Raw genomic sequence first — 111,046 nt, 5'->3', positions numbered from 1 at the left:
CGAGGAAGGTCTTCAGATCGGCACGGGAGTCGCGCAGCGTCCCCGTGACCGTGCGGAGGTCCGTGATGCCGGAGGCCAGCTCGCCCCGCTTCCCGGCGAGCGTGTGGGTCAGGTGGGTGAGCTGCACCGACAGGGAGTCGAGCACGTCGGCGTTGTCCGCCAGCGTGCCGGTCAGCGAGTGGGCGTCGTCGATGATGTTCCTGATCGCCGGGGCCCGCCCGTCCAGGGCCACGGCCAGCTCGTGCGTGATCGTCTTGGCGTCCTCCGGCGGCACCGCGTTCAGCAGCTTGCCCACGCCCTCGAACAACTTCTTGTAGTCGAGCGGCACCGACGTCCTGGCCAGCGGGATCGTGTCACCGGCCGCGAGCGACGGCCCGGTCACGCCGGAGGCGGGCGGCGAGAGCTCCACGTACGGCTCCCCGATGGCCGACTTGCGCCGCACCTCCGCGGTGGCGCCCTTCGGCAGCCGGATGCCTCTGTCGATGTCGAGCCCCACGACGATCTTGCCCGGCGCCAGCCGCACATCGCCGATCTTGCCGACCCGCACCCCCAGGTACGCCACGTCGAACCCCCGGATGAGGCCGGGCGACGAGACGAACTCGGCCGACACCCGGTACGGCCGCTCGATGGCGTCGAGCCGGATGATCGTGCTGAACGCCCAGACGGTCATCACAACACCCAGGGCGACAAAGAACCCTAAATTCAGATAAATCCGGTTTCTCATCGCGGCGGCTCCAGCAGCAGGCGGAAGTCCTCGACCCGGTTCGCCAGCAGGCCGTCGTTCCCGGACGATCTCTTGGGCAGCAGAACGCCCTTCAGCCAGAGATAGATCAGCACCTGCCCGTTGACCGTGATCGGCGGCGCGTCGATGAACTTCTGGAGCCTCACCACCAGCGTCTTCAGGTCCTCCTTGCCCCGCTGCATGGCCGACGAGATGGCCTCCAGCTCCAGGAGCAGCTTCCTGAGCCGGGCGGCGTGCCGCGGGTAGACGGTGAGGTTCGCCTCCTTGGCCAGCTTCGTCAGCGCGATGATCGTCTTCTTCACGTGCTTGCGCCCGTGCGCGATGCGCGCGGTGGCCGAGGCCAGGGTTCCGGGCAGCCGGTCCAGTTCGCCGCTGCCCTTGGCGAGGTCGTCGCCCAGCCTGGCCAGGGCGTCGATGCTGGTGGCGATGTCCTGGCGGGCCGCGGCGTAGGCGTCGGTCACCTCGGCCGTCTGCTTGATCAGCTTGTTGACGTCGTCGCCCTGCCCGCCGAACCCCTTGTAGGCGGCGTCCAGGATGGCGTTCACGTCCTGGGCGCCGAGCGCCTCGACGAGCGGCCCGGCCTTCGCGGTGACCTGCTCGATGTCCGGCTCGACCGAGGTCTCGGCGATGGTGGCGCCGTCCTTCAGGTACGGCCCCGTGGCCAGGTCCTTGCCCGCGGGCGGCGTGAGCAGGACGTAGTTCTCGCCCAGCACCGACGTCTTGGCCACGGTGGCCGTGCTGCCTTCGGGCACCCGGTGCGCGGACTGGACCGACATCGTCACCCTGGCCCGGTAGCCCTCCAGCCGGATGTCGGTGACCGTGCCCACCCGTACGTCGGAGATCTGCACGCTGTGCCCGGCCACCAGGCTCTGCACGTCGTCGAAGACCGCGTGCAGGGTCATGTCCCCGGTGGTCGCGCCGAGCGTCTGCAGGGAGCACGACGCCGTCCCGGACAGCGACGTCGCGAGCGCCAGCACGGCGGCCAGGAGGCGGGCCCTCATCGCTGCCTCCCCTGCCGTTGGAAGGGGCAGTTGCTCAGCTTGCCCGGCAGGCACGGCACGTCGCCCAGGTTCAGCGCGTCGAACAGCGGCGTCAGCCACGCCCGGGTCATCGCGTTGAGCACGACGCGGATCTTCAGCACGTGCTGCTTCCTGTCCCAGGAGTCGATGAGCACGTCGGCGAAGTCGGCCGCGCCCTTGACCGCCCGCGCCATGGAGGCGCTGTTGGCCCGTACCGTCAGCACCAGCTCGCCCAGCGTGCTCGCGGCCTGCGGGAGCCGTTCGGAGTACTGCTCGATCAGCACGTCGCCGCGCCGCACGAAGCCCGCCATGTCAGAGACGAACGTGCGCAGCCGCCGCCGCTCCTCCGCCAGGATCGAGCTGGCCTCGGCGAAGGCGTCGATCGCGCCGGTCACCTGGCTCTCCCGCCTGTTGAGGCTGGTGGCCAGCCGGTTCAGCCCCTTGGCCAGATCGACGAGCTGCTGGTCCTGCTTGGCCAGCGTGCCGGTCAGCTCGGCGGTGTCGGCGATGGCGTTGTTGATGGTCTTGCCCCGCCCTTTGACCCCGTCGGCCAGGGTGCTCGCCACGGAGCCCAGCTTCCTGTCGTCGAGCGCGTCGGTGAGCTTGGTGAACGCGTCGAGCGCGTCGTCGATCTCCACCGGCAGGTCCGTCCGCTCCAGCGGGATCGTGGTCCCCGGCGTGACCTTCTGGTCGCCGGGCTTCCACGGGGGATACAGGACGACGTTCCGCTCGCCGAGCGTGTTCTGGGGCGCGACCACGGCCTTCACGCCGGCCGGGAGCGGCACCTGCCGATCAACCAGCAGGTCAACGCGCACTTTATCCCCATCAATGCGGATTTTTTCGACATATCCGGCATCGAGGCCCATCACTTTTACCCGCGCCTGCTCGTACAGGGAGGGCGCCTTGTGGAAGATCGCCACCAGCCGGTACGGCTCCTCGCCCAGCACCGTGCACCCCGACGTCAATAACACCCCGAGCAGCAGAACCGCCACCAGTCGTCTCACGGGTCGTCTCATCTGGCGCTCTTCCTGTCCTTCTTGATGGCGCCGAGCACCTCCGGGTTGATGGGGCCGAGGCCCGAGGCTATGGCCTCGACCCACGGACCCTGGCCGCCCATCGTGGACAGGCCGGAGAAGGTCGGGCCCGCCCACGCGAGGAGCGAGTTGAACTGCTTGTTGCTGCCGCTCAGCCGCGTCGTGATGGCCGCGTTGTCGTCGAGCACCTGGATGAGGGTCTTCTCGTGCTCGTTGATCAGCCGGGTGGTGCTGCGTACCAGGTCGCTGCCGTCGCCCAGCAGCGTGCGCAGCTCGTTGCGGCGCGCCCGCAGCTCGGCCAGCATGACCTCGATGGCGTCGATGAGCCGCCCGAGCTGTTTGTCCTTCTTCTCCAGGACGTTCATGATCCTGGTGCCGTTGTCGACGAGCCGCTGCAGCTGCGGCTCGCTCTTGCTGATCGTGTCCGACAGGTCGCCGATGTTGCGCAGCAGGCGGGTGATGCGGCCGCGCTTGCCGAGGTCGACCTTGTCGAGCTCGGTGAGCAGGTCGTCCACGGCGTCGGTGTCGAGGCGCTCGACCAGCCGGGTCGCGTCCTTGATGGCGTCGTTGATGAGGGTGGGCACGCCGGTCCGCGTCACGGGGATGCGCCGCTGGCTCTCGGGCAGCTGATCCAGGTACGGGGCAGAGACCGCGCCGGTGAGCTTGACGTACCGGCCGCCGAGCAGGTTGGACAGGGCGATGTCGGCCCGGGTGCCGCGGCCGAGCCGCACGCCGTCGTCCACCTTCCAGGTGACGATCACGTACCCCTGGCCGTAGTCGGCGCGCACCTCGGTGACCTTGCCGACGCGCACCCCGGCGACCCTGACGTCGTTGCCGGTACGCAGCCCGCCGGAGTCCACGAACACGCCGGACATGTAGTAGCCGCCCTCCAGCAGCCCCAGGTTGCCCACCAGGAACGTGGCGACCAGGACCGTGGCCAGCGTGGCCAGCGACACCAGGCCGACGGCGATCCGGTTGCGGTCACGGAAGGATTTGACCGCCATCACTCGCCCACCATGAGCTTCTGCAGGTCCTTCGTGCTCTGGACCCTGGTGTTGCGCAGCGGCGGCGGCGACTGCATCCCGTACGGGCAGGGCGCGGCGCTCAGCGCCACGCACGGGACCGCGGTGATGAAGTAGTGGCCGCGCTCCACGCTCTTGTACGCCCGCGCGAACAACGGCTGGAACGTGCTGACCGTCCTGTCGATCTCGCCCACGTGCCGCCTGATGCCGCCGGTCAGCCCGGACAGGTTGTCGACCAGGCGGCCGAGCTCGTCGGCGTTCTTGCCGAGCACCTCGTTGGAGGTGTGGACGGTCGTGGACAGCTCCACCAGCGCCTGGTCGATCAGCTCCCGGTTGTCGGCGAACGCCTCGGAGAGGGTGACGAGGTTGTCGACGAGCTGCTCGATCTGCTTGTCGCGCCGGGCGACCACGTCGGTGACGGTGGCGTAGTCCTTCAGGAGCTGCTCGATCGTCTTCTTGCGCTGGTTGACCGTGGTCGTGATGGCGTTGACGTTGTCGAGCAGCCTCGGGATGTTCTGCTCGTTGCCCTTGAGCGACTTGGCGGCGGCGGTGAGGAGCTGGTTGATCTGGTCGGGGTCGAGGCTGCGGGTGAGCGGGCCGAGGTCGCTGACCAGCTGGCCGATGTCCACGACGGAGGACGTACGGGTGATCCGCGCCCCCGGCGGGAGCCTGCCGGGCGCCGTGCCGGGCAGCAGGTAGACCACGCGCTGGCCGACGGCGTTGCGCCAGCGGATGGCGGCCTCGGTGTCCACCGGCACGGTGACGCCCTGCTGCACGTCCATGGTCACCTCGGCCCGGCCGTCCACCACCTTGATGGTGTCCACTTGGCCGACGGGCGCTCCGGCGATCTTCACCTGGTCGCCCTTGACCAGCCCCGACACGTCGTCGAACACGGCGACCAGGCGGTAGCCGCCGCCGGTGTTCACCCTGGCGATCTGCACGGCGACCACCACGATCAGCGCCACGCACAGGCCGACGAAGAGCAGGAACCGGGCGAACGTCCAGGCGCGCCGCATGTCAGCGCCTCCCGTCGGTCGGGCCGCACGCGCCGACGACCAGCTCGCAGAGGTCGGTCGCGACGAACGCCTCCACCTGGAGCTGGCGGCTGTTGCCCGGTCCTGGCGCCTCGATCAGCTCGTTGAGCAGGTCCACCAGCCGGTTCAGGCCGCGCACGCCGTCGCCGGCCAGGCCGAGCTGGGCGTAGATGAGCGCGGCCACCCGCTCGCCGGAGTGCACGCCGGCCCGCAGGTCCTGCCGGTGCTTGGCCAGCCCGTGCGCGCCCAGGTTCGAGACGGAAGTCACCTTCTGGAGCAGGACGCGTACCTTGTCGGCCCGCGTGAGCAGGTCGGGGGTGATGACGTTGACGTCGGAGGAGATCGCGACGACATCGTCGCCCTTGTCCTGCAGGGTCGTGCCGAGCAAGGCGGCGTCGTGCAGGAACTGCCTGGCCCGCCCGCGCTGCCGGTGCGCGACGCCGACGAGCGTGCCGGCGTCGCCGATCAGCTCGCGCAGGTTCCCGCCCTCGCCGTCCAGGCCCTTGGCCAGGGTGTGCACGATGACCGTGACCTCGCCGGGATCGACGGCGTCCAGGCCGCGGTAGGCGACGCCGAGCGTGTCGGACAGGTCCAGCGGGCCCTCGGTGGCGGTGATGACGGCGCCACTGGCCAGGTACGGGCCGGTGGTCTCGCCGGAGCCGGGCTTGAGATTGAGGAACTTGGGACCGAACACCGACGCCGGCTCGACCGCGGCGACCGTCGACTGCGGCACCTTGACGCCGGGGTCGACGTGCATGGTGACGACGGCCCTGCCCTTGGCGTCGAGTGACACACCGGTCACCTCGCCGACCGTGATGCCCCGGATCTTGACGGGGGAGCCGGGGTCCATGCCCTGCCCGGCGCGGGCGAACACGGCGTCGATCCTGGTGCCGCTGATCTCGGTGGCGGTGCGGACCACGTACAGGGTGGCCGCCGCCAGGACCACGAGCACGGCGAGCGCGATGCCCATCCGGGCGGCCAGGGGGAGTTGGAATCGGGTCACCGGCTCACCCCGTCAGCGGTATGTTGCCGCCGCCGCCCCAGAACAGGTACGACAGCAGCAGGTTGAGCAGCACGATCGTGACGATCGACTGGCGGATGGCGCGGCCCGCCGCCACACCCACGCCCACCGGGCCGCCGGTGGCGTGGAAGCCGTAGTAGCAGTGGATGACGATGACCGCGAAGGCGAACACACCGACCTTGGCGACGCTGAACGCGATGTCGCTGACCGGCAGGTACAGGTAGAAGTAGTAGTCATAGACCCCGGGCGCCAGGCCGAACAGGACGGTGCACATCAGCCGGGTGGCGAAGAAACTGGCGAAGAGCGCGATCAGATAGATGGGGATCAGCGCCAGCAGCGCGGCCACGACCCTGGTGCAGATCAGGTAGGTGAAGGCGTTGATGCCCATCACCTCCAGCGCGTCGATCTCCTCCGAGATGCGCATCGCGCCCAGCTCCGCCGTGAACGACGAGCCCACCTGGGCGGCCAGCGCCGTGGCCGCGATGATCGGGGTGATCTCCCGGACGTTGGCGAAGCTGCCCACCAGGCCCATGAACGACTCCGCGCCGATCGCCTGCAGCCCCTGGTAACCCTGCAGGCCGACGGTCGCGCCCACGACGAACGCCATCGTGAACACCACGAAGACCATGCCGCCGCCGATGACGGTCGCCCCGACGCCCACCACGACGTCGCTGACCTGCCTGAGGACGACCTTGACGTACTTCAGGCGCAGGATGACGTCGCGTACGGAGTAGAACAGCACCTTCCACACGAACAGCGGCCAGTCGGCCAGCGTCGCGAACCGCTCCGCGACGTCCCGCCCCCGCAGGGCGAGCCTGAGACCAGCCGTCCGCGTCACCATCACAGCGTCACCATCACAGGGACCTCGGCGGGTAGGCCAGGAAGTAGACGGCCGAGATCACGTAGTTGAACGTGAACACCAGCATGAACGTGACCACGGTGGCCTGGTTGACCGCCCGCCCCACGCCGACCGGGCTGGTCGCGCAGGTCATGCCCTTGTAGCAGGCGACCGCCGCCGCGATGAACCCGAAGACCCACGCCTTGAACAGCGTCACGTACAGGTCGGAGGCGACGACCAGGGAGAACGCGCCGTCGAAGTACGCGCCGGGGGTGACGCCCTGCACGACCACGTTGAAGAAGTAGCCGCCGGCCGCGCCGGCCAGGATGACCAACGGGCACAGGCACACCGCGATCGTGCTGGCCGCCCACATGCGCGGGGTGACCAGACGGTGGATCGGGTTGATCGACATGACCTCCATCGCGCTCAGCTCGTCGCGGATGTGCCGCGCGCCGATGTCGGAGGTCATCGCGCTGCCGCCGGCCCCGGCGATCAGCAGCGCGCTGGCCAGCGGCGCCACCTCGCGGATGAGCCCGACGAAGACCGCGCTGCCCGTGGCGGAGCTCGCGCCCAGCTGCCTGGCCAGCTCGCCCACCTGCAGCGCCACGGTGGCGCCCAGCGGCAGGGCGACGAGCAGGACGGGCACGCTCGTGACGCGCGCGAGAAACCAGCACTGCTCGACGAACTCCCACCACCAGCGCCTGACGTCCCAGCTCCTGCGTAACCCCTCCAGGACGATGACGAACAGCTCGCCGACCTGGCCGAGTGCCGACCAGGCCCGGCGTCCGACGTATCCGGGCAGGGTCATCGGCCGCCCGTCCGGGCGTGAACAACCGCCATGACCACCTCCGCCGCCTACGGATGAGTGGCAACCCTACTGAGGGGTTATCTGGTAGTCGATGAGTTCGTGGGAATTTGCGCGAAAGGTATGAGACCAAGGTCACATCTTGTCAGTCAGGTACGAAACGTGATCGCGCCGTTACACCGCTGACCCCCTTGACGCCGTCCCCCAGGGATTGTTTGCCTGGAGCCAGTCTTGGAAGACTGAGGGGCAGAGGTGGTGCAGATGCTCATCGGGACGATCCTCCGCGCCAAGGGCAGCGACGTGGCGACCGTGACGCCAGGGGCCACGGTGCGCGCGTTGCTGGCCACGCTCGCGGAACGCAACATCGGAGCCGTGGTGGTCTCCACGGACGGCTCCACCATCGAGGGCATCGTGTCCGAGCGCGATGTCGTACGCCGGCTCCACGATCGCGGCCCCGCGATCCTGGACGGCCCGGTGTCGGAGATCATGACGACCGAGGTGCGCACGGTGGGGCCGGGCGAGAACGTCGACTCGCTGCGGCGGACCATGACCACGCAGCGGTTCAGGCACATGCCCGTGGTCGAGAACGGCCGGCTCGTGGGCATCGTGAGCATCGGCGACGTGGTCAAGAGCGCGATCGAGGAGCTGGAGACGGAGAAGGCGTCGCTCGTCGACTATCTCCACCGTTGACAGGGATGGCACGCTTGGTCCCGTGATGTACGGGCCGCCTCCCCCTGAATACCCGCGCGCGACGAGCAGTCCGCCGATCATCGTGCTCGTCGCCGGGCTCGCCGCGCTGCTCGGATTCCTGCTGGGGATCTTCGTGGGGTTCGGCGCGTCCTCGACGTCGGCGGACGAGCCGGCGCCCCGCGTCACGGTCACGGTCGAGGACAGCCCGCCCGCGGACCCGGAGGCCACGACCCCCACCGAGCCGTCACCGTCGCAGACGGGCCAGCCCGTGCCCGGCCAGACACAGCCCGGCCAGACACAGCCCGGCCAGACACAGCCCGGCCAGACGCAACCGGGACAGACACAGCCGGGACAGACACAGCCGGGACAGACACAGCCGGGACAGACACAGCCGGGACAGACACAGCCGGGACAGACACAGCCGGGACAGACACAGCCCGGTCAGACGCAGCCGCCTGGTCAGGCGCGGCCGGGACAGACCGGTGTGCCCGACGCCGGGACCAGCAGCGGCCCCGCCATCAACCCGGCCTCGATGCGCACGCTCGTCGTGGGCACGGACATCCAGCCGGGCACCTACCGCACGACCGGCCCGGTCGCGGGGTCCGGCATGTGCTACTGGGCCAGGCTGAGGGGCGCGACCGACATCGTCGCGACCGGCATGCCGAAGGGGCCGGCCAGCGTCACCATCGAGCCCGCGGACAAGGCGTTCGTGACCGGTGGATGCGCGGAGTGGACCAAGGCCTGACGTTTCTGTGCGTCAAACTCTGGACAAGAGAGCAGGAACGCGCAATCCTGTGCGGCAAACGAGAAGGGAGACACGCTCCAGCGTGCTGGTGTGAGCCCTACGGTTTTGGGTCATGCCACTCCGGCGTCCCTGGCGCGGACGCGGTGCGGAGAGTGCGGAACAGCGCGCATCGCCACTAATCCCGAACCCGACCGTTCGCGAGGAGTGACATGCGACCCTCTATGCTCGTCTCCCTGGCGGCGCTGGCCGCCACCACCGCGCTCGTCCCCACGCAGGCCGCCACCGCCCAGAGCACCGCCCTACCCGCTCCCGTGTCCTGCGCCGGCTGCTGGAAGCCCGCGCTGAACACGTCCTGGCAGTGGCAGCTCTCCTCCCTGCCGAAGAAGCCGTACCCGAACGTGCAGATGTACGACATCGACGGCTTCGCGGCCAAGGACGGCGCGATCGTCAAATCGCTCAAGGCCGACAAGCCGGGCCGCGGCGTCGTCTGCTACATCAGCGCCGGCACGTTGGAGGACTGGCGCCCGGACGCCGGCCAGTTCCCCGCCGAGGTGCTCGGCAAGCCGCTGGAGGAGTGGGAGGGCGAGCGCTGGCTGGACATCCGCAAGTACACCGGCAAGCTCGGCCAGATCATGAAGGCCCGGCTCGACATGTGCAAGGCGGCCGGCTTCGACGCCGTGGAGCCCGACAACGTCGACGGCTACAGCAACGACAGCGGCTTCCCGCTCAAGGCAGCCGACCAGCTCGCCTACAACACCTGGCTCGCCAACGAGGCACACAAGCGGGGCCTGTCGGTCGCGCTCAAGAACGACGTGGAGCAGATTCCGCAACTGCTGCCGTACTTCGACTTCGCGCTGAACGAAGAGTGCTGGGAGCACTCCGAGTGCACCACCGCGCAGAACGGCGGTTACGGCTACGACCAGTTCGTCAAGGCGGGCAAGGCCGTGTTCAACGTCGAGTACAACCTCGCCACCTCGGCCTTCTGCGCCAAGTCCAACGCTCAGAACTTCAACTCGCTGAAGAAGAAGTACGAGCTCGACGCCTCCCGTGTGCCCTGCCGTGGCGCGTGACTTCGACCTGCTGGTCGTCGGTGACGCCAACCCCGACGTGGTGCTCTCACTACACGCTGCAGCTCGGGCTCGCCACGTTCGCCGGGGCCCGGCACACCGAGTGGTCGGCGCTGATGGCTGGGAACGTGGTCGCGGTGCTGCCGCTGGTGGCCGCGTTCGTGCTGGCGCAGCGTCACTTCGTGGCCACGATGAGCTTCAGCGGCTTGAAGGGTTGACCGCCGGATAGGAGGATGCGCACAGCCCACCAAGGAGGACGCCATGTCGGTGTTGCAGAGTTTCGTGGACAGCGTGCGCAGCGGGGCGATCGAGGTGATCGACCTCACCGCGCCCCTCTCGTCCGAGACGCCGATCCTCCAGCTGCCCGGGCCGTTCGGCAACACGATCCCGTTCCGTCTGGAGGAGATCAGCCGTTACGACGACCGCGGCCCCGCCTGGTACTGGAACGACATCCACACCGGGGAAGCCCTGCGCTATGACACACTTTCCTAGCTGGGCTAATGCTCGTCAACCCCTGCCATGGCGGGGGTTTCGTCGTGTCAGGACGTGTACACGGGACGGCTACGACCAACTTGCAGCACGACCAACTTGCAAGCTAGGTTGACCCGCGTACCAACAGAGAGAGCCCCGGTTCCTTGGCCGGTCCCCGGGGCTCTCGCATCCGAGAGGGTCTAGCTCCGAATGCGCGTCTACCGTACCAAGCACGAGAGCAACTACACCGTGCTTCCGAACGCCATGCTTCAGCGCGACGACCTGTCGTTCGCCGCCCTCGGCATCCTCGCGTTCCTCCTGTCGCAGCCGGACGGCAAGGCTATGACCGTCGCGAAGCTGGAGCGCATCCGCAAGGAAGGCAAGGCCGTCGTGCGGGCCGCCGTCGCAGAGCTTCGCGCGGCGGGCTACTACATCAAGGAAGACCGACAGGGCGTAGACGGCCAGCTTCGCGGGGCTAACGCGGTGTACGACATCCCCCAGAACGGCGCTTTTTCGCAGGTCGAACCGACCGCCGAGATTCCGCCGGTCGAGATTCCGGCCGTGAACCCCGTAAAGGAACCTTCTAGGAAAGAAACCTCCCCCCTCCCCCCCATCGAGGCTGCGAGCGTCGCCGAGAGCGCCCCTGAGGCGCCGAAGGGCGGGGGGGAGGGTGATCTTCCGACTCAAGACGAGATCGCGGCGTGTGCGCCCCTCGTGGCTCGTATCGGGCGCCTAGAGCCTCGACTGACGATCGGTCTCTCCGAGATGGGCAAAGTTCTTCCGCTCGTCGCCGAATGGCGCCAGCGTGGCGCCAGCGATGACCAGATCATTCATGCCGTGACTGCTGGTCTGCCGGGCAACGTCGATACGGCTGTGGGGCTCATGCGAAGCCGTCTGACGCGCAAGATGCCTGCCCGGTTTACTGTGACTTCGGTCACTCCTGCTCACGCTATGTATGAGTGTCCCGAATGCGGTCGGCCTGGCCGCCAGGCCGGACGGTGCGCCGACTGTCGTACCGTCTCGACGCCCGAAACTGCCGATACCGTCGAGGTTTCCGGCAACCCCGTCGCCGCCGACCTTCGCCGCCGCATGGGATGGAGGATCGCCAGCTAGACCCACACGGCATCACAGACAGTGACCGTCGAAGCACGTAAGACTGACTACTGCGCGATACACTTTGCAAGTTGGTAGACACGGAACGCTGACCCACGGATCATGGGTGAGGGAAACTTCCCCCCGCCCACAAGGCGGTTTCCTCAACTTGGAAGGGCTGTAGATAGCGATGGCGACCTACGCGAGGGTAGATCGTTCGCAAGTAGTGGCGATGCTACGAGATGGCGAGAAGTACGGCGTGATAGCCGCCGCCCTCGGTTGCTCGTATCGGACCGTCGCCGGGATCGCGAAGGAAGCCGGGCTCAGTCGCACCCAAGCTGACCACAAGGAAGCCCTTCCTTGGACGCTCGAAGAGCGCCACAAGCTTTCGATGCCAGCGCAGCGATTGAGGGACCTTTCCCGGCTTGCTCAGGGTTTGCCCGTTGACGTTCACCGCAAGATCGGTGCCCTTCGCTGGGCACAGTACCTTGTCGATGAGGGTTGGGATGTTGCCTACGATCCGGACCACGGACCATCGCCAATCTGTCCAGATGGCGGTTTCTACACGATCGAGGCAACAACGACGGCCGGAAAGACGCACATCGGGGCGCTTCTAGCCAAGGCAACCGGCAAACCGGTTCGGAGATCAGCGCGCCGGTAGGCGCATCGCGTACAAGGCCACGGTTCGCCGACCGTGGCCTTTCGCGTTTCGTGAGCTGTGCTCGGATCGTGAAGGTAACTTTCACGGTTTCATCTCAAGGTTGAAAATCTAACCATCCCGCCGATCAAACAGGGCCTAAGTCCCGTTAGAGTGCTTACCGACAGTGATGGGACACGAGAGCTGGGGCTTGCCGATGGGTCCTGAGAACCCCCTTGAGATCATGGATGTTCGTGTGACGCAGATCCCACACGGGATACGACGAACAGACGTGATCTACCCCGATGGCATCGAGACAGAGTTCCGCATGATCATGCCCGCCGATGGGCGGGTTTCGGCCATAGTCGGCCAGCATGTAGCGCCGGAATCCTTCCTGCTGTCGGTCCACATGGACGAAGAATCGGACGGTCTGACGTACCTCTATGCGTCGTTCTGGGTCGTAGCTGCGACGAGGTGTTCCAACTGTCCCGTGAACGCGTCCGGGGTAACATGCCATATTTGCAAGTTGGTTGTGGTCTAGGGTGGACTTGTCCGGCCGGGGAAACTGCCCCTCACCTGGTAGCGGTACCCGGCTGGACAGTCGCTTGACAACTCAACAGTGGACAACGCGGGGAAGCCTCAAAGGACAACCTAGGAGGCACAACGACAGATCATCGATCCGTCTCCCAGCTCACGAGCTTCGCCGGATGCGGCGAGGCTTACCGCCTCGAAAGGGTCGCGAAAGCGCCCTCAACGCCCGCAGCCTGGTTTGCACAGGGGACGGCGGTACATGAGGCGGTAGAGCGCTGGGAACGCACCTACAGGGAGCACAGCCCCGAACAGGCCCAAGTCTGGTATTACGAGGTTTGGGAACGTGAGATCGAGGCGGCGCTAGCCGTCGAGCCGGACGTGTCCAAGTGGCAAGCCCCCGGCAGAACGAAGCCGGACACGGACCTACGGAACCGCATGGCTCGCGGCGCCGATCAGGTGGCCGGATACATCGCCTACGCGCTACAGGATCGGCTACTGCCGTTCGAGTACGAGCCGGGCGAGCCCAGCACAGAGGTTCCGTTCGCCCTCGATCTCAACGGCGTCCGCGTGATCGGGTCCATCGACCTGATCCTTGCCGACAGGCACGGGCGCCTACTCGTTCGGGACATCAAGACAGGTAGTCGCTTACCGACGAGCCCGATTCAGCTAGCCGTCTACGCGGTAGCCGTCGAGGACTCGCTAGGCGAACGCCCCCTATGGGGTGACTACTACATGGCAAAGAACAACGCGCCGACGAAACCGATCCCGCTACGCAACTTCACCCGTGAAGACGTGGCGAGATGGTTTGTACAGATGGACCGATCGGAGAAAGCGGGCAACTATCTGCCCAATCCGGGGGACCACTGCAAGACGTGCGGCGTACGCCGGTACTGCTCTGTGATGGGCAGTGACCGGACTTTTTTTGGCCCTTAATTTGCAAGTTGGTTGCAACGAAAGGATCTCATGGCTGAGGACTACCCCTATGCCCTCGATCTTGAGTTGGGCGACACAGACGGTCGAAAGGTCGGCCTGTTTCACGTACGCGCGGCCAGCGCCCCGGACTTCCTTGCCGAACTGAGGGAGATCGACGAGGATTTCGGCTTGGCTCTCGGCGGCGCCGTCAAGAACGTCAGGACGTTCGCTCTACTGCGGAGCGAGCTAGGCGCCGAAAGGATCGCCCAGGGCGCCCCCCAGCGTCCGGCTGCCCGCCCGGCAGCTCGACCCGCACCGCGCCAGACGGCCCCCACGTACGAGGCTCAAGATGCCCCGTGGCCGGACGACGCACCCCCCGGGGACGACGGCCCGCCCATGTGTGACCACGGCGCCATGCGCTACGTACCGGCCGGAACGAGCAAGGCAACCGGCAAGGCGTACGGCGCCTTCTACGGCTGCACCGCCCAGCGCAACGACCCGACTCGTTGCAAGAGCGTGCCCGCCTAACCCGTGTACACGATCCAACGCGCCCGAGCGAAAGCCGGAGACGCGGGGGTCGCACTCCCGAACCCGTTCCGCCGACTGTCCAGGGAACAGGTTGAGTTCCGTCGCGGTCAGCTTCACCTGATCGCGGCGGGGCCGGGGGTCGGCAAAAGCGCCCTGTCGCTGACGCTCGCGGTAGCCAGCAAAGTACCGACCCTGTATTTCTCGGCGGACAGCGATGCAGCCACGCAATACGAGCGTGCCGCAGCGATGCTGTCTGGTCGAGAGATTCACGAGATCGCCGCCATGGTCGAGGCGGGCGATACCCGCTATCTCGATAGCAAGCTAGCGGGGCTTAGGAAGCTCCGTTGGTGTTTCGATAGCTCCCCGAGTCTCGACACGATCGAGGCTCAGGTGAAGGCATGGGCCTACGTTTACGGCACCTATCCGGAGATGATCGTTGTCGATAACGTCGGCGACGTCTCGCCGGATGTCGAGGAACGGAATCACATCGGGCTTGAAAGCGTCATGGATTACCTTGCCGACCTAGCTAGGCAAACCGGCGCATGCGTCAACGCCCTTCACCACCTAACCGGCGACTACGACGACGGCTCACAGCCGCCGCCTTTGTCGGCCCTGAAAGGCAAGATCTCAAAGAAGCCCTCACTTGTGCTGAACCTGTTTCGGCCGGAAGAGGGAAAGCTTGGAGTCGTCATCGCGAAGAACCGCCACGGTCGGCCCGATGTGGCCGGGCGGTATCGAGTGGTTCTCAACTCCGATCTAGCGCGAATGCAAGTCACGGACTAAGGCGGCATCTTGCTTTGCACCTTCGGTAACTGCATGAACCTCCGGAAGTGGCACGGGCTATGCACCGCCCACGATGACCAGATGAAGAAGTACGGGCGATGCTTCCCGACCCGATCGGATGGCAAACCGAAGGACTGGCGGGGCTGCGATACCCCCGAATGCAACGGGGTTCACAAGGCACATGGGCTGTGCGCCCGGTGCTACATGGCGAAGCGACGGAAGGAAGCGGCTCTATGCGCGTAAACGAGAAGTTCGACTTCACGGACATCACGGCCGTGATCGTCGAGGAGATGGGCCGGGTTGCCATCAAGCCGGGAACCCTCACTCTGATCGATGAGACGACAGTCGCTTTCATCGACGAGTGGGGCGACCAGATCAACGTGAATGGCGATCGCCTGATCGCCTCGGAGTGCAAGCCCCTCGATGACGAATCCGAGTAAGCAGAAGGGGACGGCTTTCGAGCGGCTAGCCGCTGACTACCTCGCGGAAACCATCCCTGGTTTCGACCGCATCGGAAGCGTGGATTTCGGGGCGGGCGATCTCGCATCGCCCTACCCGATCCCCCACGAATGCAAGGCAGAGAAGCGCATCACGCTTAGCGAGTACGCCAAGCAGATCAAGGCGATTAAGGCCCGCCTCGGGCGGTTCCTCGGCGCCGTCATCATCAAGGCGCCACGCAAGAACGTCAGCGAAGCGTACGTACTGCTGACCCTCGCGGAGTGGCGGGCGATCCTCCCGACGATCGCGGAACACCTCGACGACATCGAGGCCCGTCTACACGCTGAGTAGCCGCCGGCCGTTCGGTCGCGGTTTGAAGATCCCCAGGTCAAAGCGTTGCGGCACTCTGCCGGCCAGCGCGGAGAGTAACCATTTCTGAGATCGGAGATCCCATCATGACGACCCTTCCCACCGTGACCGATGCCCAGGTGATCGACGCCATCAAGGCGGTTGCAGCCGAGAACCTCGACCGCGTGTACACGGCCCCGGAACATATGAGCACGTCGGGCACCTGTTACTACGGGCACACGGACGCCGACGACGAGGGCAAGCTTTCCCCCGGCTGCTTGGTCGGCGCGGCTATGAACCGCCTCGGCGTCCCCCTGGAGACTCTTCGGCGCCACGAGGAGACCAACGCATTCAACCTGCTGACCAACCTCTTTCCCCTGCTCTCCACGCAGACATGTTCATTCGCGAACTCGGCGCAGATGGAGCAAGACGGCGGCAAGACGTGGGGTGAGGCTGTCGCTTACGCGAAGGAGACCCGGCTTCGGTAACCGGCTCTCGTTGGGCCAAGCAAGCCCCGAACTGAAAGGTACGTCATGGATCTTGTGTTTGAGCCGTGGCCAAAGACGCCGCGACTGTTCGACCTTAAGGGCGTCGTCGTTACCGAGAAGATCGACGGCACTAACGCCTGTGTCATCATCGGCGAGGATGGTGATATCGGGGCGCAGTCGCGAAACCGGCTGATCTTCCCGACAGTGGACAATTACGGTTTCGCCGCCTGGGTGTGGGACAACCGCGACGGCCTTGCGGAAACGCTCGGCCCTGGTCGCCACTACGGCGAATGGTGGGGGCGCGGAATCCAGCGAGGTTACGACCTGCCCGAGCGCCGTTTCAGCCTCTTCAACACGGAGAAGTGGGGGCACTTCGCTGAAGAGGCGCCGCCCGTTCCGGGGCTAGGTGTCGTGCCCGTTCTCTACGACGGGCCGTTCTCTACGGACGCCATCAATGGCGTCTCTCTCGACCTTGTGCTGAACGGCTCCAAGGTGGCGCCCGGATACAAGCGCCCGGAAGGCGTCTGCGTTTACCATCGTGCCGCCGCCCGGGTATTCAAAGTCATCATCGACAAGTAGGCGCGATGGCTGAGCAAGCCATAGCGGAAGTGCTACGCCACTACGGCGCGGAATACGTACCCGAAGGGTACAAGTGGGCGCCCATGAAATGCCCATTCCACGACGACCGTAGCGCTTCCGCTTCCGTCTCCACCGAACGCGGCTCATTCAAGTGCCATGCCTGCGAAGCGCGCGGCGACACGTACTCACTAGTGCAATGGAAGGAGGGTTGCGATTTTGCTGGTGCCGTCGAAATCCTCACTGGAGTTCTTGGCGCAGAGCACCCGGCACTATCAAAGGGCAATGCGCGGAAGCCCCGCCGAAGAGTATTTGATGCAGAGGGGGCTAACGCCGGACAGCATTCGATCTTTTCGGCTGGGCTACGTCGAAAGTTCGATGCCGGGACATGAGAAGTACGTCGGACGCATCGCGATTCCGTACCTGTCGCCCGACGCGATGACGCTACAGCTCCGATTCCGGAGACTAGGCGATGGCGACGGGGCGAAGTTCCTGAGCGTTCCAGGCGACATTCCCAGGCCGTATAACACGCGGGTCCTTGAAGAGGACCACAGTGTCATGTTCACGGTCGAGGGCGAGCCGGATACGTGGATCGTCACACAGTGCGGATTGCCTGTGATCGGCCTGCCGGGCGTCAGCTCATGGCGTTCGGAATGGGCGTTGCCGCTACGCCAGTACGACACCGTGTTTCATCTCGCGGACAACGACGACAAGGGGCAGGGTGCGGAATTGGGGGAGCGCATGGCGCGCGACCTTCCGAACCTTCGGACAATCCTTTGGCCGGACGGCCACGACGCGAACAGTCTGTTTCTGGCCGAAGGGCCGGAAGCGCTACTTCGGAAGGTCGGAATGCAATGAGCAATCGTGACGAGCTAGACGAGCATTTCAGCGAATGGATTGAGAACCACGGACACCGCATTAGCCACATGCCGGAAGACATGTGGAGAGAAGGTTTCAAGGCAGGTTGGAATGCCGCCCTCAACCACGTGAGGGCCACGAATGGGGAGGGCAGTAGGGATTACCTCTGACCAGCTAGCCGAAGCCGTTGAGGACGCCATTCGATCTGCCAAGCGGCGCGTTATTGGCGTCGGCAAAGAGCAGTACGACCAGGGCGACACCCAGCATTTTGAGGGAATGACGCTCGCCCAACTCCTCGACTGGGCGGGCGAAGAGGCGCAAGACCTGATCGTGTACGCCGTCATGTTGGACATCCGAATCAAGCGCGTGAAGCGCCAGCTAAAGAAGGGATTCAACCTGTGAGCTTTGAGGCCCTAGGCAAGAGCACTGGCGCACTGGCCACGCTGATTAAGACCGCCATCATCGCCGACACCATCGGCGTGGTGGAGCTGGAGAACCTTCCGGCTGATGTTGATTCCCTGGTGAGCCTCGCGGCTGACAAGTGGGACGAGGCCGACGACACCGGCCTAGACGGAATCGTCGTGATGATCCTCATGCTTCTTTCCCTCGGCGCCGCCGCAGAGAACGCCCAGAAGACGCCGCAGATTCCGCGCGACCCCTTCAATCCCTTCAGTCGCTAGATGTCGCGAGGGGCGCCTACGGGTGCCCCCGGCGAGCCCTATCGAAAGACGGAATGAACGAGACCACGGCCACAATCATTGCCCTCTGTGTGGTCCTAGCCATCATCGCCATGAGGAACAACCGGAGCTAACCATTCAGCGCATCCTGATCTACCCCGACGCCCAGATTCCGCTACACAATCCCCGACAGGTCAACAGCCTCCACCGGTACATCCACGCAACCAAGCCTGACCGTCTCGTCATCATCGGCGACTTCATGAACTACGCAGGCCCGTCACGGTGGAGCAAGGACACGCGGGCCGAATACGAGAACGACGTATTCCGCGAGAGCGAGCTAGGCAAGCGATTCCTCGGAGACCTACGGCGCGGCTATGACGGCCCTGTCGATTTCGTCGAGGGGAATCACGATGCGAACCCGCGTCGATACCTCCTCCGGCACGCGCCCGCGCTAGCGGAATCGAACGCCTTCAACGTCGAGACGCTACTTGATTTCGATTCCCACGGAATCGCGATCGTACGGGGAAGCCTCAACATCGCCCCGGGCTGGGTGGCGATGCATGGCCACCTTGACAAGATTCGTACGGTGACGGTCCCCGGAGGGACCGCGAAGAAGTTCGTTGACCGGCTGCACAAGAGCGTGGTCATGGGTCACACGCACCGGCTAGGGCTCATGCCCCACACGGTCGGTACCACGTCGAGTAATTCCGTTCGCTGGGGGATGGAAGTGGGCAACGTGATGGACATGCGCAAGGCGGAATACCTCGGCCTGGTAACCGCCAATTGGCAAAGCGGCTTCGGAATGCTCTACGTCGAGGGCAAGCGCGTCCGGCCGGAAGTGATTCCGATGGACGGCAACGGAATGTTCATCGCAGATGGGAAGGTCTGGGGTTGATCACTGATCTAGTCATGGACACGGCGGAATCGGTCGGGCGGAATGTAGCTCGTGACTGGCCGTTCATGGATGCGGAAGACGTGACGCAGCAGGTCCTACTGGAAGCGTGTACACGGCCCGACGACTACAACGTGATGGAGACTGACGAGCTACGGTCATTCCTCACGCGCAAGGCCGTTGCCTACTGTGCCCGTGAACGGAATGACTACGTGTACCGGACGGCCCGATACCTCTACACACCGGAAGAGGTTCGGGTGCTGCTGACGCTCGCGGTGGAATCGGTGGGCGTCGAGTTCGACGCACCGACGAAGGACGGCTACGTGTCGGCCCCCGACCGGGGGAATGTGTGCGTGTCCCTGTGGGACCTAAGCAAAGCCCTTGACGGCATTCCGGATCGGTGGCGACGCATCCTCATGCGGCGCGCGGAATGCGACGGGTTCGACGCCGAGCAGCGCCGCCAGCTCGTCGAGGCTGGATGGAAGTCGCTAAGCGAGAGCGAGCAGCGCACGGCCCGCCGTGCTACCGAACGTTTGGCGGAAGTCCTGAACCGGGTTGTGAACCGGACGCCCGGCGACCACGAAGGGCCGGGGGCTCGTCGAGCGATTCCGAACGCCCGCGCTATCGCCATCACGCATGACGACAGGGACGGCAAGTGAGCGAGCCGCTAGAGGCAGAAACCACACTCTGTAGCGAGTTGCCGAATTCCGCGGTTCAAGGAACCGCAGGTAGAGACGCTAGGCCCAACCGCCGGCCAGCGCGCAGCGTGACGGGGGGATTGGCCTGATGGATCACAAGCTGCCCGCCGAGACCTACCGTGTGTACCCGAACGCGGTCAATCACCGCAACGTGTATGACGACGCTGCGAGCGTGCGTAAGGCAGTCGGCTACCGGCAGTCGAACCCATGGCGGCATGTCGAGGTCAAGGTGTATCGGGCCGTGACCGTATGGGAAGACGTGACAGCGGAGTTTGTGAAGGGTGCGAAATGACCGACTACCACATGCCCGATCAGCTCGACCGCGAGCCGGAGGCGAACCCGCTCGTCGGATGCTTAGCCCTCATTGGCGTGATGACCGTCGCCGCCCTGGCGCTCGTCGGCCTTTGGCATGTGATGTTCGGCTGACATGCCCCTAAAGCCCTATTTGGTCGCCCGTATCTGATACTCTGGATTTGCAAGTTGGTTGTTGGGTCGGCTGCAAATGTCGGCCCAACTTCCCGTGTCTCAAAGGGGCGTGTACACGGTTTGGATTATTACGACACTTACGGCCAGCCTGCCGAACGAGTCGAGGCGGTAACCGGCGTCAAGCGCTGCGGAACGCACGTAGCCGTCATCCGATTCACATACGAGTACGGCCCGTCGAACACTTCGCACCAGCGGGAAATGGTTCGCGTCGGCGAAGACCTTAACGGCCTGATCGATGACCTGACCGCGATAGCCGTAGAGGCGGGCATCCGGTGAGCGCATTCAAGGCGTACGAGCAGTTCACCGAATACGGGCTTCGGAGCCCCGCTAACGGCCTTATCGGGATGACCGGTAGAGATCCCGAGAGGATGCGGGAAATGGCCGCGCACTACGGCCTGAAGCTCGTGCATCGCGACGTGACCGCGAGCGAATGGGCGGACGTCGAGTGAAAGCGGGCTACTCTGGCGCCATCGCTAGCCGGGTCACCGTAGACGCTGACGATCACTGCGACGGTGGGCGAGTAATCGCCTTCCATTTCGGCAAGATGGAGGGTCCGCGCTTTCGTGAGATCAGTTCCAATCTGATTCCCCTGAGTGAACTGCCCAAGCTGATCGAACGGCTTCAAGAGATCGCCGATGCGGAGGGTGTGGCATGAGAGTCATCGTTACCGGCTCGCGTGACTGGCCAGACATGAAGACCGTGGCGCGTGCCCTCGACATCGCAGCCGTCGCCGCCGCGCGGGCCGGGGAACCGCTCACGGTCGTTCACGGCGGATGCCCCACGGGCGCCGATGCCATCGCGTCGGCCTGGTGTGGCATAGCGGGAGATCTAAACCTAAATGTGATAGAACGAGTGTTCGAACCCGACTGGACGCGGGGACGAAAGGCGGGGCCGGAACGCAACCGGCGCATGGTCGAGGCTGGCGCGGATCTGGTGATCGCGTTCAACCGGAACAAGAGCAGGGGCACTAGCGGAACGATCGCTCTCGCCGTCGAGGCGGGGATTCCGGTCGTGCCGTTCACCATCGAGGACAGGGAAGCTGCGTAAGTGGATCACGTGGAAGTCGTTAGCGAGGAAACCCTTTACAGCCACGCAAGCGGGCGTGCCCGCGTCGATCTGGTGATGTACTCAGACGGCACCATCGAATACGGGGCATGGGTTCAGACGGGCGCCCACACCGTCGAGACGAGCGCCGCTCTGATGTGGGTTCCCCACTACGTGAACGGCGCCCCTCTGACGCTCGTCGAGCTGATCCACGATGACGGCCTGGTCGGCATGATCTACCGGAGGGCCGCATGAAGGCCGGAACGTGCCCTACATGCGGGCATGACACGCTCACGCCCTCAGAGCCCCCGGAGGGGGCCGTGATCCTCGACGACGACGGGGACGCATGGCAGCACCGCTACGGCGGGTGGGCGTGCGCCGAGATAGGGGAGCGGTATCGCAATGTCTCCTGGGATGTCCTCGTGAGGGAATACGGGCTAGCGAGGATCATCCATGACCCCTCGACGGCGGCCGATGCCGCCTAGCTGACCTGGCGCCACGGCCAGCCGTGAGCCGCCGAACCCTGGTAGCCTGAACCCCGTTGCGGAAGGCCCTTCCCTTCGGTCGGTCCTGCTGACAACCGCAACGCGAGAGCCCCCGGTTAAGCCATTCGCCCCGGGGGCTCTCTGCTTTCCCGCGTCAATAAGCGTTCCCCCTGGTCGAGGATGGGGTGAAAGTCCAGCCGGCGGCTACCGCGGGTGATATATTCCCAGGTCACGAGCACGCTCCGCTATTGACAAGTTGGTTGCGCCGATGCGGCGAACTTTGCGAACAACCAACTTGCAACCCGTGTACACGGGTTGCTATGTTCCTCTCGTCGGCAGGAACGAGGAAAGGGAACGGGCAATGGAAGGCAGTTACCGAAAGAACGTCGCCGGGCGTCGGCAGGCCGTGAAGGACCTCACCGACTTGTACATGGCAGGAAAGCTGCGAGAGGTTCGCGATTGGGTCGAGGCGAACGCAATCGACATGGGCCGCAATCAGCGCTGGAAGGACTCTTGCCACTTCCTCGTCGATAACTACGACGCGGGGGCGACTACGGAAGAACCCGAGCGCTACCGGGATTGGGCGATCCTTCAGGGCATCACATACATGAACTTGCACGCACAGTAGGCCACCTACGAGCCCCCGCTACGGCGGGGGCTTTTCCGTGCCCTCGATCACAACCAACTTGCAAACCGTGTACACGGGTTGCTATGGTTTTCCCGTCAGCAGGAACCGGGGCCAAACGGCCCCGGCAAGACCGAAGGGAAACCATGATGGCTGCCGAGATTCGCGTCTACGTCACTACGAAGCACAGCAAGGGAAACAACCACATCGCGAAGCCGGAAGACACGGCTAAGACCCTGTGCGGCAAGTCCGTTACCGGTGAAGGCGTCGAGGACGCGGGCGTCTGCGGCAACTGCAACCGTCTGGCCGACCGTCGCGGAATGGTCAAGGCTCCGAAGCCGGAAGCCTCCCAGGAAGGCATGGATCTCACGAGGACCCGCGAAGCGTGGCTCATTCGAGCGATCGAGATGTTCCGCCCCCGTTTCGTCGAAGTCGGCCTTCCGATCCCGGAAAAGGTCCACGTGTCTGTCGGCTACGGCGCCGATGGGCGTGCCACTGAGGGCGCCGAAATCCTCGGCATCTGCTACGCCTCGTGGGTCAGCGTGGACAAGGTTAACCACATCTACATTTCGCCCGAGATTGGCGACTCTGCGGAAGCTCTGGTTGTTCTGATTCACGAGCTGATTCACGCGGCGGACGACTGCAAGAGCGGCCATAAGGGCGCCTTTGCCGAAGCCGCTACCCGGCTTGGTCTGGTCACGCCTCTTACCAGTTCGGTTCCGAACGTCGAGCTGGCCGCCGAACTGATGACCATGGCGGCGGCTCTGGGCGAGTACCCGCACGGCGCCCTTGACCGGAAGGTCCTCCGTAACAAGATCGACCCCAAGGCGCCGATGCCGGAAGGGATCGACCTGGAGCAGCTTCCGGAGCTTACCCCGGTGTCGTCGGCCCCCAAGGCTCAGACGAACCGCCACGTGCTCCTGAAGTGCATCGCCCCCGGGTGCGACTGCGAGGGTTACCAGGTTCGGACAACCCGCAAGTGGTTGGAGATCGGGCTCCCCTCGTGCCCGCTCGGTAACGAGATGCAAGCCCTCTAAACTGGAACAAGTAAAGCCCCCGTTATGACGGGGGCTTTACTGCTTTTAGGCTACGATGCCGCAAACGCCGCGAGAGCAAAGAGGGCACGGGCCATGCCTATACGAGTCGTTGAACTACGTTTCTGTGACTACTGCGCTACGGAAAAGGAAGATCTAGAGGTAGAGGCAACCGACGAAATCACGATCAACGGGCGAAAGGCGCTCGTGTGCGACAAGCACGGCAAGCCGGTACGGAAGATGCTCCAGACGTTCGAGGAAGTCTCGGAGCCCGTACTAGCCGCCCAGCACGGCGGGCCTACGGCGTCGCGCCGTCGTCGAGGCAAGGCGGTCCAGGGGGACGGCCCAGCGGAACCGACCGCCGCCGAGATCCGCGCATGGGCGCTGGCAGAGAACGAGCGAGAGGGGCGACAGGTCCACGTAGTAGCCGGTAACTCAAAGCTCCGTAGGACCGTCATCGAGGCGTACAAGGCTGCACACGGCCTTTCCTGAGTCGAAGCCCCGCCTACTTCCCGGGCGGGGCTTTGCTTTGCCCAGACCGAACCAACTTGCAATCCCTCGCGCAACCGCGATACCTTCCCCGCGTCAGCAGGGTCAAGAAAACGCCAAGGGGAAGCAATGAAGAGGATTCGTATCAAGGTCGATACGGTCATCAGGGGCGCTGCGTACGCGGGCGTGTCGATGGTGGCCGGGATCGCCTTTGTGATCTCCTACAGCCACGCCTACGGGGTGGCTATCAAGTACGGGGAAAGCGGCATGGTCGCCCGGCTTGTGCCGCTCGTCATTGACGGGCTTCTGATCGTCGCGTCCGTCGTCCAGCTCGACGCCGCAAGGCGTGGCCGGAAAGCCGGTTTCCTGAGTTGGGTTGCTCTCGTCGTCGGCATTGCGCTGACCCTGGGCGCGAACGTCCTTCACGGGATCGCGCATGGTCCGGTCGGCGCCGTCATCGCCTCACTTCCGGCTATCACGCTCACGATCAGCTTTGAGCTTCTGATGCACATGATTCGCCGGGGGGCCGCCGTCGTCCACGCCGTCGAGGGCGCCCAGCCCGACGACGCCGACGAGCCCCAGGCCGTCGAGGAGGAGACGCCGGAACCGGCGCCGGTCGAGGTCGAGGAACCCAAGCAGGAGGCGCCCAAGCGCCAGCGCAAGCCGCGCGCGGGAACCGTGGGCGTGGCCGCCCATCACGTCGAGGGGGTCAAGGCGTACCTCGCGAACCTGAGCGCCGACGAACTTTCGAACGTCACGGGGGAAAGCCTCGCTTCGGTTCTCCCGAACCTCGTGGTTCGGACTCGCCGGGAAGCGCTGAAGCGCGCTAAGGCCGAAATGGGCCTGGACGGCTCTACAAAGCCCGCTGAGACAACGGCAGAGATGCTGCCTGGTATCGCCCCGGCAACGGCCTAGAATGCCGTAGAGGCCCCTATAGGGCCAGGAAGGACTAACCCATGGAATGTATTGAGGTATGCCGAACCTGCGGATGCACGGAGAACGAGTTCGCGGAGGTCTGTACCTGCGGAAACCCCCTCTGCCCGGCTAGGTGCTTCGGCAACGAGTAGCAGGCAAACCCCCGTCTATCGCGACGGGGGTTTCTTCTTTTCTGTGGCAACCAACTTGCAAACTCGTGTACACGGGTTGTACCTTGATCTGTGTCAGCAAGACCAAGGAAAGGGCAACACGATGGCTATCGAATGGGGCAACTACCCGAACGCCAACTACGCGAAGGTTCTGGAGACCGCGTCGCTTCTGAACGACGCTTGGCAGCGATGGCTCGACCGGTACGGCTTCGGTGTGCGCGTCGCAATCGGACGCCTCACAAATGAGATGTATCGGGCTCTCAACGCAGACCTTCCGAACGACTTCCGAGAGGCGGAAAGGGTCGCATGCGAGATCGCGGGAACCGTCGTCAACGACCCGGTATTCGCGAGGATCGCGAGCGAGCCGGAAGCGATGCTTTGGCTTGAGGTTCACGTGTGCGACCTTCGCCGGTCCTACCTCGTCGGGTTCGCCACTGAAGATCAGGCAATCGCGTTCATGGATCGGAAGGGCTCGTACTGCGCATTCCACGAGATCGAGCAGGCCCCGATTCGCCGGGAGTTCGGCCGAATCCTGGAAAGCCTCTACCCGACGTGTGTACACGGGTTGAGCGAATGGCTTTGTGAGGGGCCTAGCCACTACGGTCCCGGCTTGTGACCCCCTAGAACGCAAACAAGCCCCCCGCTACGGCGGGGGGCTTTGTCGTGTTCAGCGGTAGCGCGTGACCGTCGTCTTACTACGCCGGTACAGCCACACGAGAGGCCAGGCTAACCCGCACGTGAAGACGACGGCGCATATCTGCATGAGCGTCCATGCGGGCTTTGTGACGGCCTGGCGGGGATGCTGGGGTATCGGCGGGCCGTAGGGCACCGGGTAGTGCTGTGAGGGCTGCTGGGGGCCGTACGGCCCATGTGGGGGTTGCTGCGGGTAGCTCATGGGCCGGACTGTAGCGGTCCAAAAGGACATCTCCCGCCACACGTCGAGGCGCGTACACGGGTTTGATCACGGCCGGTAGCGGCCGGCCAGATTCCGCGGTGGACGTTTCCGCAGGTCGCTAGGTTGTCGACAACCGCCGGCGGGCGCGGAAAGTAATCGACATGGCGTCGCGGCGGCCAGTTCGACGCCGCCCTAGCGCGCCATAGCGTGTACACGCCTCTATTGACTCGATCCCGTCGAGGCGTTCAAGCTCTCGGGGGCAACCACACCAACGAGCGAGGGGAACCACCATGGAGCGGAAACCGCGCCTGGAGTTCGTGGGCGTAGATCCGAACAACGCCACCGACGACTGTCCGTCAGTGTTCGTCGATCCGGAGACAGGCGACTTCTACTTTCAGGGCGACCTCGTGACGGACCCTGACATTCTCGCCTGGATCAACTCGGACAGCAGGATCAAGGACACAGAGGCGGTCGTGAAGCTTCCGGCCGCCATGGCGCAGATCATCATGGAGGCGGCACGTGGCAGCTACGAACGCGGCAAGCGGCGATTCGCCGAAGGTCAGCACCCCCGCCCCGATGAAGATATTCGGACCCGACTCGAAAAAGCCGACATTCGCTGAACTACTCGGCGACTGCACGAGATCAGCCGTACATCTGGAGATTCACGACGAACACATGACCTCGGACCCGGGTTACATCGCGTTCAAGGCCGGGCGAAACTTCATCAACCATGACCAGGCTCAGGCGTGGGTCGATGTCGTTGCGCCTGCCGTCGCGAGAGGCGTAGCCGTCAGACGCGCTCGCATCGTCTCGGAACCCGTGAGCGACTACACGAGGTACATGCACGCAGTAGCGCCAGCATTCCAACTGGCCGCTGGGGAGCAACTTCGCTGGCTACCTCGGCATCTGGCGTCGTCGCTGGCCATTCCAGGCAATCCATTCTGGGTGTTCGATGATCGCCTGGTCAGGTTCTCTGTGTATGACGGTCGTGGCGAAGTGATCGGCCACCAGTTCAGCGAAGATCCCGCCGTCGTCGAGCTGTGCACGACGGCATTCGAGGCGATATGGAACCTCGCCACCCCGCATGACGAGTACCAGGCGTGAGGGGCAAAGTGTCGAGCAACCGCGCTGACTCTGCACACTGGTGCTGTGCCGTCGTCATCCTCGTCTAGCGCCCTAGCAGCCAGACAGGCGCTTGCCGGTCAGCTTCGCGAGATCCGCGAGGAAGCGAAGCTGACCGGTGACGAGCTGGCCAAAGCTGCCGGATGGCACGGGCGATCCAAAGTCTCAAAGATCGAGAGTGGAGCGCGCCCAATCTCGGCAGAGGACCTGATCGCATGGTGTCGCGCGTGCGGAGTGTCGCCCGAGCGTACGAACGAGCTGCTTGCCAGCCGCCGCGAGGCTGCCGGGATGTGGACCGATTCCCGCAGGATCAACCGCGCTGGTCTGCGCGCCGCTCAGAAGGACGTGCGCCCGATCTACGACCGGAGCGCGGCCACACGGACGTACCAGCCGAGAATGATTCCCGGGCTGCTCCAGACAAAGGCATACGCGACAGCGGTTCTCACCGCAGTGCGGCAGCGTCACAGCGTTCAGGCTGACGACGTGTCGGCGGCCGTGGCCGAACGCATGGCGAGGCAAACGATCCTCCGTCAACCTGGGCGTACGTTCGCGTTCCTCATCGAGGAGGCGGCGCTTCGCTATCAGCTGTACGACTGGGAAATACTCGAGTCTCAGCTTGCGCACCTTGACCGGGTTACTCGGCTGCCGTCTATCTCGCTGGGGATCATCCCGATAGGGGTAGTGCGAGCCCATTCGCCGCATGCCGCACCTGTCGAGGGCTTCACGATGTTCGATGACGAGCTGGTCAGCGTTGAGCTGGTTAGCGGACATCTGAAGCTCACCCAGAAGTGGGAAATTGCCCTCTATGCCGAACGCTTCGCGGCGCTGGCCAACATCGCGGTCTACGGCCATTCCGCGCGGCGGCTGATCGCAGCCGCCAGGGCAGCGCGGTAGAAGGGGGCAACAAGTGGCAACATCGTTGCCCCTGGAAAACTGCCACTTCTACCTTCGAAATCATGGAGGTCCCACACACGGCACCCACCGCTGACCTATTGGGCGAGCCGATACCGGAGGTACAGGCGGCAGCACAGAACGCCGCCCTAGATCGGGTCCTTGAGCATCTGGCCGCTACTGGTGTGCATGCGCAGCTGATCAAGCGGCTATCGGTCCAATGTGAGACTAAACCCGTCCCATTCGCCGAAAAGCTCTGGCATCCGCCACAGCTCGTCATCTACGCGGACGCGGGCTGGAGGGTGGCCACCGTGAGCATTGGCCGTCTTTCCGGTAGCTACATGGTCGAGCTGGCGCGCGTCGGCGCCGAGAACGAGTCACGGGCCGACAGGGTGGAAGTCGTACCAGTGAACATGCCGAGCCGCGTCGGCCTGCTGGTGGCGGAGAACGCCGGAGTATCTGTATGACGACGGCAAGCGGCGTGAAACCCGCCATCCAGTTCGTGCGAGCATCAGAACTGGAAGAAGACAATATCATCGGGTTTGTCTGCGAAAGCGGCAGGCTTAAGTGCTACCTGGCATCCGATGCATGTCAGCGGCCAATCTGGGGAAAAATCCTGTACATTGTTCCGCACGACCCTGTTTCGTGGCGTCCAACCTCGATCAAGGCGGGGGAAGTGTGGTTTCTGTGTGGCTTTCCTCATGGCGACACTGTGACGACTTGCGTTAAATCCGATGAACGTGTCGCAACTGACAAATCAGAACGAAGCAGCTTCTTTCACGCTGCCTGCGCAAATCTCATTCAAGCTGCCCGCGACGCCTTTGCTGGTCCTCCGGGCGAATTCAAGCCGCCATGGGAACTCTAAGCGCCCCCGGTTGAGTAAGCGTTGCCGCACTTAGCCGGGGTGCCAGCGGCCCCCGACCAGACCAGCCAGACGAACCCCCCGCAGGCGCGGTTTCCTGGCTGGGGATCGCGCCACGTGCCCGCGATCGGCGCCCCGATCTGGTCGGGGGCTCTCAAATGCCCCAGAAACACAAAAGGCCCCCTAAGGTCCAATGACCCTAGGGGGCTTCTGTTATGCGCTCACAGGCTCACTCGGCCGCGTCAGTGCGAAGCCAAGACGGCAGAAGCTTCTGAACCGCGTCGAGCGCCATCACGCGGGAAACACCACCGGCAACCGCCAGGGCGCCAGCAACCCACGGAAGCGTCTCGGGCACGCCGGAAGCGTCCACAACCATCGGGAGAACCGCAGCCACACCGATAAGGGTCTGTAGCGCGGTGCGAAGGGCTCGCTTGTTAGCATCGGTCATGATCAATCATTCCTTTCGTTAGAAGACTGGGATTCCCCAGCCAGAGAAATTGCCCGGAAGGGCAGCCAAGCTGGGCCCCGACTCTGACGTGGTGCCTACACCACCAGAGAGAGTCCAGCCATTCCCTGAATTGTCTGTAGTACTAGCGAAGTCGAAAGCGTAGAACGCTCGCAGGTTCGCAGTCCGAAGCGGGTCCTTATATGGATACTCGGCTTGCAGCTCAGTAGCAGTGAGCGTTGCGCCCGTCCAAATCTTGACGCTCGCCAGGCAGCCATTAAGCCACTCGTTGCCCCATGAACTCTCGCCGAGACGGAGATTCGCCAGGGTGGTGGACGCCTTCCCAGTCGTCCATGTTGCGGTCGTGAATGAGCCATCATTAACTGACCGAGTGACCATGGTGCCATTAGCGCCATTGACGCTGACCCCTACAAACGTCCATGTGCCAACCGTGAGAACGCGACTAGCCATAACGCCACCGCTACGAAGATCCAGCTGCAGGCCATCGCTGCCGGTTTGCAGCGTGCAGTTGTCGCTTGATGAGGCATCCAGGCTTAATGGGGTGGAAAAGGCGTCACGGTCTACCGATATTTTCAGCCACAGCGAGAATGAGAACTGAGTTTGCGCGCCCAGAGATATGGTTCTCGTGTAGTCCTGTCCATCGGCCGAGAAACGTACAGCCATCACGCCACCATGATCTGAACCGTCAGGTTCGAACCGGCCACGGTCGAGCCGACCGAATCAACGTCAACGGTCAGGTATTCGCCAACGGCGACGGTCGTAACCGACATACCGGTGACCTTCCCCGACGTATTCGAGCCTGCGGCGATAGTCGGCCTGTTGGCCTGCGTGCCGAACACAGTTGTGCCGTTCTTGTTCACGTCCACGATGAGCGCGGCGCCCGTGGGCGCGGTTCCGACCGTGGCGCGAACGCCGGTAATCGTCCACGCCGCCGCCGTGTCGTTGTACAGCCTGAACGAGCCAACGCCGGTCGCGACAGTGCCAGCGATCGAGTAGGGGAGTACACCAGGCCCCATCGGGCCAGTAGCACCGGCCGGACCCTGAATGCCCTGGATTCCCTGAGGCCCAACGTCGCCCTGGGGACCTTGCAGACCTTGAGGTCCTTGTGCGCCCGTGTCACCCTTCGGGCCTTGAATACCCTGCGGGCCAGGCTCGCCCTGTGGGCCGGTATCGCCGGGGGCACCATCGGCGCCGTCAGCGCCGGGCAAGCCTTGCGGCCCCTGAGGGCCGGGATCGCCCTGCAAGCCCTGTAGACCTTGAGGTCCTTGTGGACCCGTGTCACCCTTCGGGCCTTGCGGCCCTGTGGCGCCCGTGGCGCCCTGCGGCCCTGAGAGGCCGACGAGCGACGCGAGCCATGCCGCCTCGGTGCCCGTGAAGCCATTGCTTACGGCAACCTCGTACGCGCTCGCACCAGCAGGGCCGGGCGTGCCCCCGCCAGAGCCGGTAACCCAGGCCGTATCAAAGTTGGCGCTCGACACCTTGGCGAGGTATTGCCCTGCGGCGCCCCCGGCAGGAACGCCTACGCCGGGCGCTCCATCGGCGCCATTAATGCCGGACGGCCCTTGCGGGCCAGGATCGCCCTTCGGCCCTGGGGGGCCGGGAATCGGGGCGCCGGATGGCAGATAGCCAGCCTCGATCACGTCAGTCAGGTTCTCTGTCGCGATGACCGCGCCCATGTAGACCTCGATCAGATCAGACACCGGTGGTCACCTCGGGATTGATCTGCACGCCGCCCTGAATGAGTCGGGTCACGTCGCCGTTCGGCTCGATCAGCTCCAAGTCATAGACGCCCGTGCGCCAGGACCACGCCGCCGACGTTGCGGCAGGAAGGTGCAGAATCACGGTCCCCTCGGCGCCGCCGAGCGAGATACCGCCGTTCGTGGTGTCGAGGCGATAAAGGAGACTCCCGCCCGCCTTGTCTCGGATCTCCATACGAGCGCTGAACCCCGTGAGATCAACGGGCGACTCTCCCTTAAGCCACCGAAGGACCCTGCGAAAGGTCGCCCCCTGGTCGAGGGTGAGCCGGTAGACGACTGCCAAAGACAACTCCTCATCTGGTTACGCTCCGCGCTGGCCGGCGGGAGGTCACATCGCGCCGACCAGGGGTTTTGTGAACCGCGGCCAAACGGCCGGCTGCTGCATAGAGTGATCAAAAGCGTGTACACGTGTCGGGCTAGAGCCCTGTCAGCCACATCAGGCCGAGCGCCAGGGCGCCCAGGGCGCCGCCGACAACGACGCCCAGGACGACCGCGACGGCAACGAGCTGGCGTACGCGCCCCTCGGGCGCTCGATGCGTCACAGGGTTACCCTCGCGAGCCATGCGGCCCGCCACGTCTCGGCGTCGACCACGCCGTCACGACGGCCTAGCGCCTTTTCGTCCTGGAACCGCTTCACGACGTTCTCTGTCTCGGTGCCATAGATGCCGTCTACCGACAGGCGCCAACCGCGTACCTTCATACGGGCCTGAAAGGTCCGTACAGCAGAGCCGACAGACCCGCGCTTAAGCAGGGCGCCGGGATACTGCGGAACGGTCACAGGCGGCTTTGAGGGCTCGACCGTCGAGGGCTCCGAATCGTACGCCGGACGCCCGTAGCCGTAGATGCGGTCAGACGATCGCTCAACGGTCTTCTGATACACCCCATTGCCGTTGAAGTAGTCGCCGTCTAGCTCGTTGCCAGACGTGTTACCGCCAATGGTCGTGATATGCGTCGAGGACACGCCCACAACAAGCTCAACGTGCGTTCCGCCCCCGGGACCGTAATAAACGATGTCGCCAACCTTCGGCGAAAGGTGCCAGCGGTTGCGCGATTTGAACCACGCAACGCCCGCGAGACACGACGCCGTACACGGCGCAATGCCGGGATCCTTAGCCTTCAGGAATAGCCACGAGATGAAGACGTGACACCAATACATGTTCTGTGCCCAGCGAAGGGACGGAACCTGATCGGCATACTTGGTGTGATTCACGCCCGACTCTCGATAGCCAATCTCGCCACGGGCAATCTTGCGTACATCGGTAGCCGTAGCCACAACAACCTTCCTTACTTCAAAAGGGCCGTGATGACGGCCCCTATCGCAGTGAGAATTGAGACAGGCAAACCCCACATCCAACGCTCTAGAACGCGCAAGCGTCGTTCGTGGTCGTCGTCGGTCTTGCGGGATTCCTTCAGCTCTGACGTGAGGGTGCGAACCTCGGTAGTCAGGTCTCGCATCTCCTCATAGATCTCTCGCAGGGTTACCGTGAACCCCGGTTCCTCATTCGGTGCCATGCCTGCCTACGCTGAAATGAACGTCACGTCGAAGTAGTACCAAGTTTGCTTCCGCACCTGGAAAAAGTTCGTGATCGCACGAGCAGTAGAACCCGAACGCTCAACGTAGACGCCACTGCTTACCGGTGAGAACGAATAGCCCTGCCCGATGATGGGCATCCGGAACAAGCGTGTAGGCCCAGCCGAGTAAGGGAAGGTGAACATCACGCTATTGTCGGGTGCTAGCTCGTCGATCGTTCCTTGCGAATATGAGATCGCCCCCCAGATGTGGGTAAGGCTACCGATTCGCTCGTATCCGCTGCTCTCGAAGTACCACGGCGACGCCGCCGTAAGCGTGCCGCTCGTTATCGAGTTAGACATGTAGCTGTGAGTATGCCCCAGCGGTGAATACGTAGACTGAGCGTCCGAGCGTGTGAGATACGGCGATAGGTCCGGCTGCTTACCAATCTCGACCTTGGTGGCCGCTTCCTGTGCGTAGAACTTCTGCGCCACGGGGTCATAGCCAATCTGCCCTTCGGCCAACTGGCGGGCGCCTGTCGAGGCGGACGCCGGGGAAAGCATCTGCACGCCCGATGCAACGAACTCCCGAGCGTCCACCAAATCGGCGGGCGCTACCGTGTCACTATTCGCGCGAAGCGTGAAGTACGCGAGAGGGATTTCCGGAGACGCCCACGATCGATCGATGCCCGGGGGAGTCGAGCTGCCAACGGCACCCTTCTTTACCGCAAGAGCGACCGTGTTGGTTTCCCTGTTGAGCCGAAGAACAAGCCTATCCACGCGGATATCAGCAGCCGTGTTCGCCTCGAAAAGGACCGACTGATCTAGGTCCAGCTCATAGTGGAACCCCGCAAGGTTTGCGTGACCCGCCTTCACGAGTAGCGTGAACGGCTGCCCGGTAGTGGAAACCTTCAGTGAATCGCCGGAAGGGCCGGGGGAGTCAACGCCGTCTGTCTGCCAGCTCGACGCCATGTACGACCATTGATCCTCGGTGATGCCCGCGCCTGCTCCCGCGTCGAACGGGTAAGAACGTTCAGTCATTCGCGACCCTCCTTAAGCCTTGGTAACGGACAGATAGCTGCCCGGAAGAACGGTCAACGTGCCGTTCGGGTTCACGTACGAAATGGAGACGTTGCCCGCGCTGCCCAGACTGTTCACGAACGAGCCGAAGACGCGCACAACATAGTTCGTCCCCGACGTCTGGGCTCCAATCGATTGGGAGGGCACGGTAGCGGTTGAAACGGAAAGCGTTCGCGCCCCCGCCGTCGTCAGATAATCGAAACCCGTCCCAATCGTTCCCCCCGTACCAAGAGACGGATGATCGAGCCGAACAGAAGCCGTGCCAGACGCCGCAGCATGCCGGTAGAAAATGACGGCTTCAAACTGGTACGGCCCTCGATCCACCGGAACGGTTAGCGCGGTGTCAGTCGTAGTCGCGCCAGAAGCTACCGTCAGGTTCCCTTGCCGCCGTACGACCGTGGAACCGCCCACACTTACCGGCGTCCAGGTCGGAGTGCCAGAAGTGGAAGACGTTTGGATTAGCAGCTGCTTCTCAGCCTCATCCCACGCAAGTCCGCCAGCCGTAATGGTCGGATAGTCGTTGCTATCCGCAGACATGTAGACAAGCGTTTCGCGGAACTTCGGTATCGGCGCTTGCTCGGAAGTCGATGCGCCAGAGGGCTTAATTTTCTGGTAGAAGCGGCCCGCGTTCGCGTCGAAAAAGATAGTGCCGTCAGGGAAGTTGCTAGAAGCGCTGTCCTTCACGACGCGGATTCGCATCGACGTAAACGGGCGATAGTCCAACACCTGGGCGGCTGGCACCGCGCCGGACGCCGGGGGAACGTTGTAGGTGGCGATGCGCATTTCCGGGTTAACGCCGTTGGTGTCAACGGTCGGAGCGCTACCCCCGGGAATGCCTTCCTTCACCGCTAGGGAAATCTTGTTGGTGCCCCGGTCCAGCCGGAGAACAACCACATCGGCCCGCCACTGGGAAGCGTCCGCATTGAGCGTGTACGCGAGGGTGAGTTCCGCGTCTAGCTGGTAATGGAAGCCCCGAAAGGCCGCCCTACCGGGCGCCACCTTCAGTTCCCCAGGAACCTCTAGCGAAGTGACCTTAAGGTCCGTGCCGGACGGGATTCCGGCCACGCCGTCATCCTGCCAAAGCGAAGCCATTCCTTCCCAATCCGTCTCGGAAAGGATGGCGCCCTGCCCGCCGTCGAATGGGTAAGAACGTTCCGCCATGCCTACCTTCTAGCCTCTAGCTTTCGAATGCTGTTCCAAATCCGGCGAACCTCCTGATACAGCGTCGGCGTAGAAGACGCGCCGTCCGTCCCGATAAGAGGCGTGACGCGCGGCCCCTCGGAGCCATCCGAAAGGCGTACCTCCCGCAACACGTCAGTGATGGTTCTTCCGCCGTGAATCTCAACCGTCACGATGTCGCCCACCTCGTAATGGACGCCATAGCGGAAGTTGTCCGAATCGATCGGCGTAACGCTCAACTCACCGAGAGCCGCCGATTCCGCAAATACCTCGTCGGCAGCCTGGTCGAGCTGAGATAGCGCATCCGGGGCGGCGCCCAAGCCATCCTCAGGGTTGACCGGCTCACCATTGATGCCACGGGCGACAGGGATATCCCTGCGGTCCGCGAAGCGCTCCAGGGGCGTGTTCGACCACTCTTCGGCCACCGAAGGAACGCCGGTAATCCTGAACGCATCGACTACCAGCATCTTGCCAGCGGTGCGGTTCACGACCTTGATTTCGTGGACGCCCAACGGCAAGCCCTGAGCAGACCACCCGACATACTGGCGTTGCACGGTAACGGAAAAGAGATTCGGCGTACCGGCCTTCACGCCGTCGATGTACACGTCTACGTCGCCGCCATCCTGCGAGCGCTCCGTAAGCCACTCGACGCCCGTTCCCGTGAACGAGTACGTAGCGGATTCGCCGAGAACGCTAGTCGCGTGAATGTCTGACCAGAAGTCGCCGCCGAACTGGCGGTTCTGGTGCGCCCAGCCGCCGCCCGTGTACTGGATTGCCGGATGCGTGTTATTCACCGTGCGGGCTTCGGCGTCGTCATACTCGCGTAGCCAACGGTCCTTACCTTCGCCCTGCGCGGCCAGAATGAACCGCGTAGCGGATGGCGCCGTCAACTTGTACGTGTACGCGGCTAGGTTGCCCGCAGACGGGCTGAACGTGGCTTGCCCGGACGAATGGGCCACCGGCCGGTAAGCGTCGAATGAGAGCCTGTCTGAGGCGCCCTGACGTAGCCGCCAGCCAATACCGGCAGCCGCCGCGATTTCCTGAAGCTTGACGCCCAGCGTGTCGAACCGCGTCGTGATGCTCACACGGTCGCCCAGAGCGGAATACGGCACATCGAGCTGAGGGATAACCCTGTCGGCCCGCGCCAGCGGACCGGCGTTGACGTTCACGAGCTGGCCCAGGACCGTGGCGGCGGCACCGGCAGCCGTGTACCGGTCCGCCGTCTGGCCGTCGATCTCGGCGGTAGGGACTGGGAGCGTGACGCGCGACCACAGAAGCGTCTCGTCACTCAAACCCGTGTACACGACCTGACCGGCGCCCGGCTGGTCTGCCGACCATGTGTGATTGATGCTCCGGATAGGGCCGGACATGACCGGCGTCGGAACGCCGTCAATCCACACGATGATGCCGCCACCCTCTTGCAGGATGGCAGCCTCATTCGAATCAGCCGGAACGCTCAACGCCCATGAGCCGACCGCGTTGAAGCGAGAGATGACGTCGAGGCTCGTGTATTGCTCGACGACGCCGACCCGCTTGTATGACCTGTCGCGAGCCTCCACAAAGAATCTAGGCACTGATGAACCTCGGCAGGTAGGACAGGGTTACGGACGTTTCGCCGCCCACGCCGTCAATGTTGATAACAACCTTGTTCGTGCCGGGGGCGACTGGCCATAGGTGCGGGGAAGGGCCTAGGTACTGCCAGAGGTTTTCCCCGGTTTCCGCGTCCCGGACGGACTTGGACCGTGGGCGCGTATCGACGATGACGGCCCGCGTTTCCGAAAGGCTCGTGTTGAGACTGAACGATTGATCCGGCTGCCCGGCAATCTGCCGAGTGAACGTCATGCCGGTTGTAGGGCCGTGAATCGTCCACGTCGGGTAGGTGTCCACGTCGCCGGTAATCGTGATCGTCGATTCACCGTTGAGGCTGTGAGCCTTGTTCAGCAGTGGACGGTTCAGGAACGGGTCACCAAAGAACGGGTTCAGTTGCAGGTTCCCGGTAGTGAACCGGATGCTTTGAGACACGCCCGCGTAGAAATACGGGTCGAGCGCTCGGAACACAAGGCCGTACTTGACCCACAGGAATCCGGCGTCATCCGTACCTTCCGAACCCGTCGCGCCGTCGTAGTAGTAGGCATCAATAAACCGCCTACTTCCGTCGCCCTCGGTGAAAGTGATCCGGCAAGGCCCGTTCATCGGGTTGAGGGAAGCGAGGAAGCCCCGCTTCAACGCGAGCAGCCCCGGACGGTCCGGGGCTGTCAGCACAACGGGAATGAATAGCTGCCTCGCGGGTGCCCTCACGTGTCGCAGATAGCCGCCGTCGAGGGCGGGCATCTCGTCGTGAAAGAGCGTGAACGCGGGGGCGTCAAAGCCCTTCATCCCCGGAAGGACCATGACCCCCTCGGCCGTGTTGCTCAGGTTGTACGAACTCGTGTACACGCCCCCGACACCGGCAGCCACATCCTGAGGGGTGGCCAGCTCGACGACGGTTCGCGGCCAATCGGCCAAGAGGTCACCCCTTTCTAGGTGGTTGCGTAGAGGGCATCGGCGTAGTCGAGGACATCGACGATCTGGCGTTCCGTGGGCACGGACGGCACGGCGTTGAGCGTGATGTCGTACACGCGGCTGCCGACACCCCCTGTGACCAGGGCATTACCGGCCGGCTGATTCGTCGCAGGTAGACGGCCCGCATTCGGGTTCTGCCACGCCGGGATCGCTAGCTCGGGCGAACCCCACGCATCCGTGACGCCCTCGGCCAGGCCGGTAACGGCCTTATCGACGAGCCCCGCAGAGGCGTTGATACCGCGTGCCAGACCCATGGATAGGAACTCGCCCATCTCGTGCATCACCTTGGACGGGGAAGCGATTCCTAGGATCGACTTCACGATGTTGATCAGGTTCGTAACCATGTTGTTCCAGTTGGAGACAACCCAGTTCCAGAGCGAAACGATTCCGTTCCATAGGCCCTGAACGATCGCGCGACCGGCGTTATATAGCCAGCTTCCGGCGTAGGTGAAAGCGCCCTGAATTCGAGACGGGATGGACTGAACAAACGACACGACATCGTTGAAACGCGATACGACCGCGTTCTTAACCTCGCCGAACCACTGGGAGAACTTGCCGGGAAGCGATCCGAACCAATCGAGGATTCGGCCCACATCGGCGACCCTGGCCTTTAGCCAATCGACGATCCCGCGCCAAATGTCCTCGGCAAAATCGGATACCTGGTTCCAGTGTTCTTCCCAGTCGTCATCGACCAGCGCCAGCGCAGCCTTGAACTGTTCGATGAAGTTGTTCCAGATCGTTTCGGCGATGGCGACGATGGCATCCCAGATGCCGGAAAAGAGTTCTTTTACGCCGTTCCAGGCTCGTTCCCAGTCGCCGGTTAGTACGCCTAGAACGATATCGAAAAGGCCCTTGATCGCCGTAAGCACGCCATCGATAACGCCTAGAATGCCGTCGAAAACGTTCGCGATGATGTTGAGCAGCGGACCGCCGAAAGTATCCCAGGCAAGGGCTATGCCCTCGAATAGCTGTGAGATGACCTGTGCGGCAACCGTGATGATTTCCTGGAGCTTAGTGCCCCATTCGGAAACCCGATCCTGGTTGTCAGTGAACCACTGAACGATATCGCCGAACACGCGCGAAATGATTTCGCCCGCCTGCTGGAATAGCGGGGCGACAGTCGTATAGATGAAATTGATGGTTCGTGATAGCCAAGTGTCCTCGGAAAGCCCTTCGCCGGTAAGCCAATCGACGGCCTGGGAGATCCACGAAACGAGCTTCGAAAGGGCCGGAGCAACCCACGTCGTGATGACGTAGGCGAGCCCCTGAACGAGTAGCGAAATGAGCTGCGCCAGCGGGGGCAGGATCGGCGCGATAGCGACCAGAATCGACCCTAGGGCCGTCGCTACGGCCTGGAGTGCGCCAGACTGAGCGAGGATCGTCACCGCGCTTCCAAGCTGCCGGAAAACGGCAACCAGGGCAGGCCCGAGCGTAGCCAGGGCAGGCGCAAGCGCCTGAACCGCAGTCGTCAAGATCGGGCCGATTAGCTGGGCAATCTGGCCGATGATCGGCGCTAGAGAACCGATCCCGATTGCTAGCGCGGTCACTACCGGAATCAGCGCAGAACCGATGTCGGCAAGCCCCCTGAAGATGGCAACCAAGGTTTCCTGACCCTTGGCTGAATCCAGGAAGGTATGCACCCCATCGACGAGCTTCCCAATGACGCCCAGGGCGTCGGTTCCGGCCGTATTCATCGCACGGAACAGAGCGGCTACGATCCCGCCGACATCGCCGACGATTGCGCCTAGCTGACGGAACACGTCGAGGGCGTTTTCCATCCACCGAAGCGCATCCCCGGACGCGGCGGCATGGTAGGCAAACCAACCAAGCTTGTCCACGAGGCCCGCGATGCCGGGCGACAGATCCGAAATGAAACCGGCGCCGACGACGCCCAAATCCCGGAACCCTGATAGCAGAATGTCTATCTCGGGAACGATCTGCGCGACCGAATCGCGTAGCGAATGGAAGATGGACGAAACCGCCGATGCGGTTTGAACGTCGCCCGCGAAGTCGAGGACTTCTCGCCCAGCTTCGCCGAACACGTCGGCAACGCCGGACATCCCTTCCTTGACGTTGGGGAGCAGATTCCGGAGCTGGTCGAACTCGCCGACCAGGTGGCTAAAGAAAGCCTCCTGAACCGTCTCGCGAAGGTCGGTTACCTCGGAGCGGAAACCGTGGATCTCATACGCCACCGCGCGAACGATCGGCGGCAGCAAATCTGCGGCCTGCTGAAAGTCGATAACGCGGTTCGTCAGGGCGGCGCCGAATGCATCCTCTAGCCCCGAAAAGATCGTCGTCAGGGTCGCCTTAGCGGCGCCGAGAGTGAGCAGCAGGCCAGGGAGCGCCGCCAGGGACCCGGCAGCCGGAGCCAGAGCGGCCCCCAGGGCTAGAGCACCCTGAGCGGCGGCACCCATCGCCCCGGCTGCCGTGGCGAGACTGCCAGTCGTCAGGACAGCGCTAGAAGCCAGCTGGCCGAAGCCGGTAGCGAGGTTCCGGGCGCTGCCCAGCGCCCCGGATAGGTGCTGGGTTAGGTTCCCCTCGATGTCACGCCCAGCCTTAGACGCGCTCTCAGAGACACGCGTAAAGGACGTGCGTAGGTCAACCTCGACGTCACGACCGAAGTCCGAGATGCGCTCTCGGGCCTGGGTGCTGAAACCGTCGCCGAACTCCTCGCCTAGCTGCTGGCCAATGGTCGAACCCTTGCCCGCGAACTCGATGTCGTTGAACGCTGCTAGGGCGTGGTCCCCGAACCGGGAAGCGAAGTTCTCGCCGAGACTGTCGCCCAGCGAATCGCCGATGTTCCGGCCTAGATCGCCGGTAAGCGGCTTAAGCTGCCTCTCTAGCTGGTCGCGAAGCTGCTTGCCGAAGTCCTTCGCGATTCGTGGGCGGATCTCAACAAAAGCCTCACCGACCTTGGTCTGTGCCAACCCCCTTACCTCCCGGTTGCGCGCGCAATAAAGGCGCTCACATCCTTTGCGGAAGCGAAGCGCCTAGGTTCTTGATCAGATGTTTTTTCGGATGTCTTCCGTCCGGGGCGTTGCACCGGATCGGGGAAGGGGTTCCGCGTCCCCTTGGGGGAATTCGCCTGCGTGAATTGCCAGTTGGAAACCTGGAGTAGGTCAACGGCGGAAGCAAGCAAGTAGTCTGCCGGGTTCCATCGCGCCTCATCGCCGTGCAGGGCGATATGAAGGGCGGAACCGTAAGGGAGACCCGCCAGCAGGGAAACCAGCTTGCGAATGCTCAGCTTCCCCCGGTACAGGTCCAAGATGTCGATTCGGTAATACCGGTGTAGGTCCGCCTCGACGGCGGGGAAGTGCTCGCCCAGGACGCGGGCGAGCCATACTAGTTTCCCGTGCTACCCACACCGCAAGCGGCCGAAATCCCTTCCCAGAGCGCTACGGCATCCGAGAGCTTCCGGGGCTTAGCGGCCTTGAAAGCGTCGTACTGGTCGGCGCCTAGAACGAGCTTCAGGGCCTTTGTGAAGCGGCCCGCCTCTAGCTCGTCGAGGACATCGATATCCCAGTTAATCGGAGTCGGGACCGTGTACACGGTGCCGTCATAGTCAACCGCGACGTTCTCGCCGTTCGCGTCAGCAGCGGCGGCAGAAGCCTTAGCCATACGTGGAACTCCTTGCAACTGTGTTGGAATCTCAGAGATCACTCTCCGCAGTCGCCGGCGGTTTAGCCGCGGTTCAAAGAACCGCAGCTCAACGTGATGTGGTGCCTGGCCGGCCAGCGCGGAGAGTGACGGGAAGGGGATTGCTTAGGCGGCGCCGTCCATGTCGGCGGTCGTGACGATGTCCGCGAGGTTGCCCGCGTGGTCAAGGCTCTGGAACGTCATGTTGAGAATCGACGGATCGGTCTTGCCAAGGGATAGGCCGTCACGGTCGGAGATCATCGCCCGGGGAACGTAGAGGCCGTTAACGGTGTCGAGATCGCCCCACAGAATGAGGAACGCCTTTTCCCGTAGGGCGGGGTTAGACGGCAGACTCATCTTGGTAATCCCAGCAGTCGCCGCACCCCACGTGCCGCCAAAGAACAGTTCGGTGCTGTCCTTATCCCACTGGGCTAGAGCGAACTGGAAGTCGAGGCCAGCGCCGGTAACAGTAATCTTCGCGGGGGCGTTCGACTGCCAGACCGGGAATGCCGACGTGGTAAGCGTCGGGGTAAGGGTCACGCCATCCTCGGTCACGTAACCAAGATCGGTCCATCCGGAAATCGGCGTAGCGTCGTCAAACGCAGTCGCAACCGTGGTGGGGATAGTGGGCAGCGCGGTCTTGCTCGCAGCCATAAGTACGCGGCCGTTCGGCGCAAACTTAATGAAATCGGCATCAATCTTGGACAAGGGGCAAACTCCTCATATACATGTACAGGTCGAGGGACGTCACGAACCGGTGTTCGCGGCTGGTCTTATCGCTGATGTCCTGCGGCCCGAAATCGTTGTTGGCGTCGGCAACCGCTATGCCGTCATGGCTGAAGTTCGGGCCGTACGTCATAAGCACATGGCGCGCTCGCATCGCGTTATGAAGCGCCGTGTTCTTGGTCGCCCCGTAGGCGTGAACGTCGAGGCGTACGCGGTCGAGGCGGTTTCGTGTGACGTTGCTGATGTTGAGCAGGGACACGACGACACGAGCCGAACCGGCCTGGTGGCCGATGAGATCGCCCGACACGGGAACGCCCGTGATTTGGCTCCGCAGTAGCGCAACCGCTACCGCTATCGGGTCATAGATCATTCGATCCGCTTCCGCTCCAATGCCCTGCCCAAGGGGCGAAAATCTGGCGTGTCTTCCGTGCCAAACTCGACCTTGATTGCGTCCACGTCAGCGGACACATAGGCCACGGGTTCGCCAAAGGCGCCGATCTCGATCTCTTCGTGAATGCTGGCCGCGTACTCGTGAAGCGGATAGCGCTTAGGCGCGAGGTTGTACGCCTCTAGACCGATCTGCTTTGCCACGACGAGCAGTTCTTTCGCGACGCGTCTATCCCGCGTAAGTAGGGGAAGCTTGAATTCCCAGACATCGACATCTACGTCAGCCATCGACCCGCCGAATCGTTGCGAGCGTGTAGGAGTTGCGCCCCGTGATGACAGGCCAGATGAGCGAAACGCCGGACACCTCGTAGAGCTGGCCGCCGTAGCGCGCCCGATCGGACACGCGGATGTCGGCCTGTGAAGGCGTGTACACGCGGTAGGTCGTGATGCCGGTTTCCCGGTCCTGATCGAGGTCGGTAGCCAGCCCTTCACGGCTGCTGATGACCGGCTGCACACTCGCTCTCAAAGCCGTGTACACGGTTCGGGCATTCACCCAGTCCCGAACGTCCCCATAGGGGCCGGGAATTAGTGGCGCCCGTAGCACGGCGACGGAATCTCGATAGAGGCCCATAGCGGCCCCTAGGATCGCCGTAGAGACACGGAACCGGCCCTCTGGCGGAAACGGTTTAGGGAGCCCTTCGCGGACCGCGAGAGGGCGATAGAGCCGCTTCCAGGCTCATACGCGATTGCGTGATCCCCGAGCGTTTCGGAAGTCGCGCCGACTTCCTTCCCGAGAACACGCAACACCTCGTTGCAGACGACAGCCTTGACGTCAGCCGGAACCTTGTTGGTTCCGTGCGTGTACGTCACGACCACCTTTGAAGGGATCGGATCACCCGCGTACTTCTGCCAGCCATACCGGCGCCAAAGCGAGTTCCCTAGCACCTTGAATTCCATGACCGGCACGTCATCGATAGTCACACTGTAGACCTGGACTACCGGCCTTCCCGGTAGCTCTAGCTCGCGCTCGGCAAGCCCTTCAAGCTCGACCACATCATTCGTGTGAATGGTCCAGTCACGACCGCAGTAGGCCGTCACCAAACCCGACACGTCGGCAATCAACTCTGTGACTGCGTTCGACTCGTCGGGCGTCAGCGTGCGCCCAATCCTTGCCTCGATATCGGCAAGCTCGGCTAGCACTATGAAACCTCCGATAGGAGACAAGGGGCCGCCCCCATCGGGACGGCCCAAGCGTCACAACCAACTTGCAAATTTGAGCCAAAAAAAGAGGCTCGTTACGGAATGACCTTGCCCACTGCAATGTGCTCGGGCCGCATCACCTTTGCGCCATAAACGTGCAAGCCCCTCACCACGTCGGCGAAGAACTTCTCAGGGCGATACGTCTCAGTCTTGACGAGCTGATCCGCAAAAGTGGTAGCGATACGGTGACCGGCGATCAGATGCACATCAGTCGGAAGCGCGTTGGTCAGGTGAATACGGAAGCCAAGGAACTTGCCGACAACACCATTGGAAATCGGCTCGCTAGAACCGAACTTGCTGACATCGATGAACCGGTCATCGCGCAGAAGCTTGCCGTGCAGGGCGGGAGAGATGATCGCCCAACGGCCATCCTGCGGCGTGTTGGTCTGGTCGAGAGCGACCTTGACGTCAACGAACTGGCCGTAATACACGTCGGGCGCCACGGCAGGCGCCATGTCGAGGTCAATCAGGCGATTGCCGGTAGCGGCGGCAACGAGCTTGCCCGCCACGTACGAGTCGGCAGCCTCGGCAAGCTTCCGGCCCGCGCGCTGCGTACCCTCGTGCATGTGCTGGCCACCGATAAGCGACTGCACCTTAGCGATGTCGTCAACCTTGATACGGAAAGCCTTAGCCCGCTCAATCTCAAAGGTCCGCTTGTCGCCTAGAACGTCCTGCGGGTCACCCGTGAAACCGACCGTGGGATCGTAGTCCTCGACGGTCGGGTCAGTGACGGTCGGGATGCGAACACTGTCACCAGCATTCCGAATCTCGCCCTCATAGTCGCGGTTAACCACAAGGTCGGAGCCGACGACTAGGCCCGCGCGCATCTCAACCCAGATTCGCGAGGTCCAAACCTCGGGAATGAACCGAGCGTCGCGCTCGCCAACACCATCAAAAATAGGCAAAAGAACACCCTCCTAAGGGGTTACTTGATTCCAAGTAGGTCGTTGAGCTTGCCCGCTAGACGGGCTTCCTCGATCTCCTCGGGCGTCATGCGCTGGAGATCCGCGCGGGTAAGCTGCTGAGGCTTGTTCGCCTCACGGTTACCGGCGTTGTTGAGAACCGACTGATCGAACTCGGGCGCCGTCGAGGGCTTCGGCAGAGTGCCAATAAAGGCGTCAATGGCTTCGCCGTTGGGGTTGCCATCGGCGCCCATAAAGGCAGCCAGATTGATGTAAGAGGGATCGGGCAGAGTCACGCCCGCCTTAGCGGCACGCTTCTCTAGCTCGGCCGTGGCGAGCGTTCCGCCAACCTCGGCCAGGGTCGCGCTACGCGCCTCGGCCTTAGCCGCCTCGATCGCCTTTTCAGCCTCGGACATCTGAGACTGCTTAAGCTGCGCTAGCTCCCCCGAAAGGGTCTGCCACTTGTTTTCATGCTCCCGCGCGAAGTGCTTCCACTTGTCGCGGTCCGCGATGAGCGCCGCAACGTCTACGTTGTCGCCGGTTCCCGTGTCGGTTGCCGGGGGCGTAGTGACGTTCTGGTCGCCGTTGTTCTGGTCGTTCTCAGGCATGCGAAAAGGGCTCCATGTCGGAAAAAAGAAACCCCCATGTCGGGGGAGGGAAGTTAGGCCGCCTGTAGATAGGGGCCGTACTCGCCGTGATCAAGCACGGCAATCTGTGTACGCTCGGCGGCTTGCCGGTACGCCTCTTCGATCCGCCGATCTAGCGAGGCTTCCTCTTGACTGCCGTCGAGGTAGATAGGCTCAACCGTGCACCCGCACGCCGGATGGATCGGCAATAGATCGCCCCGCCGATAGGTGTTCGTCGAAGCGATCACGCAAAGGTCGCAATGGTTGGGCTTATCCGACAGAACCCGCTTATAGCCGATGACACGCCTGTCGGCTTCCATCACGGCGTTAGCAGTATTCCTGCCGGTAAGTTCTAGGTCCGTCTCGACGGCCCTCTGTAGCCGGTACGCCGTCAGATCGACGGCATCGGCTAGAGGCTTGTCGTTGGACATCTCGGTCCACGTCCAGACGAATGGACGCGTGTACACGTCTTGGAGGTCGGGGTTGCCGATCCTTCCGGGGATGCGATCGGTTCGCACCGTGGGGGAGGGTCGCCCCGTACGGATGCGCGACACCTGATCGAGGTAGCCGAGTGTTAGCCGTGCTTCCTGGAGCTGGCCGCCGCGAACGAGTCGCGATGCTTGGGGAGCGAATCGGGGGATGTCTTCCCGGTCCCACCGGCCCAGGCCCCGCCAGAGGGCGAGCACCGTACGGACGAGATTCGAGCGGAGCTGTAGCCGCGCCCGAGACTGCGCGCGGCGTGCCTGGGCGAGATCAGCGGATACCGACACCGGGCGCCTCAGCAATCGCCTTACGTGACTGTCCACTCTCCTCAGGCGTGTTCGCGTCGTCACCCTGGGCGTCCGCCGGCCGTTCCGCGGAACCGTTAAGCCCCAGGTCAGAGCGCATCTGGTCATCTAGCATGTCTTGCGCTAGAAGCGCCTCGAACCGCTCGATTTGCTGCGGCGTGTAACCAGCGTCTTCCCATAGCTGGCGCTTCGGTACGCCCAGCGTGTGAAGCTTCACCAGGGCGTCGATGTGCTCAGCCTCAGACCGGTATTCGGCGTCACGCCAAATCGTCTCGGCCTGGTAGGCGTGCTGGCGCTCGTCCTTCCGGACGGCGAACGCGAGCCGCATCACGTCTTCCCACGCTTCGCCGTACGTGCGTTGGCGCTGGCGTACCTTCGCGACTAGCCCCGCCTCGGCGCTCTTGATGTTGGCGCCGGACGGCGGCTGACCGGCCTGCATCAAGATCATGTGCATGGGTAGCCGGGACACAGAGGCCATGTGCTGAATCAGCGCCTCAATCAACCTGACGTAGTTCGCCAGGTCCACCACACCGAACTGACCAAACTTGGTATCCGGATCTTCCGAATGCAGCATCTTGTCGAGGGCGACCCTGAAAGGCGGCGGCTTAGGCTTGCCGTCTTCCCCCTCTTCTAGGGGCAAGCCGGTTGCCCACCTCATCGGAAAGGCGCCCATTTCTGAGGCAACGAGGGCGTCAATCATTACCTTGTTGATCGCGTCTTGGATCGGGATTGTCCGCGCAAGCTCGGAATGCGTCTTGCCGTTCAACCGGGGACGGTTCATGAGGGGAACCACCGGAACCCGATTCAGCGGGTTGTTAACCTCTGTTGGCGCATCCCAGTTATCGCGCCCCTGAGCGAAGGTCGTCATGTATGCCCGGTTGGGCGTCCACAACGTCGCGTGAACGTCGCCCCACTCGTCGAGCGTCCGCTTGAGTGCGGCCCGAATGAGGCGCCGCGAACCCGGAACGTACTCCACAACCATTTCATGAGAGTTCTCGGGGGTGATTACCGGCTGACCGTCCCTGTCGCCCCACACGGTAATGAACGCCTTGGACTGGACTAGAGCGTCCGTCGTGGCTGCATCGCTGTCAGCGTCAAGGCCGTTCCTCTGCCAGATCTCTTGCGCGTCCGCGTCCGCCTCGGGATCTTCCGTGAACCGGAATCCCTCGATCTGCATACGCTCGGCCACCGAATCGACGACTAGCGAACTGAAGTTGTCCGCCCAGTGCGACTCAAACATGCCGCCGAACGCTTCGCGGAACTTCTCTTGCGCAAACGCGAGCTTGTGGCGCCCCTCGTAATAGTCGTCATATCGCCGCGCCTCGGCCGACTGCACAGACAGCTTGCGCTCTAGATGCTGAACCCATTCGATCGGGGTTCTAGGCTGCGGGTCGATAAACGTCAAAGGGGAACCTCTCAGTAGCTCGTGGCGCGATACCGCCTCTTCTTCAGCCGTCCGTCTGCGATCGCATCCGCGCGCGCCTCGACGGCCAGAACGGCAGCCATGCACGCGTCAATGTGCTTCTTGGACTTCTTTGTGTCCTTGCGCAAGACGACGCCCGCGCGGACTTCGCGCGTTCGGGCGTTCATCACGTGACGGGTCAATGTCTTGTCGCCGACATGCGCGATTTGCTGAGTCTGGATGCCGGTACGGAACCGCTCGACTGCCGTTGCCATCGGTGTATCGCGGTGCGTCCAGAACTCGAATACATGCTTATCGCCGAACTCGATAGCCCAACGGCCCACGATGTCTTGCCAATAGGCAGGGTCGGCATAGACCCACTCGACGCGGTATTCGTCGAACGCCTTAGCCATTGCCGCATCTACGGCTAGTACATCGACTTCCCAGTCATCGCCCGTGTGGGGGTTCTCCCATACCGCGATGGGGAACACCAGGCCGTCAGACAGACGGCAACCCACGATCGCTGTAGCGTCGTACCGGATCGAGCCGTCAAACCCGATGGCGATTTGGTCGCCCGGCTTCGGCCTTTCGTCCGACTCGATCGCATCCCATGCCTCTTTCTCGATGGCCTGGTCTACGGTCGCCGTAGGCTGGTTGAGGAAGTACCTTCGCACCTCGTGTTCCTGCATGGTCTGTAGCTCGATGACCATGCGGTCGAGGTCCATCCATTCGGCAGCAGGGCCGTAGACGTACCTCAAGGCTTTCTTAAGCTCGGCCTTGTTCCGGATGGAAACGGGCGGCGCTTCGCGGTGGTCGATCAACAGGCCGGGATGCTCTAGAAGCCCCTCGGCAACCTTCAGATAGTCACTGTGCATTGCCTCGGCAATGCTGTCCTCACCAGGGGCGTACATCGTCGAGGTTTCCAACGCCCACGGTTGAGCCGCCTTGCGCTTCAGGAGGTTTCGCGAAACCGTCTTATGCATGCCGTGAAGCTCACGGGTCACATACAGGTGGGTCTCGTCGAACACGGCGAATGTCTCTTTCCCGCCGTCCTTACTCGCGCTCGACGCGGACGACGGAACAATCTCGCCGCCCCCGGGAAGATTGACCTTCGCTAGGTTGACATCAAGCCCCGGATGGGCATCGAAAACCGGCCCTTCCGAGAGCATGAAATGCACGTTGTCGTAGGTGTTACCGGCCTGCGTTTCTTCGGTGGCCAGGCACCGGATGTAGGGATACGTGGGCGGCATCCCTACGGGGTTGCCGTTCTCATCCCAGCCCGCGAAGCGCACTGGCCCTAGCGCCTCGGCGCACACGAGCATGCCCGCAAGCTCGGACTTGGCTCGTCCCTTAGGGCGACTCAGGAACGCCCGCGTGACGCGCCTACGGCCCTTCCTGTCGATCTCGTACGCGTCCACGATGAAGCGGCTGTATTCCCGATCCATGACGATCGGTTGGCCCTGCACGTCGCCAGGGCCGTGGACTAGGTAAGCCTCGATCCAATCAATGACTTGATAGCCGAGACTGAACTCAGGGGCCGTCCAACGCCCGTCAGGGGCGTACGGCACCCTGTCTCCTTAGTCGTCGTAAACCTGGTTAATGACCTCGATACGGTCAGCGGGAATCGTCACCGTGATGTAGGGGAAATCCTCGCCAGGCTTGAGTGAGGTAGCGATGTCCTGAACGGTGAACGGGAACGGATGCCCGTCGATCGTGAAACTAAAAAACCCGTCCGGAAGACGGGTCACATTGATCACGCTCGCTAGCTTCACTTCGGGCACTAGTCCTCCAGGCTCTTACGCCGGTCGGTAATGTCCTTCACGGGCGCAAGCCGGGGCTTGCTTTCCTTCGGCCCCGAGAGCTTCATACGGAGCCTTTGACGGTCCGCCACAGTCGCCCCTAGGCGTTCCTCGTTTAGCCGGATCTCGGCCAGCAGAGCCGTCTTAGGCTCCGCGTGGTACTGCTCGACGAGCGGCGCCAGCATCGCTAGGCGCATCCAATCGGTAGACGTGAATGCCGCCGCTTGCGGCGAGTCCTTCCAGGTGTCCCACCATTCGCGCGTAGCTGCGCTGTACTTCGCGTAGCCGCGAAGCTTCGGCGGTTCCACAAGAGGCGGGTTGTCGAGCGTGATGGAATCGACGGAATCGGCGTTCCTACGTACTCGACCTTCCTTCGGTGCTGGACCATTGCCAGCCACGCCCGCACCTCCTTTCACCGGACCTGATCTGTGACGTGTAGGCGGGCGCGTGTACACGCCTTAGCGGCCACGTCGGCTAGCAAGGCCGACGCGGGCGAACCCGCTTCGTTGCGGGAACGGGATTCGAACCCGTGAATAGAGGCTTATGAGGCCCCCGTGATCGGCCACTACACCATCCCGCTTTGCTCACGCTCCGCGCTGGCCGGCGGTTGCCTACATGGCATCGACCTGCGGTTTCTTGAACCGCGGCCGAACGGCCGGCGGCTACGGAGCGTGTAAGTTCCTGCCTCTGGCGGAGCCCTGTGCCTCGGACTGTCCGGGCGCCAGATAAGCCATGGGGAGCGTGCTACCGCTTACACCACACCGGGGATGAAAGCCCGGCGCCGGGATTCGAACCCGGACTACCCCCCTCGTTGGCGATCGAGGATTTGAACCAAGGACCCCCGGGGGAAACTCCCGGTGCTCTGCCAGACTGAGCTAATCGCCATTGCTCGGGATCGCCGGAATCTAACCGGCACCGCCCGCCCTGGTTGCGGCTGATAAGGCCGCCCCTTGGGGCCGGAATGCTGACTACACCCGATCCCTGAAGTCCCGCCAACCGGCTTATCAGGCCAGCGCCGAAACTTCTGTGCCGCCCTAGGGATTCGAACCCTAACCGTCCGGTTCCTAAGACCGGTGCCTCTGCCGTTGGGCTAGAGCGGCATGTGTCGGTGGCGGGATTTGAACCCGCATCTCCTCCCCTTGGAAGCGTGTTGCGCACTTACACCACACCGAAAACCCCTCGGGCCGTCGCCCTCGTGGCCGGGGCCGTCGCCCCCACGAGTTCAAAGCTATCGGGCAACCAACCGGCAAAAGCCGTTGTTACCCCGGAATCGTCGAGGCAAGCGCCGTCATCGCGGCGGCCCCAATGAATCGCGTATATGCCGGGGGGATCGCTTCCGCCAGCTCCCGACGTACGTCGGTCCAATCGATCCCCATGGCTTCCTGCCACTCGGCAACGCTTCCCTTGCCCCCGCCCTCGCCGTACACGGCGAAGTACGGGCCGACGTGCCATACGCCGTGCCGGAAGCCGGACACGCGCCCACGGTGCCTAGGGTGCGTCGGCTGGTCGAGGCGGAAGCCCTCGATCTCAAAGAAGCGATGCCGGATGACCGCCAGGCCGAACATCTCGCCACACAACCGCAGATCCATACGGATCGGAGCACCGGCCACGTTCTCCATCACCCACGGTCGCCCCGTGGCTAGAAGCGCTTCCCTGGTCGCCGGGATTAGCTGGGGATAGGAACGCCCTTGGTTCGTGCCCCATGTGAGGGGGCTCGACGCTTGGCACGGCGGGCTTGCATGGATTAGGTCGAACTCGTGCCCATGCTCGCGGATGAACTCGATTGCGTCGGCCTGGTGGAAGGCGAACGGATAGTTGGGCTGTGGGGCGATGTCTACGCCCGTCACGTGTAACCCTGCTAGCCCGTATCCCCAACCGGCGCCCCCGGCGCCGCAGTAGGTATCAAGTACGCGAAGGATGCGGATTTACCTCGTTTTTCGACACGCGAATCTAGCGGCAATCCCGCAGCTCACAATGCGTAACCGGCCCTCGAAGGGCCGTCAGATACCCCCGCCCCAGACCCGTACATCCTGCGAGGCCCAGCCCTCCACAGTTCTCAAATGAACTGAGTCATGGGGGTACCCCCGCCTCCTATGTGGGATCTGGCTACTCCGTGTACACGGCTTCGCTGTGAGCTAGCCATGCGTGGCTACAACCAACTTGCAAACTGTGTACACGCTTTGCTAGCTTCCTTCCTGTCAGCAGGAACGGCGCGAATGCGCCGCAAGGAGGGAAAGACTCATGGTTAACGGCACCGCGACCGAGCCTCAGAAGAACCTGATCCGGCTTCTCGCTACCGAGCGGGGGCTTGACCTTCAGACGATCGAGGCGGGCTTTGAGGACATGACTAAGGCGATCGCTAGCGACTTCATCAAGTTCCTTAAGGGGATCACGGCCACTAGCCCGGCGCAGCGGGTTCAGATCGTCGAGGCCGGGTTCTACAAGCTCGACAAGAAGTACTTCGAGGTTCGGGAGTCCAAGGCTGGACGGCTGTACGCCGTCGAGATCTTCAAGAACAAGTACGGCAAGGTGGTGGCCGAATTCGCCCCCGGCGTCGTCCGGCTGCTGAAGCCGGAGAACCTTCTTACCCTCGACGAGGCTAAGGCGTTCGGCAAGGAAACGGGATCGTGCTGCATCTGCCGCAGGGAACTCACGAAGCAAGACAGCATTGACGCGGGCATCGGCCCCGTGTGCGCTGCGCGCTTCTAGGATCGCTTCTAAGCCCCCGCTACGGCGGGGGCTTTCCTGTGTCTAGGGTCGAACGTGTAGGGCCGTCTACGGCCCGCGTAGGCGTTCTCTGTGGGTCTTAGCGAGATGGCATCGGGCGCACATGGCGCCCAGATTCGACGGGTCGTGATTGTCGCCCGGTTCGATGTGATCAACCTCGCTAGCGTCTTCACCACATTCGTAACAGCGGTAGCGATCTCGCCGAAGGATTCGGCGACGGATCGTAGACCAGTTGCTAGGGAGTCGGGAGATGTCTTGCCTCGTGTGTCCGGCCCATGGGCCGGGATCGTGTTCGGCACACTTACCCCTAGCTGTGACTGTCTGACGGCATCCTGCCGTCGAACAGATTTGCTTTGCTCTGGGCATGGAACCTCGCGCGCCCGGTGGGCGCGTTCCTAGCGAACATGGTTGTTATGTGAGCTAGCTAGGTAGTTATAGACAGTTGCGATCGGGTCCGTTTGGACTACCCCGATCGCCTATTGGTTAGCTAGCTGCCTGGGGGCAGCATGCCTATTAGGCTGCCCCCCTTAGTCCCCCCCAAGGGGGTTTCCTATCCCTATATAGGTGTCCGGGGAGCCGATTCACCGACACTCCCTCGATGTGATCTGTATCACACGGACAGTTTGCAAGTTGGCTGCAAGTTGGTTGTTCCGCTACGTTGCTTCGCATGGCAACACTCGCGGTCCCCGCCGGGGACCTTTCTAAGGCGTTGAGCAACGCCGAAGCTTGGCTTCCCGCCAAGTCTCCGGTTCCCGTTGCCCTGGTGTGCGTACGTGGCCTGATGCTTGAGATCACCGTGACGGACACCTACACGGCAGCCGTTGCCACGTGCGTGGCCGAGGTTCGTTCGGGTGGAAACCTCGCCGCCGTCGAGATCACACGGGAAGACCTGATTACGCTCGCGAAGCGCGCCCGCCAGGATGGCACGCGCAAGACGCTTAGCCGGATCACGGTCGAGTCGGGTAAGGGCGTCATCCTTCACGGGGCCGTTGACGAGAACAACCCCGAGACGGCAACCGCTCTGGCCGTAGGCGGGGACTTCCGCCCCGAATGGGCCATGCTGAACGACCTTTTCGCCATCGCCGAGAAGCACGAGCCGTGGCTGATGATTCAGCCCCAGTACATGACCCTCTTTAACAAGGTCCGGCCCGACGTGGCCGGGCGTGGGGCTCACCTGGTGGCCGTTCCGGAGATCGGCCCCGTTCCTGAAGTCGGCGCCGTGTTCGGCAAGGTCGGCAAGTACTTCCGGGCGCTCGTGATGACGATCGATGAGGAGCGCAACGAGGCTGCACTAGGTGAAGGCGGTTTGTGGTGAACGTCGGCAACTTCTACATGACTAAGCACGCTGCCGGTCGCGCTCTCGACATGCTGGTGACCGTCGAGGAAATCCGGACGGCCCTCGTTCGCCCTGAGGTCGTTTATGGGCAGTCGAACTACGGTGACCGGTGCTCGATCCGGCAGGCTGGCCGGATCGCCCTGGCGCTGAAGGGCGACATGGTGATGAGCGTTCTCTACCGGAAGACGGAGCAGTGGTCGCGTGACGACATCGCTATGGCCATTCGCGACGCAATGGAGGCTGCGTGAGCCTTCCCCCCGATGTGGTCGAGGCGATCCGGGCACAAGCCCGCAGGGATCACAAGCCGGACGCCGACAGATGGATGTCGATACTCGCCACGGCTCGCACCGTGACACGGGACCAACGGCAGCAAGCTAAGGCCGCATAGAAAAGGCCCCCCGGGAGAACCGGGGGGCTTTCTGTTTAGGCGGGGATGATCGTGATTGAGTCGAGGGGGATCGTGTGCTTCCGCCAGTACCCGCCCTTAGGTAGCGGATGGATGATGATCGACTTCACGTAGCGGCCTAGGATGTGACGCCGATGCCCCAGGTATTCGGGATCATCACTGCGCCAGACGTCTAGAACGTCATCCTTCCCGAGAAGCGTGGTTTGCTGATCGGCTACGGCCTGCGCTTGTTGCGCCCGTAGCTCGTCGATGCCTTCCCTGATGTCGGTCATGAGTATTCCGGCGTCCACCATCGGGATATGCCCTTGCATGGCAGCCTCACGGAGTTCCTTAAGTCGGGCTTCCATCTCGCCGATACGCTGCTTTAGCGCCTCGACGTCGGGGGATTCACCCTGCTCGGACATCTCACCGTCTTCCGCGAGGATGCGTTCCGCTACGTACTCGCCTATGACCGATTCGAGCCATTCCATGTTGCGGGTAAGACTTCCGCATCCACCGCGTTGTTTCGAGACGCACGCGAACCTGTGTACACGCTTCGGCCCGCGCCGTACCAGCATCACGGCGCCGCATTGGAAGCACCGCACGAACCCGCTTAGAAGGTGTCGCCGCACCTGGTCTATGGGTGTGCGAGGTTCCTTGTACCCCTTGCGCCGTCCGGCCCCTAGGCGGGGCTGGATTGCCCACCACGTATCAGGATCGAGCACGGCGGGCCACGTGCCTTCGCCGACTACTTCGCCGTTGTACCCGACTAGGCCCGCGAGACGTGGCGACGAGAGCAGGGTTGCGACGCTGCTGTCTACCCACCGGCCCCCGGTCGCGGTGCTAAACCCTTCCTTGTTCCATCGGCGCGTGATCCCGCCTTTGGTTCCCCCAGACAGGAGCCAGTCAGCAGCCCACCCGATCCACCTCACTGCCTCGGGGTCGAGCACTTCCATGTAGCCGATGCCCTTACGGGGGTCGGGCTTTAGCCATCCCTTCATGTGCTGGCCGCCCGGACGCTTGCCTTGCTCGCGGTTCTGCTGAAGGGTGCGGAGAACTCTCTCCTGTGTCTCCTCCGCTTCGGCGGCGTCCTTCGCAGCGAAGAAGCGGCCCATCATGCGGCCTTGAGCTGTCGTGAGGTCTACCGTGCCCGCCGTCACAGTGAACAGCCGGACGCCGGTCTGTTCGACTAGCTGAATGATGATCTCGAATTCGAGCGGTCGGCGAGTCAGACGGGATGAGCTGTAGTAGATGATCGCGTTGATGCGCCCGGCTCGCACGTCGGCTAGAAGCCGGTCGAACTCTGGACGACGCTTCCGGCTACGGGTAGATGCCGAGATGTCGTTATCGACGTACGTGTCTGCGATCGTCGCGCCGATGCGGGCGGCTAGCGCCCGTCCGTCTTCCTGCTGGCGGGTCACGCCCAGCTCTCTACCTTCGCGGTCGTTCGAGATACGGGCGTAGAGTCCTGCGATGAGGGCTCCGTCTGGTGGAGATGCCGGTGTGGCGTTAGTCACTTTCCTACCTTTAAGTGTGTCATGTGGCAGTTTATACAGGTGAGCACACCGGCACCCACTTCGACGCCCCCGTCCACTGGATCACCGGCCGCGACGGCCAGGACGTCTCCCAGGTGCCCGCGCGCAGCCTCATCGCGCCCGCCGTCGTGCTCGACTTCTCCGCCGAGTCGGCCAAGGACCCCGACTTCCTGCTCCAGATCGACCACGTCAAGGAGTGGGAGCGCGCCAACGGGCCGCTGCCCGACGGCGGCTGGCTGCTCTACCGCACCGGCTGGGACACCAGGGCCGGCGACCAGGCCACCTTCCTGAACGCCGACGAGACCGGCCCTCACACGCCCGGCATCTCGGTGGAGTGCGCCTCGTGGCTGGCCTCCGCCACGCCCATCGCCGGCGTCGGCGTCGAGACCGTCGGCACCGACGCGGGCGCCGCGCACTCCTTCGACCCGGCCTTCCCGTGCCACTCCTACCTGCTGGGGGCGGGCAAGTACGGCCTCACCCAGCTGCGCAACCTCGATCGGCTGCCCGTGACCGGTGCCGTCGTGGTCGCGCCGCCGCTGCCCATCGTGGGCGGCTCCGGCAGCCCCGTACGCGTGCTGGCCCTGGTGGAGCGTTGATCGTCGCGGAGGCCGTGGGCCGCGCCCTGGCCGCCTGCGGCGTCGGGACCGCCTTCGGGGTGGTCGGCAGCGGCAACTTCCACGTCACCAACGCCCTCGTGGCCGGGGGCGTGCGCTTCGTCGCCGCCCGCCACGAGGGCGGGGCCGCCACCATGGCCGACGCGTACGCGCGCATGAGCGGCCGGGCGGGGGTCGTGTCGGTGCACCAGGGGCCCGGGCTCACGAACGCCCTGACCGGCCTCACCGAGGCCGCCAAGAGCCGCACGCCGCTGATCGTGCTCGCCGGAGAGGCCACCGAGGTCCAGTCCAACTTCCACATCGACCAGTCCGCGCTGGCCACGGCGGTGGGAGCGGTGCCGATGCGGGTCGCCTCGCCGGGGGAGGCGGTGTCGCGGGCGGCGGAGGCGTACCAGGTGGCCGTGGCGGAGCGGCGCACGGTCCTGCTGAACCTTCCCCTCGACGTCCAGGCCGCCCCCTTCGACGGTCCCATCGACGTGCCGGCGGCCGCCCTGACCTCGGCCGTGACCTCGGCTGTGATCTCGGCTGTGACCTCGGCCGCGCCTTCGGCGGGCGAGGTGGCGGAGCTGGCGCGGCTGCTCGGTGCGGCCCGGCGGCCGGTGTTCGTCGCCGGGCGCGGTGCCCGGCACGCGCGGCGTGAGCTGGAGGAGCTCGCCGAGGTGGCGGGCGCCCTGCTCGCCACCTCGGCGGTCGCGAAGGGCCTGTTCCGCGGCAGCCCGTGGGACCTCGACGTGAGCGGCGGCTTCGCGACGCCCCTGGCCGCCGAGCTCATCCGCGACGCCGACCTGGTCGTCGCGTGGGGCTGCGCCCTGAACATGTGGACCACGCGCCACGGCACGCTGATCCAGCCGGGCGCCAAGGTGGTCAAGGTGGATCTCGACCCGGCGGCCTTCAAGGCTCATGTGCCCGCCGACCTGGGCGTGGCGGGCGAGGTGGCCGCCGTCGCCAGGGCGCTGGCCGCCCGGCTCGGCCCGCGGCAGGGGTACCGGTCGGACGAGATCGCGCGGCGCGTCCGGGCCGAGGGGCGGTGGCGGGACGTGCCGTACGAGGACGAGAGCGGCGGCGGGCGGATCGACCCCAGGACGCTCACCATCGGGCTGGACGACCTCCTGCCGCGGGAGCGCATCATCGCCGTCGATTCCGGAAATTTCATGGGATATCCGTCGATGTTCATTGATGTCCCGGATGAGGGTGGGTTCTGCTTCACGCAGGCGTTCCAGTCGATCGGGCTGGGACTGGCGACGGCGATCGGCGCCGCGCTGGCCCGGCCGGACCGGCTGCCGGTGGCCGCGCTCGGCGACGGCGGCGCCCTCATGGGCAGCGCGGAGCTGGAGACCGTCGTCCGGCTCGGCCTGCCGATGGTGGTCGTGGTGTACGACGACGCGGCGTACGGGGCGGAAGTCCACCATTTCCGGCCACACGGGCACCCGCTCGGCACGGTCACGTTCCCGCCCGCCGACTTCGCCGCCATCGCCCGGGGCCACGGCTTCGCCGCCGTGACGGTCACCGGGCCGTCCGGCCTGGCGGGCGTGGCCGAATGGCTGGACGGGCCGCGCGACCGGCCGCTCATGGTGCACGCCAAGGTCGCGGGGGAGCACGGCTCCTGGTGGCTCGAGGAGGCCTTCAAGGGCCACTGACTTTCCGGGCGGCAGAGCGTACGCCGGGCGCGACGACCGGACTCAGGCGGATCCTGGGGCGGGCGGGTCAGAGCTTGCGGTAGGTGCGGGCCTCCTCGGCCGCCTCCAGCACGTCGGAGAGCGGCACGCCCGCGGCCGCCGCCACCGCCGCCGCGATGGCCCCCTCCACGAACGGCACGTCCGCCACCACCACCCTCCCGTCCTCCTCCAGCAGGCGGGCGGTCAGCACCGAGCTGCCCAGGTCGGGGATGAGCACCACCCCGTCCCCCTGGTCGACGCTGCGCAGCGCCGCCTCGATCAGGTCCACGCTCGTGCCCAGCCCGCCGTCCGCGGTGCCGCCGGCGGCCGCCACCGGCGTGCCGGCGCCGGCGATCCCGCGGGCCAGCGCCGCCGCCTCGGCCGCCAGCCCCGCACTGTGCGCCACGAGCACCAAGCCCACCATCACAAGCCTCCAGCCGCGACGGCGGCCGCCATCAGGAAGTCCATCACGCCACCACGGCGGCAAGGGCCGCCATGAACAGCGCGGCCGACGCCGCACCCGGATCCTCGTGCCCGATGCTGCGCTCGCCCAGGTAGCTGGCCCGTCCCTTGCGCGCCTGCATCGGGATCGTGGCCTTCGCCCCTTCCTCGGCCGCCCTGGCCGCCTGCTCGAACCCCTCCCGCACGCCCACCCCGTCACGTACGGCCAGGGCAAGTGCCCGCGAGGCCGGGGCCAGCGCGTCCACCATGGTCTTGTCGCCCAGCGCGGCCTTGCCCAGCCGTTCGAGCGCCACGACGCCGTCCTCGAACGCCGCCGCGAACCCGGCCAGCGTCACCGGCGACTCCAGCGACCTGGCCATCTGCCGGAACACCGATCCGTACAGCGGCCCTGAGGCGCCCCCGACGCGGCGGATCAGCGTCGCGCCCGCCGTGGCCAGCACCTGCCCCGGCGTCTCCGGCGGCGAGCCGGCCAGCGCCGCGCGGACCTCGGTGAGGCCGCGGTCGAGGTTGGTGCCGTGGTCGGCGTCGCCGATCGCCGCGTCCAGCCGGGTGAGCCGGTCGCGGTCCCTGTGCACCAGCCTGGCCGCCTCCTCGAACCAGGCCACGAACACCTCCGCGTCCATCAGCGCCCCCAGCGCAGCCCCGGCGTCTCGACCGGCGCGTCCCATAGGCGGGTCAGCGTGTCGTCGAGCAGGCAGATCGACACGGAGAAGCCCTGCATGTCCAGGCTCGTCACGTAGTTGCCCACCAGGGAGCGCGACACCCGGGCCCCCTTGCCCTTGATGAACGCCGCCACCTCGGCGAAGACGACGTACAGCTCCATGAGGGGGGTCGAGCCCATGCCGTTCACCATGACCAGCAGGTCGCCGCGGAGCGGCAGATCGCCGTGGACCGCCTCCATGGCGGTCGCGGCCAGCTCGCGCGCCGAGGCCATCGGCACGCGGGCCCGGCCAGGCTCGCCGTGGATGCCGATGCCCAGCTCCACGTCCGTCTCCGGCAGGTCGAACGTCGGCTTGCCCGCGTGCGGCGTCGTGCACGACGTCAGCGCGATGCCGAACGACCTGCTGCGCTCGTCGACCTCGCCCGCCACCAGCGCGACCTGGGCCAGCGGCGCGCCCTGCTCGGCCAGCGCGCCCGCCATCTTCTCCACGAACACCGTCGCCCCGGTGCCGCGGCGGCCCGCCGTGTAGAGGGAGTCCTGGACGGCCACGTCGTCGTCGACCAGCACGCTCACCACCTCGACGTCCTCGACCAGTTCGGCGGCCATCTCGAAGTTCAGCACGTCGCCGGTGTAGTTCTTGACGATGTGCAGGACGCCCGCGCCGCCGTCGACCGCCCTGGTCGCGTCGATGATCTGGTCGGGGACCGGCGAGGTGAAGATCTCACCGGGGCAGGCGGCGTCGAGCATGCCGTACCCGACGAAACCGGCGTGCAGCGGCTCGTGCCCCGAGCCCCCGCCCGAGACCAGGCCGACCTTCCCGGCCCGCGGGCCCTCGGCCCGGTAGACCACCCGGTCGCGGATCCGCAGCGAGGGGTGGGCCGCGGCCATGCCGTTCAGTGCGTCCTCAACGACGGAGTCGGCCGTGTTGATGAGCTTCTTCATCAGGTATTTTGGGGCTTTCAGCCCGGCGAGAAAGCCCTTCCCTCCTTTCGCGTGGTATAGGCGTACCCATCCGCTCGTTGTAGGAGACGGAAGTATCGATGGGGAATGCCTTGGACGGTCCCGTCGACGGTGGTGATGTTGAGGTAGCCGGTGGCGCGGACAGCAACGCGGCCAGTGTAGGTGCCTGATTTCTTGCCGGTGGGCACGACGGCTCGGGCAAGGTCTCCGGTTTGGAAGCCGAAGTGCTGTTTCCGGCGGGGAAGGCGCAGGCGGGGGAAACCGTGTTTGTCGGTGCGTGTGCGAGCGTGGGTGCCGCGTCCGGTGCATTCGGCGACCAGCACCCGGGACACGGTTTCGGTGATGGTGTCGAGCTTGCCCACCGCCAGGGCGTCGAGGGTATGGCTCTTAGGCAAGTGGTTGCGGGTGCGGTTCCACTTCGTCCGCCCGCCGGAGGCCACGTGGGTGGGCAAGCGGGCGTCGACTTCCCGCCACAGTGTCCAGCGGGTGGACTGGACGGCTGCTGCGTCTCGGAGCGGGGCCTTGGCCTGTGCGAGGATCGTGGCCAGCAGTTTCGGCTTGCTGGCGAGGAAGTCTTCAACCGGCCGGTTGCTCTTGGCCTGGTTGCAGGGCACGCAAGCAATGGTCAGGTTGGAGACGCGATCGGATCCTCCCCTGCCGCGGGGGTGAATGTGGTCGATGTTCAATGGCATCCCCGCTGCGCCGCAGTAGGCACACCGCCGCCCCCATTTGGCCAGCAGGTACTCGCGCACCTCTGTTCCGTGCAACGTGCCGTGCTGGTACTCAACCCCCTCCAACGGCTTGCCTGCGGTAAGGGCGTGGGTGTCGAAGGCGACCCGCTCCAGGTGCACCGCCCGCACCGGGGCCCAGCGGGTGAGCCGGTCGATCCACGTGACGGTGGTGGCTACCCGGTGTCGCAGCGACGGCGGTAGCCAGCCTGAGGGTCGGGTGCGGTTGAAGAAGCGGGGCTTGCGGTAGCGCAGGTTCCGGGTGCGGCGGCCATGCCGGTAGGCGGCCCGCTGCTGCATCTTCTTGCGGATCGTGGCGCCGCGGTAGTCGAGCCGGATGCTGTACCGGGCACGGCGCTCTCCCGCCTGGGCGGTGAACATGGCGATGCCAGTGTGCTGGGAGCCGGGGTCAATGCCCAGCTCTACGCCGTCGACCTCTGAGGTATCGATGGTGCGGTCCTTGAGACGGATGACGAACGGCGTGTGCCGGTGAACAACTGCACGTCCCTTCGTGAGCAGCGTGCGCGCCCTGGCTGGGGTGCAGGGCTGCAGCGGACGACCGTTCTTGTCGAGCACGAACACGTAGGGTTGGGACTCACGTCCCTTCTCCCGAACCAGGTGGTCCGGGGTGACGCCCCTGGCAGCAGGTGAACTGCCGGGAGTCTCACCTCGCACATGTCCCGCGCCCGGTGCCATTAGGCCTTCGAGCCCCGTTTCGTCCCTGATCCTGGGGTTGTCTGCTGACTCGAATTCGAGAGCGCGCTGCTGGTGAGGCACAGCGCGGTCGGTCTTCTGTCGTACGCGGAACGTAGCCAACGTTGGTCACCTCCTCAATGATCGTTGGCTGGTGCTGGTAACACATGGGGGCCAGCCCCGGCTATTTGGTCTGAAGCCCCCACCGCCGGACGGGGATCCGGTTACGGTCAGAAGATCTGCCCAACTCCCGAAACGACAAGCGTCGTCACGCGAATCGAGTGGATGCCTCCTCCTTTTACGGAGGGTGACGATCAGGCTACCCCTCCTTGAGGCTGTCGGATGGAACATTTGAGCGATACGTAGCAAGGTCTGGGGCGTGGTAAGCCTTCCTATCGCCGTCAGACCAGCTCGGAAGGGCTGCTACCTTCTGCACATGGCTGAGATCGTGTACCCGCCGGTGGTCGCCGCCGCGCGGACCCTGTTTCGCGTGCTCGACGTCCGATTCCACCTGGAAGGGACGGAGCACGTGCCGCGGACTGGGGGAGCGGTGCTGGTGAGCAACCACATCAGCTACCTCGACTTCATCTTCGCCGGGTTCGCCGCATTGCCCTCTCGCCGGCTGGTGCGCTTCATGGCCAAGCAGGACGTGTTCGACCACCGGATCTCGGGGCCGCTGATGCGCGGCATGCACCACATCCCCGTCGACCGCGGGGCGGGTGCGGGCTCGTACGCCACGGCTCTGCGCATGCTCAAGGCGGGGGAGGTCGTGGGCGTCTTCGCGGAGGCGACCATCAGCCGCTCCTTCACCGTCAAGGAGATCAAGAACGGCGCCATCCGCATGGCCCAGGCCACGAACACGCCCGTCATCCCGGTCGCGCTGTGGGGCAGCCAGCGCCTGTGGACCAAGGGCCGGCCGCGCAAGCTCACGCAACGGCACATCCCGCTCACCATCCTGGTGGGGGAGCCCATGCACCCCAAGCGCGGCGAGAACGTCAACGACCACACGGCCGACCTGCACACCCGGCTGTCGGAGCTGGTGGACCGGGCGCAGCGCACGTACCCGGAGGTGCCGCCGGGCGTCTGGTGGCAGCCCGCCCACCTGGGCGGCACCGCGCCCACGCCGGAGGAGGCGGCGGCCATGGACGCGGCAGAGGCCGAGGCCCGGGCCAAGCAGGAGTGATCCGCCTCGGCCCGCACCGCGGAGTCACTGTGACGGGTGCGGGGTTCGGAGCACCCCGCACCCACCGAGATCGTCCGTGAGACAGGCGTAGTTGACCTGGGTGACGTGGCCCATCGCAGGCGCCTGGAGTGGAGTGGGGACTTGGCTCGGATTTGAACTCCTCTCCACCGGTTAACAGTGGAGATTCTTCCCGTCACCCTCAAGTGCGGGGGTTCGCGCTTCACCGACCCGGGTAACCCCGAGTCTCCACGCGCTGTCACCGCCGTTCCGGCGGCCTAGCTGTACCGACAAGGACACGATCTCCCGAGGGGCTTGGCTATCGCCTTCCCGTTCGATCACCCGAACCATACCCAAAGTGACCGAAGGAATGCAAGAAGTTACGGCCAAAGGCACGCTCGCGCCCCAGGGGGCACTCACGCGCGGGCCTTCACCTCCCGCCCTCAAGGCGGGAGCATGTACGGGGCGGCCATGTCCATCCTGTCCATCAAGTGGACCAAGAGCTGCTGATCCGCCTGATCAGCTGCATCCCAGCAGCTGCACCGCACCCAAACAAAAGGGGCGCTTCCGTCACGGAAGTGCCCTTTTTGTCGACGAGCCTTGAATGCTGACCCCTCTCGCTTCTACGGGGCTGTCTACGGCAGAGCCAACCCCGTCGGCCCTGACTGGTGTGCTGGTTGCACGCCGCGCACCACGAGATCAACTATCCGCACTCATACCGCTGTCGTCTGCAGCGTCTGGCACGAACAGACTCAACCTGTAGGTCGTGGGCTGCACCAAACGCCCGCAGAGCATGTCCACTCGAAGCATCGACTGGTCGGTTACCTGATGCTCGGCCCGCAGGCGGTGCATGTAGCCCCGCAATGCTGCTTCGTCCTGGGTCGCGAAGATCACTACCCAGTGCCCCGACGCGCCGCCAAAGGGTGCTGCAGCGCGCTGACGGCTCGCCTCTTGCTGCCGTTTCCTCTTCCTCTGCCCTGGCACGCAGCCCAGCATGGCGACCTGAGCCGACAGCCTGCAAGGGGAAGATCGGCCCGCCCGGTCAGATGGCCGCCTGGTAGGCGCTGGCGCGCATGCCCGCCAATAACCCCGCCGTCTGCTCAGGCGTGTAGCGGCGCACCGGGTCGTGGTGGAGCAGCCCCTCGATCAGCGGCCGCATCACCCCGGCCCGCCGGGGCGGTGGGTAGGGGCCGCTGCGCGCCATGCCGAGCACCGTCGCCGCGTCCTGCCCGGGGTAGGGCGGCTGGCCCTCGACGGCGCTGTAGAGGGTGGCGCCGAAGGACCACATGTCGGCCTCCTTGCTGGCCGGCCCCCCGTGCAGGCGCTCGGGCGCCATGAAGGCGGGGGTGCCCCGCAGCCGCCGGGACGTCGTCATCCGGATGTCGCCCTCGGCGGTCGCTATGCCGAAGTCGGTGAGCACCACCCGGTCGCCGGTCAGCATGACGTTGGCGGGCTTCACGTCGCGATGGAGCACCCCGGCCTTGTGCGCGGTGCGCAGCGCGGCGAGCAGGTGCTGGCCGATCGCGGCCACCGACTGCGCGGGCAATGTGCCGACCTGGGAGAGCAACTGGTGCAACGAGAGCCCGTCGAGATACTCCATCACGATCCAGAGCTTGCCGCCCTCCTCGATCAGGTCGTGCACCGTGACGATGTTCGGGTGCGTCAGGCCGGCAGCCATCCTTGCCTCACGCAGCACCCGGCGGCGCACCATCTCGGCCTCACCGGCCAAGGTCAGCTCCTTAAGCGCCACCGTACGGTGGAGGAGCTGATCGAACGCACGCCAGACGACGCCCATACCCCCACGACCGGCCTCCTCGTTCAGGAGGTACCGTCCGCCGATCTTCCGCATACCATCCCCTCATGCTCGGGGATAATCATGTCACTTCAGCACAGGCCGTAGGGTGCCTAACGTGATCCGGATATGTCGGAAAGTGCGGGAGTGCTGGTCAACGGCCTAGAAATTCGATCAGACAAAGCGCGCCACACCAGTCCGACACCCACCAAACATACTCCAGTAGCGCCCGCGAGGACGGCGCCAAGCCCCGCGAACTCGGCCACGACGCCCCCCAGAGCCGCCCCGAGCGGCATCCCGGCCATGCCGACGAGGCGGTATGCCGAATTGACCCGCCCCAGCAGCTCGGCCGGGATCAGCCGCTGCCGCGTCGAGATCACCAGGACGTTGCCCGCCGCGCCCACCACGCCCCACAGGACGGCGGTCGGGTAGAGCGTCCACGGTGACGGCACGATCACCGGGACCAGGAGCAGCAGGCTGCTGGTCAGCCACGAGCCCACCAGGGTGCGGGCCTCGCCGAAGATCGCCGAGGCCCGCCCCGACAGCAGGGACCCGAACACCGCCCCTACGGCGAAGGCCGTCATCATCAGGCCGTACTCGCGGGGTTCCAGCCCGATGCGCGATTCCTCGCCGACGGCCCAGAGGACGAAGACGGCGAAGTAGGCGGCGTTGGCGAGGTTGAGCATTCCGGCGGTGACGGCCAGGCTCCGCAGCACCCGGTGCGACCAGAGGTAACGCAGTGCCTCGCCGATGTCCCGGCGCAGCGGTCCCTTCTCCGCCGCGGCATGCGGCAGGCGGTACGTGCCGCGCATGCCCAGCAGCAGCAGGCCCGCGGCGCCGTACAGGAGGGCCGGGGCGCCGAAGAGCGCGGCGGGGAGCGCCACCACGAGCACGCCCGCCAGTGGGGCGCCGACGAAGTCGTTGCCGATCATCTGGGCGGTGGAGACGCGGCCGTTCGCCCTGGTGAGGTGGTCCTGGGGCACGGTCATGGGCAGGATCGACTGGGCGGAGGTGTCGGCGAAGACCTCGGCCACGCCGGCCATGAGCACGGCCGCCAGCAGCACCCAAAGGTCGAGCAGGCCGAGCAGCGCCAGCAGGCCGACCAGGGACAGGATCGCCGCGCGGGCGGCGTTGGCCAGGACCATGACGCGGCGGCGGTCGGCCCGGTCGGCGATCGCCCCCGCGTGCAGCGCGAACAGCAGCCACGGCGCCGTCGCGGCGGCACCCACCAGCGACACCAGGGTGGGGGAGCGGGTCATGGACACGGCCAGCAGCGGCGCGCCGACCTTCAGCACGCCGTCGGCCAGGTTCGACAGTGCGGTGGATGACCAGAGAAAACCGAACGAACGCCCCACGGCTGCACTCCGATAGTGTGTAAGGGAAAGTGTGCATAGATTCCTTTGCAAAGATAGGCTTGCACAGCATGCAGAGCAAGAGCTTTTCCGCCCGGACGCTCGACGCCAACGCCCTGAAGTCGTTCGCCCACCCGCTGCGGCTGCGGATCTACGAGCTGCTGGACGAGCGCGGGCCGTCCACGGCCACCAGGCTCGCCGCGCTGCTGGGCCAGAACACCGGCGCGACCAGCTACCACCTCAGAGAGCTGGCCAGGCACGACATGATCGAGGTGGTGCAGGGGATGGGGCGCGGCAAGGAGAAGTACTGGCGCATCGTGGCCGGCGGCTTCTCCTACGGGGAGCCGGATGCCGCGGATCCTGAGGCGGCGAGCGCGCTGGAGGCCCTGATCGACGACCTGATACGTCAGCGCGGCGCGGAGCTGGCCCGGTGGCGCGATGAGGAGGCGACGGCCCCCGAGGAGTGGGTACGGGCCAGCGGCTTCGGGCGGCGGTCGCTGCGGCTCACGCCGGAGGAGACCGGCGAGCTGCGGGACGAGGTGTTCGAGGTGCTGGAGAGGTACCGGGCGCTGTCGGACCGCAGGGAACGGGAGTCGACCGCCCCCCGCGATCCGTCGATCGGGCACGTGGTCATCCACTTCGACGTGCTCCCGGTGGGGGCCGGCCGGGAGGCGCCGGAGGGGACGACTCCCTAGGAGATGAGCTTGAGTGCCAGCTCGGTCAGGCCCTCCGGAGCCGTCCTGGGCGACCCGGCGTCGAACGGCGGGCGCGGGTCGTACTCGATGGCCAGCTGCACGGCCTGCGCCGTCGTCGCGTCGGTGGCCTGGCCCAGCAGCGTCAGCGCCATGTCGATGCCCGCCGACACCCCGGCCGCGGTGACGACCTTGCCCTGGGTGACGACGCGCTCGCTCACCGGCTCGGCCCCGTGCTCTCTCAGCATGTCGAGGATGGCCCAGTGGCTGGTCGCCTTCAGCCCCTTCAGCAGCCCGGCGGCCGCCAGCACGAAGGAGCCGCTGCACACCGAGGTGGTCCACCGGGTGTGCTCGTGAGCCTGCCGCAGCCACTGCAGCAGCGCCTCGTCGGACACGGCCTCCATCGTCCCCGGGCCGCCCGGGACCACGATCACGTCAGGGCGCGGCAGGTCCGCGTACGAGGCGGTGGCGGTGAGGGTGAGCGTGCCCTGGTCGTCCGTCACCGGCCCCGGCTCGGCCGCGACGAACGTGACCGTCCAGCCGGGCGCGAACGCCAGCACCGTGTACGGCCCGACCGCGTCGAGCGCGGTGAAACGGGGATAGAGGGGGATGGCCACACGCATGGCTACTTCTCCTTCGATTGGAACCGGCGACGGTGGTCGCCGGGTGAGATCCGCCAGTGGCGGCGGAAGACTCGGTAGAGGGTCTCCGGCGTGCCGAGCCCCGACTCCCTGGCCACCCTGTCCAGCGGATGGCCGGTGACCTCCAGGAGCCGCCTGGCGGCCTCGGCCCGGCTGCGCTCGACGTACCGGCCGGGTGACAGGCCGGTCTGCTCGGTGAAGACGCGGGAGAAGTGGCGCTCGCTCATCCCGGCCCGCGCGGCCAGCGCGGGCACGCTCAGGTCGGCCGTGGGGTTCGCCTCGATGTACGCCTGGAGCTCCCTCAGCGGCTCGCTGCGCGGTGTCATGGCCCGCATCGGCGTGCTGAACTGGCTCTGCCCGCCCGGCCTGTGCAGGTACACCACGAGGCCGCGGGCGACGTCCCTGGCCAGTGCGTGGCCGTGGTCCCTGGCCACCAGGGCGAGCGCGAGATCCACGCCGGACAGCACGCCCGCCGAGGTCCAGACGTTGCCGTCCTCGATGTAGAGCGGATCGGCGTCCACCTCGACGCACTCGTAGCGGGCGTCCAGTTCGTGGGCGGCGAGCCAGTGCGTGGTGACCCGCCGGTGGTCCAGCAGCCCGGCCTCGGCCAGCAGGAAGGCGCCGTTGCACACGGACGCGACCCGCCGGGCGCCCGCCGCCAGCCGGGCGATGTGCCCGACGAGCTCCCGGTCCGCCAGCCGCTCGGGCACGGTCATCCCGCCCGCCACCAGCAGCGTGTCGATCGGCCCCGCGACCTCGCCGAGCGCGGCGGCCGTGACGGTGACGCGGTTGCCCGCGGGCACGGCGCCGCCGCCCACGGCCGCCACCTCGACCTGGTACCCGCCCCCGGGCACCAGCAGGTCCGCCGTCGCGAACACGTCCGCGGGACCGGCCATGTCGAGCAGCTGGAAGCCGGGGAAGACGACGATCAGGACTCGTCGCTGCATGTTTTCATGCTGGTCGCGGGCCCGTACCGGCGTCAACGACACGAATATTGCACATTACGCCATACCTCCCATCACGATCGGACGGCATGATGGCCGTCAAGAAGATCGTCGAAAGGTGTTACGTGAAGAGAATCGTGTCCATCGCCGTCGCGAACCTGCTCGTGATCGGCCTCACCCCCGCCGCTCACGCCGTGTCCGCGGCGCCCGCGAGCGCGCGCGATGTCTACGCCGACTACGCCGAGCTTTCCGCCCATGAGGTCGAAGGCAGAGACTATCGCCGCGTCCGGCGCGTCCCCCGTGGGGCGAAGGTGGCGCACATCGCCATCCACGGCGGCGCCATCGAGGCGCCGACGTCGCAGCTCGCCGACCAGGCCGCGGGCCGCAGGCATGCCTACTACTCGTTCGAAGGCATCAAGGCCACCGGCAACAGCGCTCTGCACATCACCTCCACGCACTTCGACGAGCCAAAAGCGCTCAAGGTGGTGGCGGCGGTCGACTACACCGTCTCCTGGCACGCCGCGGCGGGCGCCGATGCCACCACCTACGTCGGCGGACGGGACAAGGCGCTGGTCAGAAGAGTGACGGCCGGGTTGCGCGCCGCCGGGTTCCCCGTCTCGGCGTCCGTGCCCGAGGAGATCGGCGGTGACAGCCCCCGCAACATCGCGAACAGGAACCGCAGAGGCATGGGGGTGCAGCTGGAGATCAGCCGGGGTCAGCGGGAGCGGTTCTTCGACGGAGGGAAGCTGAACCGGGCCTGGATCGAGGACCCCGCCAACCGCACGAAAGCCTTCTACCGGTACGTCGCCGCCGTCAACCGTGCCCTCGGCTGAGAAGCACGCATGAACGCCGTGAGCCCCCGGGGCAGGACCGGGGGCTCACGGCGCGCGACATGGGCGGAAATATCAGCCCATGTGCGGGTAACGGTGGTCGGTCGGCGGCACGAACGTCTCCTTGATCGTCCGGGCGTTCACCCAGCGGATCAGGTTGAAGATCGAGCCCGCCTTGTCGTTGGTGCCCGAGGCACGGGCGCCGCCGAAGGGCTGCTGGCCCACGACCGCGCCGGTCGGCTTGTCGTTGACGTAGAAGTTGCCCGCCGCGAAGCGCAGCCGCTCGGAGGCGGACGCGATGGCGTACCGGTCCTGGGCGATGATCGACCCGGTCAGCGCGTACGGCGCGATGCCCTCCATCTGGTCGAGCACCGCGTCGAAGTCGCGGTCCTCGTAGACGTGCACGCCCAGGATGGGACCGAAGTACTCCTTGACGAAGATCTCGTCGGTCGGGTCGGCCGACTCCAGGATGGTCGGCTTCACGAAGTAGCCGACGCTGTCGTCGTACGAGCCGGTGAGGACGTCGATGTCCGCGGCCGCCCGCGCCCGGTCGATGGCCTCCTTGTGCTTGGCGAACGCCCGGGCGTCGATGACCCCGCCCATGAACGTCGACAGGTCACCCGACACGTCGCCCACGGTCAGCGACTCGGCCGTGGAGACGAAGTCGTCGCGCATCCGGTTCCAGACCGAGCGCGGCACGTACGCCCGCGAGGCCGCCGAGCACTTCTGGCCCTGGTACTCGAACGCGCCCCTGACCAGCGCCGTCGAGAGCACGGCCGGGTCGGCGGACGGGTGCGCGAGCACGAAGTCCTTGCCGCCGGTCTCGCCGACGAGGCGCGGGTAGCCGTGGTAGGAGGCGATGTTCTGGCCGACCGTGCGCCACAGGTGCTGGAACGTCGCCGTGGAGCCGGTGAAGTGGATCCCGGCCAGGGCCGGGTGCGCGAGCGCCACCTCGGAGACGGCCTGCCCGTTGCCGGTGACCATGTTGATCACGCCAGGGGGCAGCCCTGCCTCCTCCAGCAGCCGCATGGTGAAGTGCGCGGCGAACTGCTGGGTGGGCGACGGCTTCCAGACGACGACATTCCCCATCAAAGCGGCAGAAGTCGGCAAATTTCCGGCGATGGCGGTGAAGTTGAACGGCGTGATCGCCAGCACGAAGCCCTCGAGCGGCCGGTACTCCATCCGGTTCCACACGCCGGGCGACGAGATCGGCTGGTCGGCGTAGAGCTGGCGCGCGTACGCCACGTTGAACCGCAGGAAGTCGATCAGCTCGCAGGCCGAGTCGATCTCCGCCTGCTGCACCGACTTCGACTGGCCCAGCATGGTCGCCGCGTTGAGCGTGGCCCGCCACGGCCCGGCAAGCAGGTCGGCGGCCTTGAGGAAGATCGCCGCCCGCTCGTCGAAGGACAGCGCCCGCCACGCCGGAGCCGCCGCAAGCGCGGCGTCGACGGCGTCCTGCACGTCCCGGGCCGTAGCGTCGTTGGTACGGCCCAGAACGGCGGCGTGGTTGTGCGGTTGCACCACGTCGATGGGGGCGCCGCCGCCCAGGCGCTGCGTGCCGCCGATGGTCATGGTCAGGTCGATCGACGACCCGGCCAGCTCCTTGATGCGGTCTTCCAGCGCCGACCGCTCGGCGCTGCCCGGCGCGTACCCGTAGATGCGCTCGTTGGCGGGAACGGGGACGTTGCTGATGGCATCCATTACTTACCCCCAAGGGCACGAAGGAAGAAGGCGACGTTGGCGGGGCGCTCGGCCAGGCGGCGCATGAAGTAGCCGTACCAGTCGTCGCCGTAGGGGACGTAGACGCGGACCGTGTGGCCGGCTCCTGCCAGGGACTCCTGCAGGCCGGTCCGGATTCCGTAGAGCATCTGGAACTCGTGGTCGCCGATCGTCCGCCCGAACCGGTCGGCGAGCAGCTCCGTGATCGTGATCATGCGATCGTCGTGCGTCGCCACCATGGGGTATCCCTTCCCCGCCATGAGGATCCGCAGGCATCGCACGTACGCCTTGTCCACGGCGCTCTTGCCCTGGTGGGCCACGGAGGCGGGCTCGCGGTAGGCGCCCTTGACCAGGCGCACCCTGGAGCCCTCTGCGGCCAGGTCGCGGCAGTCGTCCTCGCTGCGGAACAGGTACGCCTGGATCGCCACGCCCGTCGACGGGTAGTCCTCGCGCAGCTTGCGCAGGATGGTCAGCGTCGAGTCGACGGTGGTGTGGTCCTCCATGTCGAGCGTGACGGTCGAGCCGTTGAGCGCCGCGGCGGCGCAGATCTCGCGGGCGTGCTCCAGCGCCATCGCGTCGTCGAGCCGCTGCCCGACGGCCGACAACTTCACCGACACCTCACCCCCCGCCCCGAGCTCGAGCGGCCGGAGGGCGTCGAGCAGCGTGAGGTAGGCGTTGGTGGTGTCCTCGGCGGCGCGCGCGTCACGCGTCTCCTCGCCGAGATGGTCGACGGTGACGGCCAGATTGGCGTCGCGCAGCCGCTCGATGGCGTCGCGGGCCTCCTGGACGCTTTCCCCCGCGACGAACCGATCGACCACTCTCCTGGTGAACGGGAAGCCCGACACGGCACGGCGTACGACGCCGCTCCCTGACGCGGCGAGGAGCACTTGACCCAGCATGCCTCAAGTCTAAAAACGCAGCTCAGAGGGGGCCATCGACGTGCGTAACGCCCGGTGTGGCAGGCTGTCATACAAATGCACAACACGGCAGACCTGCAAGAGATCGTCGACGAGATCGCCGCCCGGCTGGGGGCGTCCGTGACGCTGGAGGACCGCTCGTTCCGGCTGCTGGCCTACGGGGCGCAGCACGGCGACATCGACACGGTCCGCCAGGAGTCGATCCTGCGCAGGCGCGCCACCGGCGAAGTGCGCGACTACTTCGAGCGCTACGGCATCGCCAGGGCCACGGGCCCGGTCCGCATCCCCGCCGACGCCGAGCTGCGGGTGCTCGCCAGAGTGTGCTGGCCGCTGCGCCACGGCGAGGTCACCTACGGCTACCTGTGGCTGCTCGACTCGGGTTCGCTCACGGCCCTCGACTCCGTCGCCCCGCTGGTGGCCAGGGCCGCCGCCGCGCTCGCCCAGGAGGCCAGGAGCAGACAGGACCTCGGCCGGGGGCTGCTCGCCCTGTTCTCGGCCGATCCGGCGGAGCGCGCGAGCGCGTCCATCGAGTTGCCCGGCCCGGTCACGGCGGTCGCCGTACGCGAGTCGGCCGAGCGCGTCGCCGCGTTGTGGACGCTCCCGCGCGGCGTCCTGGCCCGCACCGGCTCGCCCGTCGCCCTGCTCACCCCGTCCCACCTCGCGGGCGAGGTCGCGCAGACCCTGCAGAGCGCGTACGGCACCGCCGCCGGGATCGGCGCCCCACGGCCCGACCCGGACGACGCCTGGCTGAGCTGGCGCGAGGCCCGCCACGCGCTGCGCATCGCCGAGCACTTCCCCCGGTATGCCCCCATCGCCCGCTGGGAGGACCTCGGCGTGCACCGCCTGCTGGCCAGGCTCGGGCAGCAGGACCTGCGCGAGCTGGCGGCCGAGACCGCGTCCCTGGACACCGAGCTGGCCGAGACGGTGGAGGTCTATCTCGACCACGGCGGCCACGCCCAGAAGGCGGCCGCCGAGCTCGGCATCCACCGCCAGACGCTCTACTACCGGCTGGGCAAGGCCGAGCGCCGCACCCACAGGGACCTCTCGGACGGCGACGACCGCCTGGCCGTGCACCTGGGGCTCAAGGCCGCCCGGCTGCTGTAGGGGCGCGGTAGACCTTGACCCAGTCCACGTACATCGACACGGTGTCCGGCGTGGCGGAGTCGCGGCACTGAGGCTCGCACACCACGTCGTTCTGCAGCGCGAGCCCCATCTCGCGGCCCTGGGGCACGTGCGGGCCCCGGTAGTCCCAGAGCTTCCTGCCGTCCAGCCAGAACGTCAGCCGCCCCGGCAGCCAGTCCACCGCCACCGTGTGCCACCTGGTGAAGTCGGCCCGCAGCTGCCGCTGGGCCCGGTCGTGCCCGCCATGCACGAAGATCCCGCCGCCCTGCCGGGCCGGGTCGACGATCTCGGCGAAGTCCACCTCGGCGTAGTCGCCGTCCTCCCCCTGCTCGGTCGGCCACAGCAGGGCCACGGAGGTGTAGCCGGCCCCCGCCTCGCCTTTGAACCTGACCTCCCACCTGCCGTACTGCTGCGCGAGCCGGGTGGCGACCCCGCCCGACAGGTCCTTGCCGCCGTACATGCCGCCCTTGAGGCGCAGCACGCCGTCCGCGACCGTCGTCGCCCTCCCGGTACGAGGGTTCCGCCGGGCCTCGGGGGAGTGGTAGATCATCCATTTGCCGGTGTCGAGGGTGGAGCCGTCGAAGTGCTCCACGAGAACCGGAGCGCCCCAGCCCGGCGCCTGTGCCTGCGCGGTCTGGGGAAGCACGGCGACGCCGAGGAGCGTCACCGTGACCAGGATCTGACTGTGTGTAGTCATGGGGTCAATGGAAGCAAAGATGTCACTCCGGTAACGGCTCTTCGGGGAAACCGGGGGCCAGATCAGGCGCAGGCCGCCTCGTAGACCCGGATGAGCTCCTGGCTCACCCGCTCCCAGGAGTAGCGCGAGCGTGCCCGATCGGCACCGGCGTAGCCGAGCGCGGTGCGCAGGGTCGGGTCCGACAGCAGCTCGCGGGCCAGCCGGGCGGTGCGCGCGGGCCGGTCGGGCGGCACCAGCAGCCCGGTGACGCCGTCGATGACGGAGTCGAGGTGCGCGCCGACGGCCGAGGCGATCACCGGTACGCCGCAGGCCATCGCCTCCAGCGCGACGATCCCTGTGGCGGCCTCGCGCGGCACCGACACCACGGCGTCCGCGCTGCGCATCAGCTTCGGCACGGCGGAGCGCTTGACCTGGCCGAGCAGCGTCACCTGGCCGGCGACGCCGAGCTGCTCGGCCAGCGCGCGCAGGCGGCGGGCGTCCCGGTCGTTCTCGAGGTCCTCGGGCTCCGGCCCGCCCGCGATGACCAGTTCGACGTCGCCGAGGCCCTGCAGCGCCCGGACGACGGTGTGCGCGCCGCGCTCGGTCGACAGGGGGCCGACGTGCAGCAGCCGCTTGCGCGTGCCCCGCGTGGCCACCGCGCCGCGGCGCTGGAAACGCTCGGTGTCGACGCCGTACGGGACGACGGCGATGTTGCAGCGTGGCACGCCGAGCCTGATCAGGGCCGACTCCTCATCGCCCGAGCCGGCGATGACCGCGTCAGCCCGGCGGCCGAGCGCCAGCTCCAGCTCCTTGTGCAAGGCGTCGACGGTGTGGAACGTCTGCGTGACCGGCACCCCCAGGTCCTGGGCGCCCGCCACGGCGGCCAGCCCGCCTGTCCACGAATGCGCGTGGATCACGTCGGGCCGGTCCTGGCTCCATCGCTTCATCAGGTGTTCGCCGACGTCGTTCAGGAACGGCACGACCTCGTCGTCCGCCAGCTCCTCGGCGGGGCCAACGTCTATCTGCTCCAGCGTGACTCCCGGGGCCACCCGCGTCTTGGGCTTGCCTTCGGCGCTGTCACGGCGGGAGTAGATGGTGACATGGTGCCCGCGACCCAGCTCGCGCGCGACGGAAAGGATGTGGTGACGCCGAGCACCCTCGGCGGCGGCGACGATCGCGATATTCATGGCACACCTCAGCGTGGAAAGCCTGAAAGGTGTGCCTGCGTCTTAGGCACGTCTATCTACGCTTTCGACCATACCCAGGTTCGGGCCGATCGCAAACCCCTATAGATCAGACATCCTGACCATGCACGTCAGACGCCCCGGAGCGCGAAGATCACGATCTCGTCCCACACCTGGCCGCCCGAGAACGCGTGCCGGTCCGCCTCCACCGCCTTGACCACGGTGGAGGGCGCCTGGCCGGCGCACCGGCCGAGCACGTCGGCCAGGCGCTCCTCGCCGTACGGCTCGCCGCGCTCGTTCCTGGAGGAGATCAGCCCCTCCGAATACAGCACCAGCGTCTCGCCGGAGGCGAGAGTCAGCCGCTCCGCCCCGGTCTCCGCCTCGAGCGCGATGCCCAGCGGCACGCCGCCGCCCGCGGCGAAGCGCACGCCGCCGTCGGACTGCAGCAGCGCGGCGGGGTGGTGCCCGGCCGACGACAGCCTGATCTCGCGCCCCTTCACGAAGCCCGCGACGGCCATCACGAACATGCCGGTGCCCTGCGCGACCAGGGCCTCGTTGACCTTGCGCATCACCAGGTCGGGGTCGGTCTCCCAGACGCTGAGCACCCGCAGGCCGCCGCGTACCATCGCGCTGACCGACGCGGCCTCCTCGCCCTTGCCCGCGGCCCCGCCCAGCGCGAACCCCCACCCGCCCGACATGGGGAAGACGTCGTAGAACTCGGCGCCCACCGACGATCCCGGGTGGTAGACGGCCGCCGCCTCGTAGCCCGGCACGTCGGGCAGGTTGCGCGGCGCCACGCTCGCCGAGAGCGCGTCCGCCGCCCTCGAGCGGCTCTGGAAGCTGGTCTGGGCGCGTACCGCCAGGCCAAGCTGCAGCCCGACCTCCTGCATGACGGCCAGGTCGGCCAGCGTGAACGGCTGCCTGTCGTGCATGCGCACCAGCGTCAGCACGCCGTCGGCGGTGCCGATGGGCACGCACAGCATCGAGCCCGCGCCCATCGCCGTCAGCAGCGGCCCGTCCGCGCAGAACCCGAGCAGCGTCTCGTCGTCCACCATCTCCTGCACCACGCCGGAGCCGCGCTCCAGCACCTGCGTCACGACCTGACTGCTCGCCGGGTCGGCGGACTCCACCTGGCGTACGAGCTCGCCCAGCGGCTGGCTCTTCGGCGCCACCACGACGGAGCGGTGCGGCACCCCGTCACGGACCATGTCGGCGATCACCCAGTCCGCCCACTGGGCCGCCAGCAGCCGCGTCGCCCTCGGCAGCGCCACCGGGCGCAGCAGCGCCTCCTCGTCCAGCAGCAGATTGGCCATCTTGACCAGCAGGTCCTGCCGCTTGGCCGCCGCCAGCAGCAGCGCGCCGTCGGACTGCTCGGGCCGCCGAGCGCCCGGCTCGGGCAGCTGCACCTCGATCGGCAGCGCCACCGCCGCGACCATCTGCTGCGGCTCTCCCGGCATGGTGAGCCTGGTCAGCGCCAGCTGTACGACGTGCGTACGCCCCTGGTGCGCCAGCCGGGTCTCGAACGCCGACGGCTGCCCGGTCTGCAGCACCGCCGTCAGGTGCGACCTGAACGCCGCCCGCCGCGACACATCCACCAGCAGCGGGAACGACCGGCCCACCAGGTAGCCGTCGGGGCTGCCGAGCATCCGCGAGGTCTCGGGGTTGATCCGCCTGACCACGCCGCCGCTGTCGAGCACGATGACCGGCACGGGAAAGGCCCGGAAAACCTGGCGCAGCAGCTTGAGCTCCCGCTGCGTGCCGTCCTTCTTGCCGCCCGGCCGCTTGGGCGCCTTCTGCAGCGCCTCCCGGGCCTCGGCCAGCAGCTCGGCCGCGGTGTCGAGCTCGGCGAGGGCGGCGTCGAGCGTGGGCGCGAGGTCGGCGGGATAGGCCGTCCTCGCCTCACGCAACGACGACACGCGCCCGGCCAGCGCGTCCAGCGCTTGTTCGAGGTCCGGCATGGTCACTCTCTGACGCTACGACACTGGGGATATCGGTAGCCATATCGGGTAGGGGCTTGTTGCTATGGAATCGACCGCGATGATCACCCCCGGTCTCGCCCGTGACCTCGCCACTCTGGGCCGGCTGGGTGAGGACACCTCGACGGAAAGTGTGCTGCGTGGCCTCACCACGGCGCTGGCCGCCGGCGTCCCGGGCTGCTCGGGAGCCTCGGCCGAGCACTGGCGCGACCACCGGGTGCTGGTCTCCGGCTCGCACAGCGAGCTCATCATGCTCGTCGAAGGCGAACGCGAACTCGGCGAGGGCCCGTCCATCGAGGCCAGGCAGAGCGGCGGCCGCGCGAGCGTGAGCGACGTGCTCAGCGAGACCCGCTGGCCCCGCTACGACGCGCTGGCCACCCGGTGGGGCGTGCGCTCCGTGCTCGTCGTCCCCATCGACGTGGCGCCCGCCCTGCTGCTGGTCGGCCTCTATTCGGTACGCCCGGGAGCGTTCTCCCCGCAGGGCGCCCACTCCCTGGCCGACATGCTGACCGAGCAGGTCGGGGTGGCGATGGCGAACATGTGGGAGTTCGACGAGGTGCGCACCGACGCCGCCCAGCTCCAGGAGGCTCTCGCCGGACGGTCGGTGATCGACCAGGCCAAGGGCATCATCATGCAGACCAGCGGGTGCACCGCCGAGGCCGCGTTCGAGGAGCTGCGCAGGATCTCCCAGCACCACCAGGTCAAGGTGGCCGACCTGGCCAGGCTGCTGGTCGACGAGCACCAGCGCAAGTCGAAGCGCTGAGCCTCAGCCGATGGCGGCCAGCGCGTCGTCGAGCGTGTCGTAGAGCGGCAGCCGCTGCGCCAGCCCGGTGATCCACATCACCCTGGACTTGGAGTATTCGACCCCGATGAGCGCGAACCTGGCGCCCGAGGCCAGACTCGTCTGCCAGTGGTGAACGATGAGCCCGAGCGCCCGCGAATCCATGAACGTCACGCCGGCCAGGTCAAGAATCAGGTTAGGGCCGGCCATGGACAGGTAGTCGGCGAACTGCTCGCGGGTCGTGGCGTCGAGCACGCCGTCGACCCGGATCACCGTGATCTCGTCCACGGTCGACGACGTGAGGCTCAGGGCCGCCACAGGCCCCTCGCCGTTCTCCGGCATGGTCACGGAGCAACCCTACTGTCACCGAACATGGGAGGAATACTTCCGGCGATACGGGGGACACTTGTTGCGGAGTCCAGCAGCGGGCTTTCGTCTCGAGAGTAGAGCGAGGCGTGCCTCTGCCTGGGCTTTTCCTGCTGGGGGAGGCCGCCTGCGATCCATATGAGGAGCAGCGATGGCTGTGCAGGAATACGTCCTCGAGGAAATGACGGCTGAAGAGCTCCTGGCCGAGATGGTCAGGGCGGAAACCCCCGACAGTCAACGGGAGCGCCTGCGCGAACGCATCGTCGAGATGCACAGGCCGCTCGCCATGGAGATCGCCAGGCGATACCGCTACCGCGGCGAGCCGTTGGAGGATCTCCTCCAAGCCGCGTATGTTGGCCTGATGAAAGCCGTCAACGGCTTCGATCCCACCCTCGGCCACGCGTTCAGGGGCTATGCCGTCGTGACGATGACCGGCGAGGTCAAGCGCCACTTCCGGGACCGCACGTGGGCCATCCGGGTGCCGCGCCTCTACCAGGAGCGCCGCTCGGAGCTCAACCGGCTGGTCGCCGACCTCAGCCAGGACCTCGGCAGATCGCCGACCGTCGCGGAGCTGGCCGCCAAGATGAACATCACCGAGGAGGACGTCCTGCTGACGCTCGACGCCTCCGCCGCGTACAGCACCCTGTCGCTCGACGCGCCGCTCGGCACCGACGACGACGCCGCCTCGCTCGGCGACGTCATCCCGGAAGACGACGACACGCTGAGCACCATGGTCGACAGGGAGGCCGTCAAGCCGCTCATCGACGCGCTCCCGTCCCGGGAGAAGCACATCCTGCTGCTGCGGTTCTTCGGCAACATGACGCAGGCCGAGATCGCGGCCGAGTTCGGGATCTCCCAGATGCACGTCTCACGTATCCTCCGCAAGGTTCTCGACCAGCTACGCACTGAGCTGGTCGGTTGAGAAGAAGGTCGCCGGGTGAACGAGGACGCAGAGCCTCAGTCGGGCTACACGAGCCCGCCGCCCGGCGCGCCCGTGAAAGAGCTTCGCTTCCGACTGCCGGACCTGCCGCAGGTCCGGCAGTTCGCTGAGGACGAGGCCCGCGGCGCCGGAATGGCCGAGGAGGCCGTCGGCGACTTCATCATCGCGGTCAACGAGGTGGCGACCAACGCCGTCACCCACGGGTCGGACCACGCCTTCCTGCGTACCTGGCTGGTGAACGGCGACCTGGTCGTGGAGGTGCACGACGAGGGAGTGTGGAAGCCGGGGCCCCTGCCGGGGGCCGTGGGCGGGATGGGGCTGTGGGTGGCCCGCCTGCTGTCGTCCGACCTGACCCTGCGCGCAGGGGGCGACGGCAGCACCGTCATCATGCGCTTCCCCGGCAAGGAGTGACGCTTGCGCGGGAGACCGCCTTGCCGGCGGCCTCCCGCTCATGAAGTTTTTGGGGGTTTTTGGGGGTTTATCGGCGGGCTCGTCCGCGCCAGTTGCCGTATCCGCTGCGGACGCCGGCCGTACCGACGCCTGCCTGGTGCAGGGCCAGCAGCGTCAGGCCCAGCAACGCGAACGTCATGCCGGAGAACCCGCCGGGGATTCGCACGCCGACCAGGTCGAGCAGGAACCCCAGCCCGAAGATGATCGCTGCGACTACCGCGAGCATGTCATGTCACCTCCTCTCGGAAAGGGTGAGCAGGCTCTCCAGGACGCTCCTGTAGTCGCGCAGCGCCAGGCGCAGCTGCTCGGTGTCGGCGGACTCGGCGTCCTTCGCGTCCTTCCAGCGGTCGCGCAAGCCGTCCGTACGGCTGGTGAGGCTGCTGGTGAGGGCCTCCACGACCTCGCCGACCAGCCCGTCGGCACGCCGTACGGCCTCGCCGGGATCGTCGACGAACGACGCCTGCAGATCGCGCCAGCGGGCCTGCACCTGGTCCGGGTCCTGATCGAAGAGGACGACGTCCTCGGGGGCGGCGTGCGCGGGGACCTCATCGGAGGCCTCCGGCCCTGGCTCGGACGGCATGTCGCCGCCGCCGGTTCCGGCATACGGGTCGCGGTAGGGGGCGTCGCGCTCGCCCTGCGGAGCCGTCACGGCCCCGGGCACGGCGGCCGCGTACTCGTCGTCACTACGCGGGCTACGCGCCACCAGCTCATCGTCGGCGCCCGCGCCACGCGCCCTCAGCCCGTCGGCGCCTGGACCGTGAGCTGTCGGCTCGTCGTCGGCGCCTGGACCGTGGGCTGTCGGCTCGTCGTCGGCCACGGCTCGGGGAGAGCGGTCGCCGGCGAGATACTCGCCATTCTCGCTGCGACGAGGCTCGTCATCATCGTTCGAGTATTCGTGGCGCGAGTGCTCATCCGCCGTCTGGGGGATACGAGCATGCTCCTCGTCGCCACTTCTGGGAGTGGGGATTCCCATGGTCTCCTTCACCGTCCTCGTGAGGTCTCATGCAGCAGCTCCTCGAACAGCGCGCGGTAGTGCACCATGGCCTGCCGCAGATCCTCCGTCGAGGCCTCCTTCCTGGCCGCCCGCCCGCTGATCTCGTGAGCCGTCCTGTAGTGGTCGAGCGTGGCCGCGTGCCCCACCGACAGGGTGGACAGCCGCTCCTCGAAGTCCTGCGTCGGGTAACCCCGTTCCGCCATGACCGCCGTGACCAGCTGATCAGCCTCGGTCACCGCGAACCCGGGGGCGTCCACGAAGCGCTCCTGCACCTCGGTCCACCGGTTCGCGTACGTGTCGCGCGACTCCTCCGTCAGGGGGTGGACGTCGAGCTCGGCATGGCGCCGCTCCCTGTCGAGCAGCTCCTGCTCGGCCTCTCGGCGGTTATCGTGTTCCGCGACTGCGCGTTCGTACTCCGGGCCGAAACGTTCGCGGAGATGCCTGCGCCGCTGCTGTTGCCCCAGCACGAGATATGCGACTGCGGCGAGCGCCACCACCGCGACCACGACGACGGCCACCCAGATGAAGGTGGTCATGATCTTCGCCTCCGGTCTCTGTGTCGAGACCAGCGACTGCCCTCGAACGGGCATGTCGAAACTCGCCGTCTCAGCGAGCTTCGAGCGCCTCCTTCGCCGCGGCCAGCACCGCTGCGACGTGTGAGCCGCCTGGTGGCGCCGGGACCTCACTGAACCCTTCAACCGCGTCGTACCGCACGTCCAGCCCCGCGTCCACGAGCCGCTGAGCCCACCGCAGAGCCGTGTTCAACCGCTCGGCCGCGGGCGGCTTCCCCTGAGCGGCCGCCGACAGGTTACGAAGATTGGTGGCCGGCCCGGACTGGGCGTGGACGCGGGCCAGCTTCCACGGCACGGCGCGGCTGTGGTCGAGCATCGGCTTGGCCAGCCCGGCGGCCCGCTTGGCCTGCAGCACCCCGGACTCACTGACCCCGAAGTGCGCGGCCAGCTCCTGCACGCTCATCCCCTCGGCTACCAGCCTGGCCAGCTCCCGCCGATCGATGGTCGGCCTCCGCCCCACCCAGGCCACCTCCGCTCCAGCTCTCCGCGGACGCGTGTACCTCCGATATGCGCTAAGGTTATGACGTCCCGCTCCGAAGGGAGCGACGGACACGACCGGGACGTAGCGCAGCTTGGTAGCGCACTTGACTGGGGGTCAAGGGGTCGCAGGTTCAAATCCTGTCGTCCCGACCAGGTTTTCGCTGGTCGAGCAGGGTGCCATCCATCAGGATGGCACCCTTTCGCATTGATGAGTGACCAACCGAGTGACTACCGGGCGAAGAGAGTGTCCATCGCCGCAGCTCCTTGCAGGAGTACGGGGGCGGATCTGCTTGCGGTAGACGGCTTCGGTGACGGCGGTGCCACTAGGGCTTGGGGGAGTGGTGAGCCGGACGCGCCAAACGGCGGACGGGACGGCACGGACCAGAAGATGATGCCAGGCTCAGTCCGGTGGCGGTTCCTGAGAGCCCCGGTCCGTCGAGCCGGACGATGGCGTGAAAGTGGATCAAGCCCCGCCGCCGCTGGTACTCGTCGACCTTGGCGAACGACACCCGGACCAGCCGGCTGAACTGCCGTAGGCTCAGACCCGCTTCACTCGCCAGGCCGCGGCGCACTTCCAGGGCGAAGCGATTCCAGAGCCCGCCCGTGTGCGCCTGCCAGAGCACGGCCCCGACGTAGTCGTAACAGTCCAGACACAGCGGCTGACTGAGGCACGGATCGTGCGGCTCATGCCGGACACGGCAGCCGACCGGCCGCCCGTGCTCACACACCCCCCGGTGGAAGAACCTGAACTGTGACGAGTATCCATTCACAACCACATTGGAGGGAGCCGCGAGCACCGAGTGGGACTTCTCGATTAGTGCGCTCGACGCAAAAACAAAACCGACGCGTACTTCGGTCCACGCCGGTCGTGGTCGGGGGGAGCGCCGCCAGGGCCCTCCTTTGTCGGGTCCCGCCATCGGGTGACCATAGCTGAGGTGTCAGCCGTGTCGGCGGAAGCATTCCGCCGACACGGCTGATCTTGGTAACTCAGTTGTTAACAACGACCTTGGACGATCACAGAGGTAGGTGGACTGGGATCGCGCGATAGAGGCCTGTGACCAGCATGTCGAGGCACTTGTGGACAGCTGTGGACGATCACGTTCTCGCTACGGATCAGAAGGTTACAGCTGAGACGGTTCTGCATAGATCGGGATATTGCGACCCAAGGCAAGACCTGGCATTAAATGTCCAAGATCTCCAAATTTTCTGTGAAGTACCCGACAGAGGGAGAAAGTAAAGGTGACAAACCTGCGCAGCCGATTCTTATCCCTGCTTGAGCATGTTTGAGAAGATCAGCCTGAGGGGTGGAGTTGTGACACTTCAAGGAGTCGCATCAGCCCACGGAGCCGGTTAGCAGGCTGCGGACGTGTTCGGGGAGCGCGGCATGGCACGTATGCGGCCACCCGTGGTCGCAGCGGTGACCATCAGGAGGCTGAGGCCTCCCTGACCGCGGCGGACAGCCAGACGGTCAGCCCGGTGAGGGTCGCGATGGCGATGACGATCAGTGCAGGAAAGTACCAACCCGGGAAAAGCGGCCCGAGATCGGTATCGCCAGAAGGATAAAGCACGATCGCGTAAGTGCTCAGTACGGCCAGGGCGAGACTCATCAGGTAGACCATGCCGGCGGCCGTGCACAGCACGAGGCCGCCGGCGGTGGATCGGCGATTCAGCCGGCCCCCCAGTGCGGCGATCGCGGCCGCCTCGGCGGCGAGGATGAGGGCGATGGCGCCCACCCATCCCCTCGCCGACTCGATCGCCCGGTCCAGCCGGCCCGGCAACAGGTCGTTCCAGCCTTCGTGCCCGGGGTTGAGCCCCGCCTGGGCGGCCAACTGGAGCGCGATCAGGGTCACTCCGGCGTACAGCAACGGCGCTGCCAGAGCGCACAGCAGAGCAGGCGAGCGTTTCAGGTGCCGCAGATCCATGATCGATTAGACGGCCGATTCACACTGAGCGTTCCGCGACGGATCGCCTCCAGGCGCCTGAGATGGTGATCACCTCTGTCAGTCGCAGATGTAGCAGGCCTGGCGTTGGGCGGGTCCGCCGCGAGTAAGGCGTCGGGCAATCCCCCGCGATGGCGGCCCAGCGGATGATCGCCACGGACACCGCGGGATCGCGTTCGTAGTCGCGAGCCAGACGGCGGCAGGCGGTCAGCCAGGCCAACGTCCGCTCGACCACCCACCTGCGTGAGATGACGTTGAACCCACGCTGGACAGCGGGCTTGCGCACGATCTCCAGGGTGGTGCGCAGCGTGTCGTGAGTCCAGTCCACCAGCCGTCCGGCAAAACCCTGGTCGGCGAAGACATACCGGATCGGCGTGGTCAGGTACGTCGACAGCAAGGTGGTCTTGGCGCCGTCCCGGTGAGGGCGGCGCTTGGCCTTGATCAGGCCGACTTCTGGCGCCCCGGCTTGTCGTAGACCAGTGAGTACCGCCAGAAGAGGCGCCGCCGTATTCTCGCCCCCGGCAGGGCGGCCGCGGCCTGCATGCGGATTTCGTTGAGTGTTTCATGCGCCGGGGCGGTGGGGGCGGTCATCTGGAGCGGCAGGGACCGCGCGCGGGACGGGTGCTTGATGAGGCCCATGATCGGGTTGGTGGCAAGTGCGGCCGTCGAGACGAGAAAGTCGGCAGGGCTCGCTTCCCGGTGGCACCCGATGACAACGAGTCGGCCACCGGGAGAGAGGCATTCGCGCAGGTCGTGCAGCGTCTCGGGCAGTGGGAGATGGTGCAGGACTGCCACGAGGGTAATCGCGTCCCACTGGCGGCTGCGGTCGCGTTGCCCGAAGCCCGCCCCCTCGATCACGACCCCATCCCTGCCCGAGCTCAGCCCAGATGTCGTTGAACCCGCGCCGCGCGGGCCACTCGCCGGCGATCCCGAGAGCCAGACCCGGGAGCGACGCGGAGTCACCCTGTGAGCGAAGTCTCCCCAGCCTCCCTGCGATCATTTCGAAGTCCATTGCCCCAGGGCCGAAGGGGTTTCCCTGGAGCGCGTATCCCTCCGCCAAGTGCGTCGAATGTCGGTCGCTGAGGAGGCAACGCCCGGATGGACTTGACGACGCTGAGAGAAGTCGTGCAGGTCAGCAATCCTGTGGAACGAGCCCGCATGCTCAGCCGACTCATGACCGAGCAGCAGGGGTTGGTCGCCGAGGCGGCCAAGATGCGGCGGCAGGCCATCGCGGAGGCGCGGGAGTCCGGGATGAGCCTGGAGGAGATTGCCGGGCGGCTGGGGGCATTGTTGCTTCGAGCACGCCGGTCAGAATGTTCGGCTCCCGACCGAGGCCCCCCGAGCAGAATGCGTGACCCATCAAGGTCGGGCCCCAGCGCCAGACTGAGTGACGGGATTCAGGTCCCACGTTATGACCGGCGTCGGCGAGCAACCCGCCCCAATTTTCACGCCTGTGTGGCGTCCGTGGAAGGGGCAGGATGACTGAGTGACAATCGCGCCGGACGACCTTGGACGCTGAAGGACCGGCAAGGACTATAACCTCAGGTGAGGGCGGGTATCGGCCGTGATCCCGCCCTTCCGTGGTGTGCCTGGCGTCAAGGGGTCGCAGGTTCAAATCCTGTTGCCCCGACGGTAAAGCAAGGCCCGTCGTTCTTGGAGAAACTCCAGGAAGACGGGCCTTCTGCATGATCTCGCTCGGCCGGGTCCGGCGAGCCCACGACGCGCGGCCGGGGACCATGCGGACCGGCCGTTCAAATGAGCGCTGAGCGCGCTGTCCGCCGCCGCGATCGCCGTACGGTCGAGGTGAAGTTAGCGCTGGGTCGCGGCCGCGGGCGTAGGGGGCGGTGCACCGGTCGATGACCTCCTGGTCCTGGAACTGGCGAGCGCGTCCCAGCCATAGGCGTCGGCTTTCTTCACCATGTCGGCATAGACGTCGATCATGGCGTGGGACACGCGGGTGCTCCATCGGGCCACGAGCATCCGTATCCGCCAGTCGTCCACGTGCAGCGGCCACCACTGGTTGTTGTCGTGGTCGACCTGGACCGCCCTTTGGCCTCTTCTTGCGCTGACGATCGAGGGAAGGTTGTACAGGCGAGGGGAGAGCTCCTCGGCGGTGTTCATGGGAGCTCCCGGAGGGCTTGCCGGACCGCCTGTTTGCCCAGCTGATCCACGAGCGCAACCTGTTCGTTGAGGATGACCTTCGCGTATCCATCAGCCAGGCCGGCGACCAGGAGGCTCGCGTAACGGAGCCATAGGCACGGCTCGTCTCATTCCGATTCCGCGCAGCGCGTAGGGCGCCAGGTTCAATGGTGTGCCCGAACGTTGGCAGCCGAGATCACCGCAGCCCCTGGGCGTTCCCAGGCGCGTATGTGTACCGCAAGCCCGAAGTAATGACCGTGGTAAGAACTGTGATTCGGCCGAGGTGCGGACGGCAGGTCGGTTCGTCTCCGCCGCATGGCAGATTTCGGGAAAGGCCGGCGAGTGGCGACATATAGCCGCCACCACATGGTCGCCAAGAATCTCTCAGACGCTGCCTCCGGCGGTTTTCGTTCTATGACAGCTGCGAAGAATGTGATTAAGCAGGCAGCCCGGACATTGGGCGACAATCAGTGAAGGAGATGGCAGTGTTCCACCGTCGTCCGGGCATCTCTGTGGCCAGTGCCGCCGGCCTGGCCGCAGCCGTGGTTGTGGCCGCACCCTCGCGGGCCGACACCTGCGCCGAGAGCACCACCTGCCCCACCACGGTGACCTTCACCGTGACCGCGGAGGGGGGACTGGCCGTAACCCTGCCGACCTCCGCCGTGAACCTCGGAACCGGCAACTCGGGCGGCCACATCAGTGCGCAGCTAGGCGCGATCACGGTGTCCGACCAGCGCGCGGCCCTCAACGCCACCTGGACCGCGACCGTGGTCGCCGGGTCGGGCGGCTTCACCACGGGCGCCGGCACTTCCCCGGAAACCATTCCGAATGACGAGGTCTACTACTGGTCGGGTCAGGCCACGGCCACCACAGGCACCGGAAACTTCGTGGCAGGCCAGCCCACCGCCGCCGATGACCAGACGCTGGACACCACGCGTATCTCCTATAGCAAGACGTCCGGCTCCGGCGACAATTCCTGCACCTGGAATCCGACCCTGGAGATCCACGTACCCGACGACGCGGTGGCGGGCACCTATACCGGGACGGTGCACCACTCCGTCACGTAGTCGCACATGTCTCGATCACTGTTCACCCGTCCCGCCGCCGCGGTCCTGCTTGCATTCCTGCTGCACGCCGGACAGCCTATGGTCGTGGCGGCCGTCGCCAACACCGGCGAGCGCGTCATCGACCTCGACGGACACTTGACGCTGGCGGAAGGGCCGAGCTCGACGAGCGCCGGGCCGTTCCGGGTCGGACCGCCCCGTGGGCCGTCCTCGGGCAGCAGCGGCTCAAGCCGTTTCCACAGCCGATGCCTGTCCACAGGAGGGCGTTCAGCGCCGAGCCAGGTGCGAACGGGCGGTATCGGCCCATCGCTGGACGCTTACGGGGCGACGCTAGGATTTGCCGAGGTTGATCGAGCCGAAGACGTCGCCTGCCTGGAGCACGGGGCCGGTGATCCGGGCGTTGCCGCTGATCGTGTTCGACACGTCATGCTTGCTCTGAATGAGGCGCGCCGTCTCGACGGTCCAGCGGTCGAGCGCCTCCTGAAATGAGGGATCCGCTGCCGCGTGGGCTGCGATGATTTCTGCGGTTTCCTCTGGGGGCCGGCTTTCCGCACGCTCTATGGCAGAGGTGACGGCGACGTCATCGCCGAATCGGCGGCGGATGAGCGCGGTCAGCGAGGTCCAGGCATTCTTGCCGGCTTCGCCCGCAGCACCGCCGACAATGGCTGATATGACCGCCGCCAGCGTGGGAATGACGCTCGGGTCCATCGTGCCCCTCTCGCGAAGGAGGTTTCCTCCAGCGTAGGACCGGCATGCGGTCGGGAGCGGCGGACCCGGGCCGATTTGCCGATCGGATATGACTCGACGGCGAGCTTCGCCACCGAAAATCCGGACAGCCAACTCTGAAAGTGGACAAAATGGCTATTGGCTTTCTTGCGACGATCCCGTTGGACCGGAACACTGCTGAATCGTGACGTGCGATGGCGGTCCACGGATGAGGCGGATGAGGCGGACGCGGTGACTGGTCGCGGCGACGACGGGGAATCGAGCGCGACCGGGACGCACAATGAGGTGTCCGGGCAGGTCACCGGCGGGCTGGTGCAGGCCAGGGACATCGGGACGGTCAACATGGGTGGCCCGCCCCCGTCGCCCGTGCGCGTTCCCCGGCAATTGCCCGCCATGCCGCGCGACTTCGTCAACAGGACCAGGGAGCTGGCCCTCCTCGACAGCGTTCTCGACGAGGGGCCCGCGGTTGCGGTGATCAGCGGCCTCAAGGGCGTCGGGAAGAGCGCGATCAGCCATCGATGGGCGCACCAGGCGCGGGAACGCTTCCGCGACGGCCAGCTGTACGTGGACTTCAAGGCCCTGCGGCACCGCGGCGGCGCGGAGGTGGGCGGAGTGCTGGCGGGCTTCCTGCGTGCGCTCGGCGTGCACGAGACCTGGATCCCGGCCGAGCTGTCGGAGCGGGCGGGCATGTACCGTTCCCTGACGGCCGACATGCGGCTGCTGGTGGTCGTGGACGACGCCGAGCACGCCGCCGAGGTCATTCCGCTCTGTCCCGCCTCCGCCGGCAGTGCGGTGGTCGTCACCAGTCACCGCCGGCTCGGCGAACTGCTCGTCGCCGGGGCCAAGCCGGTCACGATCGAGCCTTTGGCGGAGGAGCCGGGCGTGTCGCTGCTCGCGGGCATGCTGGGCGAGAATCGGGTCGCTGCGGAGCACGACCAGGCCGGCGAGCTGGTACGCCTGTGCGGCGGCCTGCCGATCGCCCTGCGCGTGGCCGGAGCGCGTCTGGCCCAGCGGCCCGCCTGGACGATCGCCCGGATCGCCGGCGAGCTGATGGACGCCAACCAGCGTCTCGACCGCTTGGCGACGGAGGGCAGAGCGGTCGTCGAAGCGGTGTTCCAGTCCGCGTACGAGGGGTTGCCCGAGCCGGCTGCCCGGCTCTACCGCCTGCTGGGCGTCGTCCCGGGCGCCGGCTTCACCCTCGGCGTGGCCCGGGCCGTCCTGGCGGACGGGCCGGAGCAGGCGCTGGAGCTCCTCGTCGACGTCAACCTGGTAGATGAGGACGAACCGGGCAGATATCGATTCCACGACCTCGTACGGCTGCACGCCGCCCGCTGCGGGCAACGAGAGGAACCCGAGCAGGAGCGAGAGGCGGCACTGCGGCGGGTGACGGACTGGTACGTGGGACACGTGGCCGCCGCCGATGCCGCGCTGGGCAGCCGCCTGCGCCTGGCCGACCACCAGGAGCGGCTGTCGGCTGTGGGGCAGCCGTTCCGCACTCGCGAAGAAGCCCTCGATTGGCTCGAGGCGGAACGCATGAACGTGCTCGCGATCGTCCGAGCGGCGGCCGCCCGCGAATGGGACGACGTCGTCTGGCAGATCGCCGAGGCGTTGTGGCCGCTCCACCACGACCGCGGCCACTACGCGGACTGGCTGGAGGCCAACCGGCTGGGCGTGGCCGCGGCCCTCCGCATCGGGGACCCGGCCGTGGAAGCCAGGATGCGCAACCAACTGGCCCGCGCTCATGTGGAGCTCGGGGCGTACGACCAAGCGCACGAGGAGCTCCGCCACGCCCGCCGGGCGGCCCTCGCGGGGGGCGACCGGCGCATGGAGGCGGTGGTCCTGGAGTCGCTGGGCCGGGCCGCCCTGGCACAGGGAGAGCCGGACCAGGCCACCGGGCACTTCGTCGCGGCGCTGGCCATTCACGAGGAGGCCGGCAACGCGCGTGGCGTCGGCCTGCAGAGCTACCACCTCGGCCTGGCCCACAACCAGGCGGGCCGGCCCGGCGAGGCGATCGCCGCCTTCGAACGCGCCCTGTCCGGCATGGCGGCCCCCGGCGACAAGGCCGGCCGTGGCCGGATCCAGCTGGGGCTGGGCGAGGCCCACCGGGCCCTCGGCCACCACGCCGAGGCGGTGCGGTCAACGGAGACGGCGGCGGCGCTCCTGCGCGAGTGCCGGGTGCCGGCGCGGGAGACGCAGGCGTGGGAACTGCTGGCCGAGCTCGCCCGCGACGCCGGAGACCACGAGAGCGCCAGGGCGTATCTGGGGCAGGCACTCGCGGTCTGCATGGCCTCGGGCAACCTGCCCAAGGCCGAGGAGCTGCGGGTTCGCCTGGCTGCCGTCAGTTGAACGAAGCCTCAAAAGAGCCGGGGGGGGGGTTACGTTGATGCGGATCTCCTGGTCGCCTACCTGGATGAAGGTGATGTGCTCCGGCTCACGGCCGTTCATCAACCAGCCGTACACGGCGGACGGCAGGCACCAGGGATCAGGTGGACGGCCTGGCACGGAGACGCGCAGCCGCCGCCCGCCCCGCAGCGTCAGATGAACCAGTCCCGCATGGACGATCTCGGCCGCGACGTGACAGCCCGGATAGCGGCGCAGCGTCTCCTCCGCCCAGCCGGGCGCCGCGTCGTCGCCGATGATGATCGCCGCACTCTCCAGAAGCCGCCGATCCAGTACGTGACCGGCCACGACGAGATGCAACTCGCGTACCCCGTCGCCGGGCTCGTGCTCCGGCACGACGGGGAATCGACGCAGCGCCACCGAATCGTCCTTGACGTCCGTCTCCACCAGGAAAGCGAGCACCTCATCGCGTTCCGCGGACGGCTCGGCCAGCGGCATGGGCGCGGGGGCGGGATCGTGTTCCGGGAGGTTCATCAACCGGTAGGCCAGGCCGCGCAGCCGACTCTCCGCCTCGCCGGGCCTGCCCAGCGTCAGCCCAGTCACTTCGTCGTACGCCCGGCGGGCGGCCATGACGTTCTCGAGCTGCCGCTGAAGGCTTCGGCGCCGATCGAGCCGGGGCAACGCCCGGCACAGAGCAGCCGTGGGGGAGGCCGGGTCGAGCTCTTCCTCTTCACGCCCGGAGGACGCCAGGAGGACCGGGCGGCCCAGAGCCGTTCCGTAGAACGTCACCGATCCGTGGTCGCCCACGATCACATCCGCCGCAAGCAGGGCCGCCTGCCAGCCCCTATGGGGAGGCAGCAGCATCAGTCCGGCGTCGCGGGCGTCGGCCAGCCATAGCCGCACCTGCAGGCCGCCGTGGCCGTACCAGACGTTGGGGTGCGCGGCCAGGGCCACCTGGTATTCGTCGAAAGGCAGTTCGGCGACCAGGCGGGCCACCAGGTCGCCGTTCGCGCCGAGCAGCGAATGCTCACCCCACGTCGAACTCAGCAGCACCAGCTTGCGGTCGCCGCCGACGCCGAGGGCCCGCCGGTACCGTGCACGCCGCTCCGCGTTCGCCACCATCCGGTCGAAGACCGGATCGCCGGTCACCACGGCACGCGGGACCGCCTCGGGACAGTCCCGCGCCAGCCGGGTCAGCTGCTCGTCGTGGGACAGTGCGATGGCCGCGGGAACCACCCGCCCCTCGTGCACCAACTGCCGCCGGGCCAGGCCCGAGATCCCCTCGGCCGATCTGAGCAGCCGGTTGTGCCCCGCGCCGTGCGGGACGAGCAGCAACGGAGCCTGCAGCCGGTGCAGGTCGCCGTTGGCGCTGGCGGAAATGGCCAGGTCGAACGGCGTGTCCACGGCCTGCGCCCAGGTGACCGTACGGGCCTGGACCTCGCGCAGGTATTCGGTCACGCCGTCGTCGAACGCCGACCCGCCGCTGACGGTGAACACCACCTGCAGGCGGCGGTCGGATCGGAACAGCGGCACCATGTCGAGCAACCGGCCGGCGGTGGTGACGGTACGCGCAACCGCCAGGACGGTGCGCATGGGCGAGATCGTGTGCCAGCGATGGGACTCGGGCCCGATCGGCACCCGAAGCCAAGCTTCGCCGCTCACTACCACCTCGACCGGACCCGATCCGAGAACCGCGAGACCGCGGTTCTCTCCAGGAGCTCACCTTATCGCCAGGCAAGCCAACCATCCGTTTGCCGATGCCTGGTGATTGCGCGGACGGCAAGTGGAGCCGGCGGGGCAACGAGTTCGGCGCCGGGCAGGGGGCCGCCCACGGTGCACCGGAGACTACCGGCACCCTGCAGGCGGCCCGCTGCACGTGCCCCGACGCCATTACAGGCGGGCGATCAGCAGGGCCACGTCGTCGCAGGCGCCGCTGCTGATGTTCAGGCGGGCCAGCAGGTCGTCGGCGAGGCAGTCGGGGCCCAGCCGGCCGGATCGGGCGACCGCGCCGGTCAAGCGCGCCAGGCCGGCGTCGATGTCCTCCCCGCGGCGCTCGACGAGACCGTCGGTGTACAGGACAAGGGTGTCACCCGCCGTATAGGGCAGATCGGCCTGGGAATGGGTGACGTGGTCGAGGCGGGCGCCCAGCGGAGGGTCGGTGGCCTGGTCCAGCAGCTCGCAGGAGCCGTCCGGATGGAGCAGGACAGGCGGCAGGTGCCCGGCGCTGCTGTAGGTGATGCGGCACCTTGCGGTATCGATCACGGCCTGGACCGCCGTGGTGGCCAGCGCTCCGTCAAGCGAACCGGCGTACAGGCCGAGCACCTCCAGCGCCGGACCCGGCTCATTCACCGCGCGGATCGCGCCGCTCAGCGCACTGCGCAACATTCCCATGACCGTTGCGGCCGCCAAACCCTGGCCCACAACGTCGCCGACCGCGACGGCGAAACAGCCGTCAGGCAGATCGACGACGTCGTACCAGTCGCCGCAGACGTTCAGCGTCCCCACGGCGGGCAGATAGCGCACCGCGATTTCGGGGTGGAGGTCAAGGTCCGGGCAGCAGAGCATGGCCTCCTGCAGGGCGAGCGCGACCTGACGCTCACGGGCGTGGGCCCGGCGCAGTTCCTCGTTCAGTCGCTGCAGCTCCTGCGCCCGCGCGTACAGCTCGGCCTCCATCATTTCCTCCCGCACCACCGAACGGCGGAGGGCAGGCGGCTGCGGGGAGCAGGAGCGGACGAACTCCGTCACGTCCTCGACCCGGTGGATGATCCACGACACCGTCCCGTCCGGCGCCAGGACGGGAGCGTTGATAGGGGACCACCAGCGTTCCTCGAACACGCCGGGGTGGTCGGCGAGGGGGATGTCGTACTTCTGCAGCACCATGGTGTCCGGCTCCCGGTAGGCCAGCACCCGGTGCAGCGAGGCGCGCAGGTTCTTCACCCCGGATGCGCGGGGATCATCGGGGTTGTCAGGGAAAGCGGCGAAGATGTGGCGCCCGATCAGGTCCTCGGCGGTACGGCCGGTCGCGTGCAGGTATGCCCTGTTGACATCGACGATCATCATGTCTGGGTCCAGTACCAGACAAGGGCTCGGCGTCGCGGCGAACAGCGCCGCATAGTCGATCTGCGGCGTGCCCGGCTTGCGTGCGCCCGGCCCATGCGGGCTGACGAACCCGCCCACACCATCTACTCTACGAGGCGTTTTGCCTGATCACGGCAGGGTGCGGCGCTGCGCCCCCCTTCGGCCTCATGACCGTCGACCTGGCACGCCGGCGGGGAAGGCGGCCTTGGCGGGATTGCGGGTCATGGCCCGGACAGGGACGTTCCGGTCGGCGAGCAGGGCGAGGAGTTCGGTGCCGACAGTGCCGGTGGCGCCGGTGATGAGGAACATGAGAGGTCCTTTCTCGGGTGTTCAGGAGCGGGAGAGGTTGACGTCAGGGAGGAACAGGGATAGCGCCAGCCCGATCAGCGCGATCGGAATGACGGCAAGGAACACCAGGTGCAGCGCGTCGGCATAGGCGGCCGGGTCAGGCTGGGCTGGAAGCCTGCTGGTCACCAGGGCGGCGAAGAAGGAGGTGCCGAGCGCGGTGCCCATCTGCCTGGCCATGGCGGCGGTGCCCTGGACGGCGCCGATGTCGTCACGGCCGGCGGCGTTGCGGGCGGCCAGGCTCAGGGCTTGGGAGTTGAGCCCGCCGGCGACGCCGTACAGCAGCAGGAAGACGGTCGCCGGCACCGGGCCGGCGTCGATGACCGCGCACAGCAGTCCGGTCAGCGCGAACAGGACCATGCTGGCGATGGGATGGCGGCGGTAGGAGCCGGTGCGAGCGATCAGCTTGGTGGAGGCGTAGGAGGTGAGTACGACGCCGAGCATCATCGCGGTGAGCAGGTAGCCGGAGGTTCGGATGCTGAGGGACAGGACCGCCTGCAGCCACAGCACCAGGTAGTTGACGATGCCGAGGCCCAGGAACCCGGCGATGAAGCCGACCGCCACGACGATGGAGAACGTTCGGTCGCCGAACAGGCGCAAGGGGATGACCGGGTCGGCCGCGCGGCGCTGGGCGAGGACGAACAGCACCGGCAAGAGCAGGCAGGCGGCGGCCAGGCCGAGGGTGACCGGTGAGGTCCAGGGGTAGGCGGTGCCGGCCCAGGTGGTGAGCAGGTTCACGGCGACGATTGCGACGACCAGGAGGATGACGCCGAGGTAGTCGATGCGGGCGTGTTTGCGTTGGGCGGGCAGGTGCAGCCGAAGGGAGATGACGGTCACAACGAGTGCGCCTAGGGGCAGGTTGACCAGGAAGATCGAGCGCCAGCCGGCCAGGTCGGTGAGCAGGCCGCCGAGGGTGGGCCCGGTCAGGGACGCGGCGCCGAAGGTCAGGGAGAACCAGCCGTAGTAGCGGGCGCCCTGCTGGGGAGTGAACATCTCGCCGATGATGGCCAGGACCGAGATGAACAGGCCGCCGCTGCCTATGCCCTGGACGACACGGAAGGCGATCAGTTGAGTCATGGTCTGGGCCATGCCGCAAGCAGCCGAGCCGGCCACGAAGGCCAGGATCGAAATGAGGAAGACGCGCTTGCGGCCGTACAGGTCGCCGAGCTTGCCGTAGACGGGAACGGCGGCGCTGGCGGCGATGAGGTAGCCGGTAGTGACCCAGGCGAACTGGTTCAGGCCGCCGAGGTCGCCGACGATGCGGGGCAGCGCGGTGGCGACGATCTGCGAGTCGAGCAGAGACAGGAAAACCGCGGCCATCAGGAGGGCCACGACAGTGGTGGCACCGGCCGAAACGGTTCCGGCGCGAACGGAAGAACGGGAAGTCACGAAAGATCCTTGCGATCAGGGCAGCAAGCTCCAGCAGAGCCTGCAAACGAACGGATGAAGAACATCAGCCCCAAATGGGCGATGGAGATGGGGGATTGGTCAGGTATGAACCCGACCCGAACCGGCCTGCTCGGCCCTCTCAACCCTGATCCACCCGGTCACGGGCTTATCGATCAAGGTTCTTCATGGTGTTCGTTTGTTCTCGAGGCTCCCGATGGATCGCAAGGACGCAGACAGCCCGGGAGATGATCAACCGGGCGCCGACGACATTAACGCCTCATATCAGGGCAGTGCAACTCGGGGATCGCCCCGGACGCTCTTGGAGCGTCCAGGTACACATGTGGTTCGGCGGCTGGTCGTCCCACGAAGCGGACACGCTTCCCGATCACGAAGAGGTCAGCCTGCGGGGCCCGTGCTCTGCCGCTCGATGAGGACGCCGGGCAGCAGCCGCTGAGCCGGCTGGGCATCGCGGTCGGTCAGATGGTCGATGAGTGCCTCGGCGGCGGCACGTGCGATCTCCGTTGCGGGTGGGGCCGCTGTCGTCAGTTCCGGGTCGGTCGACTCAGGTTCGCCGTTGGAGCAGATGATGAGTGACAGGCGTTCGGGGATCGGCCGGTCGAGGGCGCGGGCCTCGTGCATTGCGCCGAGAGTGGCCTCCCAGTTGTAGCCGATGACGGCCGTCATGTCCGGCGCGGCCTCCAGGAGTTTGCGGAGCGCCGCCCGGCCTGCGCCGACTGTGTGCTCGCTGGCGATGACGGTGCAGGCGATCCCGAGTTCGGCGCAGGATCGTTGGACGGCGTCGGCGAAGCGCACCGCTGCTCCGATCCCGCGCGTGCCCTCCTCGTACGGGGCGTTGAGCAGGCCGATGGTCTGGTGTCCCAGGCCTGCGAGATGCTCGACCGCCACGCGCGCTATCTGATCGAAGTCGGCGTCCGCGTAGGGGATGTGGCCGGGCTCGCTGGTTCGGCCGATGAGCCCGACGGGGATGCCGGCCTGTTTGAGGAAATCCACGCGTTTGTCGGTGAGGGTGACCTGCATCAGCAGGAACCCCTGGATGAGTCCTGCTCGAGCCAGCTGGCGCAGCTCGTCCATGTCGTCTTGCCCGGTCGTCCAGAGGACGACGTGGAAGCCTCGCGCGCGGGCGGCGTCGGTGGCGGCGAGGACGTACTCCAGGTCCGATCCGACGATCGTGCGCGGCTGGGAGGGGAAGACGATCGCGATGATGCGGCTGCGCCCGCCGGCCAGGGCGCTGGCCATGGCATTGGGGGTGTAGCCGAGCTGCTCCATGGCGTCGAGCACCTTGCGGCGGGTCTCGGGGCGGATCGACCGCGCGCCGGTGAGCACATGCGAGACGGTGCCGGTGGAGACGCCGGCGAGGCGTGCGACGTCAGCTCTGGTGACCATGCGTGAAGTGTCCTGAGGGTCGGGGGACAGGAACCATCGGTTACCACATGTTGCAGAAATGTTACCGGCTGACCGGTTCAGCCTTCCCGGTAATCATACCTATCGTTGACTCGCGTCAATTCCTCGTTGGGTGGGCCGGTCTCCCTGCTGCCAGGTGCCCCCGACCGGGGAACGCCGGGGCGCCTGCCGGCCCCCCGCGCGTCTTTTCAAGGGAGTCACAGATGCGACGGACCAAACTGCTCCAAACGCTCGCGCCGATGACCGCGCTCGCGCTGCTGTCCAGCGGCTGCCTGAGCGACGGAGGTTCGACGGCGACCAGTGGAACCGGCACGGGGAACGCCGGCAAAACCGTGGAAATCATGACCGGCATGACCGGCGACAACCTGAACGCGCTGAAGGTGTCGCTCGATCCGTACGCCAAGGAGCAGGGCATCACGATCAAGTGGTCCCCGTCGGACAACTTCAACCAGCTCATCGTCACCCGGGTGCAGGGCAACAACCTGCCCGACATCGCGCTGTTCCCGCAGCCCGGCATCATGAAGGACCTCGCCGCCAAGGGCCGGCTCGCCCCGCTCGACGACATCCTCGACATGCCCACACTGAAGAACAGCATGACGGCCGGGACGCTGGAGGCCGGCAGCAAGGACGGCAAGCTCTACGGCCTCATGGCCAGCATGAACGTCAAGAGCCTGGTCTTCTACCCCAAGCAGGCCTTCGAGTCCGCCGGGTACGAGATCCCGAAATCCATCCCCGAACTCCTCGCGCTCACCGACAAGATCCGCTCGGCGGGCAAGACCCCCTGGTGCCTGGGCATCGAGTCCGGTCCCGCCACGGGCTGGCCGGCCACCGACTGGATGGAGGAGTTGGTGCTGAAGTACGGCGGCGCGGCCAAGTACGACGACTGGATCAACCACAAGACCAAGTTCGATTCGCCGCTGGTCCGCCGGGCCGCCGGCACCTTCGAGAAGATCGCCTTCACCGACGGCAACGTCCTGGGCGGCCGCAAGTCCATCTCCAGCAACAACTTCGGCACCGCCGGCAACCCGATGTTCCGCAACCCGCCGGGCTGCTTCATGTACAAGCAGGGCAACTTCGTCGCCGCCAAGGGCTTCTTCCCCGACGACGTGGTGGCCGACATCGACAACCGCGTCGGCGTCTTCGGCTTCCCGCCCGCCACCGCCGGGGGCGACAACCCCGTCGAGGGCGGCGGCGACCTGGCCGGCCTGTTCAGCAAGGACAACGAGGCGGCCAAGAAGCTGCTGCAGTACATGGCCACCAAGGACTTCGGCGCCGCCGGCGCCAAGACCGGCGCGTGGCTGTCGCCCCACAAGGACTTCGACGTCGCCAACTATCCCACCCAGACGATCCAGAACATCGCGAAGATCGCCTACCAGTCGACCGGCATCGCCTTCGACGGCTCCGACGCGATGCCCGGCGCGGTCGGCTCCGGCAGCTTCTGGAAGGGCATGACGGGGTGGATCAGCAACCAGCAGAGTCTCGACCAGGCACTCAAGGCGATCGACGACAGCTGGCCGGCGAGCTGACGGCATGACGGACCCCCGCGGTGCGCGCGGCGGGCTCAGCCGCGCACACGGCCCTTCAGGCACAACGGGTACGCCCGGGAAAGGAGCAGCGCCATGCTGATCAAGACGATCAACGCCGTCCTCGCCGTCATCGCCGGAGTAGGCGGCGCCCTGGTCCTGTTCTGGGTGCTCAACCGGCTGGTCGGGCTGCTGCCCGGCAGGTGGGAGGACCGTCTCAAGCCGTACGTCTACATCGGCCCGGCCTTCCTGGCGATCAGCCTCTACCTGATCTACCCGGCGATCCAGACGATCCACTTCAGCTTCGCCAACGCCGACAGCACCGCCTACGTCGGCCTCGACAACTACACCTCCCTCCTGGGCTCGGCCGGCTTCCGCTCCACCCTGGTCAACACGCTGCTGTGGATCGTGATCGTGCCCGCCGTCACGATCGCTCTGGGGCTCGGGATCGCGGTGCTGGCCGACCGCCTGCGGCCGCGCGCGGAGAAGCTGGCCAAGACGGCCATCTTCCTGCCCATGGCCATCTCGGCGGTCGGGGCGGGCACCATCTGGCGGTTCGTCTACGCCACCAACCCGCCGGGAGAGCCGCAGATCGGCGTGCAGAACGCGATCGTGACCGGTCTGGGCTTCGACCCGGTCAACTGGCTGCAGATCACCGACTTCAAGTTCAACAGCCTCGAGCTCATGGTGATGTTGCTGTGGGCGCAGGTGGGCTTCTCCATGGTCCTGCTGTCGGCCGCCATCAAGGGCGTGCCGGCCGACACGCTCGAGGCGGCCAGGATCGACGGGGCGAGCGAGCGGCAGATCTTCCGCAAAGTGATCGTCCCGCAGATCCGGGGCACGATCATCACGGTCTTCGTCACGGTGACGATCGGCGTCATGAAGCTGTTCGACATCGTCTACGTGATGACGAACGGCGACTTCGACACCAACGTCATCGGCGTGCAGTTCTTCAACGAGCTGTTCACGAACTTCAACAACGGTCACGCGGCCGCGATCGTGGTCATGCTGATGATCGCCATCATTCCGATCATGGTGTACCAGGTGCGCCAGTTCCGTACCGAGGAGGCCGGGCGATGAGCATCGCCGAGCGATCCGTGACCCGTCCCGCCGGCTCCCCTCCGGCCCATCGGCGGACCGTCTCGCGCCGGATGCGCCACCAGGGAGAGGCCACCCCGGTGGCCAAGGCCACGGTGATCTTCATCTGCACCCTGTGGGTGGTCCCGACGCTGGGCCTGCTGATCACCTCGTTCCGCACCAAGGACGACGCCAACTCCCTCGGCTGGTGGACGATCTTCACCGACCCGGCAGCGCTGGGCCGGCTCACCACCCGGGCCTACAGCGAGGTCATCGCGCAGGCGAACCTCGACCAGGCGTTCGTCAACAGCTTCGCCATCGCCCTGCCGGCGACGTTCATCCCGCTGCTCATCGCGGCGTTCGCGGCCTACGCGTTCGCCTTCATGAGTTTCCCCGGCCGCAACACGCTATTCATCATGATCGTCAGCCTGCTCGTCGTGCCGAACTACGTGGCGCTGGTGCCGATCCTGCAGCTGTACGGCGACTTCGGCATCAACGGCACCTTCCCGGCCGCGTGGCTGGCGCACATCGGGTTCGGCATGTCCCTGGCGATCTACATCCTGCGCAACTACATGGCCACGCTGCCCAAGGCGGTGCTCGAGTCGGCCAGGATCGACGGCGCCAGCCACTTCACCATGTTCTGGCGGCTCATCATGCCCATGTGCGTGCCGGCGCTCGCCTCGTTCGCGATCTTCCAGTTCCTGTGGGTCTGGAACGACCTGCTCATCGCCCTCGTCTTCATCGGACCGGGCGAGAACGAGCCGATCACCGTCGCCGTCAAGGGACTCATGGGCCAGCAGGGCCAGGGCTGGCAACTGGTCACCGCCGGCGGCTTCATCTCGATGGTGATACCGATCCTGTTCTTCCTCGCCCTGCAGCGCTTCTTCGTCCGCGGCCTCACCGCCGGGTCCGTCAAAGGTTGACCGGTCCTCTGCACGCTCTCGGACATTCGGAAAGGCACATGTGTGTCCGCCGCGCCCTTTGACCCGCACCGGCCCGTCGCGCACCTGCGCCCGCCCCGCAACTGGATCAACGATCCCAACGGGCTGGTCCACCACGACGGCCAGTACCACGTCTGCTACCAGTACAACCCCGACGGGACCGACCACGCGAACATGCATTGGGGCCACTTCCGCAGCCCCGACCTGCTGAGCTGGGAGCCGCTGCCGATCGCCCTCGCACCCGCCCCCGGCGGCGAGGACGCCGACGGCTGCTTCTCCGGCAACGCCGTGTCCGACGGCGACCGGATCGTCGCCTTCTACTCCGCCTACCGCAGCGACCGCTGGAGCCAGCCGGTCACCACCGCCGAGTCCCACGACGGCGGCCAGACCTTCCGCCCTCGCGGCGACCTGCTCATCCCGCAGCCGCCCGACGGCTGCACCATGTACCGCGACCCGTACGTCTGGCGGGACGGCGCGCGCTGGCGGATGCTGGTCGGCGCCGCGCTCACCGACGGCCGCGGCGCGGCCCTGCTGTACGAGTCGCCCGACCTGGAGACCTGGACCTACCGAGGGCCCTTCTGCGCCGGCGAGCCGGAGCCCGTGGGCGGCACCGGCCTGCTCACCGGCGAGGGCTGGGAGTGCCCCCAGTACCTCCCGGCGGCCTCCGGGCGCGGTGCCCTCATCATCAGCGCATGGGACGACCGCGACGGCCCGCAATGTGTCGCAGCCCTGGTCGGTGCCGAACGCGGCGCCGTCTTCGAAGCCGGCCCGCCCGTACTCCTCGACCACGGCCCGGACTGCTACGCGCCCGCGCTGCTACGCGCGCCGGGCGGCCGATGGCTGCTGTGGGGATGGTCCTGGGAAGCCCGCGACGCGGCGTGGGCCGCCGCCGGGGGATGGGCCGGCGTGCTCACCCTCCCACGCGAGATCTCGCTCAGCGACGACGGCTCGCTCCGGCAGCAGCCCGCCGCCGAACTACCCGCTCTGCGCGGCGAGCGCACCGTCCACGCCGCGGGCTGGATCCACGGCCCGGAGCCGGTGGAACTCGGCGGCGTCGGCCGCGCCTTCGACCTGACCGCCCGGCTGGAGCCAGCCGGGCAAGCCGGTCTGCGGCTGCTCACCACCGCAGACGGCTCCGAGTACCTCGACATCCGCGTCGACCCGGCCGCGGGCGAACTGGTCGTCGACCGCGCCCGCGCCTCACTGGACCCCCGGGCCCGCGGCGGTGCCTACCGGATGCCCTGCCCCGGCGGTGAGCCGGTCGACCTGCGCGTGGTCGTCGACCACTCCATCGCCGAGATCTTCCTGTCCACCACCGGCCAGGTACTCACCCTGCGCTGCTACCCGACTGGCGACGGCCCGTGGCGGCTGCAGGCCCGCAGCGCGCCGGGCGCGCGCCTCGGGTACACCATCGACGCGTGGGAGCTACTTCCCATCGTGATCAAGGAGCCGAGCGCCGACGCGGCAGATCCGGAAGGGCAGTTCGCATGACATTCACAAGGGTGACGCCGCATTCGGAAGGGACAGGAGCTCCCGCGCCTCCGCCCGAGACCGAGCTCATCCCAGACCGGTCACCTTGCGGGCGCTGACCGGACATTGCCTACGCGGTCCTTGAGCTGGCTTTCATACGACTGACGCCGGTTCGTCGCGGCAGACCGGTTCGCTCGGGCGATGGCTGCTCAAGCAGCAGTACGCGGGCGTGAGGTGCGGTAGCCCCGCGGCCGATCACTGTCATTCCACCCGCAGCGGGAGTGGGTCCTGGGAGCCGCGCCACAGGTACGCGCTCACCACCCGGCCCGTCTCCCGCTCGGTCGCGGCATCCTCGGGCAGCGGCCAGCGCAGGTGCGTGTAGAGCGCGCCCCGGTACAGGTCGAAGGCCGACTCCTGAAGGTCGCCCAGCGCCCCGGCGTACCGGAGGGCGCCCGCGTAGGCAACTCCCGCGGCGGCCACGCCCACCGGCGCCGCCCACCACGCCCAGGGTGTCCACACGAGGAAGGCCACGCCCCACATCCAGGCGGTGATCTGCCCGTCGAGCCGCTCGCGCGCACCGATCAGCTCTTTTCTGGCTTCCTCCGGCATGACCAGCCACAGCCGGCTCCAGCACTGCGACGCCTCCAGCCCGTACTTGTCGGCCGGCCACCGTTCGGCGGCCGCCAGGAGGTTGCCCAGCCGGGTCGGCAGGCAGCGTGCGGGGTCGGACGGCATGCCGCGCAGCCATAGGTCGAGGGCAGCCAGCTCGCGTTCCTCCGCCCAGCCGCGTGCGTGCGCGGCCAGGTCCTGCCAGCGAGCCTCCCGCTCGGTGATCCTGCGTGACCACCGGCCGGCCGCGAGCCGGGCGAGCGGGTCGAGCGAGCGGTGCCACCGGCCGGTGAGCATGGCGAGCGCCGGGTCGACCAGGCGTCTGGCCAGGAGCCCGGACAGCAGCACGACAACCAGGAACCCGGCGACCATCCACGTGGTGACCTGCTTGGTCACCGTCTGGACCGCCGCCTCGACGGTCTGGCCGCTGCCGAGGAACCACACGAGCCCGCCGCCCAGCCAGAACAGCGCGGCGGGCAGGATCACGACGCGGGTCCAGCGCTCGGCGACCCGGTCCGCCAGCCCCTTCGACAGGCTTTCAAGCACTACAGCTCCGATTCCTTGACGCGGACGAGGAGTGTGCCGTGCTGAGGGCAGCCGGGCACGGGCTGGCCGACCGCACGGCGGAGCCACCGGTGGTCGCACTGCTCGCATTCGTAGACGTCGGCTCCGACGAAGCTCCCCGCGGCGGCCAGCGGGAAGTACGCGGTACGGGGATCGCGCAGATCGCCGCCGTCCGCGCGCCGCAAGAACGCGTAGGCCCATTCCCGGGTCGCCGGAGATCGCTGCAGCAGTGCCAGAATCTCCGGCTCGGCTGCCGGGCCGCGGGCAAGCAGCTCGCCGAGCGCCGCGTCCACCTCCTGGGCCTCCTCGCCGAGGAGCGCCGGCAGCCGCGGCCTGATCGTGTTGGCCAGATCGGTGATCGAGCGTGGCGGGCTGGTCATGCTGCTCCCGTGTACGTGAAGGCCGCCCAGTAGGCGGGATGGGCGAAATCGCGGCCCGTCCCCCACGACGGCCGCATCGACTCGGGGATCGGTGCGAAATGATCCATGAGCGCGGGATAGGCCGCGCGCAGCTCGGCGTTGGTGGCGTCGCGCACCCACCGCTGCGCATCACGCAGCGCAGCCGCCGGATGGCCACCGCCTTTCCATATCGCATAGAACCGGCTGAGCAGCAGCGCAGTGCTCGCGTCCGGCACCCGCCACATCGAGCCGATGACGCCGGCCGCTCCGCCCTGCAGGAAACCCGTGGCCAGACCGATCACCTCGTCGGACAGCCCGACCTGCGGCAACGCCGTCTCGCACGCTGACAGCACCACGAGCCCGGCGCGTACCGGCCGGACGAGCAGGTCGCGCAGCGTCAGGCGCCGATTGCCCGACAGGAGCAGATAGCTGTCCAGGACCTGCTCCCAGTCGGCGTAGCCATGGCAGGCGAAATGTAACACTCCATGCCCATCGTGGGCATCGAGGCCGGCGAGCACCGCCTCGTGCGTCGCCTCGTCACCGGTCAGGCGACGGGCGCCAGGGAATGCCCGGACGGCGGCGTCGACCTCGTACGCCGCGAACGGCAGCGGCCTTGCGGAGACCGGTTGCGGATCGCCGACGGCTAACATCCGCCCGGCCACGGCGCCGTCGGGCGCGGACCTGGCGGCGATGCCGGCGCTCGGCGCGAACGTGAGCGGACGGCAATCGATCGCGAAGCGCCGCCCGGTGGGAGCGTCCTGGTCGGGTGTCCAGGCGGCGTGGAAGGGCAGCAGGACCAGCAGCCACGTGGGGACGACGGTCAGCGGGCCGTCACCGGGGACGAGGTCGAGCAGCGGCCCCATCGCCGCCTCCCAGAGCCAGCGGGTGACGTCGTCGAGCACCCGGTGCCAGAGCCGCACGTCGGTTCCAGCCCGCTCGTAGGCGTCGATGTAGTCGGGCAGCTGCCGTAGGACATCGTCCAGCCGCAGGTCGGGCAGGGGGTGGGCGACAACGGAGCCGCCGTCGACCAGCAGTCCGTAACCGCCACGGGTGCCGGCCAGCAGGTACAGCAGCGGGCCGGAGCGCGTGGCCCGAGCGATGTCGTCGACCGGGTCGGGCAGGCGGAAGCGTTCGAAGCCGGGCTGCTCCCTGATACGCGCCAGCGCCTCGTCCCTGTCGCGGCGGGCCTGGTCGAACGCGGGGGCCACCGGCAGCCAGTCGCCCATGACGGGTTCGAGCGCCTGGTGCTGCAGCTCGAGCAGCCGCGCCTCGGCCCGTTGGTACGGCTCGGCAAGCCCGGGATGATGGACGGCGAGCCGGTCGTTCTCCGCGGCGGCTCCGGCGAGCGCGTCGGCGAGCAGTCGTGTCCGGCCACGCTCCAGCGTCACGACGGCGGCCCAGGCGTCGCCCGCCTCCACATGCGCCGCCGCGGCGGCCGTCGTCAGCCCCTCCACCTTCGACAACCACCGTTGCTTGTGCGCTCTGAGCGGACTGCCGCCGACGACTCGGTCGATGCTGTCCAGGGCGTACCCGTAGGCCTCGGCCGCCTGCTCCCACAGGCCGTTCCTGGCCGCGTGGTCTCCCCAGGCCCGGCTCGCCTGCAACAAGGACTCAGGCGACCGCTCGATCCCCAGCGCATACCCCTCGTGCAGCAGCTCCATCCCGCGGACCAGCGCGTCGGGGGCGGCAGTGAGCCTGTGCAGGTCCAAGTAGGCGCCGGCGAGATTCAGCCGCGTGCCGGCGGCGAAGGGCGCTTCCGGCGGGCAGAGGTCGAGCGCCTCCTCGATGTAGGCGATGAAACGCCGCACGCTCGGCCCGGACTCCGCGTGGCCAGGGCGCAGGCTGACGCATGAACCCAGATTGACCAGGTGCCTGGCCCGCTCCAGTCCTACGCCGGCCGCCGCCGCCTCCATCAGCAGCTCCTCGGCCTGGTCGAGTCGCGCCTGGTCCGGCTGATCCGCCAGTCTGGCTTGTACGAGGAGGGCGGCGGCCAGGTTGCCCGCCCACACCGCGTGGTCCCGGGAGGATCTCGGGGTGCGGTCGAGGACCCCCGCCAGGATCCGGATCGCCTCCGCGCCGGCGGCCGCGTCCCTGAACGCCTGATACTTGTTGAACAGGCAGCCGGCGAGTGCCGCCGACGCGCGGTCACGGTCCTCGGCTGCTGCAGGGATGGTGAGGGCCGCACGCAGGGCCTCGATGGCCTCCTCCAGCGCCCCTACGTCTCCGGTGGACGCGTACACGTGCCGCAGATCGATGGCCAGGGAGTTGACGGCGATGACCCGACCCCGGCCACTGGTCGCTGCGACCTCCTCGCGGTGCACGAGTACCGCTCTGTCGAGGTCGGCGGCATCGCCCCACGCCAGATACCGTTCGTGCAGCGTGTTGCCGTAGGCGTCGAGCACGGCGTCGTACCGGTGACTGCCGGGCTCGGCGAGTTCGTACATCTCCTCGTGCGCTCGTACGGCGGCGGTGAGATCCTCCCGATCGCCGCGTGACCGGTAACGGTGGCGGCGCGCCTGGCCCAGGCCCTGCAGGTGGAAGACGCGGTCCTGCCCGGGAGGGAGCCCTTCCAGGCTCTCCTCGTGGAGCTGGATGGCCCGATCGAGGGCGTCGACGTCGCCAGTGGCGCTGAACACCGAGCGCAGGACGACGGCCAGACGATTGCGCCGGCTCACCCGCTCCATCGATCCTTCCGGCGCGCAGTCGACCGCCCGCTCGGCCGCGACGACGCTCTGCCGCAGATCGTCCTCGTCGCGTGAGATCGCGTACCGGCACGTCAGATACTCGACCATGATCGCGGCCGATGCGCCCGGCCCGCCGCCGGCGGGATACTCGCCGTCCAGCAGCCTGCGCTCGACCGCGAGCGCCGCGTCGATCAGCTCCAGCGACGGGTCCCGCTCGCAGATCCTGAACAGCCGGACGCCGATGTCTCTCAGGGTCCTTCCCGCCCGCCCGCGCAGGCCGGGATCGTCCCGTACCGCCTTCTGCACAAGCTCGATCGCCTCATCGAGGCGCGAGGGCTCGCGCGCCGCAGTCGCAAGGGCCAGGCTGAGCAGGATGTTCGGTCTCAGGGGAGCGCGTGGGGGCAGCGCGTCGAGCGCCGCGTGCAGGAGCGCTACCGCCTCGGCCGGGTCACCGTCGCCACGAAGCATGGTGGACGCCGCGTTGTGGCAGGCCGCCGCGCGCAGCGCGGGATGGCGTTCGCGGACCTCGTCCGCCTCGGCGACGTTCAGCCAGCCCTCGGCCAGTTCCGTCAGCGCGTCGGCGTCCTCCTCCTCATAGGCGATCGGCGTCAGCTCCTCAACGCGCCGCAAGAAGGGGGCGAGCCACTCAGGCCCCTCGACCATGCCGCCGTGCGCCTCCAAGGCGGCCACGAAGCCCTCCTCCCTGCACTGCCGCAGGAGGCCCCGCCAGCCGGTCAACCAGCGGGCAATGTCGTCGCTGCCCTCCGCCGCGCAGCGGTCGGCGAGCTCGCCCAGCCGCGTGTCGATCCCGGGGGCGAGCAGGTCGAGATGGTCCTGGAGGTAGGCGATGACCTGGTTCAGGTCGGGCGCGCTCATCAGCTGGTAGAGCTCACGCAGCAACGGATCCGACCCGCCGCCTTCCTCCTGTAACCGCTCTGCAGGCATCGCGACCTCCGGTGCCACCGCTCCTTGATCAACCCGGGCGCCTCACCCGCATTATCGCCGTCCCGCGAAGTACTCGCAGCCGCCGAGCTCCTCGCCCCGTCCGAATTGGGCCGCCCACTCGCTCACCTGACCCGGCGTCGGGTCGCCGCCGAGCCCGGCGGCGGCCAGCGGTGGCAGCTGGTCGAGCCGCCGCCACCGAGCGGGCGCACGACGCGACCGTATCGTCGTGTGTCGGCCCGGCCGGCGACGCGACCGTATCGTCGTGTGTCGCCCGGCAGGCGCGTCGGGCAGGTCGGCCGCGGCCGCCACGCCTCGCTGGACTCCACCCGGATATCTGGCCGAAAGCTTCGGATGGGCCTTCTCGGTGTGGTCAGTCACGGCAGGATCTCGACGTAGCCATCCGTTCCGTGCACGCGGATCCGCTGCCCGTCCCGGATCAGCCGGGTGGCCTGCTCCACGCCCACGACGGCCGGCAAGCCGTACTCCCGGGCGATCACTGCGCCGTGGGTCATCAGGCCGCCCACCTCCGTCACCAGGCCCTTGATCGCGACGAACAGCGGCGACCAGCTGGGGTCTGTGTAGGCCGTGACCAGGATGTCGCCCGCTTCGAGATCCGCCTCCGCCATGTCCAGGATGACGCGGGCCCTGCCCTCGATGGTCCCGGCGGAAACCGGTAAGCCGATGAGGGCACCAGCCGGCACGTCGTCGCGCCGGTACGCCCCGGCGACGGCCTCGCCATCCGATGTGAGCACCCGCGGTGGCGTGAGCGCCTGGTACGACCGGAACGCGTCCTTGCGCTGCTGGATGAGCTGGTCATCCACCTGGTTGGTGCGCACGACGTCGTGGAGCTCCTGGAACGTAAGGTAGAAGACGTCCTCCTCCTCAGGGAGCACGTCGGCCTGCACGAGGCGCTCGGCCTCCTCCAGCAAGGCCTGCTTGTAGACGAAGTAGCGGCTGATGATGCCGTATTTCGGATACTCCCGGTACCCGATGAAGGTCCGGACCCGGTCGATCATCCGCTTGGTCTCGCCGGCTTTCTGCTCCCCGTCCGGCAGGGCCCGCAAGCGTGACAGCACGTCCTGTTCCTTCCTCTGCGCCTCCTGCCGCCCTTGCTCGAAGCGCCGCTCGGCGGTGCCCGGCTCGAAGAGCTTGATGTTGTCGAGGATCAGGGGCACGAGCGTGGTGGGGCGTTCGCGCCAGCGCGGCCTCGTGATGTCGATCTCGCCGACGCAGCGCATGCCGTACCGGTCGAGATAGGCCTCGATGGCGTCGCGCGCCTCGGAACCGCCCGCGAGCTTCGGCAGCTCGTCCAGGAAGCCCTCGTCCTCGACGTCCTGCAGGAACGCCACCACCTGCGGATGCGGACGGATCACGTCCGCGACGTCGAGCAGCGCCAGCCCCATCTCCGACGTGACGTTGTCGGGGGCGGACAGCGTGAGCGTGTCGGCCGCGTTCTTCTCGCCCAGCCACTCCCGCAGCTTGTCGTTGAGCCACCACGTGGCCTCCATCCCCGCCATGATCGCCTGCACGCTCAGCGGATCGCTGAGGACCCGCTTGTGCTCCTGGAAGGCCTCCAGCAGGAAGTCGAACAGCGCCGGCCCCGTCTTCGTCCGGATGTCGCGCCGCAGGTCGGCGATGGACGCCTGGCTGCGCTCGATCAGCCCGGTGACGATGGCCGGATCGGTCTCGATCGGGGCGGACGCGCCGCCGACCGGCGGCCCGCCGGGACCCCCGTCCGGGAGCAACGGGACGAAGTGGCCGCGGTCGAGGACCGTCTCCAGCGCGTCCCTGATCAGCGGATCGGACCTCCCCGCCATCTCCAGGAGGCCGGCGCGGCTCGCGGGCGAGGCCAGGAGCCGGGTGACGTCGACGAACAGCCGCCCGCCGGCCTCGTGCATCGGCGCCATGGCCGTCAGCTGCCACACAGAGATGCCCAGCGGCTTCATGGGGTCGGTCATCATCTGTTGGTGACCGACCGAGAGGTAGACGTGATTCTCCTGGTCGCCGGTCTCGGGGATGGGGAACAGCGTGGTGATCGGCCGGCTCTGAACGATCTGGAAGCCATCATCGACCAGGCACCATTCGATGTCCTGCGGGCGGCCGAAGTGCGCCTCGATCTGCCGCCCGAGCTGCACGAGCCGCACGACCTGCGCATCCGTCAGCGCCGGCTGCTCCTGCCGCTGCGGGTCGATCGGCACCACCTGCGTCCCGCCAGCGTGCGAAGCGTGGATGGCACGCTCCTTGGCGGCAACCGCCCTGGTGACGACCTCGCCGTCGCGCACCTTGTAGACGTCCGGGTTCACCAGGCCGGAGACCAGGGCCTCGCCGAGGCCGAAGCCGGCGTCCACGGTGGCGACCTTCCGGTTGCCCGTGACGGGGTCGGCCGTGAACAGGATGCCGGCCGCCTGCGGGAAGGCCATCTGCTGCACGACCACGGCCATGTGGACCTTCCGGTGGTCGAAGCCGTTGCGCAGGCGGTAGGTCACGGCCCGCTCGGTGAACAGCGACGCCCAGCACCGGCCGACGTGCTCGAGGATCGTCGCCGGCCCCACGACGTTCAGGTAGGTGTCCTGCTGGCCGGCGAAGGATGCCGTCGGCAGGTCCTCTGCCGTCGCGCTGGATCGCACGGCGTAGGCGGCGTGCTCGCCGAGCTGCGCGAGCGCACGGGTGATCGCCGCCGCGAGATCGTCAGGGATGGCGATCCCTTCGATGGTCCGGCGGATCTCCGCGCCGAGCGTGCGGATCGCCTCCCGGTCGTCCGGGTTCAGGCGCGACAGCTGATCGAGCCGATCGTCGATCGACGGCGCTTCCGCCATGATCCGCCGGAAGGCGTACGTCGTCACGCAAAAGCCAGCCGGCACCCGGATGCCTTCGATCCGCGACAGCTCCCCCAGGTGCGCGCCCTTGCCGCCAACGACCGCGACCTGCATCTCGTCAACCTCTTGAAGATCCAACACGTGCTGCTCGATCATCGCGACACCTCCCAGGCAGCCAGGCTCCGTCGCACTGCACCGGCCGATCGAATCACCGGCGCCGCACGCTCTGCCGAACCTCTTGTCGGGCACGTCCCCATCTGTCGTTGCCTTCCCTCCGACGAGCCGGCCGGCCGCTCCGCTCCGGGCGGCCCCGCACACCGCATTTGCGCCTCGAGCGCCCCCGACCACACCGCCAGTCCCACCAGCGGTTCGACGCCACCGCGTCCCCCGTACATCGACAACGACACACGCACGCCGAACCCCCGTTCCGCGGATATTGGCCTCGGCCGACGATTCTGCGGCAAGATCCGGGTCTTGCCGCAAGCCCCCCGGTGCGCTATACGGTAGAAGTGGCAAGGGGAAGGATCTCCTTGCCTTTGCCTTTTGTGGCCCGCAGGACCTGACAAGGCTTCTCGCGAAGCGGCGACGGCAACGCTGTGGCCGGACGGGAAACGCCGGCCGGCACGCGTATCCGCGCCGCGATCGCCTCGTTGTGCCTGACCGATGCCGCACCGCCCCGCTGGTCTGGAATCGGTGTTCGGCCGCCCCCGAGGCGGTCCACGCGCGCTGCGCCGCATGTCCCGGCTCAAGCATTTCAGCCGGGCCGGCGAGTTGGATGCCTGGCTGACCGGCCTATCGAGCACGGCGACTGCCCGGCAGCTCAACCGCAGAGATCGGACTCGTCTGGATGACGATCTTCGGCTCCTTCACAGTTCAGGGATGCTCGAAGGCGCGCCTGGCGATGATCGGCTGAGGCCTCGCCTCACCTTCCCTGACACGCGAGGCCGCACGGCCGACGGCGCGCCTTCCGAGCACCTGGAGTTCCGCGAGCTGGAGCGTCAGCGCGAAATGCGCCGACACATGGCGGAGCCCCAAGAGGAGGAGAACGTCCCTCGGTCACCTGTCCCAGTGAACCCCGAACCCGGTATCCGATCGGAGCAGGATAAGCAGGTGACAGCAGCGTTGCCGCATCATCAGGATTGGATCATGTCCCGCCATCGGCTGCGAGCCACCTTCGACAGCGTGGCTGCCTGCTATCAAGAGGCACGCCCCGACTACCCTGCCGAGCTATATTCCGATCTGCTTGCGATCACGGGGGTCACGCCACCCGCGCGTCTACTTGAGGTCGGATGCGGTCCGGGGAAAGCCACGCTGCCATTGGCACGGATGGGCTTCCCGATCACCGCGATCGAACTCGGCGCTGCCCTGGCGGCGGAGGCACGACACCGCCTCGCCGAATTCGCCGACGTTTCCGTGATCATGTCGTCGTTCGAAGACTGGGAGCCGCCGACCGGGGTCCGCTACGACCTCGCATACGCAGCCACGGCGTGGAAGTGGCTGGACCCAGAGGTCAAGTACGCGAAAGCGGCCAAGCTGCTCACCCCGGGCGGCCACTTGGCCGTGTGGAACGCCGACCACGCGATGCCGGCCGGCTTCGACCCGTTCTTCACCGAGATCCAGAATGTCTACGAGGAGATCGGCGAAGCCCACGACGGCCCATGGCCACCGCCACCGCCCGAGGACCGGCTCGACCCCATCCCCGCCGAGTTCGATGCCTCCGGGGACTTCATGGTGATCGGGACGAGACTCTACGTATGGGCGTTGCGCTACACGGCAGACGAATACATCGCTCTGCTCGACACGTTCTCCGGCCACATCGCCATGGAGCCGGCCAAGAGCCAGCATCTCTACCAGGAGATACGCCGCCGTCTCGCCGCCCGCCCCGACGGACGACTCACGCGCCACTGGTCGGTCGCCCTCACAATCGGCCGACGCCTGTGACGTGGAGGTGAGACCCGAAGGAGGTCAGCCATTAGCAGTCAGTCGATTTCGGCCCACCCGGTCAGCGGGTGTTCAGGTGTGAGGTGAGGAGTATCAGGCGTTCGGGCGAGGAAAGCGATGAGATGTCTTGTGCCCCGGGTCACGTCGGCGGGGCTGGTTGAGCGATTCGACAGAGCACCAGGCACGATCAGGCAAGCGGTCACGTACATGGGTGAGCTCGGCCGAGCAGCCGGAGTTCAGGCAGACGTCGTGCTCGTGTTAGGGATCGAGGTGCCCGACGACCTGATCAGCCGGTGGCTCGGGTGGTTCGCGCCGCAGGTGCAGCCATTTGTGATCCCGCTGGATCTCGCTGACTCGCTCGATCTCGACGATGATCGGAACCGGCTCACGCCCGAAGTCAGGGACACCTTCTGCCTCTACGGCTTGGATTCGTCAGCACTCGTGTGGCTGTCGGAGGCCGACGCGCGTCGGCTGCCGGTCCCGGTCAGGCGAAGTCAACCCGTGCCGCATCATTGGCCCACCTCGATCGCCGGGCGTGAGGTCGAGACGGTCATCAAGTATGTCGAGAAGGGACGCCGCCCCAGCAGACATGGCGACGTCGCCCCTGCTACGTGGGGCGCCATCGCCTCCATGCTCCCGGGGGCGCGTCGCCTTGCCGGGACCTTTCCCAGGCGGAGCGGCCCGAACTGCTTTGGCACGGTGATGGCGGCGTGCGGTGTCGAGGGCGCGGAGGACGTGTGGATGCTCCGCGAGCCGTTCGAAGACTGGCTCGCCGAGCACACCGCCGAGGGAGGACACGACGACGAGCCAGGGACCGTCCTGGTTTGGCGGGGTGTCGATGGAGCCGCGCAGCACGCCGCAGTCACCCTCGGCGACGGTTGGGGGCTGCACAAGCCCTCGCAGGGCTGGATGAGCCCGACGAAGGTCCTCGCACTGGGAGATCTGAAGTACAGCGCCCGAGCGAGAGGGCAGCGCCTTCATCGGCACCACCTCCGGTGACTTCGCGCCCGCACATCGGCACTGGCGTTGGGCTGTCCTGAAACGACGGCTCGGCTCGTGCGGCCGCTCCGCTCTTGTCCAGGACGCGACCAGTTCTCCCCGCGTAAGCATTCACGTCGTGCACAGGATGTAGCAGTTCGAGCGGTTGCGTGACCGTCCGTCACTTTGATCAAATCGGGCTCGGATGATGTGATCTTCAGGTGTCCGGCCTGGAGGAGCTGTCCCGCGA

At 66.6% G+C, this 111,046-nt stretch carries 124 protein-coding genes, 5 tRNA genes and 2 pseudogenes (1 of these 131 cut by a window edge); 59 read left to right on the top strand and 72 right to left on the bottom strand.

From position 1 onward, the window contains the following. The 8 genes in view from ABN273_RS07125 to ABN273_RS07090 are tightly spaced (at most 50 nt apart) and all read right to left on the bottom strand, a layout consistent with a single transcriptional unit that may run on beyond the window. Window positions 1-670, bottom strand: partial view of an MCE family protein gene (locus ABN273_RS07125; RefSeq protein WP_502910960.1) — the 5' portion only. 635 nt of this gene lie to the left of the window's left edge; 670 of the gene's 1,305 nt are visible here — the first part of the coding sequence; the start codon lies at window positions 668-670; its stop codon lies beyond the left edge, outside the window. Window positions 671-720: 50 nt separating this feature from the next. Then, entirely contained in the window at window positions 721-1,743 is a 1,023-nt protein-coding gene (locus ABN273_RS07120) for an MCE family protein (protein ID WP_349447841.1), read from the bottom strand. Next, a complete protein-coding gene (locus ABN273_RS07115) occupies window positions 1,740-2,765 on the bottom strand; it encodes an MCE family protein (RefSeq protein WP_349447840.1) in 1,026 nt (341 codons plus the stop codon). Before ABN273_RS07115 ends, ABN273_RS07120 begins: the two co-directional genes overlap by 4 nt. An 8-nt stretch (window positions 2,766-2,773) precedes the next feature. Next, entirely contained in the window at window positions 2,774-3,799 is a 1,026-nt protein-coding gene (locus ABN273_RS07110; RefSeq protein WP_349447839.1) for an MlaD family protein, read from the bottom strand. After that, on the bottom strand, window positions 3,799-4,833 hold the full coding sequence (locus ABN273_RS07105; protein WP_349447837.1) for an MCE family protein: 1,035 nt from the start codon (window positions 4,831-4,833) through the stop codon (window positions 3,799-3,801). The genes ABN273_RS07110 and ABN273_RS07105 overlap by 1 nt, the downstream gene beginning before the upstream one ends. Window position 4,834: 1 nt before the next feature. Beyond that, a complete protein-coding gene (locus tag ABN273_RS07100) occupies window positions 4,835-5,854 on the bottom strand; it encodes an MCE family protein (RefSeq protein ID WP_349447836.1) in 1,020 nt (339 codons plus the stop codon). A gap of 4 nt (window positions 5,855-5,858) precedes the next feature. Beyond that, window positions 5,859-6,713: an ABC transporter permease gene (locus ABN273_RS07095; protein WP_349448248.1), complete on the bottom strand. Its 855-nt coding sequence runs from the start codon at window positions 6,711-6,713 to the stop codon at window positions 5,859-5,861. A gap of 13 nt (window positions 6,714-6,726) precedes the next feature. Further along, window positions 6,727-7,518, bottom strand: coding sequence for an MlaE family ABC transporter permease (locus ABN273_RS07090; RefSeq protein ID WP_349447835.1), 792 nt, complete (start codon window positions 7,516-7,518; stop codon window positions 6,727-6,729). A 258-nt stretch (window positions 7,519-7,776) separates the two neighbouring features. Between ABN273_RS07090 and ABN273_RS07085 the strand changes: the two genes are divergently transcribed. The 38 genes and pseudogenes from ABN273_RS07085 to ABN273_RS06905 all read left to right on the top strand — a co-directional run bounded on the left by ABN273_RS07085 (window position 7,777) and on the right by ABN273_RS06905 (window position 28,967). Continuing rightward, window positions 7,777-8,205 carry a CBS domain-containing protein gene (locus tag ABN273_RS07085; RefSeq protein ID WP_349447834.1) on the top strand — a complete coding sequence of 143 codons (429 nt, stop codon included), beginning with the start codon at window positions 7,777-7,779 and terminating at the stop codon, window positions 8,203-8,205. A 25-nt stretch (window positions 8,206-8,230) separates the two neighbouring features. Beyond that, window positions 8,231-8,950, top strand: coding sequence for an Rv1352/Rv1906c domain-containing protein (locus ABN273_RS07080; protein WP_502910979.1), 720 nt, complete (start codon window positions 8,231-8,233; stop codon window positions 8,948-8,950). A gap of 209 nt (window positions 8,951-9,159) precedes the next feature. Beyond that, window positions 9,160-10,020 carry an endo alpha-1,4 polygalactosaminidase gene (locus ABN273_RS07075; RefSeq protein WP_349447832.1) on the top strand — a complete coding sequence of 287 codons (861 nt, stop codon included), beginning with the start codon at window positions 9,160-9,162 and terminating at the stop codon, window positions 10,018-10,020. 20 nt (window positions 10,021-10,040) lie between these two features. Next, on the top strand, window positions 10,041-10,235 hold the full coding sequence (locus tag ABN273_RS07070) for a hypothetical protein (RefSeq protein ID WP_349447831.1): 195 nt from the start codon (window positions 10,041-10,043) through the stop codon (window positions 10,233-10,235). Window positions 10,236-10,278: 43 nt separating this feature from the next. Beyond that, window positions 10,279-10,509 carry a cyclase family protein gene (locus ABN273_RS07065; protein WP_349447830.1) on the top strand — a complete coding sequence of 77 codons (231 nt, stop codon included), beginning with the start codon at window positions 10,279-10,281 and terminating at the stop codon, window positions 10,507-10,509. A gap of 189 nt (window positions 10,510-10,698) precedes the next feature. Then, complete coding sequence (locus ABN273_RS07060; protein WP_349447829.1) at window positions 10,699-11,601, top strand: hypothetical protein; 903 nt, start codon at window positions 10,699-10,701, stop codon at window positions 11,599-11,601. 169 nt (window positions 11,602-11,770) lie between these two features. Further along, window positions 11,771-12,241 carry a helix-turn-helix domain-containing protein gene (locus tag ABN273_RS07055; protein WP_349447828.1) on the top strand — a complete coding sequence of 157 codons (471 nt, stop codon included), beginning with the start codon at window positions 11,771-11,773 and terminating at the stop codon, window positions 12,239-12,241. 666 nt (window positions 12,242-12,907) lie between these two features. Continuing rightward, a pseudogene (locus tag ABN273_RS07050) lies at window positions 12,908-13,681 on the top strand (PD-(D/E)XK nuclease family protein); the annotation flags it as partial. A gap of 30 nt (window positions 13,682-13,711) precedes the next feature. Next, window positions 13,712-14,188, top strand: coding sequence for a hypothetical protein (locus ABN273_RS07045; protein ID WP_349447827.1), 477 nt, complete (start codon window positions 13,712-13,714; stop codon window positions 14,186-14,188). Between the two features lie 3 nt (window positions 14,189-14,191). Then, entirely contained in the window at window positions 14,192-14,971 is a 780-nt protein-coding gene (locus ABN273_RS07040) for a DnaB-like helicase C-terminal domain-containing protein (RefSeq protein ID WP_349447826.1), read from the top strand. A 233-nt stretch (window positions 14,972-15,204) separates the two neighbouring features. After that, window positions 15,205-15,411, top strand: a complete 207-nt coding sequence (locus ABN273_RS07035) for a hypothetical protein (RefSeq protein WP_349447825.1) — start codon at window positions 15,205-15,207, stop codon at window positions 15,409-15,411. Next, window positions 15,395-15,760 (top strand): hypothetical protein, encoded by a 366-nt coding sequence (locus ABN273_RS07030; RefSeq protein ID WP_349447824.1) that lies wholly within the window; start codon window positions 15,395-15,397, stop codon window positions 15,758-15,760. The genes ABN273_RS07035 and ABN273_RS07030 overlap by 17 nt, the downstream gene beginning before the upstream one ends. 104 nt (window positions 15,761-15,864) lie before the next feature. Continuing rightward, window positions 15,865-16,245 (top strand): hypothetical protein, encoded by a 381-nt coding sequence (locus tag ABN273_RS07025; RefSeq protein WP_349447823.1) that lies wholly within the window; start codon window positions 15,865-15,867, stop codon window positions 16,243-16,245. A 45-nt stretch (window positions 16,246-16,290) separates the two neighbouring features. Continuing rightward, the gene (locus tag ABN273_RS07020) at window positions 16,291-16,824 is read left to right on the top strand and encodes an RNA ligase family protein (RefSeq protein ID WP_349447822.1); all 534 of its coding nucleotides are present in this window, start codon (window positions 16,291-16,293) and stop codon (window positions 16,822-16,824) included. A 5-nt stretch (window positions 16,825-16,829) separates the two neighbouring features. Further along, window positions 16,830-17,030: pseudogene (locus ABN273_RS59420) on the top strand (CHC2 zinc finger domain-containing protein); the annotation flags it as partial. A 10-nt stretch (window positions 17,031-17,040) separates the two neighbouring features. After that, complete coding sequence (locus tag ABN273_RS07015) at window positions 17,041-17,679, top strand: hypothetical protein (protein ID WP_349447821.1); 639 nt, start codon at window positions 17,041-17,043, stop codon at window positions 17,677-17,679. A gap of 141 nt (window positions 17,680-17,820) precedes the next feature. Further along, window positions 17,821-18,081: a hypothetical protein gene (locus ABN273_RS07010; protein ID WP_349447820.1), complete on the top strand. Its 261-nt coding sequence runs from the start codon at window positions 17,821-17,823 to the stop codon at window positions 18,079-18,081. Continuing rightward, window positions 18,078-18,359, top strand: coding sequence for a hypothetical protein (locus ABN273_RS07005; RefSeq protein ID WP_349447819.1), 282 nt, complete (start codon window positions 18,078-18,080; stop codon window positions 18,357-18,359). Before ABN273_RS07010 ends, ABN273_RS07005 begins: the two co-directional genes overlap by 4 nt. A 22-nt stretch (window positions 18,360-18,381) precedes the next feature. Further along, window positions 18,382-19,251 (top strand): metallophosphoesterase, encoded by an 870-nt coding sequence (locus ABN273_RS07000; protein ID WP_349447818.1) that lies wholly within the window; start codon window positions 18,382-18,384, stop codon window positions 19,249-19,251. A gap of 14 nt (window positions 19,252-19,265) precedes the next feature. Further along, on the top strand, window positions 19,266-19,907 hold the full coding sequence (locus tag ABN273_RS06995; protein WP_349447817.1) for a hypothetical protein: 642 nt from the start codon (window positions 19,266-19,268) through the stop codon (window positions 19,905-19,907). 127 nt (window positions 19,908-20,034) lie between these two features. Then, window positions 20,035-20,238 (top strand): hypothetical protein, encoded by a 204-nt coding sequence (locus ABN273_RS06990; RefSeq protein WP_349447816.1) that lies wholly within the window; start codon window positions 20,035-20,037, stop codon window positions 20,236-20,238. After that, window positions 20,235-20,372 carry a hypothetical protein gene (locus tag ABN273_RS06985; RefSeq protein ID WP_349447815.1) on the top strand — a complete coding sequence of 46 codons (138 nt, stop codon included), beginning with the start codon at window positions 20,235-20,237 and terminating at the stop codon, window positions 20,370-20,372. The genes ABN273_RS06990 and ABN273_RS06985 overlap by 4 nt, the downstream gene beginning before the upstream one ends. A 120-nt stretch (window positions 20,373-20,492) precedes the next feature. Further along, window positions 20,493-20,708 carry a hypothetical protein gene (locus ABN273_RS06980; RefSeq protein WP_349447814.1) on the top strand — a complete coding sequence of 72 codons (216 nt, stop codon included), beginning with the start codon at window positions 20,493-20,495 and terminating at the stop codon, window positions 20,706-20,708. Further along, on the top strand, window positions 20,705-20,881 hold the full coding sequence (locus tag ABN273_RS06975; RefSeq protein ID WP_349447813.1) for a hypothetical protein: 177 nt from the start codon (window positions 20,705-20,707) through the stop codon (window positions 20,879-20,881). The genes ABN273_RS06980 and ABN273_RS06975 overlap by 4 nt, the downstream gene beginning before the upstream one ends. Next, the gene (locus ABN273_RS06970; RefSeq protein ID WP_349447812.1) at window positions 20,878-21,087 is read left to right on the top strand and encodes a hypothetical protein; all 210 of its coding nucleotides are present in this window, start codon (window positions 20,878-20,880) and stop codon (window positions 21,085-21,087) included. Before ABN273_RS06975 ends, ABN273_RS06970 begins: the two co-directional genes overlap by 4 nt. A gap of 35 nt (window positions 21,088-21,122) precedes the next feature. Next, window positions 21,123-21,479, top strand: a complete 357-nt coding sequence (locus ABN273_RS06965; protein WP_349447811.1) for a hypothetical protein — start codon at window positions 21,123-21,125, stop codon at window positions 21,477-21,479. Then, window positions 21,480-21,731 carry a hypothetical protein gene (locus tag ABN273_RS06960; RefSeq protein WP_349447810.1) on the top strand — a complete coding sequence of 84 codons (252 nt, stop codon included), beginning with the start codon at window positions 21,480-21,482 and terminating at the stop codon, window positions 21,729-21,731. A gap of 65 nt (window positions 21,732-21,796) precedes the next feature. Next, the gene (locus tag ABN273_RS06955) at window positions 21,797-21,961 is read left to right on the top strand and encodes a hypothetical protein (protein ID WP_349447809.1); all 165 of its coding nucleotides are present in this window, start codon (window positions 21,797-21,799) and stop codon (window positions 21,959-21,961) included. Between the two features lie 361 nt (window positions 21,962-22,322). Next, window positions 22,323-22,589, top strand: a complete 267-nt coding sequence (locus tag ABN273_RS06950; RefSeq protein WP_349447808.1) for a hypothetical protein — start codon at window positions 22,323-22,325, stop codon at window positions 22,587-22,589. 143 nt (window positions 22,590-22,732) lie between these two features. Beyond that, window positions 22,733-23,623 (top strand): hypothetical protein, encoded by an 891-nt coding sequence (locus tag ABN273_RS06945; protein WP_349447807.1) that lies wholly within the window; start codon window positions 22,733-22,735, stop codon window positions 23,621-23,623. Window positions 23,624-23,647: 24 nt separating this feature from the next. After that, on the top strand, window positions 23,648-24,112 hold the full coding sequence (locus tag ABN273_RS06940; RefSeq protein ID WP_349447806.1) for a hypothetical protein: 465 nt from the start codon (window positions 23,648-23,650) through the stop codon (window positions 24,110-24,112). Window positions 24,113-24,238: 126 nt separating this feature from the next. After that, window positions 24,239-25,024 (top strand): DUF2637 domain-containing protein, encoded by a 786-nt coding sequence (locus tag ABN273_RS06935; RefSeq protein ID WP_349447805.1) that lies wholly within the window; start codon window positions 24,239-24,241, stop codon window positions 25,022-25,024. Between the two features lie 273 nt (window positions 25,025-25,297). Next, window positions 25,298-25,810: a hypothetical protein gene (locus ABN273_RS06930; protein ID WP_349447804.1), complete on the top strand. Its 513-nt coding sequence runs from the start codon at window positions 25,298-25,300 to the stop codon at window positions 25,808-25,810. Between the two features lie 569 nt (window positions 25,811-26,379). Then, entirely contained in the window at window positions 26,380-26,709 is a 330-nt protein-coding gene (locus tag ABN273_RS06925) for a hypothetical protein (protein WP_349447803.1), read from the top strand. Next, window positions 26,666-27,193: a DUF6879 family protein gene (locus tag ABN273_RS06920; protein WP_349447802.1), complete on the top strand. Its 528-nt coding sequence runs from the start codon at window positions 26,666-26,668 to the stop codon at window positions 27,191-27,193. Before ABN273_RS06925 ends, ABN273_RS06920 begins: the two co-directional genes overlap by 44 nt. Before the next feature lie 45 nt (window positions 27,194-27,238). After that, entirely contained in the window at window positions 27,239-28,105 is an 867-nt protein-coding gene (locus ABN273_RS06915) for a helix-turn-helix domain-containing protein (protein ID WP_349447801.1), read from the top strand. 62 nt (window positions 28,106-28,167) lie between these two features. Continuing rightward, a complete protein-coding gene (locus ABN273_RS06910) occupies window positions 28,168-28,569 on the top strand; it encodes a hypothetical protein (protein WP_349447800.1) in 402 nt (133 codons plus the stop codon). Beyond that, window positions 28,566-28,967, top strand: a complete 402-nt coding sequence (locus ABN273_RS06905) for a hypothetical protein (protein WP_349447799.1) — start codon at window positions 28,566-28,568, stop codon at window positions 28,965-28,967. Before ABN273_RS06910 ends, ABN273_RS06905 begins: the two co-directional genes overlap by 4 nt. Before the next feature lie 226 nt (window positions 28,968-29,193). On the opposite strand, the gene ABN273_RS06900 is transcribed toward ABN273_RS06905, so the two are convergent. The 29 genes from ABN273_RS06900 to ABN273_RS06760 all read right to left on the bottom strand — a co-directional run bounded on the left by ABN273_RS06900 (window position 29,194) and on the right by ABN273_RS06760 (window position 50,665). Beyond that, on the bottom strand, window positions 29,194-29,412 hold the full coding sequence (locus ABN273_RS06900; RefSeq protein WP_349447798.1) for a hypothetical protein: 219 nt from the start codon (window positions 29,410-29,412) through the stop codon (window positions 29,194-29,196). Between the two features lie 18 nt (window positions 29,413-29,430). Next, window positions 29,431-30,093, bottom strand: coding sequence for a LamG-like jellyroll fold domain-containing protein (locus ABN273_RS06895; RefSeq protein WP_349447797.1), 663 nt, complete (start codon window positions 30,091-30,093; stop codon window positions 29,431-29,433). Then, window positions 30,093-31,130, bottom strand: coding sequence for a collagen-like domain-containing protein (locus ABN273_RS06890; RefSeq protein ID WP_349447796.1), 1,038 nt, complete (start codon window positions 31,128-31,130; stop codon window positions 30,093-30,095). Before ABN273_RS06890 ends, ABN273_RS06895 begins: the two co-directional genes overlap by 1 nt. Then, the gene (locus tag ABN273_RS06885) at window positions 31,123-31,470 is read right to left on the bottom strand and encodes a hypothetical protein (protein ID WP_349447795.1); all 348 of its coding nucleotides are present in this window, start codon (window positions 31,468-31,470) and stop codon (window positions 31,123-31,125) included. Before ABN273_RS06885 ends, ABN273_RS06890 begins: the two co-directional genes overlap by 8 nt. A gap of 133 nt (window positions 31,471-31,603) precedes the next feature. Then, entirely contained in the window at window positions 31,604-31,729 is a 126-nt protein-coding gene (locus tag ABN273_RS06880) for a hypothetical protein (RefSeq protein WP_349447794.1), read from the bottom strand. Further along, complete coding sequence (locus ABN273_RS06875) at window positions 31,726-32,460, bottom strand: C40 family peptidase (protein WP_349447793.1); 735 nt, start codon at window positions 32,458-32,460, stop codon at window positions 31,726-31,728. The genes ABN273_RS06880 and ABN273_RS06875 overlap by 4 nt, the downstream gene beginning before the upstream one ends. A gap of 245 nt (window positions 32,461-32,705) precedes the next feature. Continuing rightward, a complete protein-coding gene (locus ABN273_RS06870) occupies window positions 32,706-33,737 on the bottom strand; it encodes a hypothetical protein (protein WP_349447792.1) in 1,032 nt (343 codons plus the stop codon). Window positions 33,738-33,749: 12 nt separating this feature from the next. After that, window positions 33,750-34,937, bottom strand: a complete 1,188-nt coding sequence (locus tag ABN273_RS06865) for a hypothetical protein (protein ID WP_349447791.1) — start codon at window positions 34,935-34,937, stop codon at window positions 33,750-33,752. 2 nt (window positions 34,938-34,939) lie between these two features. Then, window positions 34,940-36,529 (bottom strand): Gp37-like protein, encoded by a 1,590-nt coding sequence (locus ABN273_RS06860; protein ID WP_349447790.1) that lies wholly within the window; start codon window positions 36,527-36,529, stop codon window positions 34,940-34,942. Further along, complete coding sequence (locus ABN273_RS06855; RefSeq protein WP_349447789.1) at window positions 36,522-37,460, bottom strand: phage tail family protein; 939 nt, start codon at window positions 37,458-37,460, stop codon at window positions 36,522-36,524. The genes ABN273_RS06860 and ABN273_RS06855 overlap by 8 nt, the downstream gene beginning before the upstream one ends. A 14-nt stretch (window positions 37,461-37,474) precedes the next feature. Further along, on the bottom strand, window positions 37,475-40,444 hold the full coding sequence (locus ABN273_RS06850; RefSeq protein ID WP_349447788.1) for a phage tail protein: 2,970 nt from the start codon (window positions 40,442-40,444) through the stop codon (window positions 37,475-37,477). A 415-nt stretch (window positions 40,445-40,859) separates the two neighbouring features. Next, window positions 40,860-41,135: a hypothetical protein gene (locus ABN273_RS06845; protein WP_349447787.1), complete on the bottom strand. Its 276-nt coding sequence runs from the start codon at window positions 41,133-41,135 to the stop codon at window positions 40,860-40,862. Between the two features lie 144 nt (window positions 41,136-41,279). Continuing rightward, entirely contained in the window at window positions 41,280-41,861 is a 582-nt protein-coding gene (locus ABN273_RS06840; RefSeq protein ID WP_349447786.1) for a phage tail tube protein, read from the bottom strand. Next, the gene (locus ABN273_RS06835) at window positions 41,848-42,249 is read right to left on the bottom strand and encodes a hypothetical protein (protein WP_349447785.1); all 402 of its coding nucleotides are present in this window, start codon (window positions 42,247-42,249) and stop codon (window positions 41,848-41,850) included. The genes ABN273_RS06840 and ABN273_RS06835 overlap by 14 nt, the downstream gene beginning before the upstream one ends. Further along, window positions 42,246-42,554, bottom strand: a complete 309-nt coding sequence (locus ABN273_RS06830) for a hypothetical protein (RefSeq protein ID WP_349447784.1) — start codon at window positions 42,552-42,554, stop codon at window positions 42,246-42,248. The genes ABN273_RS06835 and ABN273_RS06830 overlap by 4 nt, the downstream gene beginning before the upstream one ends. Beyond that, complete coding sequence (locus ABN273_RS06825) at window positions 42,547-42,780, bottom strand: head-tail adaptor protein (RefSeq protein ID WP_502910957.1); 234 nt, start codon at window positions 42,778-42,780, stop codon at window positions 42,547-42,549. Before ABN273_RS06825 ends, ABN273_RS06830 begins: the two co-directional genes overlap by 8 nt. Window positions 42,781-42,905: 125 nt before the next feature. Next, the gene (locus ABN273_RS06820; protein ID WP_349447782.1) at window positions 42,906-43,466 is read right to left on the bottom strand and encodes a head-tail connector protein; all 561 of its coding nucleotides are present in this window, start codon (window positions 43,464-43,466) and stop codon (window positions 42,906-42,908) included. Window positions 43,467-43,561: 95 nt separating this feature from the next. After that, complete coding sequence (locus ABN273_RS06815) at window positions 43,562-44,431, bottom strand: phage major capsid protein (RefSeq protein WP_349447781.1); 870 nt, start codon at window positions 44,429-44,431, stop codon at window positions 43,562-43,564. Between the two features lie 20 nt (window positions 44,432-44,451). After that, complete coding sequence (locus ABN273_RS06810; RefSeq protein WP_349447780.1) at window positions 44,452-45,036, bottom strand: hypothetical protein; 585 nt, start codon at window positions 45,034-45,036, stop codon at window positions 44,452-44,454. A 53-nt stretch (window positions 45,037-45,089) separates the two neighbouring features. Next, window positions 45,090-45,485, bottom strand: coding sequence for a hypothetical protein (locus ABN273_RS06805; RefSeq protein WP_349447779.1), 396 nt, complete (start codon window positions 45,483-45,485; stop codon window positions 45,090-45,092). Window positions 45,486-45,807: 322 nt separating this feature from the next. Beyond that, a complete protein-coding gene (locus ABN273_RS06800; RefSeq protein ID WP_349447778.1) occupies window positions 45,808-47,247 on the bottom strand; it encodes a phage portal protein in 1,440 nt (479 codons plus the stop codon). A gap of 11 nt (window positions 47,248-47,258) precedes the next feature. Beyond that, window positions 47,259-48,812, bottom strand: coding sequence for a terminase large subunit domain-containing protein (locus tag ABN273_RS06795; RefSeq protein ID WP_349447777.1), 1,554 nt, complete (start codon window positions 48,810-48,812; stop codon window positions 47,259-47,261). Between the two features lie 9 nt (window positions 48,813-48,821). Then, complete coding sequence (locus ABN273_RS06790; RefSeq protein ID WP_349447776.1) at window positions 48,822-49,025, bottom strand: hypothetical protein; 204 nt, start codon at window positions 49,023-49,025, stop codon at window positions 48,822-48,824. Further along, on the bottom strand, window positions 49,025-49,441 hold the full coding sequence (locus ABN273_RS06785) for a phage terminase small subunit (RefSeq protein WP_349447775.1): 417 nt from the start codon (window positions 49,439-49,441) through the stop codon (window positions 49,025-49,027). The genes ABN273_RS06790 and ABN273_RS06785 overlap by 1 nt, the downstream gene beginning before the upstream one ends. Before the next feature lie 108 nt (window positions 49,442-49,549). After that, a tRNA-Met gene (locus tag ABN273_RS06780) sits at window positions 49,550-49,623 on the bottom strand. Window positions 49,624-49,854: 231 nt separating this feature from the next. Continuing rightward, a tRNA-Lys gene (locus tag ABN273_RS06775) sits at window positions 49,855-49,928 on the bottom strand. A gap of 142 nt (window positions 49,929-50,070) precedes the next feature. Then, window positions 50,071-50,143, bottom strand: a tRNA-Leu gene (locus tag ABN273_RS06770). A gap of 3 nt (window positions 50,144-50,146) precedes the next feature. Beyond that, a tRNA-OTHER gene (locus ABN273_RS06765) sits at window positions 50,147-50,215 on the bottom strand. An 87-nt stretch (window positions 50,216-50,302) separates the two neighbouring features. Then, on the bottom strand, window positions 50,303-50,665 hold the full coding sequence (locus ABN273_RS06760) for a hypothetical protein (protein WP_349447774.1): 363 nt from the start codon (window positions 50,663-50,665) through the stop codon (window positions 50,303-50,305). Between the two features lie 619 nt (window positions 50,666-51,284). On the opposite strand from ABN273_RS06760, the gene ABN273_RS06755 reads away from it, so the two are divergent. Next, window positions 51,285-51,752, top strand: coding sequence for a DUF6011 domain-containing protein (locus tag ABN273_RS06755; RefSeq protein WP_349447773.1), 468 nt, complete (start codon window positions 51,285-51,287; stop codon window positions 51,750-51,752). 66 nt (window positions 51,753-51,818) lie between these two features. Here ABN273_RS06755 and ABN273_RS59415 read toward each other — a convergent pair whose 3' ends face one another. Continuing rightward, window positions 51,819-52,136 carry an HNH endonuclease gene (locus tag ABN273_RS59415; protein ID WP_502910955.1) on the bottom strand — a complete coding sequence of 106 codons (318 nt, stop codon included), beginning with the start codon at window positions 52,134-52,136 and terminating at the stop codon, window positions 51,819-51,821. A gap of 301 nt (window positions 52,137-52,437) precedes the next feature. Here ABN273_RS59415 and ABN273_RS06750 point away from each other — a divergent pair, with 301 nt between their 5' ends. Both ABN273_RS06750 and ABN273_RS06745 read left to right on the top strand, forming a co-directional pair. After that, the gene (locus ABN273_RS06750; RefSeq protein ID WP_349447772.1) at window positions 52,438-53,085 is read left to right on the top strand and encodes a hypothetical protein; all 648 of its coding nucleotides are present in this window, start codon (window positions 52,438-52,440) and stop codon (window positions 53,083-53,085) included. Then, window positions 53,082-53,354 carry a hypothetical protein gene (locus tag ABN273_RS06745; RefSeq protein WP_349447771.1) on the top strand — a complete coding sequence of 91 codons (273 nt, stop codon included), beginning with the start codon at window positions 53,082-53,084 and terminating at the stop codon, window positions 53,352-53,354. Before ABN273_RS06750 ends, ABN273_RS06745 begins: the two co-directional genes overlap by 4 nt. 175 nt (window positions 53,355-53,529) lie before the next feature. Here the strand turns inward: ABN273_RS06745 and ABN273_RS06740 are convergent, their stop codons facing one another. Next, window positions 53,530-55,008: a recombinase family protein gene (locus ABN273_RS06740; protein WP_349447770.1), complete on the bottom strand. Its 1,479-nt coding sequence runs from the start codon at window positions 55,006-55,008 to the stop codon at window positions 53,530-53,532. A 23-nt stretch (window positions 55,009-55,031) separates the two neighbouring features. Between ABN273_RS06740 and ABN273_RS06735 the strand changes: the two genes are divergently transcribed. Both ABN273_RS06735 and ABN273_RS06730 read left to right on the top strand, forming a co-directional pair. Next, a complete protein-coding gene (locus tag ABN273_RS06735) occupies window positions 55,032-55,622 on the top strand; it encodes a cyclase family protein (protein ID WP_349447769.1) in 591 nt (196 codons plus the stop codon). Further along, complete coding sequence (locus ABN273_RS06730; protein WP_349447768.1) at window positions 55,619-57,277, top strand: thiamine pyrophosphate-binding protein; 1,659 nt, start codon at window positions 55,619-55,621, stop codon at window positions 57,275-57,277. The genes ABN273_RS06735 and ABN273_RS06730 overlap by 4 nt, the downstream gene beginning before the upstream one ends. Before the next feature lie 67 nt (window positions 57,278-57,344). Here ABN273_RS06730 and ABN273_RS06725 read toward each other — a convergent pair whose 3' ends face one another. Genes ABN273_RS06725 through iscB form a run of 4 tightly spaced genes read right to left on the bottom strand, consistent with a single transcriptional unit; the run spans window position 57,345 to window position 60,688 of the window. Beyond that, window positions 57,345-57,719 (bottom strand): PTS-dependent dihydroxyacetone kinase phosphotransferase subunit DhaM, encoded by a 375-nt coding sequence (locus tag ABN273_RS06725; RefSeq protein ID WP_349447767.1) that lies wholly within the window; start codon window positions 57,717-57,719, stop codon window positions 57,345-57,347. Window positions 57,720-57,762: 43 nt separating this feature from the next. Then, complete coding sequence (gene dhaL / locus ABN273_RS06720) at window positions 57,763-58,380, bottom strand: dihydroxyacetone kinase subunit DhaL (protein ID WP_349447766.1); 618 nt, start codon at window positions 58,378-58,380, stop codon at window positions 57,763-57,765. Then, a complete protein-coding gene (dhaK, locus tag ABN273_RS06715) occupies window positions 58,380-59,360 on the bottom strand; it encodes a dihydroxyacetone kinase subunit DhaK (protein WP_349447765.1) in 981 nt (326 codons plus the stop codon). Before dhaK ends, dhaL begins: the two co-directional genes overlap by 1 nt. Before the next feature lie 17 nt (window positions 59,361-59,377). Continuing rightward, a complete protein-coding gene (gene iscB, locus ABN273_RS06710) occupies window positions 59,378-60,688 on the bottom strand; it encodes an RNA-guided endonuclease IscB (protein ID WP_349447764.1) in 1,311 nt (436 codons plus the stop codon). Window positions 60,689-61,235: 547 nt separating this feature from the next. Between iscB and ABN273_RS06705 the strand changes: the two genes are divergently transcribed. Further along, the gene (locus ABN273_RS06705; RefSeq protein WP_349447763.1) at window positions 61,236-61,982 is read left to right on the top strand and encodes a lysophospholipid acyltransferase family protein; all 747 of its coding nucleotides are present in this window, start codon (window positions 61,236-61,238) and stop codon (window positions 61,980-61,982) included. A gap of 1,039 nt (window positions 61,983-63,021) precedes the next feature. Here the strand turns inward: ABN273_RS06705 and ABN273_RS06700 are convergent. Continuing rightward, a complete protein-coding gene (locus tag ABN273_RS06700) occupies window positions 63,022-63,828 on the bottom strand; it encodes a serine/threonine-protein kinase (protein ID WP_349447762.1) in 807 nt (268 codons plus the stop codon). 56 nt (window positions 63,829-63,884) lie between these two features. Beyond that, window positions 63,885-65,126 (bottom strand): MFS transporter, encoded by a 1,242-nt coding sequence (locus ABN273_RS06695; RefSeq protein ID WP_349447761.1) that lies wholly within the window; start codon window positions 65,124-65,126, stop codon window positions 63,885-63,887. Between the two features lie 68 nt (window positions 65,127-65,194). Here ABN273_RS06695 and ABN273_RS06690 point away from each other — a divergent pair, with 68 nt between their 5' ends. Then, window positions 65,195-65,818, top strand: a complete 624-nt coding sequence (locus tag ABN273_RS06690; protein ID WP_349447760.1) for an ArsR/SmtB family transcription factor — start codon at window positions 65,195-65,197, stop codon at window positions 65,816-65,818. Here the strand turns inward: ABN273_RS06690 and ABN273_RS06685 are convergent. Next, window positions 65,815-66,438 carry a DJ-1/PfpI family protein gene (locus ABN273_RS06685; RefSeq protein WP_349447759.1) on the bottom strand — a complete coding sequence of 208 codons (624 nt, stop codon included), beginning with the start codon at window positions 66,436-66,438 and terminating at the stop codon, window positions 65,815-65,817. The two genes, ABN273_RS06690 and ABN273_RS06685, sit on opposite strands and share 4 nt — an antisense overlap. A gap of 2 nt (window positions 66,439-66,440) precedes the next feature. Beyond that, a complete protein-coding gene (locus ABN273_RS06680; RefSeq protein ID WP_349447758.1) occupies window positions 66,441-67,403 on the bottom strand; it encodes a GlxA family transcriptional regulator in 963 nt (320 codons plus the stop codon). A 122-nt stretch (window positions 67,404-67,525) separates the two neighbouring features. Here ABN273_RS06680 and ABN273_RS06675 point away from each other — a divergent pair, with 122 nt between their 5' ends. After that, window positions 67,526-68,233 carry a poly-gamma-glutamate hydrolase family protein gene (locus ABN273_RS06675; RefSeq protein WP_349447757.1) on the top strand — a complete coding sequence of 236 codons (708 nt, stop codon included), beginning with the start codon at window positions 67,526-67,528 and terminating at the stop codon, window positions 68,231-68,233. Window positions 68,234-68,305: 72 nt separating this feature from the next. Here the strand turns inward: ABN273_RS06675 and pruA are convergent, their stop codons facing one another. Together pruA and ABN273_RS06665 are read right to left on the bottom strand one after the other, a co-directional pair. After that, a complete protein-coding gene (gene pruA / locus ABN273_RS06670; RefSeq protein ID WP_349447756.1) occupies window positions 68,306-69,931 on the bottom strand; it encodes an L-glutamate gamma-semialdehyde dehydrogenase in 1,626 nt (541 codons plus the stop codon). Further along, window positions 69,931-70,848 carry a proline dehydrogenase family protein gene (locus ABN273_RS06665; protein WP_349447755.1) on the bottom strand — a complete coding sequence of 306 codons (918 nt, stop codon included), beginning with the start codon at window positions 70,846-70,848 and terminating at the stop codon, window positions 69,931-69,933. The genes pruA and ABN273_RS06665 overlap by 1 nt, the downstream gene beginning before the upstream one ends. A gap of 75 nt (window positions 70,849-70,923) precedes the next feature. On the opposite strand from ABN273_RS06665, the gene ABN273_RS06660 reads away from it, so the two are divergent. Continuing rightward, complete coding sequence (locus ABN273_RS06660) at window positions 70,924-71,970, top strand: helix-turn-helix domain-containing protein (RefSeq protein ID WP_349447754.1); 1,047 nt, start codon at window positions 70,924-70,926, stop codon at window positions 71,968-71,970. Here ABN273_RS06660 and ABN273_RS06655 read toward each other — a convergent pair. From ABN273_RS06655 to ABN273_RS06645, 3 genes are all read right to left on the bottom strand, one after another. After that, window positions 71,948-72,685: a glycoside hydrolase family 16 protein gene (locus ABN273_RS06655; RefSeq protein WP_349447753.1), complete on the bottom strand. Its 738-nt coding sequence runs from the start codon at window positions 72,683-72,685 to the stop codon at window positions 71,948-71,950. The genes ABN273_RS06660 and ABN273_RS06655 overlap by 23 nt on opposite strands. Before the next feature lie 62 nt (window positions 72,686-72,747). After that, window positions 72,748-73,851 carry a glycosyltransferase gene (locus tag ABN273_RS06650; RefSeq protein WP_349447752.1) on the bottom strand — a complete coding sequence of 368 codons (1,104 nt, stop codon included), beginning with the start codon at window positions 73,849-73,851 and terminating at the stop codon, window positions 72,748-72,750. A 128-nt stretch (window positions 73,852-73,979) separates the two neighbouring features. Continuing rightward, a complete protein-coding gene (locus ABN273_RS06645; protein ID WP_349448247.1) occupies window positions 73,980-75,806 on the bottom strand; it encodes a SpoIIE family protein phosphatase in 1,827 nt (608 codons plus the stop codon). Window positions 75,807-75,870: 64 nt separating this feature from the next. Between ABN273_RS06645 and ABN273_RS06640 the strand changes: the two genes are divergently transcribed. Then, window positions 75,871-76,587, top strand: coding sequence for an ANTAR domain-containing response regulator (locus tag ABN273_RS06640; RefSeq protein ID WP_349447751.1), 717 nt, complete (start codon window positions 75,871-75,873; stop codon window positions 76,585-76,587). Between the two features lie 3 nt (window positions 76,588-76,590). Here the strand turns inward: ABN273_RS06640 and ABN273_RS06635 are convergent, their stop codons facing one another. Then, window positions 76,591-76,947, bottom strand: a complete 357-nt coding sequence (locus tag ABN273_RS06635) for an STAS domain-containing protein (protein ID WP_349448246.1) — start codon at window positions 76,945-76,947, stop codon at window positions 76,591-76,593. A gap of 175 nt (window positions 76,948-77,122) precedes the next feature. Here ABN273_RS06635 and ABN273_RS06630 point away from each other — a divergent pair, with 175 nt between their 5' ends. Together ABN273_RS06630 and ABN273_RS06625 are read left to right on the top strand one after the other, a co-directional pair. After that, on the top strand, window positions 77,123-77,893 hold the full coding sequence (locus ABN273_RS06630) for a SigB/SigF/SigG family RNA polymerase sigma factor (RefSeq protein WP_349447750.1): 771 nt from the start codon (window positions 77,123-77,125) through the stop codon (window positions 77,891-77,893). Between the two features lie 15 nt (window positions 77,894-77,908). After that, a complete protein-coding gene (locus ABN273_RS06625) occupies window positions 77,909-78,322 on the top strand; it encodes an ATP-binding protein (RefSeq protein ID WP_349447749.1) in 414 nt (137 codons plus the stop codon). A 67-nt stretch (window positions 78,323-78,389) separates the two neighbouring features. Here the strand turns inward: ABN273_RS06625 and ABN273_RS06620 are convergent, their stop codons facing one another. The 4 genes from ABN273_RS06620 to ABN273_RS06605 all read right to left on the bottom strand — a co-directional run bounded on the left by ABN273_RS06620 (window position 78,390) and on the right by ABN273_RS06605 (window position 80,387). Beyond that, on the bottom strand, window positions 78,390-78,587 hold the full coding sequence (locus ABN273_RS06620; RefSeq protein WP_349447748.1) for a hypothetical protein: 198 nt from the start codon (window positions 78,585-78,587) through the stop codon (window positions 78,390-78,392). A gap of 6 nt (window positions 78,588-78,593) precedes the next feature. After that, complete coding sequence (locus ABN273_RS06615) at window positions 78,594-79,334, bottom strand: hypothetical protein (RefSeq protein ID WP_349447747.1); 741 nt, start codon at window positions 79,332-79,334, stop codon at window positions 78,594-78,596. Window positions 79,335-79,342: 8 nt separating this feature from the next. Continuing rightward, entirely contained in the window at window positions 79,343-79,891 is a 549-nt protein-coding gene (locus tag ABN273_RS06610) for a hypothetical protein (RefSeq protein WP_349447746.1), read from the bottom strand. Between the two features lie 70 nt (window positions 79,892-79,961). Then, window positions 79,962-80,387 carry a hypothetical protein gene (locus ABN273_RS06605; RefSeq protein WP_349447745.1) on the bottom strand — a complete coding sequence of 142 codons (426 nt, stop codon included), beginning with the start codon at window positions 80,385-80,387 and terminating at the stop codon, window positions 79,962-79,964. 96 nt (window positions 80,388-80,483) lie between these two features. On the opposite strand from ABN273_RS06605, the gene ABN273_RS06600 reads away from it, so the two are divergent. After that, window positions 80,484-80,560: transfer RNA gene (locus tag ABN273_RS06600), tRNA-Pro, on the top strand. Window positions 80,561-80,730: 170 nt separating this feature from the next. Here ABN273_RS06600 and ABN273_RS59410 read toward each other — a convergent pair. From ABN273_RS59410 to ABN273_RS06580, 5 genes are all read right to left on the bottom strand, one after another. Next, on the bottom strand, window positions 80,731-81,324 hold the full coding sequence (locus tag ABN273_RS59410) for a replication initiator (protein WP_502910953.1): 594 nt from the start codon (window positions 81,322-81,324) through the stop codon (window positions 80,731-80,733). 507 nt (window positions 81,325-81,831) lie between these two features. Beyond that, a complete protein-coding gene (locus tag ABN273_RS06595; protein ID WP_349447744.1) occupies window positions 81,832-82,329 on the bottom strand; it encodes a hypothetical protein in 498 nt (165 codons plus the stop codon). A 19-nt stretch (window positions 82,330-82,348) separates the two neighbouring features. After that, complete coding sequence (locus tag ABN273_RS06590; RefSeq protein WP_349448245.1) at window positions 82,349-82,789, bottom strand: transposase; 441 nt, start codon at window positions 82,787-82,789, stop codon at window positions 82,349-82,351. Next, entirely contained in the window at window positions 82,789-83,205 is a 417-nt protein-coding gene (locus ABN273_RS06585) for a class I SAM-dependent methyltransferase (RefSeq protein WP_349447743.1), read from the bottom strand. Before ABN273_RS06585 ends, ABN273_RS06590 begins: the two co-directional genes overlap by 1 nt. A gap of 951 nt (window positions 83,206-84,156) precedes the next feature. After that, window positions 84,157-84,468: a hypothetical protein gene (locus ABN273_RS06580; protein ID WP_349447742.1), complete on the bottom strand. Its 312-nt coding sequence runs from the start codon at window positions 84,466-84,468 to the stop codon at window positions 84,157-84,159. Window positions 84,469-84,971: 503 nt separating this feature from the next. On the opposite strand from ABN273_RS06580, the gene ABN273_RS06575 reads away from it, so the two are divergent. After that, window positions 84,972-85,553 carry a hypothetical protein gene (locus ABN273_RS06575; protein ID WP_349447741.1) on the top strand — a complete coding sequence of 194 codons (582 nt, stop codon included), beginning with the start codon at window positions 84,972-84,974 and terminating at the stop codon, window positions 85,551-85,553. Window positions 85,554-85,880: 327 nt separating this feature from the next. Here ABN273_RS06575 and ABN273_RS06570 read toward each other — a convergent pair whose 3' ends face one another. Beyond that, window positions 85,881-86,258 carry a Het-E N-terminal domain-containing protein gene (locus tag ABN273_RS06570; protein ID WP_349447740.1) on the bottom strand — a complete coding sequence of 126 codons (378 nt, stop codon included), beginning with the start codon at window positions 86,256-86,258 and terminating at the stop codon, window positions 85,881-85,883. 249 nt (window positions 86,259-86,507) lie between these two features. Between ABN273_RS06570 and ABN273_RS06565 the strand changes: the two genes are divergently transcribed. Further along, complete coding sequence (locus ABN273_RS06565) at window positions 86,508-88,622, top strand: ATP-binding protein (protein ID WP_349447739.1); 2,115 nt, start codon at window positions 86,508-86,510, stop codon at window positions 88,620-88,622. Between the two features lie 1,884 nt (window positions 88,623-90,506). Here ABN273_RS06565 and ABN273_RS06560 read toward each other — a convergent pair. The 4 genes from ABN273_RS06560 to ABN273_RS06545 all read right to left on the bottom strand — a co-directional run bounded on the left by ABN273_RS06560 (window position 90,507) and on the right by ABN273_RS06545 (window position 94,832). Beyond that, a complete protein-coding gene (locus tag ABN273_RS06560) occupies window positions 90,507-91,793 on the bottom strand; it encodes a SpoIIE family protein phosphatase (protein ID WP_349447738.1) in 1,287 nt (428 codons plus the stop codon). A gap of 66 nt (window positions 91,794-91,859) precedes the next feature. After that, window positions 91,860-92,003, bottom strand: a complete 144-nt coding sequence (locus tag ABN273_RS06555; protein WP_349447737.1) for an NAD(P)H-binding protein — start codon at window positions 92,001-92,003, stop codon at window positions 91,860-91,862. 21 nt (window positions 92,004-92,024) lie between these two features. Then, window positions 92,025-93,428 carry an MDR family MFS transporter gene (locus ABN273_RS06550; RefSeq protein ID WP_349447736.1) on the bottom strand — a complete coding sequence of 468 codons (1,404 nt, stop codon included), beginning with the start codon at window positions 93,426-93,428 and terminating at the stop codon, window positions 92,025-92,027. 396 nt (window positions 93,429-93,824) lie between these two features. Beyond that, window positions 93,825-94,832 carry a LacI family DNA-binding transcriptional regulator gene (locus tag ABN273_RS06545; RefSeq protein ID WP_349447735.1) on the bottom strand — a complete coding sequence of 336 codons (1,008 nt, stop codon included), beginning with the start codon at window positions 94,830-94,832 and terminating at the stop codon, window positions 93,825-93,827. A 221-nt stretch (window positions 94,833-95,053) separates the two neighbouring features. Between ABN273_RS06545 and ABN273_RS06540 the strand changes: the two genes are divergently transcribed. The 4 genes from ABN273_RS06540 (at window position 95,054) to ABN273_RS06525 (ending at window position 99,882) form a co-directional block, all read left to right on the top strand. Beyond that, entirely contained in the window at window positions 95,054-96,376 is a 1,323-nt protein-coding gene (locus ABN273_RS06540; RefSeq protein ID WP_349447734.1) for an ABC transporter substrate-binding protein, read from the top strand. Between the two features lie 93 nt (window positions 96,377-96,469). Then, on the top strand, window positions 96,470-97,453 hold the full coding sequence (locus tag ABN273_RS06535) for a carbohydrate ABC transporter permease (RefSeq protein WP_349447733.1): 984 nt from the start codon (window positions 96,470-96,472) through the stop codon (window positions 97,451-97,453). Continuing rightward, entirely contained in the window at window positions 97,450-98,373 is a 924-nt protein-coding gene (locus tag ABN273_RS06530; RefSeq protein ID WP_349447732.1) for a carbohydrate ABC transporter permease, read from the top strand. Before ABN273_RS06535 ends, ABN273_RS06530 begins: the two co-directional genes overlap by 4 nt. A 42-nt stretch (window positions 98,374-98,415) precedes the next feature. Beyond that, window positions 98,416-99,882, top strand: coding sequence for a glycoside hydrolase family 32 protein (locus tag ABN273_RS06525; protein WP_349447731.1), 1,467 nt, complete (start codon window positions 98,416-98,418; stop codon window positions 99,880-99,882). Window positions 99,883-100,122: 240 nt separating this feature from the next. Here ABN273_RS06525 and ABN273_RS06520 read toward each other — a convergent pair whose 3' ends face one another. Genes ABN273_RS06520 through rph form a run of 5 tightly spaced genes read right to left on the bottom strand, consistent with a single transcriptional unit; the run spans window position 100,123 to window position 108,033 of the window. Beyond that, window positions 100,123-101,016, bottom strand: a complete 894-nt coding sequence (locus tag ABN273_RS06520; protein ID WP_349447730.1) for a hypothetical protein — start codon at window positions 101,014-101,016, stop codon at window positions 100,123-100,125. Further along, window positions 101,016-101,414: a hypothetical protein gene (locus tag ABN273_RS06515; RefSeq protein ID WP_349447729.1), complete on the bottom strand. Its 399-nt coding sequence runs from the start codon at window positions 101,412-101,414 to the stop codon at window positions 101,016-101,018. Before ABN273_RS06515 ends, ABN273_RS06520 begins: the two co-directional genes overlap by 1 nt. Next, window positions 101,411-105,079 carry a CHAT domain-containing protein gene (locus ABN273_RS06510; protein ID WP_349447728.1) on the bottom strand — a complete coding sequence of 1,223 codons (3,669 nt, stop codon included), beginning with the start codon at window positions 105,077-105,079 and terminating at the stop codon, window positions 101,411-101,413. The genes ABN273_RS06515 and ABN273_RS06510 overlap by 4 nt, the downstream gene beginning before the upstream one ends. A 33-nt stretch (window positions 105,080-105,112) precedes the next feature. Further along, complete coding sequence (locus ABN273_RS06505; RefSeq protein WP_349447727.1) at window positions 105,113-105,439, bottom strand: hypothetical protein; 327 nt, start codon at window positions 105,437-105,439, stop codon at window positions 105,113-105,115. Next, window positions 105,436-108,033, bottom strand: coding sequence for a rifamycin-inactivating phosphotransferase (gene rph / locus ABN273_RS06500; RefSeq protein WP_349447726.1), 2,598 nt, complete (start codon window positions 108,031-108,033; stop codon window positions 105,436-105,438). Before rph ends, ABN273_RS06505 begins: the two co-directional genes overlap by 4 nt. Before the next feature lie 579 nt (window positions 108,034-108,612). Between rph and ABN273_RS06495 the strand changes: the two genes are divergently transcribed. Together ABN273_RS06495 and ABN273_RS06490 are read left to right on the top strand one after the other, a co-directional pair. Continuing rightward, complete coding sequence (locus ABN273_RS06495; protein ID WP_349447725.1) at window positions 108,613-109,818, top strand: methyltransferase domain-containing protein; 1,206 nt, start codon at window positions 108,613-108,615, stop codon at window positions 109,816-109,818. A 249-nt stretch (window positions 109,819-110,067) separates the two neighbouring features. Continuing rightward, a complete protein-coding gene (locus tag ABN273_RS06490) occupies window positions 110,068-110,817 on the top strand; it encodes a hypothetical protein (RefSeq protein WP_349447724.1) in 750 nt (249 codons plus the stop codon). The last annotated feature ends 229 nt before the right edge of the window (window positions 110,818-111,046 follow it).

It is taken from the genome of Nonomuraea sp. B19D2 (assembly GCF_040137845.1).
Lineage (GTDB): Bacteria > Actinomycetota > Actinomycetes > Streptosporangiales > Streptosporangiaceae > Nonomuraea.
This window is presented reverse-complemented; position numbering and strand designations above follow the sequence as displayed.

What these genes read in the sequence shown, in the direction of transcription:
- ABN273_RS07120 (WP_349447841.1), bottom strand. Translation starts at nt 1,743, where the DNA reads ATGAGGGCCCGCCTCCTGGCCGCCGTGCTGGCGCTCGCGACGTCGCTG.
- ABN273_RS07110 (WP_349447839.1), bottom strand. Translation starts at nt 3,799, where the DNA reads ATGGCGGTCAAATCCTTCCGTGACCGCAACCGGATCGCCGTCGGCCTG.
- ABN273_RS07105 (WP_349447837.1), bottom strand. Translation starts at nt 4,833, where the DNA reads ATGCGGCGCGCCTGGACGTTCGCCCGGTTCCTGCTCTTCGTCGGCCTG.
- ABN273_RS07095 (WP_349448248.1), bottom strand. Translation starts at nt 6,713, where the DNA reads ATGGTGACGCGGACGGCTGGTCTCAGGCTCGCCCTGCGGGGGCGGGAC.
- ABN273_RS07090 (WP_349447835.1), bottom strand. Translation starts at nt 7,518, where the DNA reads ATGACCCTGCCCGGATACGTCGGACGCCGGGCCTGGTCGGCACTCGGC.
- ABN273_RS07085 (WP_349447834.1), top strand. Translation starts at nt 7,777, where the DNA reads ATGCTCATCGGGACGATCCTCCGCGCCAAGGGCAGCGACGTGGCGACC.
- ABN273_RS07080 (WP_502910979.1), top strand. Translation starts at nt 8,231, where the DNA reads ATGTACGGGCCGCCTCCCCCTGAATACCCGCGCGCGACGAGCAGTCCG.
- ABN273_RS07075 (WP_349447832.1), top strand. Translation starts at nt 9,160, where the DNA reads ATGCGACCCTCTATGCTCGTCTCCCTGGCGGCGCTGGCCGCCACCACC.
- ABN273_RS07065 (WP_349447830.1), top strand. Translation starts at nt 10,279, where the DNA reads ATGTCGGTGTTGCAGAGTTTCGTGGACAGCGTGCGCAGCGGGGCGATC.
- ABN273_RS07060 (WP_349447829.1), top strand. Translation starts at nt 10,699, where the DNA reads ATGCGCGTCTACCGTACCAAGCACGAGAGCAACTACACCGTGCTTCCG.
- ABN273_RS07055 (WP_349447828.1), top strand. Translation starts at nt 11,771, where the DNA reads ATGGCGACCTACGCGAGGGTAGATCGTTCGCAAGTAGTGGCGATGCTA.
- ABN273_RS07045 (WP_349447827.1), top strand. Translation starts at nt 13,712, where the DNA reads ATGGCTGAGGACTACCCCTATGCCCTCGATCTTGAGTTGGGCGACACA.
- ABN273_RS07035 (WP_349447825.1), top strand. Translation starts at nt 15,205, where the DNA reads ATGCGCGTAAACGAGAAGTTCGACTTCACGGACATCACGGCCGTGATC.
- ABN273_RS07030 (WP_349447824.1), top strand. Translation starts at nt 15,395, where the DNA reads ATGACGAATCCGAGTAAGCAGAAGGGGACGGCTTTCGAGCGGCTAGCC.
- ABN273_RS07025 (WP_349447823.1), top strand. Translation starts at nt 15,865, where the DNA reads ATGACGACCCTTCCCACCGTGACCGATGCCCAGGTGATCGACGCCATC.
- ABN273_RS07020 (WP_349447822.1), top strand. Translation starts at nt 16,291, where the DNA reads ATGGATCTTGTGTTTGAGCCGTGGCCAAAGACGCCGCGACTGTTCGAC.
- ABN273_RS07010 (WP_349447820.1), top strand. Translation starts at nt 17,821, where the DNA reads ATGGGGAGGGCAGTAGGGATTACCTCTGACCAGCTAGCCGAAGCCGTT.
- ABN273_RS06995 (WP_349447817.1), top strand. Translation starts at nt 19,266, where the DNA reads ATGGACACGGCGGAATCGGTCGGGCGGAATGTAGCTCGTGACTGGCCG.
- ABN273_RS06990 (WP_349447816.1), top strand. Translation starts at nt 20,035, where the DNA reads ATGGATCACAAGCTGCCCGCCGAGACCTACCGTGTGTACCCGAACGCG.
- ABN273_RS06985 (WP_349447815.1), top strand. Translation starts at nt 20,235, where the DNA reads ATGACCGACTACCACATGCCCGATCAGCTCGACCGCGAGCCGGAGGCG.
- ABN273_RS06965 (WP_349447811.1), top strand. Translation starts at nt 21,123, where the DNA reads ATGAAGACCGTGGCGCGTGCCCTCGACATCGCAGCCGTCGCCGCCGCG.
- ABN273_RS06950 (WP_349447808.1), top strand. Translation starts at nt 22,323, where the DNA reads ATGGAAGGCAGTTACCGAAAGAACGTCGCCGGGCGTCGGCAGGCCGTG.
- ABN273_RS06945 (WP_349447807.1), top strand. Translation starts at nt 22,733, where the DNA reads ATGATGGCTGCCGAGATTCGCGTCTACGTCACTACGAAGCACAGCAAG.
- ABN273_RS06940 (WP_349447806.1), top strand. Translation starts at nt 23,648, where the DNA reads ATGACGGGGGCTTTACTGCTTTTAGGCTACGATGCCGCAAACGCCGCG.
- ABN273_RS06935 (WP_349447805.1), top strand. Translation starts at nt 24,239, where the DNA reads ATGAAGAGGATTCGTATCAAGGTCGATACGGTCATCAGGGGCGCTGCG.
- ABN273_RS06930 (WP_349447804.1), top strand. Translation starts at nt 25,298, where the DNA reads ATGGCTATCGAATGGGGCAACTACCCGAACGCCAACTACGCGAAGGTT.
- ABN273_RS06925 (WP_349447803.1), top strand. Translation starts at nt 26,380, where the DNA reads ATGGAGCGGAAACCGCGCCTGGAGTTCGTGGGCGTAGATCCGAACAAC.
- ABN273_RS06920 (WP_349447802.1), top strand. Translation starts at nt 26,666, where the DNA reads ATGAAGATATTCGGACCCGACTCGAAAAAGCCGACATTCGCTGAACTA.
- ABN273_RS06910 (WP_349447800.1), top strand. Translation starts at nt 28,168, where the DNA reads ATGGAGGTCCCACACACGGCACCCACCGCTGACCTATTGGGCGAGCCG.
- ABN273_RS06905 (WP_349447799.1), top strand. Translation starts at nt 28,566, where the DNA reads ATGACGACGGCAAGCGGCGTGAAACCCGCCATCCAGTTCGTGCGAGCA.
- ABN273_RS06900 (WP_349447798.1), bottom strand. Translation starts at nt 29,412, where the DNA reads ATGACCGATGCTAACAAGCGAGCCCTTCGCACCGCGCTACAGACCCTT.
- ABN273_RS06895 (WP_349447797.1), bottom strand. Translation starts at nt 30,093, where the DNA reads ATGGCTGTACGTTTCTCGGCCGATGGACAGGACTACACGAGAACCATA.
- ABN273_RS06870 (WP_349447792.1), bottom strand. Translation starts at nt 33,737, where the DNA reads ATGACTGAACGTTCTTACCCGTTCGACGCGGGAGCAGGCGCGGGCATC.
- ABN273_RS06865 (WP_349447791.1), bottom strand. Translation starts at nt 34,937, where the DNA reads ATGGCGGAACGTTCTTACCCATTCGACGGCGGGCAGGGCGCCATCCTT.
- ABN273_RS06845 (WP_349447787.1), bottom strand. Translation starts at nt 41,135, where the DNA reads ATGGCTAAGGCTTCTGCCGCCGCTGCTGACGCGAACGGCGAGAACGTC.
- ABN273_RS06835 (WP_349447785.1), bottom strand. Translation starts at nt 42,249, where the DNA reads ATGATCTATGACCCGATAGCGGTAGCGGTTGCGCTACTGCGGAGCCAA.
- ABN273_RS06830 (WP_349447784.1), bottom strand. Translation starts at nt 42,554, where the DNA reads ATGGCTGACGTAGATGTCGATGTCTGGGAATTCAAGCTTCCCCTACTT.
- ABN273_RS06810 (WP_349447780.1), bottom strand. Translation starts at nt 45,036, where the DNA reads ATGCCTGAGAACGACCAGAACAACGGCGACCAGAACGTCACTACGCCC.
- ABN273_RS06805 (WP_349447779.1), bottom strand. Translation starts at nt 45,485, where the DNA reads ATGTCCAACGACAAGCCTCTAGCCGATGCCGTCGATCTGACGGCGTAC.
- ABN273_RS06755 (WP_349447773.1), top strand. Translation starts at nt 51,285, where the DNA reads ATGGTTAACGGCACCGCGACCGAGCCTCAGAAGAACCTGATCCGGCTT.
- ABN273_RS59415 (WP_502910955.1), bottom strand. Translation starts at nt 52,136, where the DNA reads ATGCCCAGAGCAAAGCAAATCTGTTCGACGGCAGGATGCCGTCAGACA.
- ABN273_RS06750 (WP_349447772.1), top strand. Translation starts at nt 52,438, where the DNA reads ATGGCAACACTCGCGGTCCCCGCCGGGGACCTTTCTAAGGCGTTGAGC.
- ABN273_RS06725 (WP_349447767.1), bottom strand. Translation starts at nt 57,719, where the DNA reads ATGGTGGGCTTGGTGCTCGTGGCGCACAGTGCGGGGCTGGCGGCCGAG.
- dhaL (WP_349447766.1), bottom strand. Translation starts at nt 58,380, where the DNA reads ATGGACGCGGAGGTGTTCGTGGCCTGGTTCGAGGAGGCGGCCAGGCTG.
- dhaK (WP_349447765.1), bottom strand. Translation starts at nt 59,360, where the DNA reads ATGAAGAAGCTCATCAACACGGCCGACTCCGTCGTTGAGGACGCACTG.
- ABN273_RS06705 (WP_349447763.1), top strand. Translation starts at nt 61,236, where the DNA reads ATGGCTGAGATCGTGTACCCGCCGGTGGTCGCCGCCGCGCGGACCCTG.
- ABN273_RS06700 (WP_349447762.1), bottom strand. Translation starts at nt 63,828, where the DNA reads ATGCGGAAGATCGGCGGACGGTACCTCCTGAACGAGGAGGCCGGTCGT.
- ABN273_RS06690 (WP_349447760.1), top strand. Translation starts at nt 65,195, where the DNA reads ATGCAGAGCAAGAGCTTTTCCGCCCGGACGCTCGACGCCAACGCCCTG.
- ABN273_RS06685 (WP_349447759.1), bottom strand. Translation starts at nt 66,438, where the DNA reads ATGCGTGTGGCCATCCCCCTCTATCCCCGTTTCACCGCGCTCGACGCG.
- ABN273_RS06680 (WP_349447758.1), bottom strand. Translation starts at nt 67,403, where the DNA reads ATGCAGCGACGAGTCCTGATCGTCGTCTTCCCCGGCTTCCAGCTGCTC.
- pruA (WP_349447756.1), bottom strand. Translation starts at nt 69,931, where the DNA reads ATGGATGCCATCAGCAACGTCCCCGTTCCCGCCAACGAGCGCATCTAC.
- ABN273_RS06665 (WP_349447755.1), bottom strand. Translation starts at nt 70,848, where the DNA reads ATGCTGGGTCAAGTGCTCCTCGCCGCGTCAGGGAGCGGCGTCGTACGC.
- ABN273_RS06660 (WP_349447754.1), top strand. Translation starts at nt 70,924, where the DNA reads ATGCACAACACGGCAGACCTGCAAGAGATCGTCGACGAGATCGCCGCC.
- ABN273_RS06655 (WP_349447753.1), bottom strand. Translation starts at nt 72,685, where the DNA reads ATGACTACACACAGTCAGATCCTGGTCACGGTGACGCTCCTCGGCGTC.
- ABN273_RS06650 (WP_349447752.1), bottom strand. Translation starts at nt 73,851, where the DNA reads ATGAATATCGCGATCGTCGCCGCCGCCGAGGGTGCTCGGCGTCACCAC.
- ABN273_RS06645 (WP_349448247.1), bottom strand. Translation starts at nt 75,806, where the DNA reads ATGCCGGACCTCGAACAAGCGCTGGACGCGCTGGCCGGGCGCGTGTCG.
- ABN273_RS06640 (WP_349447751.1), top strand. Translation starts at nt 75,871, where the DNA reads ATGGAATCGACCGCGATGATCACCCCCGGTCTCGCCCGTGACCTCGCC.
- ABN273_RS06635 (WP_349448246.1), bottom strand. Translation starts at nt 76,947, where the DNA reads ATGCCGGAGAACGGCGAGGGGCCTGTGGCGGCCCTGAGCCTCACGTCG.
- ABN273_RS06630 (WP_349447750.1), top strand. Translation starts at nt 77,123, where the DNA reads ATGGCTGTGCAGGAATACGTCCTCGAGGAAATGACGGCTGAAGAGCTC.
- ABN273_RS06620 (WP_349447748.1), bottom strand. Translation starts at nt 78,587, where the DNA reads ATGCTCGCGGTAGTCGCAGCGATCATCTTCGGGCTGGGGTTCCTGCTC.
- ABN273_RS06615 (WP_349447747.1), bottom strand. Translation starts at nt 79,334, where the DNA reads ATGGGAATCCCCACTCCCAGAAGTGGCGACGAGGAGCATGCTCGTATC.
- ABN273_RS06610 (WP_349447746.1), bottom strand. Translation starts at nt 79,891, where the DNA reads ATGACCACCTTCATCTGGGTGGCCGTCGTCGTGGTCGCGGTGGTGGCG.
- ABN273_RS59410 (WP_502910953.1), bottom strand. Translation starts at nt 81,324, where the DNA reads ATGGCGGGACCCGACAAAGGAGGGCCCTGGCGGCGCTCCCCCCGACCA.
- ABN273_RS06595 (WP_349447744.1), bottom strand. Translation starts at nt 82,329, where the DNA reads ATGGATCTGCGGCACCTGAAACGCTCGCCTGCTCTGCTGTGCGCTCTG.
- ABN273_RS06580 (WP_349447742.1), bottom strand. Translation starts at nt 84,468, where the DNA reads ATGAACACCGCCGAGGAGCTCTCCCCTCGCCTGTACAACCTTCCCTCG.
- ABN273_RS06570 (WP_349447740.1), bottom strand. Translation starts at nt 86,258, where the DNA reads ATGGACCCGAGCGTCATTCCCACGCTGGCGGCGGTCATATCAGCCATT.
- ABN273_RS06555 (WP_349447737.1), bottom strand. Translation starts at nt 92,003, where the DNA reads ATGTTCCTCATCACCGGCGCCACCGGCACTGTCGGCACCGAACTCCTC.
- ABN273_RS06545 (WP_349447735.1), bottom strand. Translation starts at nt 94,832, where the DNA reads ATGGTCACCAGAGCTGACGTCGCACGCCTCGCCGGCGTCTCCACCGGC.
- ABN273_RS06540 (WP_349447734.1), top strand. Translation starts at nt 95,054, where the DNA reads ATGCGACGGACCAAACTGCTCCAAACGCTCGCGCCGATGACCGCGCTC.
- ABN273_RS06535 (WP_349447733.1), top strand. Translation starts at nt 96,470, where the DNA reads ATGCTGATCAAGACGATCAACGCCGTCCTCGCCGTCATCGCCGGAGTA.
- ABN273_RS06530 (WP_349447732.1), top strand. Translation starts at nt 97,450, where the DNA reads ATGAGCATCGCCGAGCGATCCGTGACCCGTCCCGCCGGCTCCCCTCCG.
- ABN273_RS06515 (WP_349447729.1), bottom strand. Translation starts at nt 101,414, where the DNA reads ATGACCAGCCCGCCACGCTCGATCACCGATCTGGCCAACACGATCAGG.
- rph (WP_349447726.1), bottom strand. Translation starts at nt 108,033, where the DNA reads ATGATCGAGCAGCACGTGTTGGATCTTCAAGAGGTTGACGAGATGCAG.
- ABN273_RS06495 (WP_349447725.1), top strand. Translation starts at nt 108,613, where the DNA reads ATGTCCCGGCTCAAGCATTTCAGCCGGGCCGGCGAGTTGGATGCCTGG.